Source organism: Myxococcota bacterium, assembly GCA_041389495.1.
Lineage (GTDB): Bacteria > Myxococcota_A > UBA9160 > UBA9160 > UBA4427 > JAWKRT01.
The window spans coordinates 169,527-284,869 of sequence record JAWKRT010000001.1 but is presented as its reverse complement, the minus strand read 5'-3'; the positions used below and the strand labels follow the sequence as shown (position 1 = coordinate 284,869).

General features: G+C 74.7%; 88 protein-coding genes (2 of these 88 cut by a window edge). 37 read left to right on the top strand and 51 right to left on the bottom strand.

Features of this window, described 5'->3' with window-relative positions; genetic code table 11:
• A protein-coding gene (locus R3E88_01230; GenBank protein MEZ4215076.1) for an AAA family ATPase crosses the window boundary here: on the bottom strand, positions 1-427 show its 5' end (the start). Its footprint begins 749 nt before the window's first position; 427 of the gene's 1,176 nt are visible here — the first part of the coding sequence; its start codon is at positions 425-427; the stop codon falls past the left edge of the window.
• A 109-nt stretch (positions 428-536) separates the two neighbouring features.
• Between R3E88_01230 and R3E88_01225 the strand changes: the two genes are divergently transcribed.
• Positions 537-1,373, top strand: a complete 837-nt coding sequence (locus tag R3E88_01225) for a hypothetical protein (GenBank protein MEZ4215075.1) — start codon at positions 537-539, stop codon at positions 1,371-1,373.
• Between the two features lie 45 nt (positions 1,374-1,418).
• Here the strand turns inward: R3E88_01225 and R3E88_01220 are convergent, their stop codons facing one another.
• The 5 genes from R3E88_01220 to R3E88_01200 all read right to left on the bottom strand — a co-directional run bounded on the left by R3E88_01220 (position 1,419) and on the right by R3E88_01200 (position 8,530).
• Positions 1,419-2,942 (bottom strand): hypothetical protein, encoded by a 1,524-nt coding sequence (locus tag R3E88_01220; protein MEZ4215074.1) that lies wholly within the window; start codon positions 2,940-2,942, stop codon positions 1,419-1,421.
• Positions 2,943-3,248: 306 nt separating this feature from the next.
• Positions 3,249-4,127 carry a helical backbone metal receptor gene (locus tag R3E88_01215; GenBank protein MEZ4215073.1) on the bottom strand — a complete coding sequence of 293 codons (879 nt, stop codon included), beginning with the start codon at positions 4,125-4,127 and terminating at the stop codon, positions 3,249-3,251.
• Positions 4,124-5,305 carry a TRC40/GET3/ArsA family transport-energizing ATPase gene (locus R3E88_01210; protein ID MEZ4215072.1) on the bottom strand — a complete coding sequence of 394 codons (1,182 nt, stop codon included), beginning with the start codon at positions 5,303-5,305 and terminating at the stop codon, positions 4,124-4,126. Before R3E88_01210 ends, R3E88_01215 begins: the two co-directional genes overlap by 4 nt.
• Complete coding sequence (locus tag R3E88_01205; GenBank protein MEZ4215071.1) at positions 5,305-6,546, bottom strand: ArsA family ATPase; 1,242 nt, start codon at positions 6,544-6,546, stop codon at positions 5,305-5,307. The genes R3E88_01210 and R3E88_01205 overlap by 1 nt, the downstream gene beginning before the upstream one ends.
• Positions 6,547-7,030: 484 nt before the next feature.
• A complete protein-coding gene (locus tag R3E88_01200; protein ID MEZ4215070.1) occupies positions 7,031-8,530 on the bottom strand; it encodes a long-chain fatty acid--CoA ligase in 1,500 nt (499 codons plus the stop codon).
• A 138-nt stretch (positions 8,531-8,668) separates the two neighbouring features.
• On the opposite strand from R3E88_01200, the gene R3E88_01195 reads away from it, so the two are divergent.
• A complete protein-coding gene (locus R3E88_01195) occupies positions 8,669-9,529 on the top strand; it encodes an SDR family NAD(P)-dependent oxidoreductase (GenBank protein MEZ4215069.1) in 861 nt (286 codons plus the stop codon).
• Here R3E88_01195 and R3E88_01190 read toward each other — a convergent pair.
• The 9 genes from R3E88_01190 to gatC all read right to left on the bottom strand — a co-directional run bounded on the left by R3E88_01190 (position 9,526) and on the right by gatC (position 21,556).
• Complete coding sequence (locus R3E88_01190) at positions 9,526-11,094, bottom strand: sigma 54-interacting transcriptional regulator (GenBank protein ID MEZ4215068.1); 1,569 nt, start codon at positions 11,092-11,094, stop codon at positions 9,526-9,528. The genes R3E88_01195 and R3E88_01190 overlap by 4 nt on opposite strands.
• 123 nt (positions 11,095-11,217) lie before the next feature.
• On the bottom strand, positions 11,218-11,748 hold the full coding sequence (locus tag R3E88_01185; GenBank protein MEZ4215067.1) for a hypothetical protein: 531 nt from the start codon (positions 11,746-11,748) through the stop codon (positions 11,218-11,220).
• A gap of 106 nt (positions 11,749-11,854) precedes the next feature.
• Positions 11,855-12,790: a branched-chain amino acid transaminase gene (locus tag R3E88_01180; protein ID MEZ4215066.1), complete on the bottom strand. Its 936-nt coding sequence runs from the start codon at positions 12,788-12,790 to the stop codon at positions 11,855-11,857.
• Between the two features lie 19 nt (positions 12,791-12,809).
• Positions 12,810-14,786 (bottom strand): response regulator, encoded by a 1,977-nt coding sequence (locus R3E88_01175; GenBank protein ID MEZ4215065.1) that lies wholly within the window; start codon positions 14,784-14,786, stop codon positions 12,810-12,812.
• A 91-nt stretch (positions 14,787-14,877) separates the two neighbouring features.
• The gene (gene mtnA, locus R3E88_01170) at positions 14,878-15,930 is read right to left on the bottom strand and encodes an S-methyl-5-thioribose-1-phosphate isomerase (GenBank protein ID MEZ4215064.1); all 1,053 of its coding nucleotides are present in this window, start codon (positions 15,928-15,930) and stop codon (positions 14,878-14,880) included.
• Positions 15,927-18,284 carry a DUF748 domain-containing protein gene (locus R3E88_01165; protein MEZ4215063.1) on the bottom strand — a complete coding sequence of 786 codons (2,358 nt, stop codon included), beginning with the start codon at positions 18,282-18,284 and terminating at the stop codon, positions 15,927-15,929. Before R3E88_01165 ends, mtnA begins: the two co-directional genes overlap by 4 nt.
• Positions 18,284-19,771, bottom strand: a complete 1,488-nt coding sequence (gatB, locus tag R3E88_01160; GenBank protein MEZ4215062.1) for an Asp-tRNA(Asn)/Glu-tRNA(Gln) amidotransferase subunit GatB — start codon at positions 19,769-19,771, stop codon at positions 18,284-18,286. The genes R3E88_01165 and gatB overlap by 1 nt, the downstream gene beginning before the upstream one ends.
• Positions 19,768-21,243, bottom strand: coding sequence for an Asp-tRNA(Asn)/Glu-tRNA(Gln) amidotransferase subunit GatA (gene gatA / locus R3E88_01155; GenBank protein ID MEZ4215061.1), 1,476 nt, complete (start codon positions 21,241-21,243; stop codon positions 19,768-19,770). The genes gatB and gatA overlap by 4 nt, the downstream gene beginning before the upstream one ends.
• Before the next feature lie 7 nt (positions 21,244-21,250).
• Complete coding sequence (gatC, locus tag R3E88_01150) at positions 21,251-21,556, bottom strand: Asp-tRNA(Asn)/Glu-tRNA(Gln) amidotransferase subunit GatC (protein MEZ4215060.1); 306 nt, start codon at positions 21,554-21,556, stop codon at positions 21,251-21,253.
• A gap of 67 nt (positions 21,557-21,623) precedes the next feature.
• On the opposite strand from gatC, the gene R3E88_01145 reads away from it, so the two are divergent.
• Together R3E88_01145 and R3E88_01140 are read left to right on the top strand one after the other, a co-directional pair.
• Positions 21,624-23,108 (top strand): DEAD/DEAH box helicase, encoded by a 1,485-nt coding sequence (locus R3E88_01145; GenBank protein MEZ4215059.1) that lies wholly within the window; start codon positions 21,624-21,626, stop codon positions 23,106-23,108.
• Positions 23,089-23,799: an AAA family ATPase gene (locus tag R3E88_01140; protein MEZ4215058.1), complete on the top strand. Its 711-nt coding sequence runs from the start codon at positions 23,089-23,091 to the stop codon at positions 23,797-23,799. The genes R3E88_01145 and R3E88_01140 overlap by 20 nt, the downstream gene beginning before the upstream one ends.
• Positions 23,800-23,824: 25 nt before the next feature.
• On the opposite strand, the gene R3E88_01135 is transcribed toward R3E88_01140, so the two are convergent.
• The gene (locus R3E88_01135; GenBank protein ID MEZ4215057.1) at positions 23,825-24,706 is read right to left on the bottom strand and encodes a hypothetical protein; all 882 of its coding nucleotides are present in this window, start codon (positions 24,704-24,706) and stop codon (positions 23,825-23,827) included.
• Positions 24,707-24,733: 27 nt separating this feature from the next.
• The gene (larE, locus tag R3E88_01130; GenBank protein MEZ4215056.1) at positions 24,734-25,597 is read right to left on the bottom strand and encodes an ATP-dependent sacrificial sulfur transferase LarE; all 864 of its coding nucleotides are present in this window, start codon (positions 25,595-25,597) and stop codon (positions 24,734-24,736) included.
• Between the two features lie 164 nt (positions 25,598-25,761).
• Here larE and R3E88_01125 point away from each other — a divergent pair, with 164 nt between their 5' ends.
• Complete coding sequence (locus tag R3E88_01125) at positions 25,762-26,862, top strand: D-alanine--D-alanine ligase family protein (protein MEZ4215055.1); 1,101 nt, start codon at positions 25,762-25,764, stop codon at positions 26,860-26,862.
• Between the two features lie 29 nt (positions 26,863-26,891).
• On the opposite strand, the gene R3E88_01120 is transcribed toward R3E88_01125, so the two are convergent.
• The 3 genes from R3E88_01120 to R3E88_01110 all read right to left on the bottom strand — a co-directional run bounded on the left by R3E88_01120 (position 26,892) and on the right by R3E88_01110 (position 31,078).
• Positions 26,892-28,292, bottom strand: coding sequence for a sulfatase (locus R3E88_01120; GenBank protein MEZ4215054.1), 1,401 nt, complete (start codon positions 28,290-28,292; stop codon positions 26,892-26,894).
• A gap of 89 nt (positions 28,293-28,381) precedes the next feature.
• Positions 28,382-30,091 (bottom strand): tetratricopeptide repeat protein, encoded by a 1,710-nt coding sequence (locus R3E88_01115; GenBank protein MEZ4215053.1) that lies wholly within the window; start codon positions 30,089-30,091, stop codon positions 28,382-28,384.
• A 114-nt stretch (positions 30,092-30,205) separates the two neighbouring features.
• Positions 30,206-31,078 carry a PEP-CTERM sorting domain-containing protein gene (locus R3E88_01110; GenBank protein MEZ4215052.1) on the bottom strand — a complete coding sequence of 291 codons (873 nt, stop codon included), beginning with the start codon at positions 31,076-31,078 and terminating at the stop codon, positions 30,206-30,208.
• Between the two features lie 566 nt (positions 31,079-31,644).
• Between R3E88_01110 and R3E88_01105 the strand changes: the two genes are divergently transcribed.
• Positions 31,645-34,044, top strand: coding sequence for a tetratricopeptide repeat protein (locus R3E88_01105; GenBank protein ID MEZ4215051.1), 2,400 nt, complete (start codon positions 31,645-31,647; stop codon positions 34,042-34,044).
• A 28-nt stretch (positions 34,045-34,072) separates the two neighbouring features.
• Complete coding sequence (locus tag R3E88_01100) at positions 34,073-36,532, top strand: hypothetical protein (protein MEZ4215050.1); 2,460 nt, start codon at positions 34,073-34,075, stop codon at positions 36,530-36,532.
• Here the strand turns inward: R3E88_01100 and R3E88_01095 are convergent, their stop codons facing one another.
• Both R3E88_01095 and R3E88_01090 read right to left on the bottom strand, forming a co-directional pair.
• Positions 36,533-38,278, bottom strand: a complete 1,746-nt coding sequence (locus R3E88_01095) for a hypothetical protein (protein ID MEZ4215049.1) — start codon at positions 38,276-38,278, stop codon at positions 36,533-36,535.
• A complete protein-coding gene (locus tag R3E88_01090) occupies positions 38,247-39,623 on the bottom strand; it encodes a sulfatase (protein ID MEZ4215048.1) in 1,377 nt (458 codons plus the stop codon). The genes R3E88_01095 and R3E88_01090 overlap by 32 nt, the downstream gene beginning before the upstream one ends.
• A gap of 474 nt (positions 39,624-40,097) precedes the next feature.
• On the opposite strand from R3E88_01090, the gene R3E88_01085 reads away from it, so the two are divergent.
• Positions 40,098-41,903, top strand: a complete 1,806-nt coding sequence (locus tag R3E88_01085; protein MEZ4215047.1) for a hypothetical protein — start codon at positions 40,098-40,100, stop codon at positions 41,901-41,903.
• Here the strand turns inward: R3E88_01085 and R3E88_01080 are convergent.
• Entirely contained in the window at positions 41,900-44,209 is a 2,310-nt protein-coding gene (locus R3E88_01080) for a hypothetical protein (GenBank protein MEZ4215046.1), read from the bottom strand. The two genes, R3E88_01085 and R3E88_01080, sit on opposite strands and share 4 nt — an antisense overlap.
• 77 nt (positions 44,210-44,286) lie before the next feature.
• Between R3E88_01080 and R3E88_01075 the strand changes: the two genes are divergently transcribed.
• Positions 44,287-45,717 carry a sulfatase gene (locus R3E88_01075; protein MEZ4215045.1) on the top strand — a complete coding sequence of 477 codons (1,431 nt, stop codon included), beginning with the start codon at positions 44,287-44,289 and terminating at the stop codon, positions 45,715-45,717.
• Positions 45,718-45,738: 21 nt separating this feature from the next.
• On the opposite strand, the gene R3E88_01070 is transcribed toward R3E88_01075, so the two are convergent.
• From R3E88_01070 to R3E88_01055, 4 genes are read right to left on the bottom strand one after another with little or no spacing between them, the layout of a single operon-like run.
• The gene (locus R3E88_01070; protein MEZ4215044.1) at positions 45,739-46,455 is read right to left on the bottom strand and encodes a class I SAM-dependent methyltransferase; all 717 of its coding nucleotides are present in this window, start codon (positions 46,453-46,455) and stop codon (positions 45,739-45,741) included.
• Complete coding sequence (locus tag R3E88_01065) at positions 46,452-48,566, bottom strand: NAD-dependent epimerase/dehydratase family protein (GenBank protein ID MEZ4215043.1); 2,115 nt, start codon at positions 48,564-48,566, stop codon at positions 46,452-46,454. The genes R3E88_01070 and R3E88_01065 overlap by 4 nt, the downstream gene beginning before the upstream one ends.
• Positions 48,563-49,483: a transketolase gene (locus R3E88_01060; GenBank protein MEZ4215042.1), complete on the bottom strand. Its 921-nt coding sequence runs from the start codon at positions 49,481-49,483 to the stop codon at positions 48,563-48,565. The genes R3E88_01065 and R3E88_01060 overlap by 4 nt, the downstream gene beginning before the upstream one ends.
• A complete protein-coding gene (locus R3E88_01055) occupies positions 49,480-50,304 on the bottom strand; it encodes a transketolase (GenBank protein MEZ4215041.1) in 825 nt (274 codons plus the stop codon). Before R3E88_01055 ends, R3E88_01060 begins: the two co-directional genes overlap by 4 nt.
• Positions 50,305-50,782: 478 nt before the next feature.
• Between R3E88_01055 and R3E88_01050 the strand changes: the two genes are divergently transcribed.
• The 4 genes from R3E88_01050 to R3E88_01035 are packed head-to-tail and all read left to right on the top strand — an operon-like array spanning position 50,783 to position 56,115.
• Positions 50,783-52,414, top strand: coding sequence for a hypothetical protein (locus R3E88_01050; protein MEZ4215040.1), 1,632 nt, complete (start codon positions 50,783-50,785; stop codon positions 52,412-52,414).
• Positions 52,415-52,424: 10 nt separating this feature from the next.
• Positions 52,425-53,522, top strand: coding sequence for an acyltransferase (locus R3E88_01045; protein ID MEZ4215039.1), 1,098 nt, complete (start codon positions 52,425-52,427; stop codon positions 53,520-53,522).
• The gene (locus tag R3E88_01040) at positions 53,519-55,687 is read left to right on the top strand and encodes a sulfatase-like hydrolase/transferase (GenBank protein MEZ4215038.1); all 2,169 of its coding nucleotides are present in this window, start codon (positions 53,519-53,521) and stop codon (positions 55,685-55,687) included. Before R3E88_01045 ends, R3E88_01040 begins: the two co-directional genes overlap by 4 nt.
• On the top strand, positions 55,684-56,115 hold the full coding sequence (locus R3E88_01035; protein MEZ4215037.1) for a VOC family protein: 432 nt from the start codon (positions 55,684-55,686) through the stop codon (positions 56,113-56,115). The genes R3E88_01040 and R3E88_01035 overlap by 4 nt, the downstream gene beginning before the upstream one ends.
• On the opposite strand, the gene R3E88_01030 is transcribed toward R3E88_01035, so the two are convergent.
• From R3E88_01030 to glmU, 3 genes are read right to left on the bottom strand one after another with little or no spacing between them, the layout of a single operon-like run.
• On the bottom strand, positions 56,112-58,418 hold the full coding sequence (locus R3E88_01030) for a UvrD-helicase domain-containing protein (GenBank protein MEZ4215036.1): 2,307 nt from the start codon (positions 58,416-58,418) through the stop codon (positions 56,112-56,114). The two genes, R3E88_01035 and R3E88_01030, sit on opposite strands and share 4 nt — an antisense overlap.
• A 42-nt stretch (positions 58,419-58,460) precedes the next feature.
• Positions 58,461-60,296, bottom strand: a complete 1,836-nt coding sequence (glmS, locus tag R3E88_01025) for a glutamine--fructose-6-phosphate transaminase (isomerizing) (protein MEZ4215035.1) — start codon at positions 60,294-60,296, stop codon at positions 58,461-58,463.
• Between the two features lie 45 nt (positions 60,297-60,341).
• Positions 60,342-61,973, bottom strand: coding sequence for a bifunctional UDP-N-acetylglucosamine diphosphorylase/glucosamine-1-phosphate N-acetyltransferase GlmU (gene glmU, locus R3E88_01020; GenBank protein ID MEZ4215034.1), 1,632 nt, complete (start codon positions 61,971-61,973; stop codon positions 60,342-60,344).
• A gap of 434 nt (positions 61,974-62,407) precedes the next feature.
• Between glmU and hflX the strand changes: the two genes are divergently transcribed.
• The 4 genes from hflX to R3E88_01000 all read left to right on the top strand — a co-directional run bounded on the left by hflX (position 62,408) and on the right by R3E88_01000 (position 66,996).
• Positions 62,408-63,940, top strand: coding sequence for a GTPase HflX (hflX, locus tag R3E88_01015; GenBank protein ID MEZ4215033.1), 1,533 nt, complete (start codon positions 62,408-62,410; stop codon positions 63,938-63,940).
• A 5-nt stretch (positions 63,941-63,945) separates the two neighbouring features.
• Positions 63,946-64,959: a beta-ketoacyl-ACP synthase III gene (locus R3E88_01010; GenBank protein MEZ4215032.1), complete on the top strand. Its 1,014-nt coding sequence runs from the start codon at positions 63,946-63,948 to the stop codon at positions 64,957-64,959.
• Positions 64,960-65,163: 204 nt separating this feature from the next.
• Positions 65,164-65,613: a hypothetical protein gene (locus R3E88_01005; GenBank protein ID MEZ4215031.1), complete on the top strand. Its 450-nt coding sequence runs from the start codon at positions 65,164-65,166 to the stop codon at positions 65,611-65,613.
• Between the two features lie 213 nt (positions 65,614-65,826).
• Positions 65,827-66,996: an acyl-CoA dehydrogenase family protein gene (locus R3E88_01000; protein ID MEZ4215030.1), complete on the top strand. Its 1,170-nt coding sequence runs from the start codon at positions 65,827-65,829 to the stop codon at positions 66,994-66,996.
• 36 nt (positions 66,997-67,032) lie between these two features.
• Here the strand turns inward: R3E88_01000 and R3E88_00995 are convergent, their stop codons facing one another.
• Positions 67,033-67,866, bottom strand: coding sequence for an N-acetylmuramic acid 6-phosphate etherase (locus R3E88_00995; GenBank protein MEZ4215029.1), 834 nt, complete (start codon positions 67,864-67,866; stop codon positions 67,033-67,035).
• Between the two features lie 99 nt (positions 67,867-67,965).
• Here R3E88_00995 and R3E88_00990 point away from each other — a divergent pair, with 99 nt between their 5' ends.
• The gene (locus R3E88_00990) at positions 67,966-70,482 is read left to right on the top strand and encodes a Smr/MutS family protein (protein ID MEZ4215028.1); all 2,517 of its coding nucleotides are present in this window, start codon (positions 67,966-67,968) and stop codon (positions 70,480-70,482) included.
• A complete protein-coding gene (locus R3E88_00985) occupies positions 70,479-71,474 on the top strand; it encodes a 2OG-Fe(II) oxygenase family protein (protein MEZ4215027.1) in 996 nt (331 codons plus the stop codon). Before R3E88_00990 ends, R3E88_00985 begins: the two co-directional genes overlap by 4 nt.
• On the opposite strand, the gene R3E88_00980 is transcribed toward R3E88_00985, so the two are convergent.
• From R3E88_00980 to R3E88_00955, 6 genes are all read right to left on the bottom strand, one after another.
• The gene (locus tag R3E88_00980) at positions 71,471-72,817 is read right to left on the bottom strand and encodes an FAD-dependent oxidoreductase (protein ID MEZ4215026.1); all 1,347 of its coding nucleotides are present in this window, start codon (positions 72,815-72,817) and stop codon (positions 71,471-71,473) included. The genes R3E88_00985 and R3E88_00980 overlap by 4 nt on opposite strands.
• A gap of 439 nt (positions 72,818-73,256) precedes the next feature.
• Positions 73,257-74,597 carry an MFS transporter gene (locus R3E88_00975; protein ID MEZ4215025.1) on the bottom strand — a complete coding sequence of 447 codons (1,341 nt, stop codon included), beginning with the start codon at positions 74,595-74,597 and terminating at the stop codon, positions 73,257-73,259.
• Positions 74,594-75,946, bottom strand: a complete 1,353-nt coding sequence (locus R3E88_00970) for a bifunctional folylpolyglutamate synthase/dihydrofolate synthase (GenBank protein MEZ4215024.1) — start codon at positions 75,944-75,946, stop codon at positions 74,594-74,596. Before R3E88_00970 ends, R3E88_00975 begins: the two co-directional genes overlap by 4 nt.
• Positions 75,947-76,121: 175 nt before the next feature.
• A complete protein-coding gene (locus R3E88_00965) occupies positions 76,122-76,448 on the bottom strand; it encodes a hypothetical protein (GenBank protein MEZ4215023.1) in 327 nt (108 codons plus the stop codon).
• Positions 76,445-77,269 carry an NRDE family protein gene (locus R3E88_00960; GenBank protein ID MEZ4215022.1) on the bottom strand — a complete coding sequence of 275 codons (825 nt, stop codon included), beginning with the start codon at positions 77,267-77,269 and terminating at the stop codon, positions 76,445-76,447. The genes R3E88_00965 and R3E88_00960 overlap by 4 nt, the downstream gene beginning before the upstream one ends.
• A gap of 172 nt (positions 77,270-77,441) precedes the next feature.
• Positions 77,442-78,674: a patatin-like phospholipase family protein gene (locus tag R3E88_00955; protein ID MEZ4215021.1), complete on the bottom strand. Its 1,233-nt coding sequence runs from the start codon at positions 78,672-78,674 to the stop codon at positions 77,442-77,444.
• Positions 78,675-79,078: 404 nt separating this feature from the next.
• Here R3E88_00955 and R3E88_00950 point away from each other — a divergent pair, with 404 nt between their 5' ends.
• Both R3E88_00950 and R3E88_00945 read left to right on the top strand, forming a co-directional pair.
• Positions 79,079-80,014, top strand: coding sequence for a hypothetical protein (locus R3E88_00950; GenBank protein ID MEZ4215020.1), 936 nt, complete (start codon positions 79,079-79,081; stop codon positions 80,012-80,014).
• A 1-nt stretch (position 80,015) separates the two neighbouring features.
• Positions 80,016-81,488: a cytochrome P450 gene (locus tag R3E88_00945; GenBank protein ID MEZ4215019.1), complete on the top strand. Its 1,473-nt coding sequence runs from the start codon at positions 80,016-80,018 to the stop codon at positions 81,486-81,488.
• On the opposite strand, the gene R3E88_00940 is transcribed toward R3E88_00945, so the two are convergent.
• Both R3E88_00940 and R3E88_00935 read right to left on the bottom strand, forming a co-directional pair.
• Positions 81,485-82,888 carry a VWA domain-containing protein gene (locus tag R3E88_00940; GenBank protein ID MEZ4215018.1) on the bottom strand — a complete coding sequence of 468 codons (1,404 nt, stop codon included), beginning with the start codon at positions 82,886-82,888 and terminating at the stop codon, positions 81,485-81,487. The two genes, R3E88_00945 and R3E88_00940, sit on opposite strands and share 4 nt — an antisense overlap.
• Before the next feature lies 1 nt (position 82,889).
• Positions 82,890-84,035, bottom strand: a complete 1,146-nt coding sequence (locus tag R3E88_00935) for a hypothetical protein (protein MEZ4215017.1) — start codon at positions 84,033-84,035, stop codon at positions 82,890-82,892.
• A gap of 402 nt (positions 84,036-84,437) precedes the next feature.
• On the opposite strand from R3E88_00935, the gene R3E88_00930 reads away from it, so the two are divergent.
• The 6 genes from R3E88_00930 (at position 84,438) to rfbC (ending at position 91,017) form a co-directional block, all read left to right on the top strand.
• Positions 84,438-85,994, top strand: a complete 1,557-nt coding sequence (locus tag R3E88_00930; protein ID MEZ4215016.1) for a YifB family Mg chelatase-like AAA ATPase — start codon at positions 84,438-84,440, stop codon at positions 85,992-85,994.
• Between the two features lie 264 nt (positions 85,995-86,258).
• Positions 86,259-86,471 (top strand): hypothetical protein, encoded by a 213-nt coding sequence (locus tag R3E88_00925; protein MEZ4215015.1) that lies wholly within the window; start codon positions 86,259-86,261, stop codon positions 86,469-86,471.
• Between the two features lie 103 nt (positions 86,472-86,574).
• Complete coding sequence (locus tag R3E88_00920; GenBank protein ID MEZ4215014.1) at positions 86,575-88,206, top strand: DNA topoisomerase VI subunit B; 1,632 nt, start codon at positions 86,575-86,577, stop codon at positions 88,204-88,206.
• A 41-nt stretch (positions 88,207-88,247) separates the two neighbouring features.
• Positions 88,248-89,516 carry a DNA topoisomerase IV subunit A gene (locus R3E88_00915; GenBank protein ID MEZ4215013.1) on the top strand — a complete coding sequence of 423 codons (1,269 nt, stop codon included), beginning with the start codon at positions 88,248-88,250 and terminating at the stop codon, positions 89,514-89,516.
• 77 nt (positions 89,517-89,593) lie between these two features.
• Complete coding sequence (rfbA, locus tag R3E88_00910; protein ID MEZ4215012.1) at positions 89,594-90,466, top strand: glucose-1-phosphate thymidylyltransferase RfbA; 873 nt, start codon at positions 89,594-89,596, stop codon at positions 90,464-90,466.
• Positions 90,463-91,017 (top strand): dTDP-4-dehydrorhamnose 3,5-epimerase, encoded by a 555-nt coding sequence (gene rfbC / locus R3E88_00905; GenBank protein MEZ4215011.1) that lies wholly within the window; start codon positions 90,463-90,465, stop codon positions 91,015-91,017. The genes rfbA and rfbC overlap by 4 nt, the downstream gene beginning before the upstream one ends.
• A gap of 26 nt (positions 91,018-91,043) precedes the next feature.
• Here rfbC and R3E88_00900 read toward each other — a convergent pair whose 3' ends face one another.
• The 7 genes from R3E88_00900 to R3E88_00870 all read right to left on the bottom strand — a co-directional run bounded on the left by R3E88_00900 (position 91,044) and on the right by R3E88_00870 (position 96,663).
• The gene (locus R3E88_00900) at positions 91,044-91,214 is read right to left on the bottom strand and encodes a hypothetical protein (protein ID MEZ4215010.1); all 171 of its coding nucleotides are present in this window, start codon (positions 91,212-91,214) and stop codon (positions 91,044-91,046) included.
• 137 nt (positions 91,215-91,351) lie between these two features.
• Complete coding sequence (locus R3E88_00895; GenBank protein ID MEZ4215009.1) at positions 91,352-91,993, bottom strand: hypothetical protein; 642 nt, start codon at positions 91,991-91,993, stop codon at positions 91,352-91,354.
• A gap of 367 nt (positions 91,994-92,360) precedes the next feature.
• The gene (locus R3E88_00890; protein ID MEZ4215008.1) at positions 92,361-92,795 is read right to left on the bottom strand and encodes a transcriptional repressor; all 435 of its coding nucleotides are present in this window, start codon (positions 92,793-92,795) and stop codon (positions 92,361-92,363) included.
• 98 nt (positions 92,796-92,893) lie between these two features.
• Positions 92,894-93,385 carry a hypothetical protein gene (locus R3E88_00885; protein MEZ4215007.1) on the bottom strand — a complete coding sequence of 164 codons (492 nt, stop codon included), beginning with the start codon at positions 93,383-93,385 and terminating at the stop codon, positions 92,894-92,896.
• 96 nt (positions 93,386-93,481) lie between these two features.
• Complete coding sequence (locus tag R3E88_00880; GenBank protein MEZ4215006.1) at positions 93,482-94,207, bottom strand: endonuclease/exonuclease/phosphatase family protein; 726 nt, start codon at positions 94,205-94,207, stop codon at positions 93,482-93,484.
• Positions 94,208-94,508: 301 nt separating this feature from the next.
• Positions 94,509-95,792: a VanZ family protein gene (locus R3E88_00875; GenBank protein ID MEZ4215005.1), complete on the bottom strand. Its 1,284-nt coding sequence runs from the start codon at positions 95,790-95,792 to the stop codon at positions 94,509-94,511.
• 76 nt (positions 95,793-95,868) lie between these two features.
• The gene (locus R3E88_00870) at positions 95,869-96,663 is read right to left on the bottom strand and encodes an alpha/beta hydrolase (GenBank protein ID MEZ4215004.1); all 795 of its coding nucleotides are present in this window, start codon (positions 96,661-96,663) and stop codon (positions 95,869-95,871) included.
• Between the two features lie 370 nt (positions 96,664-97,033).
• Here R3E88_00870 and R3E88_00865 point away from each other — a divergent pair, with 370 nt between their 5' ends.
• The 4 genes from R3E88_00865 to R3E88_00850 are packed head-to-tail and all read left to right on the top strand — an operon-like array spanning position 97,034 to position 100,695.
• The gene (locus R3E88_00865; GenBank protein MEZ4215003.1) at positions 97,034-97,759 is read left to right on the top strand and encodes a polyprenol monophosphomannose synthase; all 726 of its coding nucleotides are present in this window, start codon (positions 97,034-97,036) and stop codon (positions 97,757-97,759) included.
• A gap of 16 nt (positions 97,760-97,775) precedes the next feature.
• Positions 97,776-98,921: a glycosyltransferase family 4 protein gene (locus tag R3E88_00860; protein MEZ4215002.1), complete on the top strand. Its 1,146-nt coding sequence runs from the start codon at positions 97,776-97,778 to the stop codon at positions 98,919-98,921.
• A complete protein-coding gene (locus tag R3E88_00855; GenBank protein MEZ4215001.1) occupies positions 98,918-99,904 on the top strand; it encodes a lysylphosphatidylglycerol synthase domain-containing protein in 987 nt (328 codons plus the stop codon). Before R3E88_00860 ends, R3E88_00855 begins: the two co-directional genes overlap by 4 nt.
• Positions 99,901-100,695: a methyltransferase domain-containing protein gene (locus R3E88_00850; GenBank protein ID MEZ4215000.1), complete on the top strand. Its 795-nt coding sequence runs from the start codon at positions 99,901-99,903 to the stop codon at positions 100,693-100,695. The genes R3E88_00855 and R3E88_00850 overlap by 4 nt, the downstream gene beginning before the upstream one ends.
• A 36-nt stretch (positions 100,696-100,731) precedes the next feature.
• Here the strand turns inward: R3E88_00850 and R3E88_00845 are convergent, their stop codons facing one another.
• A complete protein-coding gene (locus R3E88_00845; protein MEZ4214999.1) occupies positions 100,732-101,604 on the bottom strand; it encodes a PDZ domain-containing protein in 873 nt (290 codons plus the stop codon).
• A gap of 147 nt (positions 101,605-101,751) precedes the next feature.
• Between R3E88_00845 and R3E88_00840 the strand changes: the two genes are divergently transcribed.
• The 4 genes from R3E88_00840 (at position 101,752) to R3E88_00825 (ending at position 107,073) form a co-directional block, all read left to right on the top strand.
• Positions 101,752-102,783 (top strand): acyltransferase family protein, encoded by a 1,032-nt coding sequence (locus tag R3E88_00840; protein ID MEZ4214998.1) that lies wholly within the window; start codon positions 101,752-101,754, stop codon positions 102,781-102,783.
• 132 nt (positions 102,784-102,915) lie between these two features.
• A complete protein-coding gene (locus R3E88_00835; protein MEZ4214997.1) occupies positions 102,916-105,567 on the top strand; it encodes an MMPL family transporter in 2,652 nt (883 codons plus the stop codon).
• A complete protein-coding gene (locus tag R3E88_00830; GenBank protein ID MEZ4214996.1) occupies positions 105,564-106,088 on the top strand; it encodes an 8-oxo-dGTP diphosphatase in 525 nt (174 codons plus the stop codon). Before R3E88_00835 ends, R3E88_00830 begins: the two co-directional genes overlap by 4 nt.
• A gap of 1 nt (position 106,089) precedes the next feature.
• Positions 106,090-107,073: an alcohol dehydrogenase catalytic domain-containing protein gene (locus R3E88_00825; protein MEZ4214995.1), complete on the top strand. Its 984-nt coding sequence runs from the start codon at positions 106,090-106,092 to the stop codon at positions 107,071-107,073.
• A gap of 28 nt (positions 107,074-107,101) precedes the next feature.
• On the opposite strand, the gene R3E88_00820 is transcribed toward R3E88_00825, so the two are convergent.
• The 4 genes from R3E88_00820 to mutM all read right to left on the bottom strand — a co-directional run bounded on the left by R3E88_00820 (position 107,102) and on the right by mutM (position 111,744).
• Positions 107,102-108,199, bottom strand: a complete 1,098-nt coding sequence (locus R3E88_00820) for a hypothetical protein (protein ID MEZ4214994.1) — start codon at positions 108,197-108,199, stop codon at positions 107,102-107,104.
• Between the two features lie 66 nt (positions 108,200-108,265).
• Positions 108,266-109,207, bottom strand: coding sequence for an ankyrin repeat domain-containing protein (locus R3E88_00815; protein ID MEZ4214993.1), 942 nt, complete (start codon positions 109,205-109,207; stop codon positions 108,266-108,268).
• Between the two features lie 34 nt (positions 109,208-109,241).
• The gene (locus R3E88_00810) at positions 109,242-110,756 is read right to left on the bottom strand and encodes an NFACT RNA binding domain-containing protein (GenBank protein ID MEZ4214992.1); all 1,515 of its coding nucleotides are present in this window, start codon (positions 110,754-110,756) and stop codon (positions 109,242-109,244) included.
• Positions 110,757-110,868: 112 nt separating this feature from the next.
• The gene (gene mutM, locus R3E88_00805) at positions 110,869-111,744 is read right to left on the bottom strand and encodes a bifunctional DNA-formamidopyrimidine glycosylase/DNA-(apurinic or apyrimidinic site) lyase (GenBank protein ID MEZ4214991.1); all 876 of its coding nucleotides are present in this window, start codon (positions 111,742-111,744) and stop codon (positions 110,869-110,871) included.
• Between the two features lie 95 nt (positions 111,745-111,839).
• Between mutM and R3E88_00800 the strand changes: the two genes are divergently transcribed.
• Together R3E88_00800 and ileS are read left to right on the top strand one after the other, a co-directional pair.
• A complete protein-coding gene (locus tag R3E88_00800; GenBank protein MEZ4214990.1) occupies positions 111,840-112,448 on the top strand; it encodes a RecX family transcriptional regulator in 609 nt (202 codons plus the stop codon).
• Positions 112,449-112,523: 75 nt separating this feature from the next.
• A protein-coding gene (gene ileS, locus R3E88_00795) for an isoleucine--tRNA ligase (protein MEZ4214989.1) crosses the window boundary here: on the top strand, positions 112,524-115,343 show its 5' portion. The gene runs 381 nt beyond the window's last position; the window shows 2,820 of its 3,201 coding nt (coding positions 1-2,820); its start codon is at positions 112,524-112,526; the stop codon falls past the right edge of the window.

The window sequence follows — 115,343 nt, the reverse complement described above, 5'->3', positions numbered from 1 at the left end:
GGATCTGCTCGAGCGTGCTCGACGACAGGTTCTGCGCCTCGTCGACGATCAGCAGCACGCGCCGCCCTTCGCGCTTGCGCTGCAGCAGGTGGCGGTTCAGCTGGTCGCCGAGCTCGCGGCGCGTGAGCCCGCCCGCCGGAAGGCCGAGCTCGAGCGAGATCGCCTGCAGCAGCTCGGTGCCGGAGCGGCTCGGGTTGAACAGGAACGCGACGTCCGTCTCGGCGCCGAGCCGCTCGAGCAGCGTGCGGCAGAGCGTCGTCTTGCCGGTTCCGACCTCGCCCGTGATCGCAATGAAGCCCTCGCCCTGCTCGATGCCGTACAGCAGGTGCGCGAGCGCCTCGCGGTGCGCTTCACCGAGGAACAGGAATCGTGGGTTCGGGCTGAGTGCGAACGGCTTCTCACGCAGCCCGTAGAACGCGGTATACATGGCGGTTCGGGTCCGGCGGGTCAGGGTAACCCATTGATTCAGCTACGGGATCGCGGGCGTCCGCGGCGCGCTGGCGGCCGCCGCCGCGCTCCGGCGAAGGCGGCGCGGCATGCCGAGGACGAACGAGCGGATCGCGGCGGTCGATGCGGGCGCGTCGCTCGCGAAGGTCGCGCTCGCGGGCGAGCCCACGGGCGTCCGGCTCGAGAGCGGATCGTCGATCGACCTCGAGGCCGTCGCGCGCCGGGTCGAGGCGCTCTCTCCCGAGCGCGTGGCGCTGACGGGGTGCGGCGCGAGCTGGCTCGCGGCGCGGCTCGCGCTCCCGACCGGGATCTTCGACGAGTTCGCCGCCTGGGGCGCGGGAGCCCGGCACCTGCTCGCGCGCGGCGTCGCCGACGCGCCGGAGCGGTTCCTGATGGTGTCGCTCGGCACCGGCACCTCGGTCGTGCTCGTCGAGCCCGCGTCGGTGCGGCGCGTCGGGGGAACGGCGCTCGGCGGCGGCACGCTGCTCGGGCTCGGTCGCGCGCTGCTCGGCGTCTCGACGTTCGGTGAGATCGCGGCGCTCGCGGCGCGCGGCGATCGCCACGAGGTCGACCTCGTGCTCTCGGACATCTACGCCCCCGGCGCGATCGCGCTCCCGGACTGGGCGACGGTCGCGAGCTTCGGCCGGCTCGCGCGCGACGGCGCGCACGCCGTGTCGCGCGAAGACCTGGCGGCGGGCGTCGTGCACCTGGTCAGCGAGAACGTGGGACTTCTCTGCGGCGGGCTCGCGCAGGCGCTCGGCGTGCGCGACGTCGCGGTCGGAGGCTCGACGGTGCCCGGCAACGCGGCGCTCGTCGAGACGTTGACGCGGTTGGTGGGCGCGTTCGGCTGCGCGACCCACGTGCTCGAGGATGCGGCGTACGCGGGCGCGCTCGGAGCGATCGAGCTCCTGCGCGCCCGCGCCTGAGATCGCGTCCGGCCGCGGCCCGACGCGCGTCGCCGCCCGCAGCCCCTACTCCGGCGTCGGCTCGCGCAGCGCGGGCTCGGTCGGCGTGTCCTCGACCGGCTGGCTCAGGTTGCGCACCGCGCGCTGCGTGCGCGCGATCGCGGCCCGCTGCACGCGCAGCTCCTCGGTCTGCGCGGCGACCTGGCGCTCGAGCCGCTCCTTCGCGTCGACCGCCTCCTCGAGCCGCGTCTCGAGGTCGCTCACGCGCGACTCGAGGTTGCGGATCAGGCGCATGATCGCGTCGGTGTCGACGCCGCCCATCGACGGGATCGCCGTCGCCGCGTTCGGGTCCGCTCCGAAGTCCAGCGTGCCGTCCATGCTCATGTTCGATCCTTCCCCGCCACTCGCCTTGTGCGGCGGCTTGGCTGCGTGTGCGGCGCCCGTCCGGGGCGCCGGTGCGTCGTCGTCGTCCTGCTCGGCGGCCGTGGGCGTGCCCGCGAACAGGTCGGTCTGGCTGTCGTCGTCGACCGCGCCGCCGAGCGTCGCCGGCTCGCCGGCCTCCTCGGTCGGGGCCGCGCTCTCGAGCCCGGCGAACGGGTTGTCGTCGCCGAACTCGTCGCCGATCTCGCCGTCGTCGTCGCCGTCGTCGAGCTCGCCCGCGCGGCGGCGGCGGAGCGCGATCACGGCGCCGCCGGCGACGAGCAGGGCGACGCCGGCGAGTGCGATCGCCCCGGTTCCGAGGAACGACGAGTCGTCCGGCCCGGGGACGGGCGCCGCCGAGCGCGTGGTCGCGGGCGGCAGCGACGTGCGCGGCGCCGACGCCGCCTGGGCGGGCGTCGGTGCGTCGGGCGTCGCCATGGCGATGCGCACGGGCTCGTCGCCAGCGGCCGGGGGCGGGGACGCGTCGGCCGCCGCGGGAATGGCCCCTGCGCGCGGAGCGACGGGCTCCTCCGCCGTCTCGAACTCGATGGGCTCGCCCGCGGCATCCTCGGGCACCGCTCGCGCGCCGCCGGCGGGCGACGGGCTCGCCGGCGACGAAGCGGCCGGAATGGCGCGTGCGGCCGTCGGCGCCGGGGCGGGCTCGGGAGCCACGCGCGGTGCCGGCGCGGGCTTCGCCACCGCCGCGGGCGCGGTGATCTTCTCGGTCTTCTCCGCCTTCGCGACGGGCGCGGGCTTCGGCGCCGCCGCGGTCTTGGTCGGCGACGGCTTCGGCGCGCTCTTCGCGACCGCCGGCGCCGGCGCGTCCTCGAGCACGTCGAGGACGATGCGCGACGGCGAGTTGAGCATCAGCTCCTTGAGGCCCAGGCCGCTGCGCGCGAGCCGGATGCGCGCGACCGTCGAGCGGCCCTCGGAGCGCACGTCGACGCGGTCGACGAGCGACTTCGGCAGCGCGAGCTTCTGGTCCTTGCCGGAGGCGTTGAGCGTCACGACGAGCTCGGCCGCGCCGCCGGAGTCGGTGCGGTCGAGCTTGTAGCCCGTCGGGCCGTCGAGCTCGAAGACGATGCGGGTGAACGTCGGGTGGCGACCGACGCGCACGTCGGTCACGCGCGTCGCCAGGGCCGGCGGAGCGAGCAGCGCAACGAGCGCCACCGCCCCGAGGAGAGAGCGCGCGGCGCGTCGACCGCGACGCCTGCGCTCCCCTCGGTCCGGGAGTCGGATCGGACTCGTCATTCGTTCGACCACCTCGAGAGACGGATCTCGGGAGCGCGACCACGCGGTCCCGGACCCTCCAGGGACACCGCCTCGCACCGGCGCGACGCACTGCTCCTGCGCAGCACCTGCGCGTGCGTTATCGGGCACGGGCCGCGGGGCTTTACCCGAGAACGCACTCGCCGTGCACCGATCCGAGCACCGGGGGGCGGAAAGTCGACCATCGTCGGCCCGGCGGCCGCAAAACTAGCGGGGGATCGCGATCCGCCGCCGGAGCTCCCTCACGGCCGTCGCGATGCGCGGACCGTACCACGACACCCAGGTACCGTCGATCGAGTGGATCCGCCCGGAACGGGCCGCCGGGACGTCGAGCGCCGCGATCTCCGCCGCGTCGTCGGGCCCGAACGGGTAGGGCTCGTCCGGCAGCAGCACCACGTCGGGCTTCGCGGCCACGACCTCCTCGAGCGCGACGATCGGGTAGCGACGGTCGCCCCCGCGCGCGCCGGCCGCCGCGCTCGCGCGCGCGAACGGGTTGTGGGCGCCGCACCGCTCGAGCAGGTCGTTCGCGTAGGTGCCGGCGCCGACCGCCATCCAGGGGTCGCGCCAGATCGGACAGAAGACGCGCGGGCGCTCCTCCGGCGGCACCCGCTCCATGCGCGACGGGCCGCCGATCGCCGCGTCCCCGCCTGCGCGCCCCTCGCTCCCGGACGGCGCGATCGTCGCGAGCGCGGCGTCGAGCTCGGCGACCACGGCCTCCGCGCGCGCGCGCTCCGGCGAGACGCGCGCGAGCGCGCGCACGACCTCCGCGCCCGTCTCCACCGTCGTCGGATACGTGAGCCAGACGCGCAGCCCGCGCGCCTCGAGCCCCTCGACGACGCGCCGCGTGTTCTCCTCGCGGTTCGCGATCACGAGGTCGGGCGCGAGCGCGGCGATCGCCTCGACGTCCGCGTCCTTCGTGCCGCCGACCCGGGCGATGCGCGCGACCGCGTCGCGCGGGTGGACGCAGTAGTCGGTGACGCCGACGACGCGGTCGCCGAGGCCGAGCGCGAAGCACGCCTCGGTGAGGCTCGGCACGAGCGACACGATGCGCGCCGGCGTCGACCGCGGTGCGCCGCGCGCGCTCACCGCGCGAGCTCGATCTCGAGCCGCCCGCGCGCGAGCCGCGCGCGCTCGACAGTGCAGCCGGCGAGGCCGGCCGGGAGCGCGATGCGTCGACGCGCGTCGCGCACGCGGACGAGCAGGTGCGGTGCGCCGCCGCCCACGAGGGCGTCCACCTCGACGTCGTCGCGAGCGACGGCGCCGACGGCGATCGACACGACGGCGCCAGCGCCGCGCTCGACGACCTCGAGCGGTCGCGACGCGGCGAGCCGCGCAGCCGGGTCGCGCTCGCCGAACACCGCCTCGCCGAGCCGCGCGAGCGCCGCCGTCCCGATCGGCTCGCGCTCGCACAGCGGCGCACTCAGGAGGGGAAGCGGGAACGAGTGCGCGATGCGCTCGAGCTGCTCGCGCTCGCGCGCAGCGCGCCCGGCGAGGAGCCGCGCCGCGGGCGAGTCGCCGAGCGCGGGCAGCCGGCGATTCGCGATCACGGCGTCGGTCGCCACGCCGTGGAGCGACAGGTAGGCGAACGCGCGCAGTGCCTCGTCGACGACGACGCGCTCGGGCTCGACGACGATGCGCGCCGTCGTCCGCGCGGGGTCGACGAGCATGCGGTGCACGTCGTCGACGCCGGCCTGCAGCGCCTCGACGGCTTCGAAGAGCGCCTCGCTCGGAACCAGCCGCCCGGCACCGACGCTCCGCGCGATCGGCCGAAGCCAGCGCGCGCCCGCGCGCTCGAGCTCGAAGAAGTGCCGCATGAAGGCGCGCAGCGCGTCGGGGAACCGCAGCCACTGCAGCGCGCCGCCCGTCGGTGCGCAGTCGACGACGCACAGGTCGTAGTCGCCCGACGCCTCGACTGCGCGCAGGGCGCGCAGCGAGACGAGCTCCTCGATCCCCGGAACCGCGAGCAGCTCCTCGACGACGACCTCGTCGGCATCGCCGCGCAACAGCTCGCGCAGCCAGGCGCGCACCTGCGGCCAGCCGCTGTCGATCGCGTCGAGCGCCGTCGACGCCTGCGCGACGACGCCTGCGGCGACGCGCACGGGCTCGCCGCCCACGCGCACGCCGAGCACCTCGCCGAGCCCGTGCGCAGCGTCGGTCGAGAGGAGGAACACGCGGTGCCCGCGGCGCGCGGCCGCGAGCGCGGTCGCGGCCGCGAGTGTCGTCTTGCCGACGCCGCCCTTCCCGGTGTGGAGCAGGATGCGCATCAGGGCACGACGGCGCGGAACGCATCCGCGCGCGCATCGACCTCGACGCGCGACGGCTCCTCGAGCTCGACGCGCAGCTCGCCGCGCGCGAGCGACGCGCGCGCCACGACGAGTGATGCGAGCGCGCGCGGGAGGGCGATCGCGCGGCGCGCGTCCCCCGCGCGGACGACGAGGTCGCCGCCGACCTTCGCCACCTCGAGCGTCTCGACGCGCGCACCCGGGAGCGGGAGGCACACGGCTCCGCGTCGCGGTCCGCGCGCGCCGCGGCGCCGCGGCGACTCGAAGCGCAGGGCCGGTGCGCTCGCGAGCCGCGCGCTCGGGCAGGCCGACGCGAAGAGCGCCTCGGCGTGCGCGGCGAGCGCGTCCGGGCCGACCAGCTCCTCGACCGCGAGCGGAGCCTCGAGCACCGCGAGCGGTGCGAACTGCAGGCCGAGCTCGCGGCGGTGCTCGGCCTGCGCGCGCAGCCTCTCGCGGAAGCAGCCTTCCCCGGCGAGCGCGTCCGGCGCGACCCGGTTCAGGACGATGGCATCGCAGGCGAGCCCGAAGAGCGACAGCTCGGTGCGCGCGCGGCGCGCCTCCTCGATCGGAATCCGCTCGGGCGTCGTCACGAGCCGCACGCTCGTCGCGTCGGACGTCAGCAGGCGGCGAAGGGCGCGGAGCCGCACGTAGAAGGCCTGCTCGAGGTCGCGCGCCACCGTCGCCGTCACGCGCGCTTCCTGCGCGCGGGCGCTCCCGAGCGCGCCGCGCGTCGCCGCGACCGCGCGCACGAGCCGCAGCGCGAGCCGGACGGCGCCGTGTGCGACGTCGGGAAGCGTCACGAGGCGGAGCGCAGCGCCGGCGGGCGCACAGTCGACGACCACGAGGTCGAAGTCCTCGCGGGACGCGAGCCTCTCGACGGCGATCAGCGTCGCGAGCTCCTCGGCGCCGGGGAGGATCGCGAGATCCTCGACGACCCGCTCGTCGGCGACGCGGCCTCGCAGCAGGGCGGCGATGCCGTCGCGCACGGAGCTCCAGTGCGCGTCGAGCTCGCGCCGCGCGTCGATCTCCGACGCGAGGAGCCGCGCCTCGACGGGCGAAGGAGCGGCGCCGAGCCGCGCGCCCAGCACGTCGCCGAGGCTGTGCGCGGGGTCGACGGACACGACGAGCGTGCGAAGCCCGCGGCGGGCCGCGCACACGGCCGTCGCGGCCGCGGTCGTCGTCTTGCCGACGCCGCCCTTGCCCGTGTAGAGCACGAGTCTCACACGGCGACGGTATCACGCGGCCCTCGCCGGCTCCCGACGACGCGTGCGTACCCGACGCACGCGCGCCGGTGCGGAGCGCGGCGCGGGGCGCTCCGTGAAGCGGTGCCCGCAGTGCGCGCACTCGCCCAGCACGAGCGGGCCGTCGCACACCACCTCGTCGAGCGAGACGCTCGCGCAGCCGCACACCCGACATGCCCGCGACCCGGCGCGCGCTTGCACGGCGCGCACCACGGCGCCTTCGTTCGCAGCGATCCACGTAGCCATGTGCCGACCTCCCGACCCGTCCGACTCGCCCGACCCGTCCGACCCGCCCGACTCTCCCGACCCGCCCGACTCGTCCGCGGCCGCGTCCACGGCGGCGGCCGCCGCGGCCGCCGCCGACCTGCGCGGGCGACGCGACGAAGGGAAGGAAAGCGCGGGGGCGTGACGGATTCGGTCACGCGTCGACGAGAGGAGCGCGCGGCGCGCGGCCGCGCGGGGCGCGTCAGTCGAGGTCGCGCAGCTCGCGCTTGAGCAGCTTGCCCGACGGCCCCTTCGGGATCTCGGCGATCACGCGCACGATGCGCGGGTACTTGTACGCGGCGAGCCGCTCCTTGCACCACGCGACGATCTCGTCCTCGCTCGCGCTCTGCCCGGGCGCGAAGGCCACGAACGCCTTCACCTCCTCGCCGTGCGTCGGGTGGGGAACGCCGATCACGGCGGCCTCCGCGACGGCGGGATGCGCGTAGAGCACCTCCTCCACCTCGCGCGGATACACGTTGAAGCCGCCGCGCAGGATCATGTCCTTCTTGCGGTCGACGATGAAATAACAACCGTCCTCGTCGCGATAGCCGATGTCGCCCGAGTGGAACCAGCCGTCGCGGATGCTCTCGGCCGTCGCCTCGGGCCGGCCGAGGTAGCCCTTCATCACGTTGTGTCCGCGGATGCAGATCTCGCCGCGCTCGCCGTCGGGGAGCTGCCGCCCCTCGTCGTCCATGATGCACATCTCGACGCCCCAGACGGGGTAGCCGATCGAGCCCGGCTTGCGCGGCTTGTCGACGACGTTGAACGACGCGACCGGCGATGTCTCCGACAGGCCGAACCCTTCCTGGACGGGGATGCCGAAGCGCTTCTCGAACTCGTGCAGCACCTCGACCGGCATGGGCGCGCCGCCCGTCAGGCAGAAGCGCAGCGACGAGACGTCGAAGCGCTCGCCGCCCTCGTGGTGGAGCAACCCGAAGTACATGGTGGGAACGCCCGCGAAGACGTTGATGCGATCGCGCTCGATGATCTCGAATGCGGCGCCGGGCTCGAAGCGGGGGAGCAGACTGAACGAGCCACCCATCGCGATCGACGCGTTCATGATGCACTGCTGCCCGAAGGAGTGGAACAGCGGGAGCGTCGCGAGCGCGTTCATCTCGCCGCGCTGCATCGGGAACAGGCGCGGCGCGACGAACGCGCAGTTGAGGAACAGGTTCGAGTGCGTGAGCTCCGCGCCCTTGGGCTTCCCGGTCGTCCCCGACGTGTAGAGGATGACCGCCGTCGCCGTGGACTCGGTGAGCGCGACGTCGTCGCACTCGGGGCCGTGCGCGAGCCCGACGAGCGTGTCGCCCTCGCCGCTCGAGACGAGGCACTCGACGCCCGCCTCGGCGGCGCCGGCCTGCCCGACCGCCGCGAAGAGCGGATGCGCGACGAGCAGCTTCGCGCTCGCGTCGCGCAGGAAGTACGCGACCTCGGGTGCGGCGGCGAGCACGTTGATCGGGACCACCGTCGCGCCGGCGTACAGGATCCCGTAGTAGGCGATCACGAACTCGGGAACGTTCGGGATCAGGACGGCGACGGTGTCGCCCGGCTCGACACCGCGCTCGCGAAGCCCGCGCGCGACGCCGCGCGCCGCGCGGGCGAGCTGCGCGTACGTCATCGTGAAGTCGCCGAGCCGCAGCACGACGCGCTCGGGGTGCTCGTGCTCGCTCGCCTGCAGGATCGTTCCGAGGTTCAGGTGCATGGGCGGCTCCGTCGGTGGCGCGGCGCGGCGGGCGCGCGGGGGCCGTCGAATCTACCCCCGCACCGCGGCGCGCGCGATAAGCTCGCGCGCCGCGCACGCCTTCGCGGGGCCGCGCGCGGCGAGACGGGAGGACAGGGCATGCGGAACCTCGAAGGACGGGTGGCGGTGGTGACGGGCGGCGCGAGCGGCATCGGCGAGGCGCTCGCCCGCGCCTGCGCGCGAGAGCGGATGAAGGTCGTCGTCGCCGACATCGAGGCCGCGGGCGCCGAGCGGGTCGCGAAGGCGATCGTCGCCGCGGGCGGCGCGGCGATCGGCGCCGCCGCCGACGTGAGCGACCGCGCCTCCGTCGAGGCGCTCGCCGACGCGGCATACCGCGAGTTCGGCGCCGTCCACCTGCTCTGCAGCAACGCCGGCGTGCTCGCGACCGGCCCGCTCGTCGACGCGACCGACCACGACTGGAAGTGGCTGCTCGGCGTGAACCTGTTCGGCGTCGTGAACGGCGCGCGCGTCTTCGTGCCGCGCATGCGCGCGCAGGGCGGCGAGGCGCACATCGTGAACACCGCGTCGATCGCGGGGCTCACCGGCGTTCCCGACCTCGGCGTCTACTGCGCGACCAAGCACGCCGTCGTCGGCGTCTCGGAGGTGCTGGCGCACGAGCTCGCAGAGGACGGGATCGGCGTCTCCGTGCTGTGCCCGGGCGGCGTCGAGACGCGCATCCACGAGGCGGCGCGCAACCGGCCGGCCGCCCTCGGTGGGCCGGTCGCGGTCGCCGCCGATGCGACGGGCGATGCGGGCCCCGACGACGCGGTCGATGCGAGCTCGTTCGAGGCGAGCCTGCAGGAGATCATCGGGCCCGACCAGGTCGCGCAGCTCGTGCTCGAAGCCGTGCGCAACCGCGAGCTCTACGTGGTGACGCACCCGGCCTGGAAGGTGCCCTTCCAGCTCCGCGCGGACGCGATCCTCGAAGCCTACGATCGCGCGGCCGACCGCCGAAGCTAGGCGTCGCCGTCCTCGAGCCGCGCGAGCCGCTCGCGGTCGAGCTTCGCCTTCACGGTGCGGCGGTCGAGCCCGAGGCGACGGCCCGTCTCCTCGTAGCTCCGCGTCCGCGCGTAGACGTGGGTGCAGTAGAGCCGGACGAGATCGTCGGCGCCGAGCGCGCCGTCCTCGATGGCGCGCGCGAGCTCGCCCGCGAGCCCGCCGGTCGCGCGACGACGGGTGCGCTCGGGCCGATAGGTGCCGCGCACGAGCACGCTGCGCACGCACTGCTCGAGCTCGCGCACGTTGCCGGGCCAGGCGTAGTCCGCGCCGAGGTCGCGCGCGACGCAGCGCTGCACCTCGTCGACGAGCGCGGGCGCCTCGTCGTCGCCCGCGACGCGGCGCGCGATGACGAGCAGCAGGTTGGGAAGGTCGTCCGGCGCGTCGGCGAGCTGCTCGCGCAGCGTCGGCGTGCGGACGGCATCGGCACAGAGCCGGTAGAAGAGATCCTCGCGGAAGCGCCCGTCGTCGATCTCCGCCGCGAGGTCGCGGTTCGTCGCCGCGAGGATCTTCCCGGCGAAGCGGCGATCGCGCGTCTCGCCGATGCGCTGGAAGGTGCGCTGCTCGAGCACGCGCAGGAGCTTCACCTGGAGCTCCGGCGCGAGCTCGCCGATCTCGTCGAGGAACACCGAGCCCCGCTCGCTGCACGCCTCGAGCCAGCCCGCGCGGTCCTCGAGCGCGCCCGTGAACGAGCCGCGCCGGTGACCGAAGAGCTCCGACTCGATCAGGCCCGGCGAGAGCGCGGCGAGGTTCACGGCGTGGAAGCACGTCGCGTAGTCCTCGGCGAACGTCCCGCGCTCGACGTCGAACGCGATGAAGCGCGACAGCGCGATCGCGCGCGCGACCAGCTCCTTGCCCGTCCCCGTCTCGCCCGTGATGAGCGTCGGCACGTCGCCCATGCGGTCGACGAGCGCGCGGCGGTAGCGGGCGGGGTCGCGCGTGAAGATCGACTCCCAGACCGCGGCGCGCAGGCGGGCCGCCGGCATCGAGCCGCCGTAGATGCGACGGAACACGTGATGGAAGGCGCGGCGGATCTGGAAGCCCCACGCGAAGAGCGTGCCCGCCGACGCCGCGACCGCGGCGGGCAGGCGCACCCCCTCGATGCGCAGGAGCCGCGCGTGGTCGCGCTCGAAGCGCGGCCAGCAGGCGACCCTGCCGCTCGCGCGTTCGCCGCGCTCGCCCGCGCGGACGAGCGCCATCAGCTCGTCTTCGTAGGCCATGTAGAGCGCGAACCGGCACAGCGCTTCGTAGACGACGAGGTCGCGCGCGGACGCGCGCGCGGCGCCGCCCGACGCGAGGCGCTCGCGCGCGCGATCGGCGAGCGAGCCCGCGACGTCGCGCAGCGCATTCGTGTTGGGATTGAGCCCGTCGAGGGCGACGTCGACGTGCCAGACGTCCGAGTAGCGCGCGAACGCGGACCCGAGGGCGCCGCGCTCGTGGTCGATGCGCTCGGGCCCGAACGGGTTCGTGTCGGCGAGCGCCGCGAGGCCCTCGGCGATGGCGCGCTCGTCGTCGCGGAAGAGGGACATGCCGCGCGGCTCCTTCGCTCGCCGCGCGCGCGACCCGGTGCGCCGCCGCCGCGACGCCGGCGGGCTCGCGCGCGAGCGCGGCGAACATAACGAACCGCGCGCGCGGCGCGCTCGGCAGCCGCGCTACCCGCGCACGCACTCCGCGCAGAGCGTGTCCCCCGTGAAGCCCGACGGCGCGATGCCGAGGAAGGCGCGCTCGCCGCGCAGGAGCGGCGCGTCGCACGCCGCGCACGTCGCGGACCGCTCGAGGAAGATCGGCTGCCAGCCGAGCACGTGCCCGAAGCGGGCGCGCACCGCGTCCGCCGCGTCGCCCTCCGCGTCGACCGCCCCGCGATCCTCGCGCGCGGCCGCGGCCTCCGCGCGCCCGCGCCGGCGCGCGTCGCGCCGCACGCGCTCGTGCGCGCCGCGCACCTCGTCGAGCGCGTCGTCGAGCAGGTCGCCGAGCTCCGTCGACGCGCGACGCGCGGCGTCTGCGACCTCGTCGACGATCCCGCGCACGAGCTCGGCGACCGGCGCGCGCAGGTCGTCCGCGAGCGCGCGCAGCTCGTCGGCGAGTGCGCGCGCGGCGCGGGCGGCGTCGTGATCGCGGTGGTGGCGGCGATGGCGGTGGCGGCGGCGGCCGGGGCAGGTGTCGAAGGCGCGGGAGTCTTCCATGCGGGGGCCTCGTTCGGGCGCGAGGACGCCGCGCAGTGTGGACGAAGCGCGCGCGCTGTCGAGTGCCGCGAGGTGCCGACAGTGCAGCACGTTCGCGGCGCCGCCTTCACACGTAGGTGAGCCAGGCCTCGTACTTCGGCGACTCGCCGCGCGCGGCGCGGAAGAACGCCTCCTGCAGCCGCTTCGCGACGGGGCCGCGGCGCCCGGCGCCGATCGTGCGGTGGTCGATCTCGCGGATCGGTGTCACCTCGGCGGCCGTGCCCGTCAGGAAGACCTCGTCGGCGACGTAGAGATCGTCGCGCGTCAGCGGCGCCTCCTCGACGTCGATGCCGAGGTCGCGCGCGAGCTCGAGCATCGAGGCGCGCGTGATGCCGTCGAGCACGGTCGGGAGCGGCGGCGTCTTCACCTTCCCCTTGCGCACGACGAACACGTTCTCGCCCGTCGCCTCCGACACCTGGCCCTGGGTGTCGAGCATGATGGCCTCGTCGTAGCCGTCGAGCAGCGCCTCGCGCTTCGCGAGGATCGAGTTGACGTAGTCGCCGCACGTCTTGCCCTTGGTCATCTTGGCGTTGACGTGGTGACGTGAGAACGTCGACACCTTCGCGCGGATGCCGCGCTCCATGCCTTCTTCCCCGAGATAGGCGCCCCAGCGCCACGCGATCACGGAGACGCGCACGGGGTTGTCGCCCGGATGCAGGCCCATGGCGCCGGCGCCGATGTACGCGAGCGGCCGGATGTAGCCCTCGTCGAGATGGTTGCGGCGCAACGCCTCGAGGCATGCCTCCTCGACGACGGCGGGCTCGAACGGGATGCGCATGAGGTTGATGTGCGCGGACGCGTAGAGGCGCTCGACGTGCTCGCGCAGCCGGAAGACGGCGGAGCGCCCGTCGGCCGTCCTGTAGCAGCGGATGCCTTCGAAGACGCCGAGCCCGTAGTGCAGCGTGTGCGTGAGGACGTGGATGCGCGCGTCGTCCCACGCCACCCACTCGCCGTCCATCCAGATCGCTTCACCCGTGACGGACCGGGCCGGCTTGTCGCCCATCGGGAGCCTCCGCGGAGGCTCAGCGCCGGAGGATGCGGCCGATGAGCCCCTTCTTGTTCTTGCGCATGTTGATGAGCCGGAGCTCGCGCAGCGCCTCCACCGAGTCGGGGCGGATCTGGACGGCGCGCGTGAACATCTTCTCCGCGGCGCCGCCCTGACCGATCGCCTTGTAGAGACGGCCGAGGAAGAGGTAGGGCTTCTCGTGATCGCGCGCCAGCTTGAGGCCGCGCTTCACGTGCTCGATCGCCTCCTCCACCATCGCCGTCTCGTCCTGGTGGATGAGGAACAGGCAGTAGCCGTAGTGGGCGTGGTACTCGCCCTCGGCCGGATTGCGTTCGAGCGCGTTGCCGAAGCAGAGGAGCGCCGCTTCGTACTTGCGCTCGCGCAGCAGCGCCTCGCCGCGCTGGAACTCGACCTCGGCCTCGAGCTTGCGCGCCTCTTCCTTCTCCTGCGCCGCGCGCCGCTCGCCGCGCTGCAGCTCGAGCAGGTACTCCTGGCGCTTGCGCGGGTCGCGCAGTCGCTCGTGCGCGGCCTCGATGCGCGCGAACACCTCGTCGGCGAGTGCGCGCACGGACTGGCTGCTGTGCTGGAAGCGGTCGGGGTGCGCGCGGCGCGCGACCTCCTCGAAGCCGGCCTCGATCTCCTCGACGCTCGCATCGGTGCCGACGCCGAGCACCTCGAAGTCGGTCTGCCGGCGCATGCGCTCGGCCGACGCCGCGAGCTCCGTGCGCAGGTCGCGCTCACCGCGCTCGTCGCGTTTGCGGCCGCCGCTCGCGCGGTCGGTCGCGCGCCGGCCGTCCGCGTCGCCGCCGGCCGCGCGCGTGTCGAGCAGCCCCGTCACGATCAGGCCGTAGAGCGCGCGGCGCACGCGCTCGTCGGAGCGAAGGAAGGAGCCGACGCGCTGCTTGCCGTCGAGGCCGTCGACGAGCTGGCGTTCGACGTCCGCGAGCTCGACGTCCTGGAGCCGGTAGAACGGGCTGTCGGCGCGCGCGACGAACTGGTCGGCGCGGCGGCGCAGGCGCCGGTCGATGCGCTCGATCGGCATCCGCGCGCGCACGCCCTCGAGCACCCACGACGCGGGCGCGCGGCCCTGCGGCAGCGCGAGGCCACCCGCGAGTCGCGCCCCCTGCTTGAACTCGTAGCGACCGCGCTTCCACTCGAAGACCTCGAGCAGCTTCTCCTCGGCCTGCTCGAGCAGCGCGCGCGCGACCTCCTCCTCGCTCATCACCTGCATCGCGACGAGGATCCGTCCCTGCAGCCCTTCCCCCGCCTTCATGCGCGCGACCGACTCCTCGAACGCGGCCTGGTCGATCGCACCGCGCTGCACGAGGAGGTTGCCGAAGCACTCGCCGATCAGGTTCGACTTCACGCCGACCGGGTAGCCCTCGCGCACCTGCACCACCTTGCGACGCCGCGCGTGGGTCAGGATGAGCGCGCCGGTCGCGCGAAGGCCGTGGAGGTGGTGGAGCAGCGACGCGAAGTCGAGGTCGCGGAGCTCGCCTTCGAGTGCGATCGCCTTCGCGCCCGCGGGCTTCGCGCTCGCGCGCGCGACGGAGGGCGCGGCCGCGCTCGCCGCCGACTTCGCGACCGCGGGCCGCTCGCGCTCGAAGACGCGCGGCGGCGCGTCCTTGATGTGCTTCTTGACGAGCGCGTGCAGCTTGTCGAGCGGGATCGGCTTCTTGACGAGCGCCGTCGCGCGCGCCGCGCGCGCGCGCTCCTTGTAGCCGGCCGTGATGCGCGTTCCGGTGAGGAGGAAGACGGGGATGTCGCAGGCGGGAGTGCGCAGCGCGCGGATGCTCTCGAGGACCTCGAAGCCGTCGCGCCGCGGGAGCTGGATGTCGATCAGGGCGAGATCGAAGTCGTCGGTCGACACCGCTTCGAGCGCCGCCAGGCCGTCGTGCCGTGCCTCGACCCGGTAGCCCTGCGCGCCGAGCGCCTCACCGATGATCGCGCACAGGTTCGGATCCGAATCGACGCAGAGCACCCTTCCCGACATGCAGCTCCTCCCGAAGATGGCGGTCGATTCGGCGGAGCTGCGCGAGCTCCGCGTGACTCGAGTCACCGCTCGGAAGAAGCGTGTCGGCGGCCTAGCGTCGAAGCCCGAGGAGCGATTCGCGGAGCTCCGGGCGCGCGATTCCGCGCTCGGTGACGATCGCCGTCACCCAGCGCGCGGGAGTGACGTCGAACGCCGGATGGCGCACCGGAATGCCGTCGGGGAGCACCTTGTTGCCGCCGAGCTGCGCGATCTCCTCGCGACCGCGCTCCTCGATCGGGATCGCCGCGCCGGTCGCGGTCTCGAAGTCGACCGTCGAGAGCGGCGCCGCGACGTAGAACGGAACGCCGTGCTCGCGCGCGAGGACGGCGAGCGGGTACGTCCCGACCTTGTTCGCGACGTCGCCGTTGGCGGCGATCCGGTCGGCGCCGACCAGGACGAGGTCGATCTCGCCGCGCTGCAGCAGGTGGCCCGCCATGCCGTCGGTGTGGACGGAGACGGGGATGCCGTCGCGCGCGAGCTCCCAGGCCGTGAGCCGCGCGCCCTGGAGGAAGGGCCGTGTCTCGCCCGCGAGCACGCGCGGCGCGCGGCCGGCCTCGGACGCCGCGCGCACGACCCCGAGCGCCGTCCCGTAGCCCGCCGTGGCGAGCGCGCCCGCATTGCAGTGCGTGAGGATGCGCGCGCCCTGCGGCACGAGCTCGAGGCCGGCCGCACCGATCGCGCGACACGCCGCGACGTCCTCGTCGAGGACGCGCTGCGCCTCGACGACGAGCGCGGTCGCGACGCTCGCCGCGTCCGCGCGCTCGGCGTGCATCGCGCGCTCGAGCGCGCTGCGCATGCGAGCGAGCGCGTGGAAGAGGTTGACCGCGGTGGGCCGCGTCGCGGCGAGACGCTCGAAGACGGGAGCGAGCTCGCTCGCGAGCGAGCGCGCCTCCTTCGCGCGGCTCGTCACCGCAGCGCGCGCCACGCCGAGCGCGGCCGCGCATCCGATCGCGGGCGCGCCGCGCACCGCGAGCGATTCGATCGCGCGCGCGACCTCCTCCGCGTCGCGCAGCACGAGCACGACCTCCCGCTCCGGGAGCGCGCGCTGGTCGAGCACCTCGACGCCCTCGTCCGTCCAGCGCAGCGTGAACCACTCCGCGCTCACGGCGCCTCCGCGGGTGCCGGCGACGCGTCCGGCTCCGGCGCGGGGGCCGGCGGCGCCGCCTGTGGCTCGGCGGACGGCGCCGTGTCTTCGCCGGCTGGCGGCCCTGCGGAGGGCGGCGGCTGCGGCGCGGGCGACGGCTGCGGCGCGGGCGACGGCTGCGGTGCGGACGACGGCTGCGGCTCGTTCGCGGGCGCTTCGGCCGGGCGCGAGCGCGAGCCGCGCCCGGCGCCCGAGAGCACACCGCGCAGCAGGTCGCCCGCCTCGCTCCCGAGCGCGTCGTCGATCTTGCGCCCGAGCTTCGAGTCCGCCTGCACGACGTAGCGGGCCGCGAAGGCCGCGACGTCCTCGGGCTTCACCGACACGGTCGGCGCGAGCGCCGTGCCTCCGACGCGAGCGAGCGGGATGACGCGCGCCTGGCCCTGCGCGGCGCCCGAGAGCGCGGCGTCGAGCCGGTCGCCGATCACGAGCTCGCCGCGCATGTCGAGCGCGAGGTCGGCGAGGCGCAGCCCTCCGCGGAGCCGCGTCGTGTACTCGTCGTGCACGACCTCGAAGTCCTGCGTGCGCGCCTCGCCGTTCGCGACGTGGAACGTGGCGCGCGCCACCTGGAACGTCTCCGAGTAGTAGTCCTCGATCGACTTGCCGCGCTTCGCCGGCAGCGCCGCCAGGGCCGCATAGCCGAGCGCGCCGAAGCGGTCGAAGACGGTGCGGAGGAGCGAGACGCCTCGGAGCCTCCCGCCCGCTTCGTCGCCGCCGATCCGGAAGCGCACGTCGCCGCGCAGCCGGTCGGTCGCGGGCGCCGCGGCGGCCGCGCCCGCGAGCGGGAGGTCGAGCGAGAGGTCGAGGTCGAGCGCGCCGAAGACGGCGTCGCGGAGCGCATCGACCATCGAGAACACCGCGTTGCTCTCGACGGGCTGCGGCGTCGCGAGGCGCACGGCGAGCACACGCGCGCCGAAGAGATCCTGGAGCCCGCCCTCGACGGCGAGCCGCGCGGCGCCCACGGTCGCGAACAGGTCGCGCGGCACGAGCGACGTGCCCTTCGCGTCGACGCGCCCGTCGAGCACGAGCGGCGCGTCCGGCTCCACCTGCGCGAGCGCGAGCTTCGAGAGCGCGAACGACCCCGTGAGCGCGAGCGGCGACGTCTGCAGCACGAGCCCCTCGAGCGCGAGCGAGCCGGTCGGCGAGAGCTCCGCGAGCGCGGGAACCACCTCTTCCCAGCCCGCGACGTCGAACGCGGGCGCGCTCATCTCGACGCGCGTGCGCGTTCCGGTGCGCAGCGCGCCCTTCGCCTGCGCATTGCGCACGCGCAGCTCGTAGTCGGCGCGCAGCGCGCCCGACTCGTCGGTCGAGAGCGTGCCGTCGAGCGTCGCGCGCGTGCCCGCGGCCTTGCGCACGACGCCACCGCCGTAGTCGAGCGCGGCGTCACCGAGGTCGACGGAGAACGGGCCGCTCCAGCGCTCGCCCTCGCGCGCGAGCGTCGCCTTCGCCGACACGGGCCCCTTCGCGGAGAGATCGCCCATTGCGAGATCGAGCGCGCGCGCGTCGAGCGTCGCGTCGATCGAGAGCGGCGCATCGGCGGACGCGCGCGCGACGCGCGCGCGCGCGTCGACGCGTCCGGCGAGACGGCCGATCCCGTCCACGTAGCTGGCGAGCGGCGCCGCCTCGAACCCGTCGAGCTCGATCGCGGCGTCGATCGGCCCGTCGGCGGACGCCTCGCCGCGGACGGCCACGTCGCCGCCGCTCGCGAGCGTCCCGCTCGCCTCGAACGCGATCGGCCCCGCGAGCGACGACGCGCGCACCTCGGCGTCGACGCCGTCGAGCGTCCAGACGACGGGCGGGCGAGCGACGCGATCGTCGAGCACGATGCGCGCGCCGCGCAGCGCGACGCGATCGAGCTCGATGGGCGGCGCGCCGCCCGCGTCCTCCGCGGGCGCACTCGCCGCCGCGGGCGCGGCGGGCACGGCAGCCGCGAGCAGATCGATGCCCTGCGGCGTGCGCGCGACGCGCAGCTCGGCGCCCTCGACGACGATCGCGTCGACCGCCGCGCGCCCGCGCAGCAGCGCGCGCCATGCGAGGACGAGCGAGGCGCGCTCGGCGCGCACCGCGGGCTCGGCCTTCGGCGTCGCGCCGCCGATCACCACGCGCGCGACCTCGACGCGCGGCGGGAAGACGCGCACGTCGACGTCGCCCCAGTCGACGTCGCGTCCGATGCGCTCGCGCGCGAGCGACTGGATGCGCTCGCGGAAGCCCGCGCTCTCGACCCAGCCGGGGAGCACGACCGCGAGCCCGGCGAGCGCGAGCGCGAGCAGCGCGACGACGACGGCGAGTGCGATCGCGAGCGGCCGCGCGGCGCGCATCACGAGCCGCGCAGCTTCTCGGCGAGGAGCGCGCGCACCTGCGCCGGGTCGGCCTTGCCTCGTGTCTTCTTCATCACCTGCCCCATCAGCGCGTTGAGCGGCTTGTCGTCGCCCGCGCGCACCTTCGCCGCCGCTGCGGGGTCGGCGGCGATCACCTCGTCCACGACGCCCTCGAGCGCGCCGGCGTCCGACACCGCCTCGAGGCCGCGCGTGCGGACGAGCTCGTCGGGGTCGGCGCCGAAGGCGAGCTCGGGGAAGATCTGCCGCGCGTTCTTCGCCGTGAGCTTCCCGCTCTCGACGAGCGCGACGAGACGCGCGAGCGCGGCCGGCGCGAGGCGCGCGTCCTCGACCTCGCGGCCGCGGTCGTTCAGCACCTGCAGGAGGTCGCGCAGCAGCCAGCCGGCGACCGCCTTCGGACTCGCGCCGGCTGCGACCGTCGCGTCGTACAGCGCGGCGAGCGCGCGGCTCGCGACGAGCTGCGCGGCTTCGGCCGGCGACAGCCCGTGCTCGTCTTCGAAGCGCGCGCGCTTGCGCTCCGGCAGCTCGGGCAGCGCGGCGCGCACGCGCTCGACGTGCGCCGGGTCGATCTCGAGCGCGACGAGGTCGGGGTCGGGGAAATAGCGATAGTCGTTCGCGTCCTCCTTGAGACGCAGCACGCGCGTGCGCCCGGTGGACGGGTCGTAGGCCATCGTCGCCTGGACGACGCGGCCGCCGTCCTCGAGCACCTCGGCCTGCCGCTCGATCTCCGCCGCGATCGCCTCCTCCACGAAGCGGAACGAGTTCAGGTTCTTGAGCTCGGTGCGCGTGCCGAGCGCGGCCTCGCCGCGCGGCCGGATCGAGACGTTGGCGTCGCAGCGGAACTGGCCCTTCTCCATGTCCGCCTCGCTCACGTCGAGGTAGCGGAGGATCTCGCGCAGCGCGCGCAGGTAGGCGCCCGCCTCGGCGGGCGTGCGGAGATCGGGCTCGGAGACGATCTCGAGCAGCGGAACGCCGGCGCGGTTGTAGTCGAGCTGCGTGTCGTCGCCGCCCGCGACGGCGTCGTCGTGCACCGACTTGCCGGCGTCCTCCTCGAGATGCGCGCGCGTGATGCCGACGCGCTTGCGGTAGCCGGGCGCGTCGCCCTCACCCGGCACGTCGACCTCGATCCAGCCGTCGGAGACCACCGGGTCCTCGTACTGCGAGATCTGGTAGCCCTTCGGGAGATCGGGATAGAAGTAGTTCTTGCGCGCGAACACCGAACGCGCGTGCACCGTGCTGTTCGTCGCGAGCCCGAGGCGGATCGCGAGCTCGACGACGCGCTCGTTGAGCACGGGGAGCACGCCGGGCAGCCCGAGGTCGATCGGGTGCACGTCGTGGTTGGGCGGGTCGCCGTAGCGCACGGGCGCCGGGCTGAAGAGCTTCGACCGCGTGCGCAGGTGGGTGTGCACCTCGAGGCCGATCACGGCCTCCCAGCGGTCGAGCGTGCGCGCGAGCCCGCCGTCGCTCACGACGCGGCTCCCGCGAGCGGCGCGGGCCGGCGCTCGTGGTGGTCGGTCCTGCGTTGATAGGCGTCGGCGACGCGCAGCAGCGAGGCCTCGCCGAGCGCCGGCCCGACGAGCTGGAGCCCGACGGGGAGCCCGTCGACCTCGCCGCACGGGATCGACACGCCCGGGATTCCCGCGAGCGACGTCGCCACCGTGTACACGTCGGAGAGGTACATCGCGAGCGGGTCGGCGCTCTTCGCGCCGAGCGGGAACGCGACCTCGGGCGCCGTGGGCGTCGCGATCACGTCGCAGCCGGCGAAGGCCTGCTCGAAGTCGCGCCGCAGGAGCGTCCGCACCTGCTGCGCCTTGCGATAGTAGGCGTCGTAGTAGCCCGCCGAGAGCACGTAGGTGCCGAGCAGGATGCGCCGCTTCACCTCCGCGCCGAAGCCTTCCGAGCGCGTGCGCCGGATCATGTCGCCGAGCCCGTCGTAGTGCGGCGCGCGCCGTCCGTACCGCACGCCGTCGTAGCGCGCGAGGTTGCTCGAGGCCTCGGCCGTCGCGATCAGGTAGTAGGCGGCGATTCCGTACCGCGTGTGCGGGAGCGAGACCTCGCGCGTCTTCGCGCCCGCGCGCTCGAGCAGCGCGACGGCCTCGCGCACGCGCTCGAGCACGCGCGCATCGGCGCCTTCCTGCTCGAAGTACTCGCGCGGCAGCCCGACGACCATCCCCGACACGTCGCCCGTGAGCTCGCGCTCGAGCGCGGGCGCCGGCTCGGGCAGCGACGTCGAGTCGCGCGCGTCGTGGCCGCAGATCGCCTCGAGCACGAGCGCGCAGTCGCGCGCCGTGTGCGTGAACGGGCCGATCTGGTCGAGCGACGACGCGAACGCGACGAGCCCCCAGCGCGACACGCGACCGTACGTGGGCTTCATGCCGACGACGCCGCAGAAGGACGCGGGCTGGCGGATCGAGCCCCCCGTGTCGCTCCCGAGTGCGAACGCCGTGATCCCCGCCGCGACCGCGCCCGCCGACCCGCCCGACGACCCGCCGCACGAGCGCGTCGCGTCCCACGGGCTGCGCGCCGCGCCGTAGATCGAGTGCTCCGTCGACGAGCCCATCGCGAACTCGTCCATGTTGGTGCGGCCGATCGCGACCGCGCCCGCGTCGGCGAGGCGCCCGGCGACGCCGCCCTGATAGGGGGCGACGAAGCCTTCGAGGATGCGCGAGCCGCACGTCACCGGCTCGCCCTCGACGACCATGTTGTCCTTCAAGAGGATGGGGATCCCGTCGAGCGGCCCGCGCGCTCCGCCGCCCGCGCGCCGGGCGTCCGAGGCGTCCGCCTCCGCCAGCGCGCGCTCCGCGCGCGTCCCGACCACGAGCGAGAGCCCGCGCAGCGCCTCGGCGCGCGCGAGCGCGCGCTCGACCAGCTCGCGCGACGAGACGCGCTTCGCGGCGAGGGCGTCGCGCTGCGCCGCCACGGTGTCGAGGTCGCCCGCCATCGCGCGCCTACCCCTCGTCGTCCGACTCGATCACCTTCGGCACGACGAAGGCGGTGCCGGCGCGCTGGGGTGCGTTGGCGACCGCGAGCTCGGGGTCGATCGGCGCGGCGGCGACGTCCGCGCGCAGCGGCGTGGGCACCGGAATCGGATGCGACGTGGGCTCGATGCCCGTCGTGTCGAGCGCCTGGAGGTCTTCCACGTAGTCGAGGATGCCGCCCAGGTCGCGCGCCATCGCGTCGCGCTCGCCCTCGCCGAGGTCGAGCCGGGCCAGGTGCGCGATGTGCTCGACCTCGCGGGGGGAGATGCGCGACATGGCCGCGAAGCCTATCAGAGGGGGTCGATTGCGGCCGCACCGGCTGCCGGATAGGCTGCGACGCCACATGACAGAGCTGACCGACCTCTTCGCGGATCTGCCGGAAGACATCCAGGCGGGAATCCGCGACCTGGGCTGGAGCGAACCCACGCCCGTCCAGGCGAAGACGCTTCCCCTGATGCGCGCCGAAGGCGACCTCATCGTGCAGGCGCGCACGGGCAGCGGCAAGACGGGTGCCTTCGGCATCCCGATCGTCGAGCGCGTCGACGTCGACCTCGCGGCGACGCAGGCGCTCATCATGCTGCCGACGCGCGAGCTCGCGAACCAGGTCGCCACCGAGGTGACGGCGATCGGCAAGCACCGCGGCGTGCGCGTGCTCCCCGTCTACGGCGGCGTCGGCTACGGCGCGCAGCTCGAGGGGCTCGAGCGCGGCGCGCACGTCGTCGTCGGCACGCCGGGCCGCGTGCTCGACCACCTGAACGCGGGCCGCATGAAGCTCGACCGCGTGCGCATGCTCGTGCTCGACGAGGCCGACGAGATGCTCTCGCTCGGCTTCTGGCCCGACATGCGCGAGGTGCGCAGCTTCCTCCCCGACGACCGCTGCTCCTATCTCTTCTCGGCGACGATGCCCGAGAAGGTGCGCTCGCTCGCGCGCTTCTTCCTGCACGACGAGCAGTTCGTCACGCTCTCCGAAGGGCAGATCGCGCCGCAGCAGATCGAGCACTACTTCTACGTGTGCGCGGCGAGCGAGAAGGAGAAGGTGCTCGCGCGCGTGCTCGAGTACGAGGACCCGGAGAGCGCGATCATCTTCTGCAACACGAAGGCCGACGTCCGCTACGTCACGAGCTTCCTGCAGCGCCGCGAGCTCGACGCGGACCAGATCTCGGGCGATCTCGCGCAGGCCGCGCGCGAGGCCGCGATGAAGCGCATCAAGCAGGGGAAGCTCAAGTACCTGGTCGCCACGGACGTCGCCGCGCGCGGCATCGACATCAGCGACCTCTCGCACGTCATCAGCTACGCGGCACCCGAGTCGCCCGACGTGTACGTGCACCGCACCGGCCGCACGGGCCGCGCCGGCAAGAGCGGCGTCGCGATCTCGCTCGTGAGCGGCTTCGACATCGGCAACTTCAAGTTCCTGCAGACGGTGACGGGCATCAAGATCACGGAGCGCAAGCCGCCGACCGAGCGCGCGATCGGCGAGCGCATCCGCGAGCGCCTGCAGGTCAAGATCGAGCAGGAGATGCGGCACATGTCGGCGACGCAGCGCGACCTGCACGTCGACCGCATGGTGCCCGTCGTCGAGAAGCTCGCCGCGACGCCCGACGGGCGGCGCGACCTCGCGGCCGTCGCCGCCGCCTACCTGCTCGACCACCGCCCGCAGACGAGCGTCGAGCCCGAGGGGCCGGTCGAGGAGGAGGCCGCGACGCCGGCCGATCCCGCGGCCGAGCGCGCGCCCGGCGATCGCGACGACGGTGGGCGCCCGGGCGGCGGCAAGCGCCGCCGCGGCGGGAGGCGAGGCCGCGGCGGACGCGGTGGCGGCGTCCACGGCTAGGGCCGCGCGGCCCACCGCCGGCCGGCTCGTCGTCGTCACCGGCCTCCCCGCATCGGGAAAGACGTCCGTCGCCCGCCGGCTCGCGAAGCGGCTCGGGCTCCCGGTCTTCGCGAAGGACGACGTCAAGGAGCAGCTCCACGACGCGCTCGTCGCCCCCGCGCTGGCGGATGCCGCACCGCGCGCCGACGCGGAGACGCGCGCCGACCGGCCGCGCGACGCACCGCTCGACACGGGCGACTCCGCCGGCGACCCGCGCGCTCTCTCCCGCGCGCTGTCGCGCGCGAGCAACGCGGTGCTCTTCGCCGTCGCGCGCGCGCAGCTGCGCGCGCGCCACTCGCTCGTGATCGAGTCGAACCTCGACCGCGAGCGCGACTCGGGCGCGCTCGCCGAGCTGTGCCGGACGACGGGCGCGGCCTGCGCGCAGGTCGTCTGCCACTGCCCGCCCGAGGTGCTCGTCGCGCGCTTCCGCGAGCGCATGGCGCGCGGCGCACGCCACGCGAGCCACGACGACGCGGCCTACCTGCGCGAGCTCGAGGCACTCGCCGCGCGCGGACCCGCCGCGCCGCTCGACCTCCCGGGCGCGTGCTTCGCGCACGACACCACGCGCTTCGACGAGGCCTCGCTCGACGCGCTCGCGCGGGCCGTCGCGGACGCGCTCGACGCCGCGCCGTCGCGCGCGCCCAGCGACTAGCGAGCGGAGCGGTCGACGCTCTCGACTAGCGAGCGGAGAGCTCGACGACCTCGCCGTCGAGCTCGACGCGGAGCGCGGCGTCGGCGCAGCGCGCCACCGCGAAGCCCGCGAGCGGCGCGCTCGCCTCGCCGTCCGTCAGGCGGGCGCGGAGCGCCGCGCGCTCGCCCTCGGTGCCGCCCGCCACCTCGAGCCCGTGCCCGCCCGGCGCGCGCGAGCGCGTCTCGCCGTCGACGTCGACGCGCGCGACGCCGCCCGACGCGTCCGCGAGGAGCAGGTGGAAGCAGCCCGCCGAGGGCCGCTCGAGACACCACGCGACGGCGCCGCGCAGATCGGCGAAGCGCTGGAGGCACTCCTGCACGAGCAGCCACGCCGGCGCCGCCCGAAGGCCGACGTGGCGCGGCGGCGCCGCCGGCGCCGCGACCGCGACGGCGAGGCCCTCCGCGTTCACGCCGACGACGCCGCCGGGCAGCCACGGCAGCACCACCTCGACCGACGCGAAGCCCACCTCGGGAACCGTGCGCCGCGCGACCCACGGCTGCGTCGCGTCGAGCGCGCGGCCCGCGCCGACGCCCGGGGCCGCGCACGCGGCGGCCGGCTGCGTGAGCGGGTGGCCCGGTGCGGCGTAGGCCGTCGCGACGACGTCCTCCATGAGCGCGTCGAGCGACGTGCGCGAGGCGCGCGCGATCCCGGTCGCGCACTCGACGGCGTGAGGGTAGTGCCGGAGCGTCTCGCGACCGACGCCGGCGCCGAGCACGGCGCCGCCGGCGAGACGGCGCAGCAGGGGCAGCCGGAAGCGCTGCGGGCGGAGACCCTGCGTCGCGCACCAGTCGCCGATCTCGCGCGCGAACGCGAGCCCCTGCTCGATGCCGAGGTCGCGCGGCGCGCCCTTGCACTCGATCCTGCGCATGGCGCTCCGGGTGGCACGCGGCGCGCGTCAGCGCGCGGGCGTCTCGCGGTGGATGAACAGGACCTCGTTCAGCGAGCCGCTGCGATAGCCCTCGAGGTCGAGCGAGACGTAGCGGAAGCCGAGCGGCTTGATGGCGGCCGCGATCGCGCGCGCCATCGCCGGGTCGAGCGCGCGCGGCAGCTCCGACGGCTCGATCTCGACGCGCGCGAGCTCGCCGTGATGGCGCAGCCGCACCTGCTCGAAGCCGAGCGCGCGCAGCCGCTGCTCGCCCTCCTCGACCTGCGCCAGCCGCTCCGCCGTGACCTCGGTGCCGTAGGGGAGCCGCGACGACAGGCACGCCGACGCGGGCAGGTCGGCCGTCGGGAGCCCGTCCTCGCGCGACAGCGCGCGGATCTCGGCCTTCGAGAGGGCGACGTCGAGGAAGGGCGACAGCACGCCGCGCTCGTCCGCCGCGCGGTGGCCCGGCCGGAAGTCGCCGCGGTCGTCGGTGTTGATGCCGTAGGCGACCGACGCGAAGCCCCGCGCGTCGCGGATCGCGCCGAGGCGCTCGAACAGCTCGCTCTTGCAGTGGTAGCAGCGGTCGGGTGCGTTGCGCCGATAGGCGTCGCTCTCCATCTCGCGCGTCTCGACGAACTCGTGCGGGATGCCGAACGCGCCCACGACCTGCTCGGCCATCTCGCGGTGCGCGCGCGGATACGACGGCGAGACCGCCGTCACCGCGAGCATGTCGTCGCCGAGCGCGCGGTGCGCGGCGAGCGCGAGGAAGCTCGAGTCGACGCCGCCCGAGAACGCGACGAGGGTGCGGCCGGCGTCGCGCAGCCGCTCGCCGAGCGCGACGCGCTTCGCGGCGAGGGCCGGATTCGTTCGCGTTTCCGAGGAGATGGAAGGCACGCGGCGAGGGTAACGGGGGCGCGGCGAGCGGGTCAACCGCGCCCGCTCGGGCCCGCGGCTATGCTGCGGCGGCTCGGCGTTCTCGCATCCATTCCATTTCGCTTCAGGCCGGTCCGCGTCGGTCCGACCGCGGGTCGTTCGATTCGTCGCTCGGGGGGGCACACATGGCGAAGCTGCGCGTCGGTCTGTTGTTCGGGGGGCCTTCGGTCGAGCACGAGGTGTCGATCGCGTCGGCCACCTCGATCCTCGGCGCGCTCGATCCGTCGCGCTACGACGTCCGGCTGATCGCCGTCGACAAGCAGGGCCGCTGGCACCTCGGCGAGGGCGACCACCCGCCCGCGCTGATCGCGTCGCGCGGGGACGAGGTGGCGCCGCCCGCGCTCCCCGGGCAGCGCGCGCTCGTGAAGCTCGGCGCGTCGGCGGGCGCCCCCTCCGCCGCCGAGATCGACGTGCTGTTCCCGATCATCCACGGCCGCCACGGCGAGGACGGCACGCTGCAGGGCATGCTCGAGCTCGCCGGCATCCCGTACGCCGGGTCGCGCGTGCTCGGCTCGGCCGTCCAGATGGACAAGGACGTCGCGAAGCGGCTGCTCGTCGCGGCGGGCCTTCCGGTCGTGCCGTGGGTGACGCTGCGCGATGGCGAGCTCGCACCCGCGCGGCGCACCGAGGCCTCGCAGCGCGCGGCGCGCGAGCTCGGCTATCCCGTGTTCGTGAAGCCCGCGAACTCCGGGTCCTCGGTCGGCACGTCGCGCGCCGCGAACGACGAGGAGCTCGCCGCCGCCGTCGCCGAGGCGGCGCGGTACGACACGAAGGTGCTCGTCGAGAAGGGCGTCGACGCGCGCGAGATCGAGGTCGCCGTGATCGGCAACGAGGAGCCGAAGGCGTCGGTTCCCGGCGAGATCGTGCAGGAGCACGCGTTCTACGACTACGAAGCGAAGTACGCCGACGACACGACCGAGCTCGTGATCCCGGCGAAGGTCGACGACGCACTCGCCGAGCGCATGCGCGCGATGGCGATCGCGGCCTACAAGACGCTCGAGGGCGAGGGCTTCGCGCGGGTCGACTTCCTGCTCGACCGCGGCACGGGCGCGCTCTACATCAACGAGCTGAACAGCCTGCCCGGCTTCACGGACGCGTCGATGTTCCCGCTGCTGTGGGAGGCGTCGGGGCTCGCGTATCCCGCGCTGCTCGATCGCCTGATCGAGCTCGCGCTCGAGCGCCACGCGACGCGCGCGAAGCTCGAGACGACGTACCGCCGCGGCTGAGCGCGCGGCGGCCGCGCCCCGCGCGCGCGTCAGTCGATCTTGTAGCCGAGCGCGCGGAGCTGGTTGAGCTCGAGCTCGCTCAGCTCCTCCGTCGCCTTGTCCCAGGCCGGCTTCGCCTGTCGATAGGCGTCGATGTCCGCGCGCAGACGCTCCGCGAGCTCCGGCTTCTCCGCCGCGATGTTCTCCTGCTCGTCGGGGTCGATCGAGTGGTCGTAGAGCTGGTCCTGGTTCGGGAACTTGAGCTTGTGATGCAGCCGGTACGGCGTCTCGACGACGGCGAAGTACGGGTTCTCCTCGTGCCGCACCTTTCCCCAGTGCCGATCGATGTGCGAGAAGACGGGGCGCGGCGCGAACGCGCTCGGCACCGGCTCGCCCTTCGCTTCCGCGAGGATGAGCGGCAGCGTCGACAGGCCCTGCGCGTCGGGCAGCGCGCCCTCGATGCCGAGCAGGTCGAAGATCGTCGGCCACACGTCGACGTTCGCGACCTGCGTCCCGACGACGACGCCGGGCTCGAGGTCGAACGGCGGAATCACGATCCACGGCGTGTGCTGCACCTCGTCGTACAGCCCCTTCGCGTGCCCCTCGAAGCCGTGCTCGAAGAACGCCTCGCCGTGGTCGGCGACGAGCACGACCAGCGTCTTCTCCGCGAGTCCGAGGTTGCGCAGCGCCGTCATCACGTAGCCGACGTTGATGTCGACCCAGTGGATGGCGTTGTCGTAGAGGTCGAGGAAGGTGGTTCCGAACAGATCCGAGGTGGAGTCGTACGCGTACTGGTGCGCGTCCATGTAGTGGAGGTACAGGAAGAAACGGCGGTCGTGATACTGCTGCAGGAACTCGACGGCGCTCTGCGTGACGTCCTGGTCGCTCCCCTGCAGCGGCTTCGACGACGGCGACCGGTTCTTGAAGCGATCGAGGCTGAAGTTCGGCAGCGGCTTCACGTAGCGGTCGAAGCCCTGACCGAAGCCGAAGTTGGCCGCGACCCAGCTGTTGCGGAAGATGCCGGCCGTGTAGAAGCCGTGCTCCGCGAGGATCTCGGCGGGAAGGCGCGCCTCGTCGGGGACCCCGTCCGGATACCGCAGGATGCCCGTGCGCTGCGGATACATCGCCGTCCACAGCGACGCCATCGACGCCTTCGTCCAGCTCGACTGCGCCTCGTTGCGCGCGAACCGGATGCCGCGCGCCGCGAGCGCATCGATGTTGGGCGAGGTCGCGCGCTCGTAGCCGTAGCAGCCGAGGTGGTCGGCGCGCAGCGTGTCGACCAGGATGAACAGGACGTTCAGATCGTCGCGCTCGCGGAGACGCGCGAGCTCGTCCACGCTGCCGACGCGCTTCGGCGGCACCTCGTAGCGGAACTGCGAGGCGACGAGCGCGACGACGAGCACCGCGGCCGCGCCGAAGTAGAGCCAGGGCGAATCGAGCAGCTTGCGCATGAAGGGCGCGTCCTCCGGGCGGGCCGCCCGCAGCGGCGCGCGCTCGACTCGTGCGGGCGACGGGACCGCACCCGTCGTGGGGGCGTACTCTACGGGAGCGCCGGCCCCCCGACACCCTGCTCCACTTCCGCACCGGAGCGCAGCGCGAGCTTCGCGCGGGCGAGCGCGCGGCGCGCCGCATCGTCGCGCGGCGCGCGCTCGACGGCGTCCTCGAGCTCGGGGATCGCCTCGTCGGCGCGCCCGAGCTCGACGAGCGCGAGGCCGCGGCGCACGCGCGCGTCGACCGCGTCGGGGTCGAGCGCGATCGCGGCTCCGTAGGCGGCGACCGCGTCCTCGTAGCGCCCGAGCTGCTCGTCGACGAGGCCGAGCATCTGCTGCGCGCGCGGCGTCGGCTCGACCTCGATGCTGCGCACGAGGTGCGTGCGCGCGCGTTCGAAGTCGCCGGCGGCCGCGAGCGCGCGCCCGACCTCGGTGCGCTTCGCGGCGCCGTCGCGGCCGATCCACGCGAAGCGATCGAGCGCCGCCTCGGCCCGCGCGACGTCGCCGCGCGCGAGCGCGCGGTAGAAGCCGAACTCGCTCTCGACGAACGCGAACGCGGCGATCGCGATGCTCGCGGCGCCCGCGAGCGCGACGGCCGGGCGCGCCCACGAGGCCGCGCGCTCGCCCACCGCGCCCGGCGCGGCCGCGCCCTCGGCGGCCGGCGCGGACCGCAGCAGCACGCGCGCGATCGCGCCGTCGCGCAGCTTCCAGATCGCGCCGTCCAGGATGAAGTGGTGGAGGTTCACGCACGAGGCGACGAGCAGCGCGAGGCCGGAGTCGTAGCTGACGCCGCCGAGGAGCGCGGGGGCGAAGACGAGCCCCGGGAGCGTCCAGACCGCGAAGCCCGCGAGCGCCGACTTCCCGAGGAAGGCGGCGCGGCCGCGGCCGCCGCGGGCCGTCGCGTAGTAGGTCGTGATCCACAGGTACTGGACCGAGTGCGCGGCGGCGACCCACACGAAGCCGTAGGCCGAGAACGGGTTGCCGGGCCCGGGCGACGTCTCGACGACGCCGCCGAGCCGCAGGAGCACGGGCACGGAGAACCACATCGCCTGCGTGAGCACGACGAGCGCGCCCGGCACGAGCGCGGCGAGCGAGCCGGCGCGCACGAGCGCGACCGCCGTCGCGACGAGGAGGCCGAGGTAGGCGACCGCGACCGCCGCGAGCAGCGGGTCGACGACGGCGGTCGGGATGCCGAGCGGCAGCATCCGGTAGAGCGCGCCCGCGTAGTCGATGGGCGCGTAGCTCGCGGCCGGGCGCGCGCCGTGGATGGCCAGGAACGTGAGCAGATAGGAGGCGACGAACGACGCGTAGATCAGCCGCTTCGTCACCGGCGCGACGGCGATGCCGCGCCGCGCGAGCATCATCAGCGCGACGCCGTAGTTCTGGCCCGTGTAGTGCCACGGGCTCCACGTCAGGTAGACGGTGAGCAGGAGCGAGCCGACGAGCGGCGAGTGGGAGCCGACGGCGAGCGCGAGCACCAGGGCCAGCGTCGCGTGCACGGCGAAGAGCCGGTACTTCGCGCGGTCGTCGGCCGACTCGTAGACGCGCACGAGCGTCGCGCCGTAGTGGGGCACCGCGAAGAGCAGGATGAGGAGCCCGCCCGGCACGAAGCGCACGAGGTCGCCGCCGACCGCCACCTGCACTGCGACGGCCAGCAGGTAGCCGATGCCGCAGCCGAGCAGGGCATCCGGAACGGCGCCGAAGAGCCAGCCGTCCGCGCGCCCGCGCGAGCCCGAACGTGTGAGTGTGGCAGCGGTCATCGGAGAGCGGCTTCGGCCAGCGGTGGAGGTGATGCGAGCGCCAAAAAGAAGGGCGGCCACCCGAAGGTGGCCGCCCGAGGATGCCGCAGATGCAGCGCCAGGTCCGAAGACCCTCTAGCGCTTCATCCGCTTGCGGCCGACGACCAGGAGGCCCGCCACGGCCGAACCGAGCAGGAGCATGGTGCCCGGCTCGGGGACGTAGCGCAGCACCTGCACCGCGAGACCCGGGATCGGCGGGTTGTTGGTGAGGTCGGACACGTTGATGTGAACCGGCGAGATCAGGGCGACCTGGTTGACACCCGCCGTCCCCGTGGCCGGGGTCGTGGGCGAGAACGAGGTCGTACCGGCGACCGTCACCACCGTCACACCATTCTCACCGCTCGGCGTCGGCACCGAGTCCTCGTGCGTCGTCACCTGGAGGGTGAAGCCGATGCCCGTCTGACCCGCGCGCGGACCGCTCGTGATCGAGATGATGTTCGTGGCGATGTTCGTGATCTGGACCGAGCCCGTGCCCCACTGCGCACCCTCGACGATGATCGTCGCCGGGATGGCGCCGATGAACGACGTGGCGGTGCCGCCGGCGCCGACGGCGCTGAGCGGAACGGGGGCGTTGAGGAAGCCCAGGATCTCGACGACCGACTGACCCTTGAGCGGGGCCGTGCCGCCGAAGCAGCCCGCCGCGCAGAAGGTGTTCCCCTGGAACGAGCCGCGCGTGCCACCCTGCGTGAAGGTGCCCGTGCCGTTCTGGACCGTCAGGAACAGGTCGGTGATGTTCGGCGTGCCGGTGAAGAAGTTCGCACCGGGGCTGAACTGGAACGACTGGAAGAGATTGGGCTGACCCATTCCCATACCAGCCTCTGCGATGACCTCGGAACCCGCGCCGCCCGTGAGCACCGCGCGGCCGGTGGCCTGCGCGTTGCCCTGGAGGGGCTTACCGGCGAGACCGCCGATGCGGATGTCGAGGAAGCTGCCGGCCGGGTCGAACACGTTCGCAGACGCGCTCCCCGCGACCAGCAGGGCCGTAGCAACTAATGCAACTAATCTCATGGTCTCAGCTTCCCTCTGGTTGACGATGCCGCCCCGCCTGCCACCGGTGTCGAGCCGATCGGCTCGATCCGCGCCGGCACGCGGGACGATCGACGGCGGTAGGTGCAAGCCCGGTGCCAGGGGGGCACCCCCCGCACGAGGCCCCCAAGTCACTGATATCGAACGATTTTCCATATCTCCCCCCACCCTGCGTGGCCGCTCCGACCGCAGCTCGGGAGAAAACTTTTCCACTCGACGGAATCCGGATTCCCCCGAGCGTCGATCGGGCCGCCGCCCCGCCGAGGATCCCGGCGAGATTTCTTCACTTTCCGCGCGCGCCGGGACACCCACGCCCACCGGAGCGAGAGCTCCGCGAACGTTTGGTGGGGCACGGGGTTCGCATTACGATCCCGGCCCCCTCGAATGGGATCGAGAGAGGTTCGGTCGCCGCGACGCGCGCGACGAGGGCAGCGAGCCCCCGCGCACCCCCCGCCCGCGACCTCGTCCATCCGGAGGCTCCCGAAGCTATGTCCCGAGGCCGCACCCCCCGTCGCGTCGGCATCTCCCACCTCCTCGCCGGCCTCGCGCTCGCGACGAGCCTCGCCTGCGGAGGCGATCTCGAGTCGCGGCTCGCCGAGATCCGCACTCTCCAGGAGGCGGGGAAGTTCGAGGAGTCGATCGAGCCGCTGCGCGGCCTCGTGACGACGAACGCCTCGAACCCCGAGGTCAACTTCCGGCTCGGTCTCGCGCTCGTGCAGACGGGCCGGCGCAGCCTCGCCATCTGGCCGCTCAACAAGGCCGCCGAGGCCGAGCAGTACGCGCTGCCCGCCGGCATCCTGCTCGCGACGACGCTGCTCGGCACCGAGGACTACGCCGAAGCCGTGCGCGCGGCCGACCGCGTGCTCGCGATCGACCCCGACAACAAGCCCGCGCTCTACAGCCGCGCGCAGGGCAACCTCTCGTCGGCGAAGCCGGAGGACGCGCTCGTCGACGCCGACCACCTGCTCGAGCTCGACGCGAAGGACCTCCGCGCCATCTCGCTCAAGACGGGAGCGCTGATCGACCTCGAGCGCTTCGACGACGCCGAGCAGCTGCAGATCGCGCTGCGCGACATGGCGCAGGAGCAGAGCGACCCGTCGCTCGCCGCCGGCTCGTGCGCGGCACTCGTGTTCTTCTACGCGAAGACGGAGCGCGACGACGAAGCGCTCGCCGTGCAGCGCGACTGCCTCGAGCGCTTCCCGAGCAACCCCGAGGTGCGCTCGCACGCTTCGGAGTTCTTCGTCGCGACCGGTCGCATCGACGACGCCGCGGCGCTGTGGCGCGCGGCCGTCGAGGAGACGCCCGAGGACCCGTCGCTGCGCGTGCGGCTCTCGGACCTGCTCCTGATGAAGGGCGACGTCGCGGGCGCGACCGCGGTGATGACCGAGATGGTCGAGCTCTTCGACACGGCCGACGCGTGGCGCGCCATGAGCAACTTCCGCCGCGGCACGGGCGAGCACGCGCTCGCGCGGCAGGCGCTCGAGCAGGCGATGGAGCGCATGCCGAACGCGTCGGAGGCGATGCGCTTCGAGCTCGCCGACCTGCTCGTGGCCGAGGGCGACCTCGACCGCGCGCGCGAGATCGCGAGCGAGCTCTCCGAGCCCGCCTACGCCCAGCTCTTGAACGGCAGCATCGCGCTCTCGGAGGGCAAGCCGAAGGAGGCGCTCGCGCTGTTCGAGCAGGGCATGCGGCGCTGGCCCAACAACGCGGGCGCGCGCTACCTCGCCGGCCTCGCCGCCGAGCAGCTCGGCGACGAGACGCGCGCGCGCGCCGAGTTCCGCGAGGCCGTGCGCAACGACGAGAAGCGCAGCGACGCCGCGCTGCGACTCGCGCAGATCCACTACGCGAACGCCGAGTACCCGGCCGCGCTCGACTTCGCGAACCGCCAGATCCAGTCGCGGCCCTTCGGCGGCCCCGAGGCCCACGTGATCTCCGCGCGCTCGGCGATCGCCGAGGGCAAGCTCGACGCGGCGCAGAAGACGCTCGAGGACCTGCAGCGCCGACCGGGCCAGGCGGTCGTCGCGCGCATCGAGCTCGCGAACCTCGCCGCGCACCGGGACGGCCCGGCGGCCGCCATCGCGCAGCTCGAGGCGGCGCGCCGCGACTCGCGCGAGGCCGCCGCGAGCCCGGAGCTCCTGCGCGCCCTCGTCGGGGACCTGATCGACGCGGGCCGCTCGGGCGACGCGCTCGCACTCGTCCGGCGCGAGATCGCCGCCGGCGAGACGGCCGCGCTCCGCGACCTCGAGGGCCGCGTGCTGCTCCGCGAGCGACGCGTCGCCGACGCGAAGGCCGCCTTCGAGGCCGCCGCCGCGCTCGACCCGGAGCTCGCGAGCGCGCACGAGGGGCTCGGCAGCGTCGCGCTCGCGTCGGGAAGCTATGCGGAGGCGCGCGCCGCGTTCGATCGCGCGGCCGAGCTCGACCCGCACGACGGCGAGCTGCTCTACCGCGGCGCGCAGGCGACGCTCGCGCTCGGCGACCGCGAGGACGCGATCGCACGGCTGCGCAAGGCGGTCGAGGTGTCGCCCGCGAACGCGGGCGCGTGCAACGACCTCGCGTTCCTGCTCGCGGAGAGCGGCGGCGACCTCGACCTCGCGCTCGAGCTCGCCGGGCGAGCGGCGCGCGTCGCGCCGGGGCCCGTCACGAGCGACACGCTCGGCTGGGTGCACCTCAAGCGCGGCGAGGCGAACACCGCGGTCACGGTCTTCCAGCGCGCCATCGAGCAGCACGGCGAGTCGCCGTCGCGCCTCTACCACCTCGGGCTCGCGCTCGCGCAGCAGGGGTCGACGACCGACGCCATCGCGACGCTGCGCCGCGCGGTCGCGAAGGACGGCTTCGCCGACGCGGCCGCCGCGACCGCCGAGATCTCGCGCCTCGAGAAGCTGCTGTAGCGCGCGCGTCGTGATGCGGATGCGAGCGATGCGCACCGCCGCGGCGGCCGCCTGCCTGGCGGGCGCGCTCGCGGCCTCCGCCGGCTGCGGGAGCGGCAGCGACCGCGCCGCCGCGCACGTCGCGCAGGCGGAGGAGCACCTCGCCGCGGGCCGCCTCGACGAGGCGCTGATCGACCTGAACAGCGCGCTCAAGCTCGCGCCCGACGACGCGAACGTGTGCGAGCGCATCGGCGCACTCCTCGTCCTGAAGGGCGACCTCGCCGACGCGCGCTTCTACTTCGGCGAGGCGTGGCGCATCGATCCCACGCGCTACGAGGCCGCGATCGGGCTCGCTTCGCTGCAGCTCGACGAGGATCGCGACGAAGCGCGCGCCCTCGTCGCCGACGTCGTCGACCGCGCGCCCGGGAGCGCGTGGGGGCCGATCGGTCAGTCCGAGCTCGCGCTCGCCGACGTCGAGCCGTTCGCCGCGATCGAGCACGCCGAGCGCGCCGTCGAGCTCGAGCCGTCGCTGCCGCAGGCGCACTGGCAGCTCGCGCGCGCGAAGACGGCGCTGATCCGCGACTTCGTGATCAACGGCGAGACGCCGCCCGACTCCGTCTTCGAGGACGCGCTCGCGCAGCTCGCTCGCTATGCGGAGCTCGACCCCGACCGGGCGTGGCGCGCGCTCGCGGAGCGCGCGCGGATCGCGAGCGCGTGGCCGGGCCACGCGGACGACGGCGAGGCCGCGCTGCGCGAAGCGAGCGAGAGGCTGCGCGCGCTCGATCTCCCGCGCGAGGAGTTCGAGATCCTCGAACGCGCGCAGGAGCTCGGCGAGCGCGATCACCGGCCCGCGCTCTCGGAGTGGGCGCTCGAGCGCAAGATCGAGCTCGTCCCCGACCGCTACGAGAGCTGGGAGGAGCTGGCCGCCCTGTACGCGGCCACCGACCGCCGCCCGGCGCTCGTCTACGAGCGGCTGATCGCGCGCTTCCCCGACGAGACGGAGCCCTACGTGCGGATGGCGCAGTTCGTGCGGCGCAAGCGCGGCATGCGCAAGTCGATCCCGTACCTCGAGAGCAAGCTCGAGAGCGGCCTCGACGACGCCACGCTGCTCGCCGAGATCGCGCGCCATCAGAGCATGCTGGGCCGGCACAAGGCGTCGCTCGAGACGATCGCGAAGCTGCAGGCGCGCTTCCCGGACTCGCCCGAGACGGCCGTCATGACGGCGTGGGGCTGGCTGCGCTCGCGACGGCCCGAGCTCGCACTCCAGGTGCTCGCCGAGCTGCCCGGCGCCGACGAGAACCTGCAGGCGCAGCGCGTGCTCGCCGACGCCCACGCGATGGCGGGCGACGCGAGCGGCGCGCGCGCGGCGCTCGAGCGCATCGTCGCGCTCTCGAAGGAGCCCGACCTCCTCACGCTGCGCAAGCTCGCGCGCGCGCTCCACGACGACCACGCCTACGCGAAGGCGCGACAGCTCTTCGAGCGCGTGCAGCGCCGCGCCGCGCTCGCGCCGCTCGAGCGCGCGCTCTATGCGCGCTGCCTCTACGAGACGGCGGCCCCGGCCGTCGGGCGGCGCATCCTCGAGAACGTGGTCGACCTCCCGGACCCGCCGCAGACCGCGGTGCTCGAGCTGTTCGCGCGCGAGGGCCGCGCGCCCGCGCAACGCGAGCGGCTGCGCGGCGGCTTCGCGCGCGCGCTCGCCGACGCCCCGAACTCGCCCGAGCTGCTCGAGGCCCTCGTCGCGTTCGAGAGCGCCGCCGGGACGCCCGAGCGCGCGCTGGCGCCGGTCGCGCGCTCGGTCGCATTCGCGCGCGAGCACGGCAACCCGCTCGGCCCCGTGCTGCTCCTGCAGGCGCGCATCGAGGCCGCGAAGGGCGACATCGAGGGAGCGCGCGCGACCGTCGTCGAGGTGCTCGACGTCGAGCCGAAGCTCGCGGGCGCGCTCGAGCTCGCCGTGCAGCTCCACCCGACGAAGGAGGACGCGTCGCGCGCGATCACGGAGATGACGAAGGACACGCCGTCGCTCGAGCTCCCGGCCTCGCGGCAGGGGCTGATGGGCCGCCTCTACTACCGCGTCGGGAACGAAGCGATGGCGCGCTACTCGTACGAGCAGGCGCTCTCGGGCGGCGTCGACCTGCCCATCCTCAAGAACGACCTCGCGTTCCTGCTCGCGAAGGCGCACAGCGACCTCGACCGCGCGCTGCTGCTCGCGCGACAGGCGTCCGAGGCGCTCCCCGAAGAGGCGGGTGTCGTCGACACGCTGGGCTTCGTGCTGCTGCGCAAGGACGACGCGGAGAAGGCCGCCGACCAGTTCCGGCGCGCGCTCGCGATCGCGGAGCGGCGCGGCCAGCCGCGCGCCGAGATCCACTACCACCTCGGCCTCGCGCTCTCGAAGCTCGAGCGCATGACGGAGGCCGAGCAGGCCTTCGCCGCGGCGCTCGACCTCGGCGAGGACTTCCCCGACGCCGCGGCCGCGCGCAAGGAGCTGGCGGCGCTGCGCGGCCAGATCTAGCTAGCGCGGGGCGCGGTCGTCGGGAGCGGCGTCGCTGCCGCTTCCGCGATCTCCTTCGTCGTCGCCATCACTACCGCCGCGGCGCGCGCGCGCCGCTTCGATCCGCGCCTCGCGCTCGAGCGCCGCGACCTCCGCGCGGATCGCGTCCACGTAGGGGCCGGGCCGCTCGAGCGCCGCCCGAAGCGACGCGAGTGCCGCGTCGCGCTCGCCGAGGATCCACTGCGCCTGGCCGATGACGCGCAGGTCGGACTGCGCGCGCGCGCCGCGCGCGCGCGCGCGTTCGATCTGCCCGCGCGCGAGCTCGGCGACGAGCGCGTCGAAGCGCGCGTCGCCGCGCAGCGCGCGATAGGCGGGGTCGGCGAGCAGCGCGTCGAGGCGGTCGTAGCCGCGCGCCATCGCGGCGCGCACGCCGTCGACGGCGGCCCCGGCGTCGCCCGCGAGCGCCGCGCGGCGCGCGCCGCGCAGCAGCGCGACCTCGCCGCGCGGATAGCGCGCCTCGCTCGCCGCGACGAGGAGCTCCGGCTCGGCCCACAGCCGCGCGCGCGCGAACGCGAGCGATGCGAACGCGACGACGACCGCGGCCGCGACCCACGCGGACGCGCGCCGCGCGGCGAGACCGCTGCGCGTCGCGAGCACGCCCGCCGCGAGCAGGACGCCGGGGAGCAGGAAGTACGCATAGCGATCGGCGATCGCGTGCGGCAGCGCGATCGCGCCGCAGACGGGCGCGAACGACACGGCGGCGAACGTCCAGCCGAGCAGCTCGTTCGAGCGAGCGCGCGCGCTCGCGGCGACGCGCCAGCCCGCGAGGGCGACGACGGCGAGCCCGCCGAGCCAGCGCGGATCGAGCGCGCTCGTCGCCGGATCGGGGTCGTGGAAGACCGCGAGCCCGGTGCCCGTCGCGACCATCCGCGCATAGCTCGCGACGGACGCGAACGCGCTGCGGACCCGCACGAGTGCGTCGCTCGGGCCGTGTGCGGCGCTACCCGCCGTCGCGAAGTAGGCGGCGAGCTCGGCCGCGGCGAACGCCGCGAACACCACACTCCAGGCGACGAGCCAGCGGGCGGCCGGGTCGCGCGCGAGTGCGGCGAGCCCGCGCGCGCCGTCCTCGGGAGCGGCCCGTGCGCCCCGCGCGCGCTCGAGCACGAGCGCGAGCGCGGCGACCGGCAGCGCGACGGCGGCGGTCGGCTTCGCGAGCAGCGCGAGCGCGAAGCACGCGAGCGCGAGCACGGGGCGCGCGCGGTGCGCGAGCAGCGCGGCCAGCGCCAGCGCGAGCGCCGACGTCGTCTTGACCTGCGAGATCCACGCCACGGCCTCCACGTTCGCCGGGTGCACGAGGAAGACGGCGCCGAGCGCGACGGCCGCGCGGCTCGCGACCCCCGAGCGCCGCAGCCACTGCACGAGCAGCAGCGAGGCGACGACGTGCATCGCGACGTTGAGCGCGTGGTGGCCGACGACGTCGGCGCCGAACGCCTGCCAGGCGAGCGCGTGCAGCGAGAGGTGCACGGGCGCGTAGTTCTCGACGATCCCGACGACGGGGCCGACGGGCGACCAGATCGCGCGCGCGTTCGCGAGGCTCGGCGTCTGCACGTACGCGTTCGCCTGCACGTAGTGGAGATCGTCGGAGAAGAACGGCGCGTGCAGCGCGGGCGCGTAGACGGCGAACGCGAGCGCCGCGAAGGCGAGCGCGACCGCGGCGCCGGCGCCGGCGCGCCGATCAGCGCGCGTCGTCGGCGTGCGCTTCGCCATCCCGACGCCCTGCCTCGCGATCGCGCTCGCCTTCGCCGCGGCCGTCGCCTTCGCCGCCTTCGTCCCCTTCGTCGAGATAGCCGAGCCCCTCGAGCGCGCGGCGCGTCGCGTCGTCGACGGCGCGCGAGCGAGCGACGTCCGCCGGCGCGAGCGCGGGCGCCGGTGCGAGCGTCGCGAGCAGCGCGTCGAGGCGCGCGAGCAGCGCGTCGCGCAGGCCGACCTCCGCGTCGGCGCGGTTCGCGTCCTCGCCCTCGGGAGACGCGAGGTCGTAGAGCGCGTGCCGCCCGCGCCCGTTCCACATGAGCTTGTCGCGGCCGACGACGAGCGCACGCCAGTCGCCCTTCGCGAACAGGAACGGGAGCGGGTAGAGCTCCGCCAGCGCCGCGTCGTCCGCGCGCGCGAGCGGGCCGCCCCCGCCCGCGAGCGGCGCGAGACCGAGCTCGCGCACGAGCATCGGCGCCACGTCGTTGATCTGCGCGATCGCATCGGAGGTCGAGCCCGCGCCGCGCGCGCCCGGCCGCTTCACGAGCAGCGGGATGCGGATCTCCTCCTCCCACAGGTAGCGGCCGTGCCCGAGCTTCCCGTGCTCGCCGAGCACGTCGCCGTGATCGGCCGTGACGACGATCCACGCGCCGTCGTAGAGGCCGCGCTCGCGGAGCGCGTCGAGGAGCCGGCCGAGGTGCTCGTCGGCGAAGGCGATCTCCGCGTCGTAGAGCGCGTTCGCCTGCGCGAGCGTCATCGGCTCGCCCGGGCCCGGCAGCGCGCCGCCGCCCGCGACGTCGGCCGCGAACCGGTCGCGCGCACTCGCCGGCGGGTCGTACGGGCTGTGCGCATCGTAGTAGTTGAGGAAGAGCAGGAAGGGCTCGTCCGCGTGCTCGCCGAGCCATGCGAGCGCGGCGTCCGTCAACGCGTCCGCGCGCCTTCCGTTCTCGTGGTCGATGCCGTCGTCGTCCCAGTGCGCGAAGCCGCGATCGAGCCCGAAGACGCGCTTCATCCACGGCCCGGCGACGAAGCCGCCCGTCGCGTAGCCCGCTTCGGCGAAGCGCTCGGCGAGCGTCGGGAGGCGCGGGTCGAGGCCGCGCGCGCGATAGCGCTTCGCGCCCGCGTGGTCGATCGCGTCCCCGAGCACGAGCGGGCCGTCCGCGTCGTAGCGCGCGCCGTGCGTGTACGTGTAGGCGCCGGTGAAGAGCGAGGCGTGCGCGGGGAGCGTCCAGCTCGACGTCGAGTAGGCGCGCGCGTGCCGCACCGCATCGCGCGCGAGCTCGTCGAGCCGCGGGCTCGTCGCGCGCTCGTAGCCGTAGCACCCGAGACGGTCCGCGCGCGTCGTGTCGAGGGTGACGAGCACGACGGGCGGCCGCGCGGGGTCGACGCGCGCCGCGGGCGCGCGATCGCCGCAGCCCGCGAGCAGGGCGAGCGACGCCGCGACCCCGGCGATGGCGGAGGCCGGCGCGACCGCGCGGCGGCGCGCAGCGGAGCGAACGCGTGCGAGCGAGGTGCGGTGCGGGCGGCGCGAAGCGGCAAACCGCGGCGACGGCGACGACGCGCACCGCGTCGCGGGCCTCGAGGTCGTCGCGCGCATCGTCGTCCGGCGCATGCTCGACAGGCTTCCCCCGGAGTTCGTGCGCGGCCGCGCGAGCGCGCGACGATAGCGCACAGCGGCATGCGGCCGGCGTCGTGTAGCCTGCGCCGTCGCCGCGCGCTCCGCGCAGCGGGCGCAGTCGGCGCGCGGCGCGCGCGCGGTCGCATGCGGCGTGCGGGGAGCGCGGTGTCGACGAACGCGGAGCGCGCGGATCCGCGCGGCCGACGAGCCAGGAGCGCGATGCAGAACGGGGCCGCGAGCGGCGCGTCGGGGGCGGCCGGCACGGCGCGGGAGCCGGAGGGCGCGCGCGGCGAGGGCGCGCGCGCCGTGCTCGTCGCGTGGCTCGCGCTCTCGGCGCTGCTCGTCGCGCTCTTCGCGCGCGGCGCGGGCGCGCCCGGCATGTACTACGACGAGGCCTGGCTCGCGCGCCAGGCGCAGCTGTTCGTCGATCCCGCGCGCGACGCCGCGATGCCGCCCGGCACGCAGTCCGTCGATCTGCTCGGCCGGCGCTTCCCGCTGTTCGCGCTCCCCTACCTCGGGGCGCTCAAGAGCCAGCTCGAGATCGCGCCGCTCGCACTCTTCGGATCGCGCGTCGGGACGGTGCGCGGCGCGACGCTCGCCACCGCGCTCGCCGCGCTGCTCGCGACGATGCTCGCGACGCGGCGCGCGTTCGGACGCGACGCGGCCATCGCCGCCGGCGCGCTCGTCGCCCTCGACCCGAGCGTCTTCTTCCACGCGCAGTGGGAATGGGGGCCGTTCACGACCGGGTGGCTGTGCCGCGCCGCGGGCGCGGCGCTGCTGCTGCGCTCGGCCCAGGACGGCGGGCGCGCAGCCGCCGTCGGCGGCGGCCTCGCGCTCGGCCTCTCGGTCTACAACCGCGCCGACTCGGTGCTCGTCCTGCTCGCCGTCGCCGCCGGCATCGCCGCCTTCCGCGGGCGCGACGCGGCGCGCCTCGTGCGCGAGCGCCGCGCGGATGCGACGGCCGCGCTCGGCGCCGCGGCGCTCGGCGCGCTGCCGATGATCGCGAACGCGCCGCGCGTCCTCGGCACGTTCGGCGAGCTGCGCGAGCGCGGCGACCTCGCCGAGCGCATCCGCACCTTCGCGACGACGCTCGACGGCTCGTACGTGCACCGACTGATGGAGCAGGGCGGCCGCTTCGACGCGCTCGCGGCGGCGGACGCGCCGTCGACACTGCTCGGCGTCGCGGTCGCGCTCGCGACGGCCGCCGCGCTCGTCGCCGCGCTCGTCGCCGCGCTGCGCGCGCGCGGGATCGACGGAGCCCGTCGCGCCACCGACGAAGATCGGCTCGGTGCGGACGGCGAACGACGCGCGACGGCCGACCGCGGCGCGCTCGCGCTCGCGTGCCTCGCCCTCGCCGCCGCGATGCTCGCGCTGCGCGGCGCGACGCGCGCGCACCACATGCTGAACCTCGCGCCGCTCGTGCACGTGCTGGTCGCGAGCGCGCTCGTCGCGGCCGCGCGCCGCGGCCGCGGGCACGCCGCGCTCGCCGCGCTCGCCCTCGCCGCCGTGCTCGCGAGCGACACGCGCTCGATCGCCGCGACGCGCGAGCTCGTCGCGCGCACGGGCGGTCGCGGCTGGTGGAGCGACGCGCTCGCCGAGCTCGGCCGCGAGCTCGACGCCGAGCCCGGCGCGAGCGCGACGAGTCTCGACTGGGGCTTCCACCTTCCGCTCGCGTTCGCGGCCCGCCCGCGCGCGCAGGGCGGCCCCGCGCTCGACGAGCCCATCTGGGAGATCGAGCCGCGCGTGCGCGCGACGGGCGTCTGGGCGACCGAGGGCGACGGCGCGCGCCGCTACGTCGTGCACGACGCCGCGTGGGACCGCTTCGGATTCGGCCCCCACCTGCTCGCCGCCGCGCGCGCGCTCGGCGACCGCGCCGCGATCCGCGCGTACCGCGACCGCGAGGGCGAGGTCGCGTTCTACACGGTCCGCTTCGCGGGCCCGCACCGTCTCTCGCTCGAGCGCGGACGCGGCTTCCGCGTCGAGGCGCTGTCGGGGTCGCTCGCGGAGGCGCGGGAGGCTCGTTAGTTCGCCCCGCTCGCGGCGGCCCGCGCGGCGGGCGCGAGCGGGATGCGCTCGCCGCCCAGCACGGCGCGCTCGGGCACGTCGACCCCTCCGGCGTCCACGCCGTCCACGCGCACGCGCACCGGGCCCTCCGCGCGCGCGGCCGCTCCGGGCGACGGAGCGTCCGCCGGCGGCGACCCGGTCGCGTAGGGGACGCGCAGCCGAGCGACGCCGTCGGCGCCGGCCGCGGTCGCCGAGCGCCACGCGAAGCGGCGCCCCGTCGGCGTCGCGACGTCGACCGCGACCTCGACGCGCGACGACGGCGGCGCGGCCACCTCGAGCACCGCGCCCTCGACGACCTCGAAGAGCTTGTACGGAACGGCGTCGGGTGCGGCGCGTCCTCCGAACATGTCCTGGAGGCCGACGCCCCCCTTCGGCCCCTCCGCGACCAGCCGGAAGTGTGCGAGCGCGGGCGCGTCGCCGCGCGGCGCGCCGTCGTCGGTGTGGAGCCGCTCCGACATCCCGCCGCGCCGCAGCCCGCGGCTCGCGACGACATAACGAGCGCGGAGCTCGCGCGCGAGCGCGACGGCGCGCGCCTCGTCGGACGTCGCGAGCAGCTCGAAGGCGCGGTTCCAGTTCGCCGGCCCGATGTACTCCCAGAACGGGTCGGTCGGCGTCGCGCGCCGCGCGACCCACTGCAGGGCGTGGCCGAGGTTCGCGTGCGCGACGATGCCGTACTCCGGCGCGCCGTCGGCGCGCGCGAAGCCGCTCGTCTCCGGCGTCGCCGCGCGCACCGCGGATGCGAACTGCGTCACGGCCCACGCCGCGTTGCGCGGCGGCGAAGCGGGCTCGGACCGCGCGTGCGCGAGCGCGCGGCGCGCCCACGGCAGGTAGAGCGCGCCGATCGCCGGCGCGTAGAGCGCGAGGCCTGCGAGCGCGACGGCGGCGCCCGCGGCGAGGCGCGCGCGCGGCGCCCGCTGTCCCGCGCGTTCGAGCGCGCTCGCGAGCGCGCGCGCGAGGTGCGCGCCGCCGAGCGCGAAGCCGACCGATGCGGCGGCCGCGAGATCGTTGCCGTAGCGGCGCTGCGCGATCGCGAGCGCGGCGAAGACGGCGGACCAGCCCGCGAGCATCCACGTCGCGGCGCGGCGCTCGGGCGGTGCGCCGCGGCGCGCGTGCAGGACGAACGCGAACGGGAGGAGCGGGAGGAGGAGGGCATAGCCGGCCCAGACGAGGAGCGGACCGCTCGCCGCGGACGCGCCCGCGCGGCCGATCGCGCCGCCGCCGCCGCCGAAGAGCGGGAACTGCTCGGCCGTCCGCGAGCCGGCCGCGTCGGTCATCGTCAGGAAGCGGAACGCGGGCTCGAGGCCCGCGCGCACGGCGGGAGCGAGCGCGAGCAGCGCCGCGAAGACGAGCGCCCCGAGCGCGAGCGCACCCGCGCGCGCGACGGGCGACGCGTCGGGCGCGCGGCGCGCGTGGAGCCAGCCGGCCGCGGCCGTCGCGAGCACGGCGGCGATCGCGAGCAGGTGCAGCCGCGAGAGCGCGATCGACGAGTACGGGCCGCCGAGCGGCTCGGGGAGCGCGGCGACGATCGGCGCCACGAGCACGAGCGTCGCGAGCGCGCTCGCGGCGTGCGCCGCGAAGAGCGCGCGCCGCCGCCCGAGCACGCCGGCGAGCAGCACCGACGCCTCCGCGAACGCGAGATAGAGCAGGCTCCCGTGCCACGTGAGGAGCAGCGCGGCGCGCGCCACGCCGAGCGCCAGCGCCGAGCGTACGGCGAGCGCGCGATCGCGCTCGAGCCCGGGACGCGCGAGGCGCACGCACGCGAGCAGCACGCAGGCGCCGACGGCGGCGACCGCGACGTGGTGGTCGGGGTTCGCGAAGCGCCCGTAGAGCACGCTGATCGGGAGCAGCGCGTAGAACGCGACGGCCGCGGTCGCGACCGCGCGCGACGCGACCTCGCGCGCGAGCAGCCAGACGGGGATCGCTCCGAGCGCGCCGACCGCCGGGGGCCACCACGCGAGCACGAGCGCGAAGCCCGCGTCGTCGCGCGCCACGATGCGCGCGATCGTGCCCGCGAGCACGTCGGGCAGCGGCGACCACGGCACCGGCGCGCCGTCCGGGTAGTTCACGTAGGGGTCGAACGCGAGCACCGACGGCCAGCCGACGAACGTCCAGTACGCGCGCCGCACGTGGTACATCGCGTCGGCGGGTGCGAACGCGACGACGCCGCGGTGGAGGAAGTCGGCGAAGGGGAGGGCGCGCACCAGGAAGGCGAGCAGCGTCGCACCGGCGAGCGCGAGCGCGCTCGCGGCGCGCGACGTCGAGGCCAAGGGCGGCTCCTCCGGTCCGCGAGTCGCGGTCGACGCGGCAGCGTAGCGTCGCGGCTATGCTCGCGCGTCACGCACACATGACGCCGAGCCCGCTCCGCCATCGCCCTCCGTCCTCGTCCCGCGCGCGCCGCACCGCGAGGGCCTTCGCGCTCGTCGCGTCGCTCGCGCTCGCGGCGGCCCTGCCGGGCTGCGGGCGCGGCGCGCGCGCGCCGCTGCTGCTGCTCGTCACGGTCGACACGCTGCGCGCCGACCACCTCGGCGCCTACGGAAGCGATCTCGGCGCCACGCCCCGCATCGACGCGCTCGCGTCGCAGAGCGTCGCCTTCGACGCCGCGTTCGCGCCGGCCTCGTACACCCTGCCGTCGATGGCCTCGCTGCACACGGGGCTGTATCCCGAGGAGGTCGGCATCTTCGCCAACCGCAGCGCCTTCCGCGGGAGCTCGGTCACGGTGGCCGAGATGCTGCGCATCGCGGGCTGGCGCACGGGCGCGGCGGTGAGCAACTACGTGCTGCGCGGCGGCACGGGGATGGAGATCGGCTTCGACGTCTACGACGACGCGTTCACGACGAGCGAGCGCAACCGCGACCAGCCCGAGCGCACGGCCGAAGCCACGACCGCGGCCGCGCTCGCCGTGCTCGACGCGCTGCGCGCGTCGCCGCACGCGGGCCTCTTCCTGTGGGTGCACTACCAGGACGTGCACGGGCCGTACGAGCCGCCGGCCGGGCTCCGCGAGCGCTACCTCGCGCGCGCGCGCGCGACGCGGAACGGGAGCCGCACGCTGCCGACCGGCGGCATCAACGCGATGGGCGCGATTCCGAGCTACCAGGTCGTCGACGGGCGCGACGACGCCGCGTTCTACCTCGCGGGCTACGCGGGCGAGGTCGCCTTCGTCGACGCGCAGATCGGGGCGCTGCTCGACGGCGTCGACGCGCGCGGGCTGCTCGACGACGCGCGCGTCGTCTTCACGGCCGACCACGGCGAGAGCCTCGGCGAGGACGACTACTGGTTCGCGCACGGCGAGCTCCTGAGCGACGCGCTCGTGCGCGTGCCGCTGCTCGTGCGCGCGCCGGGCCTCGCGCCGGGGCGGCGCGCGGACGTTGCGTCGATGGTCGACCTGCTGCCGACGCTCGCGGGCCTCGCGGGCCTTCCGCTCCCCGCGCGCAGCGCGGGGCGCGACCTGCTCGCAGCCGGCGCGGACCGCGCCCCCGCGCGCGCCTACCTCGCGACGCTGATGGGCGCGTCGACGCAGCGCTGGGGCTGGGTCGAGGACGGACACGTGCTCGTGCGCACCGACCTCGGCGGCGGGCGCGTGCGCGACGAGCTGCGCTCGCTCGACCGCGGCGCGGGCGGAGCGGCCGCGAGCGCGGGCGGCGACGACGCGCTCCGGCGCCGCATGGGCGACGAGCTCGCGCGCTTCCGCGAGGAGCTCGACGTCGCGGACGCCGCGTGGCAGGAGCTCGGGCCGCAGGATCGCGCCATGCTCGAGCGGCTCGGCTACGCGCACTGACGCCGGCCTGGACTCCCTCGCCTAGCGTTCGGATCGGACGACGTACTGGCCGCACGCGACGGCGCGCAGGCCGGGCGCGCGCTCGACGAGCGGCTCGGCCGCCTTGCACGCGCGCGCGAGCGCGTCCGGGCAGAACATCGGGACGAGCCCGATCCACTCGCGGCGCACCACGCGCTGCCCGGCGCGCGCGAGCCAGCGGTCGATGCGCCGCGGCGCGTAGCTCTTCTCCTCGTGCGCGACGTGGTACGGCGACAGACGCTCGATCGCCTTCAGCACCGGGTTGTTGCCGTTCGGCTCGGCCACGACGACGGCGCGCGCCGCCGCCGCGATGCGCGCGACCGCGGCCTCCGCGTCGTAGAGGTGGTGGAGCATGAGCCGCACGACCGCGACGTCGAACGGCTCGGGCGGCGGCTCGAGCGCGTAGACGTCGCACTGCTCGAAGCGGACGTTGGCGAAGCCCTCGCAGCGGCGCGCCGCGGACTCGAGCGCGGCCGCGGCCGCGTCGATCGCGACCACTTCGGCGGCCCCCGCCTCGAGCAGCTCGCGCGTGTACACGCCGTCGCCGCAGCCGACGTCGAGGACGCGCCGGCCGCGCGCACCGGCGAAGTCGAGCACGGCGCGGCTCGTGCGCGCGCACGACAGCCGGCACGAGAGCTGGTCGGACGTCGAGTAGACGTAGCCGTCGCGCTCGCGCACGTCGGCCTCGAAGGCCTCGACGCTCTTCTCGCGCACGCTCACGGCGCGCGGCCCCCCGGGCCGTCGTCCGCACCGCGCGGCACCTCGCCGGCGTCGCGCACCTCGCCGTCGCGCACGATCGCGCGGCGCAGGAAGTGCGGCCGCCGCTTCACCTCCTCGAAGATCTTCGCGATGTACTCGCCGACGAGGCTGATCGCGAGCAGGTTGAGCGAGCCGAGGAAGAGCGTCACGAGCAGCACGGTCGTGATGCCCTTCGGCGCGGCGGAGGGGAAGAGCAGCTTCGCCGTGAACTGCGCGACGCCGAGCAGGCCGAACAGCGCGACACCGAGCACGCCCGCCGTCGACAGCGCGTCGAGCGGCGCGCGGCTGAACGACAGGATGCCCTTCTTCGCCCAGCCGATGTTGCGGAGCAGGTTGTTGGTCGAGCGGCCGAACATCCGCTCGGGCCGGACGTAGTCGACGCCCGTCTGGCGGAAGCCGACGAAGGCGCGCACGCCGCGCAGGAAGAGGTCGCGCTCGGGGAACTGCAGCATCGCGCGCACGACGCGCTTGTCCATCAGCGCGAAGTCGCCCGCGTCGTGCGGGATCTCGAGGTAGGAGAAGCGGTCGAAGAGCCGGTAGAAGGCCTTGTAGGCCACGCGCATCGCGAAGGGCGCCTCGCGCGCGACGCGCCGCCCGTACACGACGTCGAACCCCTCGCGCCACTTCGCGACGAAGGCCTCGATCAGCTCGGGCGGGTCCTGCAGATCGCCGTCGAGCAGCACGCAGGCGTTCTTCGTCGCGATCTCCATGCCGCTGCGGAACGCGGCCTGCGAGCCGAAGTTGCGCGAGTGGCTGATGCCCGTGACGCGACGGTCGCGCGCGCTGATCGCGCGGATCACCTCCTCGGAGTCGTCGGGGCTGCCGTCGTTGACGAAGACGATCTCGTAGTCGATGCCGAGCTTCTCGAAGGTCGCGGTGAGCCGCTCGTGCAGGATGGGGATCGCCTGCGCGTCCTTGTAGCAGGCGACGATGGCGCTCACGCTGTGGCCCGTCTCGAGGCCGAACGCCTTCGAGGACGCGCGATAGGCGTCGAGGTCGGAGAGCCCCTCGACCCACGCGCGCGTGCGCCGCAGCCCCTCCGCGAACGGCGTGCGCGCGCGCCAGCCGAGCGCGGCGGCGGCGCGCGTCGGGTCGGCCACCCAGTCGACGGGGCCGCCTTCGCCGCCCGTGCGCGGGTCCCACGCGCGCGGCGGCATGTCGAAGACCGGAGCGGCCGCGATGCCGAACTCGGCGCGCGCGATCTCGGCGACCTCGCCGATGCGCGTGCACGTCCCCGTCCCGACGTTGAACGACTCGCCGTAGATCGCGGGCTCGAGACGCAGCGCCGCGTCGACGAAGGCCTCGCACGCGTCGTCGACGTAGACGAGGTCGCGCGAGATCGCGGGGTCGACGAACGGCGGCAGCTCGCCCGCGAGGCCGCGGAGCACGAGCTGCGGCACGAGGCGCGACGCGTCCTCGTACGGCCCGTACACCGAGTACAGACGCAGGTTGGCGCACGGGAGCGCGCGCTCGCGCCCCATGAACCCGAGCGTCGCGGCGGCCGCGACCTTCGACGCCGCGTAGTGGCTGTTCGGGAGCGGCGCCTGCGACTCGGGCGGAGCCGCGGAGGCGCCGCCGTACTCCGACGACGAGCCCGCGTGCACGAGCGCGCGGATGCCGCGCGCGGCGAGCTCCTCCGCCAGCGCGACGGTGAACACCGCGTTCGTGCGGTGGATGAGATGCGGATCGCGCTCGTACGAGTAGGCGCCGTAGGCGACGCAGTCGAAGACGGTGAGCGGGCGGACGCGGTCGAGCAGCGCGCGCAGGTTCGACGGCACGAGCAGGTCGGTCGCGACGACGTTCTCGTCGGGCAGTCCCTCGAGCCGCCAGGCCGGGAAGCGCAGCGCCGTGCCGTACGCGTCGCGCCGCACCGCGAGCAGCATGCGCAGCAGGTTCGCGCCGACGAAGCCGCTCGCACCGAGCACGAGGATCGGGCCGTGCAGGCCGAGGATCCTGCGCTCGAGCGCCGCGTCGGGAGCGGACGACGGCGCGCCGCCCGCCGTCGCGCCGGCGGTCCGCACGCCCGCGTTCGCGTCCGCGCCCGGGTCGCCCCTCGTCGTCCCCGTCGTCATCGCGCCGCCATCTCCTCCGCGCGCGCGACGAGCGTCGCCGCGTCGAGGCCGCACTCGCGCCGGTGCCACTGCTGCGAGCCGTAGCGCCCCGACGGATACCCGCGCGCGCACGCGTGCGCGAAGCGCGGAACGCGCGCGCCGCGCTCGAGGAGCCGCCGCGCGAGCGCCTCGCCGAGCCCGCCGCTCGCGACGTGCTCCTCGGCCACGAGCAGCCCGCCCTTGTGCTCGACGTCGCGCACGAGCGCGTCGGGGAGCGCGTCCGCGTCGGGCAGCGGGAGCCGGGAGACGACCCAGAGCGCCGGGCGCGCCGACGCATCGCGCTCCGCGATCTCGGCCCACACGCCGCCCGCGAGCGGCCCCGCGCACACGACGACGCCGCGCTCGCCGTCGACGAGCCGGCGCAGCGGCGCGAGCGGCGGAACGGCCGCGCCGCGCGGCGCCTCGCAGCGGCCGAGCCGCAGGTAGCCCGGGCGATCCGAGCGCGCGAGCGCCTCGATCGCGGGTGCGACGTCGGCGTCGAACGCCGGGATCCACGCCTCCATGGCCGGCAGCGCGAGCAGGACGCCGTAGTCCTCGAGCGCGTGGTGCGTGGCGCCCATCGCGCCGTAGCCGTAGCCACCGCCGTTCCCGACGAGCTTCACGGGGAAGCCGTGCAGACAGACGTCGTTGCGGATCTGCTCGTAGGGCCTCGCATAACAGAAGGGAGCGATGCTGTAGACCCAGGCCTGGAGGCCCTGGCTCGCGAGGCCCGCCGCGACCGACACCATGTTCTGCTCGGCGACGCCCGCGTTCACGAAGCGCTCGCCCAACGCGTCGCGCAGCGGCTCGAGCGCGCGGAAGCCGAGGTCGCCCGTCAGGAACACGAACGGAGCGCGCTGCGCGAGCGCGACCCACGCGCGGCAGGCGGCGTCCCTCACGCGCCCTCCACTTCGCGGCGCGCGCGCTCGTAGAGCGCGTCGTCGAGCGGCAGGTAGTGCCACTCGAGACGGTCCTCCATGAACGAGACGCCCTTGCCCTTCACCGTGTGCAGCACGATCGCGCGCGGGCCGGGCGCTTCGCGCGCGATCCGCGCTTCGATCGCCTCCGGGTCGTGGCCGTCGCACTCGTCGACGGCGAAGCCGAACGCGCGCAGGCGCGCGGGCAGGTCGTCGATGCCGCCCACCTCCTCGGTCGTGCCGAACCCCTGCAGCCCGTTCGCGTCGACGAGCACGACGAGCGCGTCGAGCGCGTGGCGGTGCGCGAAGACGAGCGCCTCCCAGTTCGATCCCTCCTGCCACTCGCCGTCCGAGCACAGGCAGAAGACGCGCCCGGGCGCGCGCTCGAGCTTGCGCGCGAGCGCGATGCCCGCGGCGACGGGCAGACCGTGTCCGAGGCTCCCCGTCGCGACCGGAACGCCCGCGAGCGCGTTCGGCGCGGGGTGGCCGGAGAGGATCGAGCCGTCGCCGTGGAAGGCGTCGAGGTCCTCGTCGCCGAGCTCGCCGATCGACCAGAGCGCGACGTAGAGCGCGCCCGCCGCGTGGCCCTTCGCGAGCACGAACACGTCGTCGTCGCGCATCGCGCGGTGGTGGAGGACGAGCAGCGCGTCGAGCGCCGAGAGGTTGCCGCCGATGTGGCCGACGCCGGCGCGGTGGTGCATGCGCAGGAGGCGCAGACGCGCTTCGCGGCGGAGCTCGCCGAACGGCGCGTCGGGGCGGCGGCGGCGGGAGCGCGCGGTCGTCGGATCGATCTCGGCACCCATCGGGACGGCGGAGTCTATCCGTGGCGCGCCGGGGCAGGAAGCGCGCGGCGGCGCGATGCGGAGGAACGGCGGCCGCGCCGCCCGCGCGCGCACACGCACCGCGCGCAGCCGCGCGGCAGCGCGCGCGCAGCGCGCGGCGGGTGTCGCGCTCTCGGAGCGCTCGCGGAGCGCTCGCGCGCGCTCGGCCGCGGGCCGCGTCAGCGCCGCAGCCAGAGCGCGTAGCCGTGCGCGCGCGCGACCTCGACCCACGGCGCGCGCTCGCCCACCGGCGCGCGCGCCGCCGCGAGCACGCGCTCCTCCTCGTCGGCGCGCGCGCGCGGCCGCCGCGGCAGTCGCGCGCGATCACCGCATCGACGCCGTCGCGCACGAGCGCGGCGGCGGCGCGCGCGCCGGCCGCGTCGGGCTCGCACGTGCTCGCCCAGCGCCAGGCCGCGAGCCGCAGCCGCCCTTCCTCGGCGCGGCCCGCGTTCGCGAACACGTGGCGCGTATCCATGAAGCGAGCGGCCTCGAGCCGCAGCGACGGCACGAGCAGCGCGGCCGACGTCGCGATGCCCTGGCCGGCGAGCAGCCGCCTTCCGGCGAGCTCGCCGCGCAGCGGCGCGAGGAAGCGAAGGTCGTCGGGCGGGAGGCGCACATCGAGCGGCGCCTTCCAGCCGAAGCGGTGCGTCAGCGCGATGCCCTCGCGCGGCGGCGTCGCGCGCGCGACGCACGTCGCGACCACTGCGAGCGCGGCGGCGGCGAGCGACGTGCGCGCGCGCGGCCGCTCGACGAGCGCGGCGGCGGCGAGCGCGGCGCCGAGCGGAACCGGGAAGAGCATCATCACGCGCCAGTACGCGCCGGGCTGCGCGGCGCGCAGCCACAGCGGGCCCGTGAGCGGGTTCGCGAACAGCGCGACGAGGGCGAGGGCGTAGGCGACGACGAAGCGGCGCGGTGCGCCGCGCAGCACGAGCGCCGGCACCGCGACCGCGAGCACGGCGTTGCGCAGCGCGCCCGGAACGTGGCCGAACGTGAGCGCGAGGTTGGCCCACCAGGCATCGGGGAAGGGCTCGGTCCACGCGCGCACGTCGTCGGGCGGCGCGAGCACGCGCGCGAGCACGAGCGCGGCGACGCCGACGCAGTAGAGCGAGCCCGCGTTCAGCGCCGCGGCGCGCGCGAGCGCGCGCGGCGCGAACGCGGTGCGTGCGAGCATCGCGACCGAAGCGGCGGCGAAGACGCCGGGCAGCAGGAATACACCCGTTCCGCTCAGGCCGATCGCGCACGCGCCGCACAGGGCCGGGTGCAGGAGCGCGCGCGCGGAGGGCGCGCGCGCATAGCGAAGCGCGAACAGCAGGGCCGCGGGCAGCAGCACGAGCCACTGCACCATCTTGCCGACCCACAGCATGCGCCAGGCGATCCCGAACGAGCGCAGGCCCGGATCGTCGACGGCGAGGAAGGCGAACGCGGCGATCGCGCCCGCGGCGGCCGCGCGCACACCGAAGCCGAGCTCGCGCACGAGCAGCACGAGCACGCTCGCGAGCACGAGGTGCGACGCGACGATCGCGCCGTTGTGGTAGACGCCGAGCGCGTCGAGCCCGAGCACGTCGGCGACCGCGGCGATGCCGTGCTCCCACGTCGTCATCGCGTGGAGCGGCGAGATCGCCGCGAGCCCTTCCGCCGCGAACGCGGTGTCGTGGAACGCGAAGGGCGCCTCCGGATGGCCCTGCTGCCAGAGTGCGCGGTGGAAGAAGTCGAAGTCGTCGCCGCTCGGCGTGAGGAGGCAGAGCGAGAGCGCGCCGAACGCGGCGCCGATCGCGAGTGCGGCGAGCGCGGTGGCGCGCTCGCCCGGGTCGCGCCCGCGCGCGGCCGCCCGCGCGAAGCGCCCGCGCTGCGCGACGAGGAGCGCCGCGAGGAGCCCGGCGAAGAGCGGGCGCGCGACCCAGGACGCGGCGCCCGTCACCATGCACGCGTGCACGGCGACGGTCCAGGCGGCGAGCGTCTCGACGGCGAGCTCGATCGCGATCCAGAGCCAGTGCATCGGCGCTCCCCGCCACGAGGTGCCGCGGCCGCGCGCGGTCGCCGGCCCGGGGCGCGCCGAGCATACCGGCCCCGCCGCGCTCCGAACCGCCGCTAGACTCGCCCGCGTGTCGCCCGGCGCCTGGCTCGACGCGCACTTCCTGCGCAGGACATCGTCGTCGAACGAGCAGGTCGACGCGCTCGACGGGCTCCGCGGCATCGCCGTCGCGCTCGTCGTCGCGAGCCACCTGAGCAACCTCGGCCTGCACCCGCTCCCCGGCGCAGACTTCCAGGGCACGGGGAAGTACGGCGTCTATCTGTTCTTCGTGTTGAGCGCGTTCCTGCTGACGCGCCCGCTCGTCGCGCCCGGCGCCGCGTTCGGGGGCGCCGCGGCGTGGCGTCGTTATGCGGCGCGGCGCGCGCTCCGCATCTTCCCGCTCTACTGGGTCGTGCTCGCGGTGAACTGGGGGTTCACGGAGGTCTGGCCGACGCAGGCCTTCCCGTCGCTCACGAGCGAGCAGTGGGTGCGTCACATGCTGCTGCGCGAGGGCAAGGGCGTCTACTGGACGATCCCCGTCGAGCTCGCCTTCTACCTCGCGATCCCCGTCTACGCGCTGCTCGTGCGCGCGCTCGGCGGGCGGCTCGTGCCCGTCACGCTCGCGACGGCGGCGATCGTCGCGGCGTCGAGCGCGCTGTTCCCGCCCGGCGACACGCCCAACAACTCGGTGTGGATCGGCTGGTACCTGCCCGTGTTCGCGGCCGGCTCGTACGCCGCGTTCCTCGACCACCGGATTCCGCGCGCGCGCACGCTCGCCGGCGACGCGGTCGCCGCGGCCGGGCTCGCGGCCGTCGTCGCCGCGTTCCCGTCCGTCGCGCGCGCGGCGACGGGCGCGGACGTCGACAAGACGTTCCTCCACACCGCCTACCTGCCGTTCGGGATCGCGTGGAGCGCGGTCGTGCTCGGAGCCCTGCGCGCGCGCGGACCGCTCGCGCGCGCGCTCGAGAGCCGCGCGCTGCGCCTCGCCGGCGTCGTCAGCTTCAGCGTCTACCTCTGGCACGTGCCCGTGCTGCGCGCGCTCGCGATGCTCCGCATCCCGCAGCCGCAGGCGACCGCGTGGCTCGTCGTCGGCGCGAGCCTCGCGCTCGCGCTCGGCTCGTACGCGGCGATCGAGCGCCCCTTCCTGCGCGGGCCGCTCGCGCGCCGCCTCGGCCGGGGCCGGTCGTGAGCGACGCGCGCGCGCGGCGGGGCCCGTGGCCCGGCTTCGGGATCGCGGCCGTCCAGCTGTTCGGCGCGTGCGGCTTCGCGGTCGCGCAGCCGCTCTTCGACGTGCTCGCGCGCCACGCTCCGTTCCTCGTCGCGCACGGAGCGCGACCGGGCGAGGTCGTCGCGCTCGCCGCGCTCGCGCTCTTGGCGCCGACGCTCGGCGCACTCGCGCCGGTCGCCGTCGCGCGCGCGCTCGGCGAGCGCGCCGCCGCGGCCGCACTCGCGCTCGCCATCGGCGCGCTCGCGGCCGCGACCGCCCTGCCGCCGCTCCACCGCGCACCGGCGCTCGCGTTCCTCGGCGCGACGGGGGCGGCGGGCGTCGCCGCGGCGCTCGGCGCCGGAGCCGCCGCGCTCTACCGGCGGAGCGCGCTCGCGCGCCGCTTCGCGACGCTCCTCGGCGCGGCGCCGCTCGTCTTCGCCACGCTCTTCCTGCTCGCGGGGCCGGTTGCCCGGCTCGTCGTCGACACCGCGGGCGACGCGCGCGCGGCCGCGAGCCACGTGCGATCGGACGCGCCGATCGTCGTCGTCGTGCTCGACGAGTTCGGCCTCTCCGCCCTGCTCGACCGCGAGGGCCACATCGACGCCGTCCGCTACCCGGCGTTCGCCGCCCTCGCGCGCACGAGCACCTGGTATCGCGGCGCGCGCGCCGTGCACACGTCGACGCTGCACGCCGTGCCGTCGATCGCCACGGGACGATTCCCCGACCCGGCGCTCCTCCCGCGCGCGGCCGACCATCCCGAGAACCTCTTCGCGCTGTTCGCCGCGAGCCACGCGATGCACGTCGTCGAGTCGCAGACGATGCTCTTCGAGCCCGAGGCGGGTGCCCGAGCGTCGCGCGAGCCCGGCGCCTTCCGCGCGCTCGCGGCCGACGCGGCGCTCGTCTACCTGCACGTGCTGCTGCCGCCCGCCTGGGCCGCGCGCCTGCCGTCGATCGGCGAGACGTGGGGACGCTTCCGCGAGACGACCGATCGCGACCGTCAGCTCGCCGTGTTCGGCCGCAAGGCCGTGTTCGAGGGGTTCGTCGATCGCAAGGCGCGCGTCGATGCCTTCGTCGAGGGTCTCGGCGCCTGCGGCCGCGCGTGTCTCCACTTCCTGCACGTGCTGCTCCCGCACCGGCCGTGGGAGTACCTGCCGAGCGAGCGGCGCATCGTGCCGTGGGATTCGCCGGGCCTCGGCAAGCAGGAGCGCTTCGGCGACGACGCGTGGCTCGTCGACCAGGCCGAGCAGCAGTACCTGCTCCAGGTGGGCGCGGTCGACGCGATGCTCGCGCGCGTGCGCGCGCGGCTCGAAGCGCTCGGGACGTGGGACGACGCGGCGGTGGTCGTGCTCGCCGACCACGGCGTGTCGTTCCGGCCGGGTGCTTCCATGCGCTGGCTCGACGACGGCGCGGCGATCGAGGACGTCGTCCGCATCCCGATGTTCGTGAAGGCGCCGGGACAGCGCGCGGGCGCCGTGGTCGACGAGCCGGTGCTCACCGTCGACGTCCTGCCGACGCTCGCGCGCGCGGTCGGCGTCGCGGTTCCGTGGCGCGTCGACGGATGCGCGATCGCGAGCGACGCGGAGGCGCGCGCGTGCGAGCGGGCCGATGCGACGGGAGCGCGTCGACGCGTGGTGGACCGCGACGACCGCGCCCACGAGGTTCCCGACGATCTCGCGACGCGAGGCGAGGGTCTGCAGCACAGGCTCGCGCTGTTCGGCGCGGGCGACGACGACGCCTACGCGTTCGGCCCGCACCGCGAGCTGGTCGGCGTGCGCGTCGCGGAACGGGCGGGCGACGCGCCCGCCCGCTTCGCCGCGCGCTTCGACCGCGCGGCCGTCGAGGCACTCGCGCGCGACCCGGACGGCGTCTCGCTCGCGCGCATCACCGTCTTCCTGCGCCACGCGGACGGAAGCCCGGCCGCCGCCGACGAGCGCGTTCCGCTCGCGTTCGCGGTGGACGGCGTCGTCCGCGCCGTCGGCTGGGCGCGCGCGCACGCGGCCGGCTCGCTCGTCGCGCGCGCGATCGTGCCCGAGGCCGCGCTCGCGCCCGGGAGCCACCGCCTTTCCGTCCACGTCGTGGCGAGCGAGGATGGTCGCTCGCAGCCCGTGCTCGAGGCCGCGGGCGAGACGGAGGTCGTCGTTCCATGAGCGCCATCGAGATCACCGGAATCGATCACGTCGTCGTGCGCGTCCGCGACCTCGACGCGTCGCTGCGCTTCTACCGCGACGCGCTCGGCTGCCCGGTCGAGCGCCGCATCGACGCGCTCGGGCTCGTGCAGCTGCGCGCGGGCGCGAGCCTGATCGACCTCGTGCCCGTCGACTCGCCGCTCGGCGCCGCGGGCGGCGGCGCCCCCGACGACGCCGCGCGCAACGTCGACCACTTCGCCGTCGCGATCGCGTCGTTCGACGAGGCCGCGCTGCGCGCGCACCTCGCGGCGCACGGCATCGCGCCGGGCGACGTCGGCGAGCGCTACGGCGCGGGAGGGTCGGGGCCGTCGATGTACGTCCGCGACCCGGACGGCAACACGGTCGAGCTCAAGGGGCCGGCGACGAGCGCGCCGGCGGACGCTCGCTAGGCGAGCTCGAGGTTCGCGTAGCGGACCATCACGGTCTTCACGCCGACGCGGTCGAACTTGATGCGCAGCTTCTGCTCGAGGCCGTTGCCGACGACGGCGACGATCGTGCCGAGACCGAAGGTGGGGTGGCGCACGCGCGTTCCCTTGCGGATCGACGCCTCCTCGGCGCCCTCCTGCGAGAAGGAGTAGTCGAACGAGGGCTCGTCCCAGTCGCCTGTTGTGCCCGATGCGCCGGATGCGCCCGCGCCGTCGCGGCGACCGCGTCCGTCCCAGCCGCGCGCATCGCGCGTGCGCGGCGTCGGACGCGACGCGATCCGCTCGACCAGCTCCTCGGGGAGCTCCTCGAGGAAGCGCGACGGCCGCTGGTAGCTCCGCCCGCCGTAGCGGCGCCGCTCGCCCGCGTGGCAGATCCACAGCTGCTCCATCGCGCGCGTCATCGCGACGTAGAAGAGGCGGCGCTCCTCCTCGATGCCCTCGGCGCTCTGCGAGGACGACGCGTGCGGGAAGATGCCCTCCTCCATGCCCACGATCAGCACGCACGGGTACTCGAGGCCCTTCGCCGAGTGCACCGTCATGAGCGACACGCGCTCCTCGCGCTGCTCGTAGCCGTCGAGGTCGGAGATGAGGGCCACCTGGTCGAGGAAGAGCTCGAGCTCGCCGCGCTCGTCGTCGGGCGAGAGCACGTTCGCCGCGTGGAAGTCCTCGGCGCTCGCGAGCAGCTCCTTCAGGTTGTCGAGCCGGCCCTCCGCCTCGGGGCTCCCGTCCTTCTCGAGCGCGGCGAGGTAGCCGCTGCGCTCCATCACGCGCGCGAGCGCGTCGTCGATGCGCGCGCCCTCGATCTCGCGCGCGAGCCCCGCGACGAGGTCGAGGAAGGCGACGACGCGCGCGGCGCTCGTGCCCGCCGCGCCCGTCTCGACGAGGCGACCGAGCGCGTCGAGCAGCCCGATGCCCTCGCGCGCCGCCACCTCCTCCGCGCGCTCGACGGTCGTCTTGCCGATGCCGCGCACCGGGCGGTTCACGATGCGCCGGAGCGCCTGGTCGTCGCGCGGGTTCACGAGCAGGCGCAGGTAGGCGAGCACGTCCTTGATCTCGGCGCGGTCGTAGAAGCGCACGCCGCCGACCACCGCGTACGGGACGTCGTACTTGAGCAGCTCCTCCTCGATCGCGCGCGACTGCGCGTTCGTGCGGTAGAGGACGGCGAAGTCGCCGTGCTTGCGCGCGCCGCGCCGCGTGGCGTCGAGCACCTGGCGCACGACGAACTGCGACTCCTCGCGGTCGTCGACCGCCTCGAAGACGCGGATCGCCTCGCCGCCCTCGCGCTCGGTGAACATGCGCTTCTGCCGGCGGCCCGTGTTGTGCTGGACCACGGCCGACGCGCCCGTGAGGATGGGCTGCGTCGAGCGGTAGTTCTGCTCGAGCTTGACGACGCGCGCGTCCTCGTAGTCGCGCTCGAAGTCGAGGATGTTGCGGATGTCGGCGCCGCGCCACGCGTAGATGGACTGGTCGGGGTCGCCGACGACGCACAGGTTGCGGTGCGCGTCCGCGAGCAGCCGCACGAGCTGGTACTGCACGCGGTTCGTGTCCTGGTACTCGTCGACGAGCACGTACTGCCAGCGCCGCTGGTAGTGAGCCAGCACCTCCGGGTTGCGCTCGAAGAGCTCGACGGTGAGCAGCAGCAGGTCGTTGAAGTCGAGCGCGTTCGCCTCGGCGAGCAGGCGCTGGTAGGTGACGTAGAGCTCGGCCGAGAGCTCGTCGTCGATGTCGTTCGCGAGCTCGACGGCGCGCGCGGGCAGCACGCCCTGGTTCTTCCACTGGTCGATGCGCCAGCGCAGACGCCGCGGCTCGTGCGTCTTCGGGTCGAGCCGGTGGCGTCGCAGCACCTCCTTGACCACGCCGAGCGAATCGCTCTCGTCGTAGATCACGAAGCCGCGCGACCGGCCGAGATGGCCGATGTCGCGCCGCAGGATGCGCACGCACACGGAGTGGAAGGTGCCGAGCCACAGGCCGTCGCCGACCGGCCCGAGCATCTTCTCGACGCGCTCGCGCATCTCGCCGGCGGCCTTGTTCGTGAACGTGACGGCGAGGATCGAGTCGGGCGGGATGCCGCAGCCGCCGATCAGGTGCGCGATGCGACTCGTGAGGACGCGCGTCTTGCCGCTGCCGGCACCCGCGAGCACGAGCAGCGGGCCCTCGGTGCACTCGACCGCTTCGCGCTGCGCGGGGTTCAGCCCCTCGACGATCGCGGCGAGCGAGGCGGCGTCCGCGGCCCGGCTCGAGCCGCCCTCCGAGAAGTCGAACGTCACGCGCGCTCCCCCCGGCCCGTCGCGCGGGCGCGGCGGCGGAGGCTACTCGACGGTCACGCTCTTCGCGAGGTTGCGCGGCTGGTCGACGTCCGTGCCCTTGCGCGTCGCCACGTGGTACGCGAGCAGCTGCAGCGGCACGACGGCGAGGATCGACGTGAGGAAGTCGCCGAGGTGCGGGATGTGCACGACGTCGTTCGCCTTGTCGACGATCTCGCGATCGCCTTCGGTCGCGATCGCGATCACCTTGCCGTCGCGCGCGCGCACCTGCTCGAGGTTGCTCACGAGCTTCTCGTGCAGCTCGCCCCGCGTCGCGATCACGACGACGGGCATGTTCTCGTCGATCAGCGCGATCGGCCCGTGCTTCATCTCGCCGGCGGCGTAGCCCTCGGCGTGGATGTAGCTGATCTCCTTGAGCTTGAGCGCGCCCTCGAGCGCGATCGGATACATGATGCCGCGCCCGAGGAAGAGGAAGTCGTGCGCCTTGAAGTGGCGGTGCGCGATCTCCTGGATGTGCTCGTCGAGCTGCAGCACCTGCTCGACCATGCGAGGCAGGCGCGTCAGGTCGCGGATGTGCGCGCGGAGCTCGTCCTCGGAGAGGCGCCCGCGCGCCGCGCCGAGCGCGAGCGCGACGAGGTAGAGCGCGACGACCTGCGTCGTGAAGCACTTCGTCGACGCCACGCCGATCTCGGGGCCCGCGTGCGTGTAGAGCACGTCGTCACTCTCGCGCGCGATGCTCGACTCGCGGCAGTTGCACACGGACAGGATGCGCGCGCCCTGCGAGCGGCCCTCGCGCAGCGCGGCGAGCGTGTCCGCCGTCTCGCCGGACTGGGACACGGGAATCACGATGCGATCCTGGCCGAGGACGGGCTTGCGATAGCGGAACTCGCTCGCGAGGTCGACGTCGCACGGGATGCCCGCGATCTGCTCGATCATGTAGCGCCCGACCATGCACGCGTAGTACGCGGTCCCGCACGCGACGAGCGAGATGCCGCGGATCTTCTCCGCCTCGGCGCGCGTGAAGCGGATGCCGTCGAGGTCGACGAGCGCGGCCTGCTCGTCGAGGCGCGTCCCGATCGTGTCGGTGATCGCGCGCGGCTGCTCGAAGATCTCCTTCTGCATGAAGCGGTCGTAGCCGCCCTTCTGCGCGGCGACGGGGTTCCACTCGATCGCCTTGACGTCGCGATCGACCGGGCGGCCGTCGGCGTCGACGATCTGCACGCCGTCGGCGGAGAGCACGGCGAAGTCGCCGTCGTCGAGGAACGTGACCTGGCGCGTGTGATCGAGGAGCGCGGGAACGTCGCTCGCGAGATACGTGTGCCCGTCCGCCATGCCGAGGATGATCGGGCTGCCGCCCTGCTTGGCGGCGATCATGTGCGCGGGGTCGCGATCGGAGATCGCCGCGAACGCGTAGGAGCCGGTGAGGCGGCGACTCGCCGCGCGACAGGCGCCGAGCAGGTCGACGCCGCTCGCGAGCTCGGCGTCGATGCAGTGCGCGATGAGCTCCGTGTCGGTGTCCGACGCGATCTCGCGGCCGGCGGCTTCGAGCTCGGCGCGCAGCTCGCGGTAGTTCTCGATGATGCCGTTGTGCACGAGCACGACCGAGCCCGCGCGGTGGGGATGCGCGTTGCGCTCGGAGGGCTTGCCGTGCGTGGCCCAGCGCGTGTGGCCGATGCCGACGAGCCCTTCGACCGGGTCGGCCTCGAGCACGCGCCGCAGGTTCTCGAGCTTGCCGACCGCGCGGCGCACCTCGAGTGCGCCGCCGGAGAGGATGGCGACGCCCGCCGAGTCGTAGCCGCGGTACTCGAGCTTCGCGAGCCCGTCGACCAGCACGTCCATCGCGCGCCGCTCGCGCCCGACGATTCCGACGATCCCGCACATGCGCCTGCCTCCCCGCGCCCGCCCGGCGGGCCGCTCGCTCCGCGCCTAGCGACGCGCCTTCGCGCCGCGCGCCCCGACCTTCTTCCCGGCCGTCTTCCCGGCGCGCGGCCGTTCCTTCGCCGCCGCCTTCGTCGCGCGCTTCGGCGTCGCGCGCCCCTTCGCGCTCTTCTTCTTCGCGCTCGACTTCTTCGCGCTCGACTTCCGCGAGCGGGTCGTCCTGCCGGCGGCCTTCGTCCCGGCGGACTCCTTCTTCGTCGCCGCGGCCCGCTTCGCCCCGGCCGCGGACCTCGCCCGACCCGCTCCGGCCTTCGAGCCCGTCGCCGCCGGCGCGGTTCCCGCACCGTCGGTCCGCGCGCCGCGCGCGCGGCGCGCCATCCAGCCCTCGATGTTGCGCTGCTTCGTGCGCGCGACGGCGAGCGCGCCGTCCGGCACGTCGAGCGTCACCGTCGAGCCCGCGGCCACGGCGGCGCCGTCGCCGAGCGTCACCGGCGCGATCAGGTTCGCGTTGCAGCCGATGCGCGTCCCCGCGCCGACGACGGTGCGGTGCTTGGCGTCCCAGTCGTAGTTCACGGTGATGGCGCCGCAGCCGAAGCTCGAGCCCGCACCCACCTCGGCGTCGCCCACGTAGGAGAGATGGTCGGCCTTCACGCCGGGCCCGAGCACGCTGTTCTTCACCTCGACGAAGTTGCCGATGCGCACGCCCTTCATGAGATGGGTGCCGGGGCGCAGGTGCGCGCACGGCCCGATCACCACGTCGTCGTCGAGGACGCTCGACTCGATCGTGCAGTGCGGCTTCACGTGCACGCCCTCGCCGATGCGCGTGTCGCCCTGGATGACGCAGCCGGGCTCGATCACCGTGTCGCGCCCGACGACGACGTCGACGTCGACGTAGGTCTGCTCGGGGTCGACGATGGTGACGCCCGCGTCGAGCAGCTCGTCGATCTTCCGGCTGCGCAGGGCGTAGGCGGCCTCGGCGAGCTCGCCGCGCGTGTTCACGCCGAGGCACTCGCTCGCGTCCTCGAGCCGGATGGCCTCGACGCGCCGGCCCTTCGCGACCGCGTAGGCGACGACGCCCGTCAGGTAGAGCTCGCCCTGCGTGTTGTCGGTGTCGAGCGCGGCGAGGCCGTCGCGCAGCAGATCGACGTCCATCAGGTACACGCCCGTGTTGCCTTCCTGGATGGCGCGCTCCTCGGGCGTCGCGTCGACGAGCTCGACGATGCGCTGGACGCGGCCTCGGTCGTCGCGCACGACAACGCCCGGCAGCGGCTCGGGCGACGTCAGCATCACGAGGTCGGCGTTCGCGCTCGCGCGCAGCTCGCGCATCGCGCGCAGCGACTCCTCGCGCAGGAGCGGCGTGTCGGCGTAGAGCACGAGCACGTCGCCGCGATGCCCCTCGAGCGCGGGCAGCGCCTGCATGACGGCGTGCCCCGTGCCCTTCTGCTCGGCCTGCAGCACGAACTCGGCGCGGCCCTCGAAGGTGCGGCGGACCTCGTCGGCATCGCGCCCGACCACGACGATCAACCGGTCGCCGCCCACGCGCGACGCGGTCTCGAGCACGTGGCCGAGCATCGGCCGCCCGCACAGCTCGTGCAGCACCTTGGCCCGGCGCGACTTCATGCGCGTGCCCTTTCCGGCAGCGAGGACGACGACGGCGAGCGGGTGCGGCGACGGCGACATGGGGCTCCTGTTCGGTTCGACGCGCGCGCGTCTTGGGCTCGCGGAACGCCGCGAAGGACCACGGGCGGGGATTTCGCGGATCGGCGACGGCCGCGGGCCGGCGCGCGCACCGCGCCTCGCGCGACGCGGGAAGGTACACGGGCGACCGCGCGTGCGGACGTCCGGCCCCCGGGGAGAACCCGCGCCGCAGCCGCCGACGCGACGCGTTTCGTCGGTATGCTCCCGCTGCGGTCGCCGCGCCGGAGCGCCGGAGCGCGTGGGTCCGACGGAGCCCTGTCATCCACATCCACGGCAACACGCACGGACTCAAGGCGAGCCAGACGCGGCGACTCGAGCGCCTCTCCCGCCGCCGCCTCCCGCCGGACCGCCTGATCACCAACGAGCTGGCCCGCGAGCTGACCGAGACGAGCCGCGACATCCGCCGCCAGGTCGGCGTGCTCGTCGACCGCCGCGGCGAGGTGACGCACGTGATGGTCGGCTCGACGAGCGGCATCGAGCTGCCCGACTGGGGGCGCCTGCGCGCGGGGCGCGGGCGCCTGCGCGGCCTGCGCTGCATCCACACGCACCTGGGCGACGAGGGGCTCACGCGCGACGACCTGACGGACCTCGCGCTGCTCCGGCTCGACGCGATGGTCACCGTCGCGGCGCGCGAGGACGGGCTGCCCGGGCTCGCGCACACCGCGACGCTGCGCGCGACGCGGACGCCCGAGGAGGAGCCGACCGAGCGGCTCGCGCCCGCGCACCCCGCCGACCTCGACCTCGACTTCCAGCGCTTCGTCCGCGAGCTCGAGGCGGAGCTCGCGCGCCTCGACACCGGCCGCACCGTCGGCGACGGCGACCGCGCGATCCTCGTCGCCGTGACGGCGGGCCGCCACCGCGACGAGTTCGAGGTGCACCTCGCGGAGCTCGCCGAGCTCGCGCGCTCGGCCGGCGTGCAGGTCGTCGACGTCGTCACGCAGCACCGTCCGCAGGTCGACCCGAAGACCGTGATCGGCGGCGGCAAGCTCGACGACCTCGCCGTGCGCACCTTCCAGCAGGACGTCGACCTCGTGATCTTCGATCAGAAGCTCACGCCGACGCAGGCGCGCAACCTCGCCGAGCGCATGGAGCTGCGCGTCGTCGATCGCACGCAGCTCATCCTCGACATCTTCGCGCAGCACGCGACCTCGCGGGACGGCAAGCTCCAGGTCGAGCTCGCGCAGCTGCAGTACCGGCTGCCGCGGCTCGCGCAGCAGGCCGACGTGTCGCTGTCGCGACTCGGCGGCGGCATCGGCGGGCGCGGCCCCGGCGAGACGAAGCTCGAGGTCGATCGCCGCCGCGTGCGCGACCGCATCACCAAGCTCCAGCGCGAGCTCGGCCGGCTCGCCGGCCAGCGCAGCCAGCGCCGGCAGCGGCGCGATCGCCGCGCCGTGCCCGTGCTGTCGATCGTCGGCTACACGAACGCGGGCAAGAGCACGCTGATCCGCGCGCTCACGAAGACCGACGTACTCGTCGAGGATCGGATGTTCGCGACGCTCGACCCCGTCTCGCGCCGGCTGCGCTTCCCGAAGGAGCGCGAGGTGATCGTCACCGACACCGTGGGCTTCATCCGCGACCTGCCGCCCGAGCTCGTCGACGCCTTCCGCGCGACGCTCGAGGAGCTCGAGGACGCGAGCCTGCTGCTGCACGTCGTCGACGCCTCGGCCGAGGATTTCGAGCGGCGCATCGAGGCCGTGCACCGCGTGCTCCGCGAGATCGGGCTCGGCGACCTGCCCGAGCTGCTCGTCTTCAACAAGATCGACGCGTTGGAGCCCGGCGCCGGCGAAGCGCTCGCGCGGCGCCACGGCGCCGTGGCAGTCTCGGCCGTCGACCGCACCGGCCTCGGCGAGCTGCTCGCGCGCGCGGGCGCGATGTTGTGGAAGGACGACCTCAGCGAATTCGAGAAGCGGCGGCTCGAGGGCCTCGCCGCGCAGAGCGCAGGAGCCTGAAACCCATGGCACGATCGATCGCGCGTTCGCGCATCAGCGGGACCGGCATGTGCGTCCCCGACCGCGTCGTCACGAACGACGACCTCGCCGCGCTGATGGAGACGAGCGACGAGTGGATCCAGCAGCGCACGGGCATCCGCGAGCGGCGCTGGATCGACGAGGGGCAGACGCCCGCCGACCTCGCGACCACTGCCGCGCAGCGTGCGCTCGAGGACGCCGGTCTCGAGGCGCGCGACCTCGACTGCATCCTGCTCGCGACGCTCTCGCCCGAGCACCACTTCCCCGGCACGTCGTTCTTCGTGCAGCACCGGCTCGGCTGCGAGGACACGCCGTGCGTCGACCTCCACGCGCAGTGCACGGGCTTCCTGTACGCGCTGTCGTTCGCCGACTCGCTCGTCGCGAGCGGCAAGTACCGGCGCGTGATGGTGCTGGGCGCCGAGGTGCACTCGACCGGGCTCGACGTCTCGACGAGCGGGCGCGACGTCACGGTGATCTTCGGCGACGGCGCGGGCTCCGTGATCGTCGAGGCGAACGACGACGCGAACGACCCCGGCGAGATCCTCGCGATGCGACTCGGCGCGCAGGGCGAGCACGCGATGCGCCTGTGCGTCGACGCGCCCGCGTCCGGCCGCGTGCCGCGCATCGATCACGCGATGATCGAGGCCGGCCTGCACTACCCGCACATGGAAGGCCGGTTCGTCTTCAAGCACGCCGTGCGGCGGATGCCCGAAGTGCTGCAGCAGGCGCTCTCGGAGGCGCGCGTGAAGCTCGACGAGGTCGACCTGTTCCTCTTCCACCAGGCCAACCTGCGGATCAACGAGTTCGTCGCGAACGCACTCGAGATCCCCGAGGCGAAGATGTTCAACAACATCATGCGCTACGGGAACTGCTCGGCCGCCTCCATCCCCATGCTGCTCGCGGAGGCGACGCGCGAGGGCCGGCTGTCGCGCGGCCAGCTCGTCTCGCTCACGGGCTTCGGCTCGGGCTTCTCCTGGGGCTCGGCCGTGGTGCGCTGGTAGGCGTCCCGACGCAGTGCGGCGACCCGGCGCGACGCCGCGCGTCGATCGATCGGCAGATCCCGCTTCAAGTAGCTGGAAAAACGAGGATCCTCCTCGATAACGCCCCGCGTTGACATCGTGACGCGAAGCGTTATGTTCCGGGCCGTCGCCGCCGATGGAAACCGGGCCGGCGGGCCCGCGACCGGCGGCGAGAGGAGAACCGAGATGGCCGAGCAGACCAGCGTGATCGAGGACGGGATCGAGCGCCTCCAGGAGGCGGTCGAGTCGGTGACCGACGAGATCGAATCGATCCGGAAGCGCGCCGAGCGCCGGCGCACCAAGTTCGAGAAGGACGCGCGGAAGCGCTTCGAGCACTTCCAGAAGCAGGTCCGCAAGAACGCGTACGTGAAGCGCGCCGAGAAGTGGCAGAAGGAGCTCGAGTCGAGCCTCCGCGACAACGCCTACTTGAAGCGCGCACAGGAGCTCCGCGAGGACGCGACGAAGCGCTTCGAGACCGCGAGCGACTCGATCCTCGGCGCCATGAACATCGCTTCGAGCTCCGAGGTCGCGAAGCTCGACCGCAAGCTCTCGCAGATCAGCCGCAAGCTGAAGGCCATCGAGAAGGAGATCGCGTCCCAACCCGCGTCTCCGACGACGAGCGCCGCGGCCCACTAGCCGCGGCTCCCGCGCTTCGCGCCGGGAGCCCGGCAGGGCCGGTCCAGCCGCTGGCCCACTCCTGCCGTCGGCGCGAAGCGAACGGGACGAATCCGAGCAGAGGGTCTTCGGCGAGAGGGCCCGGCGGCAGCGCCGCCGGGCCCTCTCTGCGTTCCACCGTCGAGCGGTCCGCGTTCCTATACTGCTGCGCCACCGACCCGCCCCGGAGGCCCGATGGCCGACTACGCCTCGCCCGACTTCCTGCTGCTCGACGACTTCCACTACTCCGACGAGGAGCGCGGCGTGCGCGATGCCGTGCGGGCCTGGGTGAGCGCGGAGTTCCTGCCGCGCATCCAGGAGCACGTGCGTCGGGACGGGAGCTTCCCGATGGAGCTCGTCCCGCAGATGGCCGAGCTCGGCATGTTCGGCGCCAACCTCGAAGGCTACGGGTGCGCGGGCATGAACAACGTCGCGTACGGGCTCCTGATGCAGGAGCTCGAGCGCGGCGACTCGGGCCTGCGCTCGTTCGCGTCGGTGCAGGGTTCGCTCTGCATGTTCCCGATCCGCGCGTACGGCAGCGAGGAGCAGCGCGCGACGTGGCTGCCCGAGATGGCCGCGGGGCGGGCGATCGGCTGCTTCGGACTCACGGAGCCCGACTTCGGCAGCTTCGTCACCGGCATGCGCACGCGCGCGGAGCGACGCGGCGACGCCTGGGTGCTGAACGGCACGAAGCGGTGGATCACGAACGGGACGCTGGCGCGCATCGCCATCGTGTGGGCGCGCACCGAGGACGGCGTGCGCGGCTTCCTCGTCGAGACCGATCGCAAGGGCTTCGACGCGCGCGACATCAAGGGCAAGATGTCGCTGCGCGGCTCGGTCACGAGCGAGCTCTTCCTCGACGGCGTCGAGGTGCCGGAGTCGAACCGGCTGCCCGACGCGCACGGCATCGGGGCGGCGCTCTCGTGCCTCAACCAGGCGCGCTACGGCATCGCATGGGGCGCGCTCGGCGCCGCGATGGCCTGCTACGACGAGGTGCTCGTCTACACGAAGCAGCGCGTCGTGCAGAACGGCGTGCTCGCGGCGAAGCAGCTCACGCAGGCCAAGCTCGTCGACATGCTCACGGAGATCACGAAGGGGCAGCTGCTCGCGCTGCACGTCGGTCGCATCAAGGACGAAGGTCGCCTCCACCACACGATGGTCTCGATGGCCAAGCGCAACAACGTGGACGTCGCTCTGCGCGTGGCGCGCGCGGCGCGCGACCTGCTCGGCGCGAACGGCATCGTCGACGACTACCAGGCGATGCGGCACATGATGAATCTCGAGACCGTGCGCACCTACGAGGGAACGCACGACGTGCACACGCTCATCCTCGGCGAGCACATCACGGGCGAGCGGGCCATCTAGCGCGCCGCGGCGCCGCGCGCGGCGAGGCGCGCTCGCCTAGCGTCGCGCGCGCGCCGCGCGGAGCGCGGCCTCGAGCTCGCCGCCGTGCCGGTCGAGGAGCGCGCGCGCCTCCGCCTCGTCGATCTCCGCGAGCGTCGCGACGATGCGCACCGAGCGGCTCGACAGCTTCTGCGAGACCGGCGCCATGTGCGTCATCAGGTTCCCCTCGACGCGCCCGAGCTGCACCATCACCGCGGTCGAGAGCATCGCGAGCACCATCTTCTGCGAGAGCCCGGCCTTCATGCGCGTCGAGCCCGCGACGACCTCGGCGCCCGTGTTCGGTGCGATCGCGATCTCCGCCATCTCGGCGAGCGGCGAGCCGGGAACGTTCGTGATCGCGATGGTGCGTGCGCCGAGCTCGGTCGCGCACTCGATCGCGCCGAGCGCGAACGGCGTGTGGCCGCTCGCGGAGATCGCGACGACCGCGTCGCCGAGGCCGAGGCCGCGCTCCTGGAGCGCGAGCCGCGCGGCGTCGAAGTCGTCCTCGGCGCCTTCGATCGCGCGGCGCAGCGCGCGGTCGCCCCCGGCGATCACGCCCTGCACCACCTGGTGCGGCATTCCGAACGTGGGCGGGATCTCGGCCGCGTCGAGCACGCCGAGCCGCCCGCTCGTCCCGGCGCCGACGTTGAACCACCGTCCTCCGCCGCCGATCGCGCACACGAGCACGTCCACCGCCTCGGCGATGCGCGGGAGCACGGCGCCGACGGCGCGGTGCGCGACGCCGTCCTCGCGGTGAATCAGCGCGAGCGCGTCCTCTACACTGAGCCGGTCGAGGTGTCGCGCGGAAGCGAGCAGCTGCTCGGTCGGCGCCTCGCGGAGCGCCGCCTCCACCCCGCACGCCGTCGACGACGGCGCGTCCGCGTCCGCGTCGGAATCGCGGGCGCCTCGGGGCGGGGGGTGCGACATGCGGCGCCGATCGGTCGAACGTTTTTGGGACTCGAGGCCCACGTGGGCTTCCACGAGCGGCAGATGAGCTTCACGGCTGCGCAGAAGACGCTCGAACGCCTCGAATGGCCGTCGCTCGTCGCCGCGCTCGCGGGCGAGTGCCGCACGCCGGGAGCGCGCGCGTGGCTCTGCGAGGGCGACGCGACCGCACGCGTCTTCGCGCGCACCGACGCGCAGGCGCGCGAGTGGCTCGCGCGCACGACGGAGGCGCGCGCACTCGTCGACGCGACCGAGGAACCCGGGCTCGGCGGCGTCGCGAGCGAGCTCGAGGCCCACCTCGCTCGCGCGGAGAAGGGCGCGCCGCTCGCGGGCACGCAGCTCCGCGACGTCGCGACGGCCCTCGCCGTCCTGCACGGCGCGCGCGCACACCTCGCGCCGCGCGCCGCCGTCGCGCCCGCGCTCGCCGACCTCGGCGACGCCATCGGCAGCCACGAGCGCCTCGCGCGCGAGCTCGAACGCTGCATCGACGCGAGTGGCGACGTGCGCGACGAGGCCTCGCCCGCGCTGCGCGAAGCGCGCGCGCGCATCGCGCGCCAGAAGCACGACCTCGAGTCGCGGATCGATCGGCTTCTGCGCTCGTCGAGCGTGCGCGAGGCGCTGTCGGACGACTTCGTGACCGTCCGCAACGACCGCTACGTGCTCCCCGTCCGCGCCGACATGCGCGGGCGCGTGCGCGGCATCGTCCACGACGCGTCGAACACGGGAACCACCCTCTTCATCGAGCCCGAGCCGGTGGTCGAGGCGAACAACCGGCTCAAACAAGCCGAGCTCGACGCCGCGCACGAGGTCGACCGCATCCTGCGCGCACTCTCGCACGAGGTCGCACTCGAGCTCCCCGCCGTGCGCGCGTCGCTCGAGGTGCTCGTCGAGATCGACCTCGCGTTCGCGCGCGCGCGCCTGTCGCGCGCCCAGGACGCGACGGCGCCCGCGCTCGCCGACGACGGCGTCTTCGACCTGGCCCAGCTGCGCCATCCGCTGATCGCGCGCGAGGCGTGCGTCGCGAACGACGTACGTCTCGGCGACGCGTACCGCGTGCTCGTCGTCTCGGGCCCGAACGCCGGCGGCAAGACCGTCGCGATGAAGGCGCTCGCGCTCGCCGCGCTCTGCGCGCGCGCCGGCCTGCACATCGCCGCCGCACCCGGAGCGCGCGTCGCGCTCGTCGACGCCGTGTACGCCGACATCGGCGACGAGCAGGACATCCGCGCGAACCTCTCGACGTTCTCCGCGCACCTCGCCAACCTCGCGGCGATCGCGAAGACGGCGACGCCGCGCTCGCTCGTCGTGCTCGACGAGATCGGCGTCGGGACCGACCCGGCCGAGGGCGCGGCGATCGCGCAGGCGGTGCTCGAACGGCTCGCCGATCGCGGCGCCCGCGTCGTCGCGACGACGCACTACAACCTGCTGAAGGAGATGGCGAGCGCGGACGAGCGCTTCTGCAACGCGAGCGTCGCGTTCGATCCGCAGACGCTGGCACCGACGTACCGGCTCGTGATCGGCTCGCCCGGGACGTCGGCCGCGACGACCGTGGCGGCGCGGATGGGCATGCCGCGCGACGTGCTCGAGCGCGCGAAGGAGCTGCTCGCGCGCGAGGACGTCGAGCTCGAGCAGCTGCTCACCGAGCTCGCGACGAGCCGCGCCGCGCTCGAGCGCGAGCAGCGCGAGGCCGCGCGGCTGCGCGCCGAGAGCGAGCAGGCGCGAGATGCCTACCGCGAACGGCTCGAGCGGCTGCAGGAGCGGCGCGACGCGCTCGTCCGCGCGATGCGCGACGACCTCGACCGCGCCTTCCGCGACGCGCACGCGCAGGTGGCCGCCGTGATCCGCGACCTGCAGCGCGGCGGCTCCGCGCGCGATGCGGCGCACGCCCGCGAGCGACTCCAGGGGCTCGAGCGCGCGCACGCTCGCGCCGTCGAGGAGCGCGGGCGCGCCGCGCCGGACGGCGAAGCCGCGGCGAGCCACCGCGACGCGACGACCGGGAGCGGCACCGACGCCGGCGGCGAACGACGCGCCGGCGCTCCGATCGCGATCGACTGGGCGCGCGCGCGGCCGGGCGATGCGGTCGTCGTTCGCGGCGCGACCCTCGCGACGCTCGAGTCGCTCCCCGACGCGTCGGGCCGCGTGACCGTGCGGGCCGGGAGCGCACGCCTCGTGCTGCGCGCCGACGAGCTCCGCGCGGCGCCGGCTGCGCCGCGCGCGCGCGGGGCGGATCGCATCCGCATCGAGCGCGCCGCGCCGTCGGGCGCCGACGCGAGCGCGGCGCGCGGCGGACGCGCGGAGTGCGACGTGCGCGGCCTCCGCGTGCACGAGGCGCTCGAGCGCGTCGACGAGCTCGTCGACCGCGCCCGCAGCGAGTCGCGCGACGGCGTGCGGGTGGTGCACGGGATCGGCACGGGCGCGCTGCGCGCGGCCGTGCGCGAGCACCTCGCGGCGTGCCCGTGGGCGAGCGACGTCCGCTCGCCCGACGAGCCGGGCGGCGACGGCGTCACCGAGGCGGAGCTCGCGTGAGCGCGCCGGAGCACGACGCGATCCCGTGCATCGACGTGGCTCCGCTCGTCGCGGGCCCGCCCGCTTCGGCGCGCGACGCCTCGCCCGCGCTCCGCGCGCGCGAGGCGCTGCGCGACGCATGCGAGCGGACCGGCTTCGCGACCGTGCGCGGCCACGGTGTCCCGGCGCCGGTCGTCGCGCGCATGCGCGCGGCCGCCGAGCGGTTCTTCGCGCTGCCCCCCGAGCGCAAGCACCTCGCCGCGCCGCGGCGCTGGAACGACCAGAGCCGCAACGTCTACCGAGGCTGGTTCCCGAGCGCGGTCGCCGGAAAGGAAGGGCTCGACCTCGGCGACCCGCGCCTCGCCGCGTCCGACCGCGACCTGCTCGCGCGCCCGTGGTACGAGCTTCCCGCGCTGCCCGACGAGCTCGACGGCGACTGGCACCGCGCAGTCGCCGACTACTTCGGCGCCGTGTCGGCACTCGGGGTCGCGCTCGTGCGCGCGCTCGCCGCGGCGCTCGGCGGCGATGCGGCGCTCGCCGCGTCGGCGTTCGCGCGCCCGCGCAGCCTCTCGACGCTGCGGCTGAACCTCTATCCCGCCGGGCTCGCACCGGTCGAGACGTCGGCCGACGACGGCGCACCGCTCGCGTGCGAGACGCACGTCGACAGCGGCGTACTCACGCTGCTCCACCAGGACGAGGTCGGCGGGCTCGAGGTGCGCGACGGCGCGGGCCGCTGGCGATCCGTCCCGTTCGCCGCCGACACCTTCGTCGTGAACACGGGCCGCGCGCTCGAGCGCATGAGCGGGGGCCGGCTGCGCGCGACCGCGCACCGCGTGCGCGCGACGGGCCGGCGGCGCCTCTCGATCCCGCTCTTCCTCGAGCCGGCGCACGACGTCGCGGTGGCCCCTGCGGCCCTCGGGCTCGCGCCGCGCGACGGCGATGGCCGGGACGCGGAGACCTACGAGGACTTCCTGCGCGCGCAGATGGCCGCCTTCGCGGAGTACGAACGCTAGGCGCCGAGGTCGGCCGCCGCCTCGTCGGCGGCGCGGAAGCCGCTCCCCACGATCGCGTCGGCCGCGTTGCCCGCGAGATGGTCGCCGGCGAAGTACACGCGACGCCCGCGCGCGCGGTGGTCGCGCTGCACGCGGCGGAAGCGATCGAGCGCGCGATAGGCGCCGACCTCGAACACCGGCACGGCGGCCGTGCGGCGGAAGAGGACGGTGAAGTCGATCGTGCCGACGACGGTCGGGTAGATGCGCTCGAGCGCGGAGACGAGCTCCTTCTCGACGACCTCGTCGTTCGCGCCCTCGCTCGAGACGCAGAACGCGGCGTTGGCCGTCACCGTCGCGAGCCCGCCACCGAGCGGCGCGCGCCCGTCGGCGATGCCCGGCTCGACGAGCAGCGCATCGACGATCTCGCCCTCGACGGCCGGCACGCGCACGTAGTGCGGCGCACCGGAGGCCGGACGGTGGAGCGCCGCGACGAGCACGGCCTCGGAGCGCAGGCGGACGGCGCGCAGGAACTCGCGCTCGGGCGTCGAGAGCAGCGGCTCGCAGAGAGCGGCCGCCTCGCCGGGGCCGGTCGCGACGACGACGACGTCCGCCTCGCGGCGCGCCGCGCCGGCGACCTCGACCTCGAGACACCCGCCCGCGCGCGCGATGCGCGCCGCCCGCGTGCGCGTATGGACGCCGAGCCGCTCGGCCGCGGCGAGCGGCAGCTCCGAGAGGCCGCGGCGCGCCACGCCGACGTGGCCGCCCGACTCCGCCAGCCACTCGAGCAGGAACACGACGCGCGAGAGCTCGTCGGCGTCGCCGCCGCCCGGCGCGGCGGCGAGCGGCTCGCAGAAGCGCTCGTACACGCCGCGCCCGAAGTAGAGCCGTGCGAAGTCGCCGACGCTGCGGTCGTCGAGTCGCGCGGCGCGTTCGGGCGCGTCGCGATCGAGCAGCGGTGCGTAGCGGCGCATGAGGCGCGGGAGCCGGAGCGTCCGCAGCCCGGCCACGAGCGGCACACCGCGCCGCCGTGCGACTTCGAGCGGAGAGCGCGCCGACGTCGCGACGACGCGACCCGCCGCGAGCTGCGCGGTCGTGACCGGCCGCAGCGGAAGCAGCTCGTCGGCGAGCCCGACCGCGTGGATCCAGCCCGGAAGGTGCCGGTCGCTCGTGCGCGCGACGTGCAGTGCGCTCTCGACGTGGAACCCGTCGACGCGCTCGCAGCCGAGCCTCCCGCCGCACTGCCCGCGCCGCTCGAGCACCTCGACGTCGAAGCCGCGCTCGCGCAGCCGCCACGCGGCGGCGAGACCGGCGAGGCCGGCGCCGACGACGACCGCGCGGAGGCCGGACGCGTGCGAGCGGGGCATGCGCGACAACCTCCGGAGGGGCGCGTCGCGCGGGCCGCGCGAGCGGGCGCCGACGGTAGCCCGCGCGGTGCCACGCGTCAGCGCGGCCGCTCGTCGACCGGCGCGCCGACGCGCGAGCCTTCGCTCTGCGCGCTCCGGGGGTCCGCGCGCTGCGCTCACGAAGGCGCGTGCGAGACACAAATTGTGTCACCGGCCGGCTCGCGGCTGCGCGCGTGCTGCGCGCCCCGTGCGCCCGCCTCCGACGCAGCCGTGTGACCAAGACCACGGGAGAACGCGTGCTTGCCCGCGTTGCTGCACGATCGCCCCAGCGCTGGCACGTCGCTTGCTCTCTCCTCGTCGCACATAACGAAGAACCCCTCGCCCGGGCCGGCTACCCCTCCCTCCGCACTCTGTGCGGAGAGCCGGCCCGGGCGTCTTCGTTCGGGGCTCCCGCCTCTCCTCATCCGTCCGCCGGCCCTCCGTCCGCATCCGACGACGCACGCACCTGCGCACGCGCGCTCGCGCGCCGGTGTCGCGGGTCGTCGACGAAGAGCAGCACGATCGCGATCGCGCCGAGCTGCGCGGCGACCGACACCGCGAACACCGCGCCGTACGAGACCGCGTGCGCGAGCGCGCCGCCGACGAGCGGCCCGGCCGCACCGACGAGCTCGCTCGCGGCGTTGGCGACGGCGATGCGCATGGGGAGGTCGTCGCGCTCGCCGAACTCGAGCACGAGGTTCTGCGCCGAGAGCTGGAAGCCGCCGAACCCGGCGCCGACGGCGCCGAAGACGACGGCGAAGTGCGGGAGCGTGCTCGACGCGAACAGCCCGAGCGTCGCCGCCGCCCAGGTCGCGAGCGACGCCAGGAACACGACGCGGAAGCCCGCGCGATCGGCGAGCCTTCCCCAGCCGAGGTTCGCGCCCGTCTGCGCGAGCAGGAAGCACGTGCTGAGCACGCCGAGCGTCTCGCCCGAGAGCCCGATGGCCTGCTTCGCGAAGAGCGCGTAGAAGGGCATCGACATGCGGCCGGCGGTCGCGAGCGCGCGCGCGACGAAGTAGCGCGTGAAGTGCGTGTCGCTGCGCAGCAGCGCGGGCAGCGCGCGCAGGCGCGCGCCGATCGGCTCGCGCGGGCGCACCGACGGCGTCGCCGGCTCGCGGAGGCGCGAGAAGACGAGGAGCCCGAGCGACGTGAGCGCGAAGGCGAGCGCGAACGTGCTCGCGTAGCCGTCGCCGAACGCGTCCACCTCGACGAGCCAGCCGCCGACGGCGGCGACCGCCGCGGCGAGCAGACCGCCCGCGAAGAGCCGCAGCCCGACGAGCGTCCCGCGCCGCTCGACGGGAATGAGCTTCGCCATCAGGACCCCGAAGGCGACGCCCTGCATCCCGAGGAAGGCGCCGAACGCGAGCAGCAGGGCGCAGATCGCCGGGAGCTTCCACGGCGCGGGAACGAAGAACCCCGCGAGCGCGAGCCCGAGCACGGGGAGGCGCATGGCGACGCCGACGGCGATCGCCACGGGCAGGGCGCGCCGCCGCGATTCGACGATCGCGGCGCCGAAGAGCGGCGTCGCGAACATCCCGAGATACTGCAGCGAGCGCGCGAGCCCGACGACGAGGTCCGACCCGGAGAGCAGGTGCACGTAGGCGGGCACGAAGGTCGGCGCGTTGACGAGCCGCATCCCCGTCTGGCCGAGCACGCCGTGCAGCAGGTACTTCGCGTAGTTGCTGCGCAGGTGCGCGCGCACCTCGCGCTCGAACGCGGCCTCGGGGTCGGCGCCCTCGAGCGCGCCACCGTCGCGGGTCATCGGGACGCCCCGTGCTCGCGCAGCGCGCGGCGCGCGACGCCCGCGAGGTAGACGGAGCCCGCCACGACGACCGCGCGGCCGCCGCGCGCAGCCTCGGCGTGCGCGCACCGCACCGCGTTCGCCGGGTCCTCGTCGCACGCGATCGCGACGTCGCCGCGCACGCTGCGCACGACGTCGGCCACGGCCTCGGGCGCGAGCGAGCGGTCGCGGTCGGCGCGCGTGCACCACACGCGGCCCGCGAAGCGCGCGAGTGCGTCGACGATCGCGGCGAGCGCCTTGCCCTCGGACACCGAGAGCACGAGCTCCGCGTCGCGCAGGCCGATCGCGTCGAGGGCGCCGGCCAGCGCGCGCGCGCTCGCACCCGTGTGCGCGGAGTCGAGGACGACGAGCGGCGGGCCGTCGCGCACCTCGATGCGCCCGGGCAGCGCGACCTGCGCGAACGCGGCGCGCGCGGCGCGGGCGACCTCGTCGGGCGCGTGCGCGCGAAGCGCGCGGACGCAGGCGACCGCGAGCCCGGCAGCGCGCGCGAGCTCCGCGGCGAGGACCGGCACCTCGAGCTCGAGGTCGAGCCCGTCGTCGCGATAGGCGAGGTGCACGGCGCGGCCGCGCGGCGCGGTCGCGAGCTCGAACGCGTCGCCTTCCTCGACGAGCGCAGCGCCGACCTCGGCCGCGCGCGCGCGCACGGCCCGTGCGGCGGGGGGCGCGAGCCGGGCCACGACCGCGGGCACGCCGGGCTTGAGGATGCCCGCCTTCTCTCGCGCGATCGCGTCGAGCGTCGAGCCGAGCACCTGCGTGTGCTCGAGCTCGATCGACGTGATGCAGCACGCCGCCGGCGCCACCGCGTTCGTCGAGTCGAGGCGGCCGCCCAGGCCGACCTCGAGCCAGACCCGGTCGACGCGCGCCTGCGCGAAGAGCAGCAGCGCGGCGGCGGTCGTCGCGTCGAAGAAGCTCGGCGTCTCGCGCGTGCGATCGGCGCGCAGCCGCTCGACGGAAGGGCGAAGGCGTTCGACGGCCGCGGCGAGCCGCTCGCCCTCGACCTCGGCGCCGTCGATGCGGAAGCGCTCGGTCCAGCGCTCGAGGTGCGGCGACGTGAAGAGCGCCGTCCGCTCGCCGAGCGCGCGGGAGAGCGCGTCGCCGAACGTGCAGGTCGAGCCCTTCCCCTTCGAGCCCGCCACGTGGACGATCGAGAGCGCGCGCTCGGGATTGCCGACGTCGTCGAGCAGCGCGTGGATCGGAGCGAGGGAGAGCCGACGGCGGCGCGCGTCGGGCAGGCGCTCGCGGTCGATCAGCGAGTCGAGATAGCGCGCCGCGTCGTCGAGCGTCCGGATCGGCGATCGCGCGCGCTCCACCGTGCCTCCTGCGCACTGCGCGGGGCGCCGCCGGCCGCGGCGGCCGACCGGTCGCGAGCCCGGAAACGCGAAAGGCGGCCTCGCCGCGACGGCCGGGAAGGGCCGGGGGCGAGACCGCCTTGCAGCGTACGCGGCTCGGGTGACTGCCGCGACGGGTGGCCAGCGCGCCGCGCGGCTAGCGCACCATGTACCGGTTCGACTCCCGGTACTCCTGCACGGCCTTGCTCGTCGACTCGACGGCAGGGAAGTAGTACTTCACCGCGTGGCCGCACTTGCGGCAGATCTTGTACTGGAACTTGAAGCCCTCGATCTCCTTCGGGTTGCCGACGGCGTCGCGGTTCTCTTCGGTACAGCACTGGGACGGCGACGGAGGCGACACGATCCTCTTGGGATACTCGTTCTTCGGCTTCTGCGTCTCCGAGTAGACGATGATGTTCTTCGTCACCCGGTGCTGCTTGTCCTTCGAGTTCTGCTTGCGGATGTTGCTGCCGATTCGTCTCACTGTGCCTTCCTTCCGTGATCCCGCCCCCGCGCGTAGCGCGCCCGTTGGGTCAGCTCGCGCAGGAGGGGAGTGAAATCGAGGTAGCTCGTCGTGCAGGGGGCGCCGTCGGCGAACAGCAGACGGTCGTCGCCGCCGAACGGTTCCTCCGACGCCCGCGCGCCGTCGCGCGCGAGGCGCAGGAGCAGCGAGCTGCGCGTCCCGTAGCCGTCGGTGTGGACGCACGTGTCGCCGAGCGCGCCGTGCGGCGAGCCGCAGCCCTGCTCGCGGCACGCGTCGGCGAGCGCCTCGAGCGCGGCGTCGGCGCCGAGCCCGGCGGCGGCCTCGGCCCGTGCGAGCACGCGCGCCACCTTCGGGTTCGTGCGGTCGTCCGGATCGGCGTTGCCGACGACGTGGGCCCCCGGTGCGAGCTCGCGGAGCTCACCGGCGCGATCGCCGCCGTACACGAGCGCGAACGCGCGGTGCCCATCGGCGACGAACACGTTGAACGGGTTGTGGACGGCGGCCGGGATCGCCGCCAGCTGCTCGGCCGCCCGCTCCGCCGTCGGCGCCGCGAGCGCCTCCATGACGACGTGCCCGCGCGATCGGCGAGTCGGATCGGGCGCAGTGCACGGCCGGTTCGTCAAGGCGGCGAAGACTCCCTGCGCGTTCACGCCGAGCCAGGTTCCCCCGGCGCGGAGGTCGAGCGGCGCGACGATCGGGCCCGAAGGCGTGGCTCGCAGCGCGGGCCCCGACGCGGGGCGCTCGTAGAACTCGTCGCGGTTCGCAGCGATCAGCAGGCCGGCACGGTCGACGCAGCGATGGAGTGCGATCAGCGTGCACATGGGGCCCGCGTGGGCGCAGAGGCGAGGACCCCGGAGGGAGCCCCCACGTGCGCGAGCAGCGAATCTCGCGGCCCGGGTAGCTTACCAGGAAGGGCACGATTTTCAATGGGGAATCGGCCACATATGACGCTTCGCGGCGCCCCGCACCGCGCGCGCCACGCGCCGTGGGGCCTCAGGCCGCGACGGGATCGACGTCCGCCGCCCAGCCGCGCAGCTTGCGGACGCGCCGAGCGCGCCTCGCCGCCGCGTCGCGGCTCATCTCGAGCCCGTAGCCCCCGAGCACGTCGGCGAGCTCTTCGAAGTTGCGGTCGATCGTGGCCCACACGGATTCGAAGCCGTGCTGCAGCGCCTCGCCTCGCCTCCAGAACGCGAGCGGGTTGAGCGCGAAGAAGCGCGCGTCGCGCTCGGTGGGCTCGAGCAGCACGATGTCGCCCTGGAAGCGGTGGTCGTTCAGGTAGCGCTGGATGCCGAGCTCGAGCCGCGAGTGGAGCAGCGTGCGGAACGTCTGGTTCAGCACGAGCCGCAAGCCGCGATCCGAGAGGAAGCTCCCCTCGCGCTCGACGTCGTTCACGAACGGGCGGAACGGGTTGTAACAGATGACGAGATCGGCGCCGCGCTCGATCGCGACGTCGATGTTGGCGGTGTGGCGCACGCCGCCGTCGACGTAGTCGACCGCGCCGATGCGCGCCGGCTTGTAGAAGCCGGGGAGCGCCGTCGATGCCTGCACGGCCTGCGAGACGGTCGCCTGCTCGCTCGCGCCCGGCCCGAAGACGACGCGCTGCGCCGTGTCGAGGTTGCACGCGCACACGAACAGGTCGCGGCCCGTCCGCTCCGCGAATCCACGGAAGTCGTTCGGAATGCGAATGCGTTCGAGGTTCGTCCGGAGCCAGCGCTCGAGACCCGCGCTGTCGAACAGCCCCGACGGGATGTGGTCGGCGATCGACGGCAGCTCGCGCGACGGCGCCACGTGTCGCACGAGGTCGGTCACGAGCCGTTCGAACGACGCGTAGCCGGGACGGCGCAGCATCCCGCTCCACGCGCCTGCGAGCGCGCCGGGAAGCTCGGGCAGGCTGCGCGCCACTTCGGCGCCGAGCCGCGGCCCGTGCGTCGCCATCGCCCACGCGAAGCTCGCCGGCCGCGACACGAGCTCTCGCAGGTTCGGGTGGTAGAAGTCGAGCGGCCGCAGCTGGCGGAAGCGGCGACTCGTGCCGTCGAGCACGTGCACCATCTCGTTCGGCGTGATGCCCGCGGCGAGCGGCACCGCCAGCACGGACCCCGCCGAGAGCCCGACGTAGAGATCGAGGTCGTTCACACGCCGCCCGACGAGGAAGTCGTCGAGCGCCTTGAGACCGCCCACCTTGAACGCGCCGCCCGACACGGCCCCGCCCGCGAGCACGAGGGCCACGCGCGCGTCGCGCGGCGGCGGCCCCCGCCGCTTCCGAATCAGCGTCAGCCCCAAACGACCTGCCTCGCGCTGCGCCTCGCGAAGCGCGCGCGCCTCGGGAGACAGAACCGAACGGGGGCCGGCTCGCGTCGAACGAGCGCGGGGCCCGGCGCGGCCATCGCGCCGGCGGGCGACTCCCCGGTGCTGCAATACTTACGGCAAGCCGGGGTCGAAATGAAGCACCTCGAGCGGCCCGCGGCACGGGCGAGCACCGCGGCCCGGGCCGGGGCGCGCGCCCCGGCGCAGTCCGCCCCGTTCGGAAGCGAGGAATGCCGCTGCTCCCCCATCCGCTACGCAAGCCCCGACCCTCGCGCTCGGGATCCGCTCTGCCGCGCCGCGCGGCCGCAGCCGGCGCGCTCGCGCTCGTGGCCGCCCTGCTCGCCGCCGCGCCGGCGGCGGCGGACCCGTCGGCAGCCGACCTCCAGGCGGAGCTCGAGAAGCAGCGCGAGCTCCTCGACCGGCTGATGGCCGAGCCCGGCGCGGACGATCCTCGGCCGCCGGGGAGCGACGTGCGCACCGCAGCCGGCGCCGCGGCCGACCCGCGGCGCGCGCCGTCGGCGCCCGAGATCCGCGAGCTCCCGGTCGCGATCTTCGACGAGGAGAAGGTCGCCATTCCCGCCGGCGAGTGGGGCAATCGCGATCGCATGCTCGTCCTGCAGCGCTTCCTCGACGCGGACGGCGACGGACGGCCCGAGCTCCTGCGCTTCGTCGATCCCGAGTCCGGCTTCCTGCTGCGGCAGGAGGAGGACCGCGACTACGACGGCAAGCTCGACGCGTGGAGCGACTTCGAGTGGGGCCAGCTCGTGCGGCGGCGGGTCGACGACGACGGCGACGGACGCGCGGACGGCTTCGAGGAGTACGCGCGCGGCCGCATGACGCGCCGCGAGGTCGACCGCGACGGCGACGGCGTGCGCGACGCCTTCTACACCTTCCGCGACGGCGACCTCGTGCTCGAGGAGCACGACGCGAACGACGACGGGAAGGTCGATCGCACGGTCCACTACGAGGCGCGCGTGCGGACGACCGCCGACGAGGACGCCGACTACGACGGCCGCGTCGACACCTGGTACCGCTTCGCGGTGCGCGATGGCACCGAGCTCGTGACGCGGATCGAGCGCGACAAGCAGGGCCGCGGGCGGCCGGACGTCTTCGAGACGTTCGACGAGCAGGACGGCAAGGCCGTGCTCACGCGCCGCGAGGAGGACGTGGACGGCGACGGACGGGCCGACATCGTGTCGAGCTATCGCGCCGGCAAGCTCGTGCGCCGCGAGCTCGCGAAGCCCGGCCTCCGGCCGCTGTAGCGTGGCGGCGAGCGCGACCGCCGGCGGCGCCGAGGACGCGGCGGCGCTCGCACCGTGGACGCACCGCGGCCCGCTCGCCCTCGCGCGCTTCGCGTTCGACCTCCAGCGCGACCCCGTGCGCGCGTTCGCGGCGCTCGCCGCGCGCGGCGAGCCGACCTTCGTGTTCGAGCGCCCGCGCGGGCGGGCGCGCGCGCCCGCGCGACCCGTCGTCGTGAGCACCGACCCCGCGCTGCTGCGCCTCGTCCTGCACGACCCGCGCTTCCGCAACTCCTCGCTCACGCTCTCGGGGCCGCGCGGCTCCGCCCACCGCCGGCTGCGTCACAGCATCTTCCGCATGCACGGCGAGGAGCACCGCCGGCATCGCCGACTCGTCATGCCCGCGATGCAGCCGCGCGCGGTCGAGCCGCTCTGCGACGCGATGGTCGACGGCGCGCTGCGCGTGTTCGGTCGCTATGCGGTGGGGCAGCGGCGCGACGTCGCCCGCGACGCGAAGGAGCTCGCGCGCGGCGCGGCCGCGGCGTCGCTGTTCGGGATCGCCGATCTCGACGAGGCCGAGGCGCTCGGGCGCCAGGTCGAGGACTGGCTCGCGGACAGCTACCGCGTCGTCCCGCGACTCCTCCCGTACGACCTGCCGGGCTCGCGCTACCGCGCGATGCTGCGGAAGGCGGAGCGGCTCGAGCGCACCGCCCTCGCCCTGCTCGCGCGCAAGCGCGAGAGCGGCTTCGCGGGCAGCGACCTGCTCACGCACCTCGCGCGCGAGCTCGACGGGTCCGCGGCGAGCGCGGGCGGCGACGCGGGCGGGGCGCTCCGCGCGAGCGACGTCCTCGGGCACGTCCACATCTTCTTCCTCGCCGCGCACGAGACGACGTCGCACGCGCTCGCGTGGACGCTCTTCCTGCTCGCGCAGCATCCGCGCGCGCTCGAGCGGGCGACCGACGAGGTGCGCGGGGTGCTCGGCTCGGCCCGCCCCACGCCCGACGCGCTCGCGCGCCTGCGCTTCCTCGACGCGGCGATCGACGAGAGCCTCCGCCTGTTCCCGATCGTGCCGTTCGGCGCGCGCATCGCGGCGGAAGACGTCGAGCTCGGCGGCCGCGCGCTCCCGCGCAAGTCGCGCATCCTCGTCCCCTACTGCGCGCTCCACCACGATGCCGGGAGCTTTCCCGAGCCGCGGCGCTTCGCGCCGGAACGCTGGCTCGAGGGCGCGACGCCCCCGCCCTACGCCTATCTTCCCTTCGGCGCGGGGCTCCACATGTGCGTCGGCACGAGCTTCGCGAAGCAGAGCATGCTCGTGGCGCTCGCGTGTCTGCTGCAGCGCTTCTCGCTCCGCGTCGTCGACGGCGCGCGCATCGATCGGCGCACGACCGTCACGATGGCGCCGAGCCCGGGCGTTCCGATCGAGATCCTGCCGGCGGGCACGCCCTCGCGGCGCGCGCGCGTGCGCGGCAGCGCGCTCGACCTCGTCGATCTTCGTTAGTCGCGCCCGGAATCGGGCGGCGGCGGCGCGGCGCGCTCCGACGGCGCACTCGCGTCCCCTTCCGCGTCCTCGCCGATCACGACCTCGCGGCGGCGCGCGCGGAAGCGCTCGATGCGTTCGCGCTCGAGCAGGCGCAGCAGCTCCTTGTTGCGCTGCCGGATGCGCGCGAGCTCGCGCTCGAGCTCGCGCGCGCCGAGCGTCGCCTCGGCGAACTCGATCTCGAGGACGGCGCTGGCCTCGCGACCGTCGCTCGCGAGCGCCGTCACCTCGAGCTCGTTGGCGCCGGGGCGCGCGGGCACGAGCCCGGAGAAGCTGCCGTCGGGCGCGAGCGACACGTCGACGGAGACCTCGCGCAGCGTGCGGTTCGCGATCAGGACGTCGTCGACGTTCGCGAACGAGATGCCCTTCAGGAAGTGGACGATGTCGCCGGGGTTCCTCACCGCGGTGTACGTGCCCGACGTGATGCGCGCCATCTCCGTCGCCGCGACCGGCCGGGCGAGCGCCTGCCGCCCGAGCGCATAGGTGTTGACGACGACGCTCGCCTTGTCCGCGAGGCGCGCCGCGTCGATCGCCGCCTCGACGTCCTGGCGATCGGACACCGCGCCGCTCCCGTACGGAAAGCTCGGCTGGCCATCGGTGAGGAAGAGCAGGACGCGCCGCGCGCCTTCGCGCGGCGCGCTCTGCGCGCCCGGCAGGCCCGCGAGCTCGGTCACCGCGAGGCGGATGGCCGCCGCGAAGTTCGTCGCGTTGCGCGGGCCTTCGCGCAGCAGGTCGCCGAGCGCTGCGCGCACCTCGCCGAAGTCGTGCGTCAGCGGAACGACGACCCACGCGTCGCGCTGGTCGGGCGCGACGCGGAGGCCCGTCTCCGGATCGGTCTCGCCGGAGAACGCGACGAGGCCGACGCGCGTGCGCGCCGCGTCGAGCTCGCCGAGCAGGACGCCCGCGGCCGAGACCTCGGCGGCGAGGATCGTGTCGTCGGGATCCGTGCAGACCGTGCCTTCGGGATAGCGGCCGGGCTCCACCAGCTCGCGCTCGGGATCGAAGCCGACCTCGCCGTCGCCGTCGACGTCGATGCCGCTCGGCTCGCGCGTCGAGTACGAGACGTCGATCGCCACGAGCACGTCGAAGGCACTCCAGGCCTCGTCGCCCGCGCGCGCGCGGCCGCGCACGGCGACCATGTGGACGTCGTTCTCGACGCGCTCGCCCGGAAGCGGCGCATCGACGACGACCTCGACGACGTCGGCCGACGGCGCCGCGGCGCGCGCGGGAGGCGCGACGCCCGCGAACGAGAGCGCGAGCACGAGCACGAGCACGAGCACGAACGGCGCGACGAGCGCGAACGCGGACGGTGCGCGCAGGCGCGCCGGCCGCGCATGCGGGAGAGCGCGACGAGCGCGCACGTCAGGAGCCGCCGTCGCGCGCTGCAGTGCCCGCCGCCGGCGCGCTCTCGCCTCCGGTCGCGTCGCGCGCGGCGGGCGTCGGCAGCGAAGCGGCGCGGCGTTCGACCGGATCGCTCGCCGTCGTCGCCGCCGCGGAGGACGCATAACGTTCGATCCGGGCGAGGCGCTCCTCGAGCGCGCGCGCCGTCGCGACGAGGGGCGGCCCGACCGCGTCGAGCCCCGCCAGCGAGCACCCACGACCGGCGGACTCGGCGTCGTCGACGAGCGCGACGAGGCCGTGCACGCCGAGCGCCGCGAGCTCCGCGTGACCGGCGCGCGGCGTCGAGAACGATTCGCTCTCGAACGCGGACGCGCGGCCGAGCGCACGCGCCGTGCGCAGCAGCAGCTCGCGATGGGCGCCGTGCGAGGCGAGATCGCGCGCGATGTGCGGGGGGTCGCCGCAGACGCCGTCGATCCAGAAGCCCGCGCGCACGCCGACGAGCTCGCCCGCGCGGTGCATGGCGCGTCCGAGTGCGCCCACCGATGCGAGCTGCGCGGCGAGGGCCTCGTCGCGCGCGGCCGGCGCGCTCGTGGCTCCGGTCGCGTCGCGCGCGGCGGGCGTCGGACCGACGAGCGCGACGAGCGTGCCGTACGGCTTCCGCGCGGCCGCGAGCGCGCGCGCGGCCTCGAGCGCGAGCGCCGCCGCGCTGGGCGTGCCGCGGCGATCGACGACGGGAGCGGCGAGGAGCAGCGCGTCGTCGCGCTCGCCCGCCCGCCATGCGACCAGGGACGCAGAGGCCGCGTCCGGCTCCGGCGCGCCGGCGGCCGCGACCGCGCGCACCGTGAAGCCGGCGAGCTCGAGCTGCTCGCGCAGGTAGCGCGAGGCGTCGCGCGGGTGCTCGGCGAGGGCGGACGCGTGCTCGCGGGCGCGCACCGGGTCGAAGTCGCCGGCGTCGCGCGGACGCGCGGGGACACGGGCCTCGGCCGCCGCCTCGGGGGCCGCGGTCGCGGCGCCATCGGCGTCGAGGCCCGGCGGCGGCGCGCACCCGGGCGCGGCGAGCAGGGCCGCCGCAGCGAGCGCGACGCGCGAGGCGCGAACGGCGGCGATGGCGAGTCGCGCGGTGCGCGGCGCCCCGCGCGCGCGACCGGCGCCCGACAGACCGCGCATCGCGCGCCGCTCCCCGCTGCGCGCACCGCCGCACGCGCCCCGTCCGATTGCGCCCCGTCCGATTGCGCACCCCGACGTCATCGCACGCTGCCCCCCGGGTGCGGCTCCGCGCGATCGCCGGCGCGTCATTCGCGAGCTGCGACGCGGCGATCCATCGCCTTCCTGCCGTCGTCGCGGCCGGCCCGCTCGGGGCGCGAGCGCGCAAGACATTGCGCGGAGTGGAGAAGACTTCTGACACATTCGCCGCGAGCCGACCACTCCCAGCTGTACGGAGTCCCTTCCTCGAGGGGCTTTTCAAGAGTAGAAGGCAGGGCTCCTCCCCTGGGAGCCCTGCCTTCGATCTCCCGCTCGTTCGAGCGCGTCCGCCCCGCCACCCCCCGTCCGGTCCCGCGAAGGCCCCGCTTGTCGCGAGTCGCGAGCGCAGCGCTCGTCGGCGTCGACGGCGCGTTCGTCGAGGTCGAGGTCCGGATCAGCTCCCAGCTTCCGCGGGTCGACGTCGTCGGCCTGCCCGAGGCAGCGGTGCGCGAGAGCGCGGCGCGCGTGCGCGCCGCGATCGCCGCGGCGGGCCTGCGCTTCCCCGACCGGCGCGTCACGGTGAACCTCGCGCCCGCGGAGGTGCGCAAGACGGGCGCGGGCCTCGACCTCGCCATAGCGATCGGCATCCTCGGCGCCCAGTCCGCCTTCGAGCCCGAGGCGCTCGAGCGGCGCGCCTTCGTCGGCGAGCTCGCGCTCGACGGACGGCTCCGCCCGGTGCCGGGCGCTCTCGCGCTCGCCCTCGCGGCCCGCGACGCCGGCTGCACGGAGGTCGTCGTGCCCGCCGCGTGCGCGGCGGAGGCGTCGCTCGCCGACGGGGTCGACGTCCGCGCGGCGTCGGCACTCGGCGCCGTCGTCGCCCACCTGCTCGGCGCCGCGACGCTCCCGCGCGCGTGCGCCCCTTCGGACGACGGGGCGGAAGGGGCGCCGAGCCCGTGCCTGTCGACGGTCCGGGGGCAGGCCGCGGCGAAGCGCGCCCTCGCGGTCGCGGCCGCGGGCGGCCACGGGCTGCTCCTTTGCGGCCCGCCCGGCGCGGGCAAGACGCTCCTCGCGCGCTGCCTCCCCGGCCTGCTGCCGCCGCTCTCGCCGAGCGAGCGCGTCGACGTGACGCGCATCCACGGCGCGGCCGGGCTGCTTCGCCCGGGCGCCGTCGCGGCGCGCACGCGGCCCTTTCGCGCACCGCACCACACGGCGAGCCCGGCTGGGATGCTCGGCGGCGGCAACCCGCCGCGCGCGGGCGAGGTCTCGCTCGCACACTGCGGCGTGCTGTTCCTCGACGAGCTCCCGGAGTTCGACCGGCGCGTGCTCGAGGCGCTGCGCGAGGTGATGGAGGAGCGCCGCATCCGGCTCGCCCGCGCGCGCTACCGCTGCGAGCTCCCGGCGGATTTCCAGCTCGTCGCCGCGTGCAATCCGTGCCCGTGCGGCTGGCACGGCAGCGGACAGCGCGACTGCCGCTGCGACGACGGCGCGATCGCGCGCTACGCGCGAAGGCTCTCGGGGCCGCTGCTCGACCGCATCGATCTCCACGTGCGCGTCCGCCCCGTCGCCTGGCGCGACCTCGCGGCGTCGTGCAGCGACGAAGCGGAGACGTCCGGGGAGGCGCGCGAGCGCGTCGCGCGTGCGCGCGACGTCCAGGAGCGCCGCGCCGGGCGGCCCAACGCGGCGCTCGACGATGCGTCGCTCGAGCGGCTCGCTCAGACGACGGACGAGGCACGCGCGCTGCTCGGCCGCGCCGTCGAGCGGCTCGGGCTGTCCGCACGCGCCGCGCGGCGTGCGCTGCGCGTGGCGCGCACGTGCGGCGACCTCGACGGGCGGGAGGTGGTCGACGCGGCCGCGATGGCCGAGGCGCTCTCGTACCGCGACCCCAGTGCGATCGAGGCCGCCTTCGAGCGCGCGACGCCGATGCCGCGCGAACGGCCGCCGTGAGGTGGGCTGCGAGGAGCGGCGACTCCACCGCCATCGGAGCCCGAGCGCGAAAGGGACCGGATCCCGTCACCCGAGCGCGCGGATTCCGTCGCTCGCGCGCGCCCCCCATGCCGCCGACCGCGGCGGATGGGCGCGAGGTGCGCGTCAGGCGGGCCGCTCGGGTCTCTCGCACGTGCTCGGCACCGATGGCATGCGAAGTGCTTCTCAAGCGCGCGCGGCGGCCCACCGCATTCGCTGGGTGCGTGTCGAGGAGGAGGTGACCGGATGAGGCCCGAGCCCGCGCGCGCTCGCCGCGCCCTCGCGACGCCGCGGCGCGCGGCCGCGACGATCGACGTCACCCTGCTCGAGCTCGTGACCGCGGTCGCGGAGGTCACCGACGACGAGCGCGAGATCGTCGCCACCGTGATGTCGATGCTGCGCTCGGGCCGCGCGCGCCTCGTCGGAAACTTCCGCGACGAGCCCCTCGACTCCTTCTGAACGCACGACGCGTCGGCGTCGCCGCCTTGAAAGTCCCTCTCCATCCGCGACCCTCCGGTGCCGCACACGGACGCGCGCGAGCGCGACCAGGGGGGCCGTGCGCGTGACCGCACGCAGGAAGAAGAAGAGCGCGTCGCGCGCCGCGAAGCCGCGCGCCGCCAAGCCGGCGCAGCGCCCGACGCGCACGGCGCAGGAGATGGCCGCGAAGCAGCGCGACATCTCCGTCTCCGAGTTCTTCGCGAAGAACCGCCACCTGCTCGGCTTCGACAATCCGGCGAAGGCCCTGCTCACCACGGTCAAGGAGGGCGTCGACAACGCGCTCGACGCGTGCGAGGAGGCGGGCCTGCTGCCGTCGATCGAGGTGTCGATCGACCCGGTCGACGAGTCGCGCTTCGTGGTGGCGATCGAGGACGACGGCCCGGGCATCGTGCGCGCGCAGGTGCCGAAGATCTTCGGGCGGCTCCTGTACGGCTCGAAGTTCCACCGGCTGCGCCAGAGCCGCGGTCAGCAGGGCATCGGCATCAGCGCGGCCGGCATGTACGGCCTGCTCACGACCGGCAAGCCCGTGCGCATCACGACGCGCACCGGCAAGGGCCGCGACGCGCACTTCTTCGAGCTCGTGATCGACACGCAGCGCAACGAGCCGCGCGTCCGCAAGGACGAGGTGGTGCGCTGGAAGAAGGATCACGGGACGCGCGTCGAGATCGAGCTCGAGGGCGCGTACCGCGGCGGCCAGCACTCGGTCGACGCGTACGTCCGGCAGATCTCGCTCGCGAACCCGCACGCGGAGATCGTCTACCGCCCGCCCGACGCGAAGGACGGCGAGCCCGTCGTGTACCCGCGCGTGACGAAGGAGCTGCCCGCGAACACGGCGGAGATCCAGCCGCACCCGTACGGCGTCGAGCTCGGCGTGCTGATGCAGATGTTCCGCGACACGAAGGCGCGCAACGTCAAGACGTGCCTGCAGGGCGACTTCTCGCGCGTGTCGGCGCGGACCGCGGCGGAGATCTGCGAGCGCGCGGGCATCGCGCCGACGCGGCGGCCGGCGGAGATCTCGCGCGACGAGGCCGAGCGCATCCATCGCGCGATCCAGAAGACGAAGATCATGAACCCGCCGACCGACTGCATCGCACCGATCGGCGAGGAGCTGCTGCTGCGCGCGCTGCGCGCCGAGGTCGACGCCGACTTCTTCGCGACGGTGACGCGCCGCCCGACGGTCTACCGCGGCAACCCGTTCCTCGTCGAGGTCGGCCTCGCGTACGGAGGCGCGCTCGGCGCGGACGAGCCGGTCACGCTCTACCGCTACGCGAATCGCGTTCCGCTGCAGTACCAGCAGGGTGCGTGCGCGATCACGAAGGCGGTGACGAGCACCGACTGGAAGGCCTACCAGCTGCAGCAGCCGCGCGGCTCGCTCCCGGTCGGGCCGATGCTCCTGCTCGTGCACATCGCGAGCGTGTGGGTGCCGTTCACTTCCGAGAGCAAGGAGGCGATCGCCTCCTATCCCGAGATCGTCAAGGAGATCCGCCTCGGCCTGCAGGAGTGCGGGCGGAGGATGGCGACGCACGTGCGCAAGCGGCGGCGCGAGGCGGACGAGCGCAAGAAGCGCGCGTACATCGAGAAGTACATCCCGCAGGTGGCGATCGGGCTGCAGGAGATCCTCGGCTTCGACGACCGCGAGCGCACGCGCGTCGCCGACCGGCTCGCCGACGTGCTCGAGCGCAGCCGCACGGCCTGAACCCGAGGCGCGCGGCGACGCGCGCGCGACAGCGAGGCGCGATGGCAGCGAGGAAGGCGACCCGGACGAAGGCGACGCGGACGAAGGCGACGCGGACGAAGGCGACGAAGAAGCCCGGCGCGAAGGAGCCGCGTGCAAAGAAGGTGGGTTCGAAGAAGCCGGCAGCGCGGAAGGCGACCGCGAAGAAGGCCGGCGCGAAGGCCACGCCGCGCGCGCGCGACGCGCAGACCGTCTCGCTGATCGCCGACACCGCGCGCGGCGTCCACGCGGACATCCTGAAGAAGCGGAAGCCCGACCTCGCGTTCCCGGTGCGCGCGCTCTCGAACGTCACCTACTCCGAGCGCAAGGGCTTCTTCGAGATCGGGAAGCAGCGGAAGGTGCGCACGCTCACGGTGAACACCGTCAAGAGCTTCGCGCAGACGCTGCGGATGATGGCGCTCTCGAAGGAGCTCGTGGAGACGAACGACTTCGCGACCAAGCGCGACGCCTACTACCAGAGCAAGAACTGGGAGGAGGCCAAGTTCGACGAGCAGACCGAGTCCGACACGGTGATGGACGACATCGAGGCGATGTTCTCGATGCGCGGCGTCTCGCGCGAGGAGCTGCGCTTCGTGCCCGACGAGCACGGCGGCGCGGTGGCCGGGCAGCTCGTCGTGCTCGACGCCGACCGCGAGACGGGCGTCGTCGAGCGCATCGACTGCACGCGCTTCGGCTCGGGGGCGTACTCGATCCCGAGCTCGGTCGAGCACCTGTCGTTCGAGACGAACGCGAAGTTCATCCTCGCGATCGAGACGGGAGGCGTGTTCCAGCGGCTGCAGAGCCACAAGTTCTGGCAGACGGCGGACTGCATCCTCGTCTCGATGGCGGGCGTGCCGACGCGCGCCACGCGCCGCTTCATCCGCAAGCTCTCGGACGAGTGCGACCTGCCCGTCTACGCGTTCGTCGACTGCGACCCGTACGGGATCTCGAACATCTACCGCACGCTCAAGGTCGGGTCCGGGAACGCCGCGCACCTGTCGCAGTTCTTCTGCGTCCCGCACGCCCGCTACCTCGGCGTGACGCCGCAGGACATCGTCGACTACGAGCTGCCGACCCATCCGCTGCAGGACGTCGACGTCAAGCGCGCGAAGGACGCACTGGACAACGACCCCTTCTTCAAGGCCCACGCCGAGTGGCGCGCCGCCATCGAGCAGCTGCTGGCGATGGGTGTGCGCGCCGAGCAGCAGGCGCTCGCCAAGTGGGGCCTCAACTACGTGATCGACGAGTACCTGCCCGCGAAGTTGCGCGCCCCCGATGCATTCCTGCCGTAGGACGCGCGCGCGCCGCTCGCTCGCCGTCGAGGCGGACTGCTAGGCTGCCGCCCCCCTGTCCGGAGGCACCGTTCATCGTGAAGGGAATCGTCCTGGCCGGCGGGTCGGGCACGCGGCTGTATCCGATCACGCGCGGCGTGAGCAAGCAGCTTCTGCCGATCTACGACAAGCCGATGATCTACTACCCGCTCTCGACGCTGATGCTCGCGGGCATGCGGGACGTCCTCGTCATCACCACGCCGCACGACCGGCCGTACTTCGAGCGCATGCTCGGCGACGGCGGCGACCTCGGCCTGCGCCTGCAGTACGCCGTGCAGCCCGAGCCGAACGGAATCGCGCAGGCGTTCGTGATCGGCGAGGAGTTCATCGCCGGCGAGCGCTGCGCGCTCGCGCTCGGCGACAACGTCTTCTACGGCCACGGCTTCCCGGAGTCGCTCGCGCGCGCCGCGGCGCGCGAGCGGGGCGCGACCGTGTTCGGCTACTGGGTGCGCGACCCGGAGCGCTACGGCGTCGTCGACTTCGACGAAGCCGGGCGCGCCGTCGGCATCGAGGAGAAGCCCGCTCGTCCGAAGTCGAACTACGCCGTGACGGGGCTCTACTTCTACGACGCCGACGTCGTCGAGGTCGCGAAGGGGCTCGCGCCGTCCGCGCGGGGCGAGCTCGAGATCACGGACGTCAACGTCGAGTACCTGCGCCGCGGCGAGCTCCACGTCGAGCTGCTGGGCCGCGGCATCGCGTGGCTCGACACCGGCACGCACGAGTCGCTGCTCCAGGCCGCGAACTTCATCCAGACGATCCAGGAGCGGCAGGGTCTCAAGATCGCGTGCCTCGAGGAGATCGCGTACCGCAAGGGCTACCTGTCGCGCGAGGACGTCGAGCGCATCGCGCACGAGATGCGCAAGAACGCGTACGGCGAGTACCTGCTGCAGATGCTGCGGGGGCGCTCGTGAAGTTCACGCCGCTCGCGATCCCCGAGGTCGTGCTGGTGGAGCCCGACGTCCACCGCGACGATCGCGGCTTCTTCCTCGAGACGTATCAGGCGCGGAAGTACGCACAGGGCGGAATCGACGCCGTGTTCGTGCAGGACAACCACTCGCGCTCGGTGCGCGGCACGCTGCGCGGGCTGCACGCCCAGGTCGAGCACGCGCAGGGCAAGCTCGTCCGCGCGGTGGCGGGGAGCGTGTTCGACGTGGCGGTCGACATCCGGCTCGGGTCGCCGACGTTCGGCCGCTGGGTGGGCGTCGAGCTCACGGCCGAGAGCTTCCGCCAGCTGTGGATCCCGCCGGGCTTCGCGCACGGCTTCTGCGTGACGAGCGACGTCGCCGAGTTCGAGTACAAGTGCACGGACTTCTACGTCCCGCAGGCCGAGATCGTGGTCGCGTGGAACGACCCGGAGATCGGGATCGACTGGCCCGTCGAGGCGCCGCTGCTCTCGGCGCGCGACGCGGCGGCACCCGCGCTCGCCGCGCAGCGCGATCGGCTCCCGCGACGCGCGGTCTGAGCACGCGCGACGCGGCGCGCCGGGGCCTACCAGTCCGGCTCGAGGTCCGGATCCCCGTCGCCGTCCTCGGCGTTCTTCTTCCCGAGCCGCGACGTCACGCCGCAGACCGGACAGAGGATGTCGTCGCCGACGAGCTCGTCGCCGATGAGCGGGATGTCGGTGTCGCAGACGGGGCAGGGGAGCTCGGATCGCCGCATGCGGCGGTCATCGACGCCGAAGCGGGCCGAGTTGAGGCCCGCGCCGACCTCGCCCGCGGCGCAGCCCCCTCCAGACGACGACGCCCCGCCTCGGATCCTCCGAGGCGGGGCGTCCGTTCGAGACGCTGGATGCGATGCTACGCGCGGCGTCGCGCGATCAGCCCCAGCACGCCGAGCGCGGCCGCGCCGAACGCGGCCGACATCGGCTCCGGGAGCACCGCACCGTCGCCGTAGGTCGCGGGGAGGTCGACGCCCATTCCAGAGTACGTGCCGTCGAGTCCGACCGAGAATTCGCCGAGCCGGATGTCGCGGTCGAGCCCGTCGCCCGTCGCGCCGGTGCTGGCGACGCGGAACTGGATGGTTCCGAGCGTGATGACGCAGCCCGTGGCACAGCCCGTGAGGTTCGTGAACTGTCCCTGCCAGTCGAGCTGGTTCACGACGCCGCCCATCTCGTCGACGTTGACGCCGGAGGTGATCGGACCGATCGAGTTGGCGTTCATGGGCGCACCGATCACGTTCGTCATCTCCGTCGCGTTCACGAAGTCGAGCTCGACCGTGTCGAACTGGAGCGTGAAGACGATGAGCCACATGCCCGGGTCCTCACCCGTGAGCCGGAACGCACCCGTGATCGTCGACGACGCCGCGGGCGACGCGACCGTCGGCGTCCCCGAGCTCAGCCAGACGAAATCGATGGCGGACGCCGCGTGCGCGCTCCCCGCCGCGAACGTCAGACCCGCGACCGCGGCCACCAACGCAAGACCCCGCTTCACGCTGCTCATGCTCAACTCCTTGATGCCTTCCCGGAACTCCGGATCGACGAGAGCCACCGGCGAGAACGACTGAGAGAGACCCCTGCGACCGAGCGCCGCGTCGAGCTCGGCAGATCGCGCGCGCCGGTGGCGGACACTCCGTCCGCTCGCGCTCCGGCGCGTCCGAATGCGTGCGCTTCCCCCGCGGCAGCGATGCCAGCGGCACATCTTATAGGGTCGCGGTTCGCGTGAACACCCTGGACTTCGCGCGCGAGCGCGGCGATCGGCCGAGGGGTCGACCGCCCACCCCGGGCTGACGCCCGTCAGCGCGGTCGTCCGCACGGCGGCGGCGACGAGGCGCGGGCTTCGACTCGCTGCGTCAACGCGACCGGTGGCGTCAGCGCGCGCTGCCGCACGACGCACAGTAGCCGTAGAGCTCGTGGCGGTGGCGGACCAGCCGGAACCGGTACCGCTCGGCGATCTCCGCCTGCGCGGCCTCGATCTCCTCGCACTCGAACTCGACGATGCGCCCGCAGCCGAGGCAGACGAGGTGGTCGTGGTGCTCCTGCTCGACCTCGTAGCGCGTGAGCCCGTCGCCGAACTGGCGCTCCTGCGCGACGCCGGCGTCCGCCAGCAGCTTCATCGTCCGGTACACGGTCGTGTACCCGATGTTCGGGTGCTCCTCGCGGACGCGCTGATAGAGCTCCTCGCTCGTGACGTGGCCCTTCGACGCCAGGAAGGCATCGAGGATCACGTCGCGCTGCCGGGTGTGCTTGAGGTTGTGCTCCTCGAGATAGCGCGCCAGCAGCTCGCGTTCGGCCGAGTCGGACATCGCGTCGCAGGGTACGCGACGCGCCCGGGGCGGCCAAACGCGAGACCGCCCGCGAACGCGCCGCGGCGGGCCGCGGGAGCGACGGAGCGCGCGGCCGCTCAGCCGGCGAGGGCCTCGAGCAGCTCCTCGGCGACGTCGGCGATCGCGGCGTCGAAGTCCTGGGCGAGCGTCTCGACCTGGCGGCGCAGCCCCTTCGAGGGCGCGTCCTCGCCCGCGCGGGCGCGCGCGAGCAGGAGCTCGAGCGCCGCGACGACGAGCTCGCGATCGCCCGTGTCGAGGAAGAGGCCGAGGAGGTCGGGCGCGTCCGGGACGCCGACCTCGTCGCGATAGGCGCGGCACGCCGTCGCGAGGTCGGGGCCGCCGTGCGCCTCGCGCATCGCAGCGGCGAGCTCTTCGCCGCGCGCACCCCCCTGGCCCGAGGAGAAGAGCGCATCGAGCTGCTTCGTGTACTGGGCAGTCGCGCGCCGCGCCTGCGCTTCGGCCCAGCGGCCGCGCGGCCGCGCCTCGTCGCGCGGGCGCGCGCCGGAGCGCATCTGGTCGATCTCGCGCCAGCTCCGCTTCGGTCGGTCCTCGTCGTCCGATCGCGCCATCGCCCCTCCGGCCCGCAGGCCTCCGAGAGTACGGCGCCGGCGCGTCCCGGCGCCAGCGCGTTCGGGGCGCGGCGTTCCGGGCGAGCGGGAGGCTCGTTAGTCGGGGTCGCCCGTCGCGGGCTTGACGGCGATGCGCGCCACGACGGGGAGGTGATCGGACGCGCGGCGCGCCGCCGCCGTCGCGTGGGTCGCGACGTCGACCACGTCCGCGCCGCGGGCGTAGATGCGGTCGAGCGCGAGCACGGGGCGCAGTGCGGGGAACGAGGCCGGCCACGCGCGGTTGTGGTGCTGCTCGAGCGTCGAGTCGAGCTCGCGGCTCGCCTTGCAGCGGCGCCAGGCGTTCATGTCGCCGAGGAGCACGGCCGCGCCCGTCGCGAGCTGCGGATGCTCGAGCAGCGACTGGACCTGGCGGTGGCGCGTGCGATCGACGAGCGAGAGGTGCGTCGCGATCACGGACAGGCCGCCGCCCTCGGCGTCTCCGCCCACCTGCGCGCACAGCGCGCCGCGCCGCTCGATCCGCGAGTACGAGATGTCGAGCACCGACAGGCCGGAGATCGGGAGGCGCGACAGGATGGCGTTGCCGAGCTGGCCGAGCTTGTGCTGGCGCGTCACCGCGAACGCGAGGTGGAGGCCGAGCGCGTCCGAGAGCATCTCGAGCGGGTCCTCGCCCGTGAACGGACGCAGCACCTCCTGGAGCGCGACGACGTCGGCGTCGAGCTCCGAGATGACGAAGGCCGCGCGCGCCGCATCGGGCCGGCTGCGCCCGTTGAGCCCGCTCCACCGGTGCACGTTGTACGTCGCGACCCGCATCTCTCGGTGCATGACGGGCGTCGCCATCGGCAGGGCCGGCGTGCGAAGTAAGGCCAAATAGGGGAGGGCCGGCGACGGAGCGGTGCGCCGCCGGGCGGCGTCCCCGCCCGCGCGGAGCGCGGCGCTGCCGTTGCGCACCGCCGTGCGAGTGCGCTCGCGCGCGCGAGCGATCGCGGCGCGCCCCGCCTGGCGCCCGCTCGCGATCCGCTCGCGCAGGGTGCCACGCGCGGTGTCCTCGGAGGGTCGAGCCTTTCCGCCTTCGTCGCGCACGGCAGGGCAGGGTAGCTCGCGTACGCACGCGCGCCGACGACGGCTAGCCGCTCTCGCGCTGCGACAGGAGCGCCGTGAGCAGCGCGACGAGCGCGAGCGCGAAGACGGCGAGCAGCTCCCCCTCGCCGACGGAGGTGACGAGATCGCGGCTCACCGTGCTCTCGTAGTCCAGCCCGGGAAGCTCGTCGCGCGCGACACGCGCGGCGACGTCGGGCGGGAGCGCATAGCCCGACGCGGCGAACGTGCGCGCGAAGAAGCGGCGAACGAGGCGATCCTCGCGCGCCGCGACCGTCGCGAGCTTGCGCCGCTCCTCCACCTGCTCGGGCGACCCGCCCGTCTGCGCCCGCCAGAACTCGAGATAGCGATCGCGACGGAACAGGTGGACCCGCAGCTCGTGCACGAACGGATCGCGCTGGGGCGGAACGTCGACGAGGAAGTCGCCATAGGCGTCGCGGTAGGCGTCGAGGAGAGCGGCCCCGGCGGCGGCACGCGTCGCGTCCTCGCGCGCGAGCTCCTCCGGCGCGAGGCGCGAGCGGAAGACGCCGATGTCCGGCGCGTCGTATCTGTGCCCGTACTCCATCATCGTGCTCTCGTTCGTCGCGAGGAACGCGAGGCCCGGAAGTCGAGGCGCCCAGACGGCGACGCGAGCGGGCGTGTTGAGCGCGAACGCGAGGAGCGCCGCCCAGAGCGCGAGGGCGATGCGCAGGGCGACGCGCCGGCCCGCGCGCGACGTCGTTCGCGCGACGCCCGCGGGCCGGATCCCCATCGCGAGCCCGACCTGCACGAGCGACGCGGCGAAGGCGTTGATCGCGATGTCGCGCAGCCCGAAGTAGCGGCCCGGAACGACCCACTGCACGGCTTCGTCGGCGCAGCCGACGAGCGCGCCGGCCAGCGCGGCGACGAAGTAGCTCGAGGCGTCGGGAAGGCGGAAGGCGACGGCGCGCTGGAGCAGCAGCGACAGCACTCCGTACTGGACGAAGTGCATCGCCTCCTCGGGGTTGCTCCACAGCGAGGCGGTGGCGACCGCGAACGCGGCGGCGACGGCGACGAGCCAGACCGCGCGCACCGCGGCGCGCGGAGAGTGCGCGTCACGGGGAGACGCGGTCGCGCCGCGGCTGCGCCCGACGGCGGCGAGCGCGGCCGCGGTGGCGGCGAGGACGGCGCCGATCGCGAGCCACCCGAAGGCCCGCTGCCCGAGCGCATCGCGCACGGCGTGCTCGATCGACCGCGCGAGCGGGATCGCGGCGAAGATCGAGGCCGCCCACGCGCCGGCCAGCGCCCACGCGAGCGCCGCTCCGCCGCGCCCCGACCGGGCGGCTCCGTGCATCCCCGTCGCCATCGACGCGCCGTGCCTCCGCTCCGCGCGCTCGTCCGCGCCGCGGGGAGGCTAGCTCGACCCTCGCCTAACGACGCGACCGGAGACGATCGAGGAAGTCCTCGAGGTGGCGGTTGGTGGCCTCGGGCGCCTCGAGCGGATGGAAGTGCGAGACCCCGCGCATGTAGACGAGCTCGAGGTCCGGGTGCATGTCCGGCAGCTCCTCGAGCGAGGCGACCGTGTTCTCGGCCGCCATGAAGAGAATGGGAACCGGGCACGCCTTGATCGCACCCCGGTCGTCGTACTCGACCATCGACTGCCACGCCTGCAGCGCGACGTCGGGGTCGGCGTTCGCCATCACGTCCACGACGCGATCGCGCAGGGCGCGGTCGCTGTCCGGCCGCAGCAGCCACTGGTCCACGAAGTCGACGAGCGTCTCGCGGAAGCGCGGCGACGCGAGCAGCAGGGAGAGGCCCTGCGCGAGACCGTCGAGATGACTCGGAATGGCGACGATCGAGTCGAGCATCGCGATCGCGCCGACGAGCTCGGGCCGGCGCACGGCCACGTCGAGCGCGATGACGCCGCCGAGGCTGTGTCCGACGAGCACGGGCCGCTCGAGCCCGCACTGCTCGATGACGCTCGCGACGTCGTCGGCGAGGTCGCGGATCGCGCAGTCGGTTCCGACACCGTCGCTGCGTCCGTGGCCTCGCAGATCGAGCGCGACGACGCGACGGCGACGCGCGAAGTGATCGAATTGCGGAGCGAGGAAGCTGCGATCGCAGCACCAGCCGTGGACGAAGACGACGGCGGGGCCGTCGCCCTCGCTCTCGTCGCCGCGCAGCACGACTCCGCCGCGATCCCATTCCCTCTCGACGCGCTGCATGCTCGGACCCCTCGGACCCCTCGAACCCTTCGAACGATGCGGAGTGCGTCGGCGCTCCCGACGCGGTCGATCCCACCCGGCGGTGCGCTGCCTATCGGAAGCGGCCTCGCGCCCCTGAACGGCGGCGTGCGACGGCGCGCGCCCTCGGCGCGCCGCGAGCCGCGCGCACGTCGCGCGCAGCTCGCGCGCAGCGACACCTCCCACGCCGACGGGCCACGCACGAATGCGAGAGGCGTCGCGCGCGCCGCGTGCGCGAGTGCTTGAGGGGCGGTCGCGATCCGCCCTAGTCTCTTCTTCCTTCCGCGCCGCGGCGGCCGCGGCGGCGGTCGAAGCGGACAGCAGGCAGAACCGTGCCCAGAAGCTCGAAGCCATGACGGCCCCGTCGCGCGTCACCGTCGTCGTCCCGACCTACAACGAGGCCGAGAACCTCGAGCCGCTCGTGACGGCCGTGCTCGCGCAGGACGCGCGCATCCGCGTGCTCGTCGTCGACGACGCATCGCCCGACGGCACCGGCAAGCTCGCCGACGACCTCGCGCTGCGCACCGGCCGCGTCGACGTGCTCCACCGGCGCGCGAAGGAGGGGCTCGGCGCCGCCTACCGCGCGGGGCTCCGCCGCGCGCTCGACCTCGGCGCCGAGGTCGTCGTCCAGATGGACTGCGACTTCTCGCACCCGCCCGACATGCTTCCCGTCTTCCTCGAGCGCATCCAGCACGCCGACGCGGTGATCGGCTCGCGCTACCTGAACGGCATCACGGTCGTGAACTGGCCGATCGAGCGCATCCTCATCAGCTATTTCGGGAACCTCTACGCGAAGAAGGTGGCGGGGCTGTCCATCAGCGACACGACGGGCGGCTTCCGCTGCGTGCGCGCCGAGCTGCTCGAACGCCTCGGCTTCGAGCGCATCCGCTCGAACGGCTACGGCTTCCAGATCGAGATGAACTACCGCTTCGAGCGCTCGGGCGCGCGCTGCGAGGAGGTCGAGTTCTTCTTCGTGGACCGCAAGCGGGGCGATTCGAAGATGTCGCTCCGCATCGCCTTCGAGGCGATGTGGATCGTCTGGTGGCTGCGCATCGCCGACTGGCTCGGCCGGCTGTGATCGCGAGCCGCCGCGCGTGACGAAGGCCCGCCGCATCCTGCTCCTGAACGAGCGCGACCTGCGCCACCCCGCCGCCGGCGGCGCGGAGCTCCACGTGTTCGAGATCTTCTCGCGCCTCGCCGCGCGCGGCGCCGCGGTGCGGCTCGTGTCCGAACGCTTCCCGGGGAGTGCGGAGACCGAGGACGTCCGGGGCGTGCGCGTCGAGCGCGTCGGCCGCGTTCCGCTCTACTACGCGCACGCCGCGCTCGCCGCGCGCAGCGCCGCGCGCCGCGGCGAGATCGACGTCGTCGTCGAGTGCCTGAACAAGCTCCCCTTCCTGAGCCCGCTCTACGTGCGCGCGCCCGTGCTCGCGCTCTCGCACCACCTGTTCGGGACCACCGCGTTCCAGGAGGTCGCGTTCCCGGTCGCGGCCGCCGTGTGGGCGGCCGAGCGCGCGATCCCGCGCGTCTTCCGCGGCCGCCCGTTCCTCGCGATCAGCGAGAGCTCGAAGCGCGACCTCGTCGAGCGCGGCGTCGACGCGGAGCGCGTGCGCGTGAGCCTCTGCGGCATCCACGCGCCCGAGGTCCCCTTCGACGCGGAGACGCCGCGCCCGCCGCGGCTCGTGTACTTCGGGCGGCTCGCGCACTACAAGCGCGTCGAGGTGATGCTCGAGGCGGCGGCGCGCCTGCGGCCGCGCTTCCCCGACCTCGAGGTCGTCGTCGTCGGTCGCGGCCCGGCGCAGCCGCGCCTCGAGAGCGTCGCGCGCGAGCTCGGCGTCGCCGACTGCACGCGCTTCGCGGGGTTCGTGTCCGACCGCGAGCGCGACGCGCTCGTCGCCGCCGCGCGCGTGTGCGTGTGCCCCTCCGAGAAGGAAGGCTGGGGGCTCACGGTGATCGAGGCGAACGCGGTGGCGACGCCCGTCGTCGCGGCCGATGCGCCGGGCCTGCGCGACTCCGTGCGCCACGACGAGACGGGCTTCCTCGTCGCGCCCGGCGACGTCGAGGGCTTCGCCGCGCGCATCGGCGCGCTGCTCGGGGACGATGCGCTCTGGCGGCGGATGGCGGCGGCCGCGCTCGCGTGGTCGCGCCGCTTCGACTGGGATGCGAGCGCGCGCGACATGGAAGAGGCCATCGAGGCCGCGATCGCCGGGCACGCGGACGCCGCGCGCCGGAGCGCGGCGTGATCCGCGGCGCGCGCATCGCGAGCGCGCTCCGCTGGCTCGTCCCGCTGCTCGTGACGAGCGCGCTGCTGTACGGCCTGCTGAGCGAGCACCGCGACGCCTTCGCGCGCATCGACGCCGCATCGCTCCTGCGACTCGCGCCGATCATGCTCGTGTACGCCTTCGCGAGCCTCGGCGTGGACGGGCTCGCGCTCGCGCGCCTGTCGCACCACGCCGGACGCGAGAGCGACGTCCTCACGTGCGCGCGCATCAAGGCGGCGAGCTACGCGCTCGCGATCGTCAACTACGCGCTCGGGGCGGCCGCCCTCGTCGTGCTGTTCCGCCGCCGCGTCGGCCACTCGCTCCAGGGTGCGCTCGGCATCGTCGCGACGTCGTCGCTGACGGATCTCGCGATGCTCGTCGCCGTGATGGCGACGATCGCCGCCGCGACGGGCGGCGACGGGCCGACGCTCCACCGCGGCGTCGCCGCGGCCGTGGCCGTCGCGACGATCGGCGGGCTCGCCGTGCTGCGCGCGCCGTTCCCGCTCGGCCCGCTCGAGCGCATCCGCGGGCTCGACGTCTTCCGGCCGATCCGCACCGCGCCGCTGCGCGTCCTGCTCGAGCTCGCCGCGCTGCGCATCGCCTTCGTGCTGCTCTTCGTCGCGATGGGCATCGGATCGCTCTGGTCGTTCTCGATCGACGTGCCGCTCGGCCCGGCCGCCTTCGGCATGGCGGTGATCGCGCTCGTCGGCGCGCTGCCGATCGCCGTCGCCGGCCTCGGCACGGTGCAGTTCGCGGCCGTCGAGCTCTACGACACGTGGGCCGACCCGGCGACGCTCGTCGCCTGCAGCCTCGCCATGCAGGCGGCGATGATCGTCGTCCGCGGCGGCACGGCGCTAGTGTTCGCGCGCGAGTTCACGGCCGAGGCGGTCGCGGCCTCGCGCGCGGGCGCGGACGGCGACGACGCACGCGGCGAGGGCGAGGACGTCGCGAGGGCGAGGCGATGAGCGAGGCCCCGGAAGTCGCGTTCACCGGCGAGCGCCTGCACGCGGGAAGCCGGCTCTTCGGCGTCGACCTCGCCCGGCACCGCGCCGCCTACGCGTTCGCGATCGCGCGCGCCGAGGGCGCGCGCGTGCTCGACCTCGGCTGCGGGTCGGGCTACGGCGCCGCGTCGCTCGCCGAAGCGGCGGGCCTCGTCGTGGCGATCGACCGCGTCCGGCCGGACGCCGCCTCGCGCCGCGGCCGCGCCGCCTTCGTGCGCGCCGACATCGCCGCGCTCCCGATCGCGCCGGCGTCGTTCGACCTGATCGTGAGCTTCCAGGTGATCGAGCACCTCGAGGATCCGGCGCCCTACCTGACCGCGATCGCGCGCATGCTGAAGCCCACCGGCTGCGTGCTCGTCACGACGCCCAACCTGCTCGAGTCCGACCGCGTGAACCCGTTCCACGTGCGCGAGTACGCGTCCGACGAGCTCGCGTCGCTGCTCGCTCCGCACTTCCGGCGCGTCGAGATGCGCGGCGTCGGCATGACGCCGCGCGTGCGCGCCTACAACGACGCGCGCCTCGCGCGCATCCGGCGCATCATGCGGCTCGACGTGCTCGGGCTGCACCGGCGCCTTCCGCGCCCGGTGATCGAGTTCGCGTTCGGCCAGCTGGCGAAGGTCGTGCGACGCGGCGTCCAGAGCGAGCCGTCCGGCCCCGGCCCGATTCCCGACGTCTCCGAGGCCGACTTCCCCGTCGGCCCCCCGCGCGCCGACGACATCGACCTGCTCGCGGTGTGCGGCGACCCGATCGCCTGACCATCCCGCCCGCGGCCCCCGACGCGCGCACGCGCGCTACCGGGGCTGCACGGAGATCGGCTGCGCGAGGACGCCGAACGGCCCGCGCGGAACGACGACGGTGCGCGTCGAGGTGCCGCTCTGGATCGTCACCGGCACGCGCTCGCCGCGCACGCCGGACGCCGTCGCCGCGTTCAGCTCGCCCGGCCGGTGGATGGGCTGGCCGGCGTACGAGAGCACGTAGTCGCCCGCGCGCACGCCCGCGTCGTCCGCCGCCGAGCCGCCGATCACCTGCCGCACGACGACGCGATTCGGTTGGTTGGTGGCGTAGAGGAGCCGGTCGTAGTCCTCCTCGCCGAGGTCCGCGCGCAGGCGCGCCTCGATCTGCGCCTGCTGCGCCCGGAAGCGCGGACGGAAGACCCAGCCCTCGCGCGTCGCCTCGTCGCGCAGCTCGAGCTGCTCGAGCTGCGCGCGGTCCCAGCGGTCGCGAAGGTCGGCGATCTCGTCCTCGACGAGCCCCATCTGGCGCAGCAGCTCCTCCTCGAAGCGCGGTGCGCGGGGCGGGCCACCGGCTGCGCGCGCCGCGGCGTCGGCCGCCGCGTCGGCTGCGGCGTCGGCGTCGGCGTCGATCACCTCGTCGCCCTGCGCGCCGGCGAGCGCGCCCGGAGCGCTCGCCGGTGCCGCGAGCTGCTCGACGACGCTGCGCATGAGCTCGAGCTCGGCCGCGAGCGTCTCGGCGCGCAGCACCTCGCGATCGAGCTCGCGCCCGAGCCGCTCGACCTCGGCCGCGAGCGGCGCCGGCGCGGCCTGGGCCCCGGGCGCGCTCGCGACGGGCCGGACCCGCGTCGCGACGCCGAACGACACCGCGGCCGCGACGGCCGCCGCCACCGCCGCCGTCACCACTCGTTCGCGCGCGCCCTCGCTCGCCATGTCGATCACCACCTCCGAGCGCGCGCACCGCGCCGAGCACACCGGCCGACCGCGCGCTTGCCCGCGCGCGGCGCCACCCCCATCCTCGGCCGCGAGCGCCAGCGCGCGACGTTCCGCGCGCGCGCGCCCGCACCGGAGCCCACGCCGTTGCCCGCCCCGCACACGCCCTCGCCCGCCCGGCCGGAGCGACTCGACGAGATCGACGCGGTGAAGGCGCTCGGCATCCTGGTCGTGGTCCTCATCCACACGGTCCGCTCGCCGTGGGAGCCGGGAGCGTCGCACTTCGAGCTGTGGCTCGGCCACGCGACGCGCTTCGCCGTTCCGGGCTTCCTCGCCGCGTCCGGCTACCTGTACGCGGCGGGTGCGACGAACGCGGCCGGCGGCGCGCGCGCGAGCGTACCCTTCGAGGCCACGCGGCGGCGGCTCGTTCGGATCGCGCTGCCCTACCTCGTGTTCTCGCTCGCCGCGCAGGCCGTGCGCCACGCGCGCGGCATGGGGCCCGCGACGGGGAGCGTCGCGTCCGACCTCCTGCTCGCGCACAGCTTCGGCCCCTACTACTACGTGCTCGTCGCGGCGGCGATGGTCGTCGCGACGCCCGCGCTCGCGCGGCTCTCGACGCGCGGACACGTCGCCGCGTTCGCCGCCGCGTTCGCCGTGCAGGGCTGGCTCGAGATCTACTCCCGGCTCGACTTCACGTGGCACCTGCGCAACCCGCTCCTGTGGCTCGCCTACTTCGAGCTCGGATGGCTCGCGCGCATCGCACGCGACGCGGGAGCGCTGCCGTCGGGAGCGCGCGCCGCCGCCGCCGCGCTCGCGTTCGCCGCCGCGGCCGCCGGCGCGCTCGCGTCGCTGTGGTCGATGCCGCCGCAGCCGCTCGCGCGCGCGATCGAGTGGCTCGCCGTCTACGGCGTGCTCGCGGCCGCGTTCCTTGCGGCGCGCGCGCGCGCCGGCGCCGCGCGCCGCGGCGTGCGCGCGCTCAGCGACGCGACGTACTCGATCTACCTCTCCCACCTGCTGTTCCTCCCGTGGCTGCGCGACGCCTTCGCGGCGCCGCCGGGCGTCGTCGCGCCGAGCGCGATCGCACTGCCGTGGCTCGGCGCGCTGCTCGCTTCGCTCGCGCTCGTCGCGCTCGGCCGCGCCGCACTCGGCTCGCGCTCGCGCGTCTGGCTCGGCGCCTAGGCGCGCGAACGACGCGCCGCCGGACGCACGGCCCGACGCGCACGCCCGGCGAGTCCGACGGAGTCCGCGCTGCGGAGGAACGCGGACGTCGCGCGTCTGCTATCCACGCGGGCGCGGCGGGGTGGGAGGCGCGTGAAGGACCGACTCGACAGCGCGGTGGGCCGTCTGCTCGACCGCTGGCTCGGCTGGGTGCACGCGCGCGCCACGCGCGTCGTCGTCGGAACGCTGGTCGCGACGCTCGCGCTCGGCGTCTACGCCGCGCTCGAGCTCGGCGTGAACTCGGACAACCTGTCGATGGTGTCCGAGAAGCTCCCGTCGCGCATCTATCACGCCGAGTTCTCCGAGCACTTCCCGAACATCGAGAACGCGCTGCTGATCGTCGTCGACGGCGAGACGCCCGAGCTCGCGCGCGAGGGCGCCGACGGCATCGAGGCCGCGCTGCGCGAGCGGAGCGACCGGTTCGAGGACGTGTACCAGCCCGGCGGCGGCGCGTTCTTCGAGCGCAACGGCCTGCTCTACCGCAGCGTCGAAGAGCTCGACGAGTTCGCGGACCGCATCGCCACCGTGCAGCCCATCATCGCGGAGCTCGAGCGCGATGCGAGCATCGCGAGCCTGACGCGGCTCGTGTCGGCCGGGCTCGAGAGCGTGCGCGACGGCGGCGAGACGACGGACCAGTGGGCCGACGTGCTCGACCGCGTCGGCCACGCGACCGTCGCCGTCTACGCCGAGTTCCCGGTCGCCATTTCGTGGGAGGACGTGCTGCTGCGCGGCTCGGCGCTCGACGTCACGACGCGCCACGTCGTCGTCGCGCATCCGATCCTCGACTTCGGCAGCGTGTTCGCAGCCGGCCGCGCGCTCGACGCGATCCACGAGGCGGCCGCCGAGCGCGGCCTCGTGCCCGAGCGCGGCATCACCATCCGCGTCACCGGAAACCCCGCCCTCAACTACGAGGAGATGGCGGGCATCCTGTGGGACGTGTTCGGGTCGAGCCTGTTCTGCTTCGCGCTCGTCGCGGTGATCCTGTGGTTCGCGATGCGCTCGTGGCACCTCGTCACCGCCGCGATCGCCACGCTGCTCGTCGGGCTCGTGTTCACCGCGGCGTTCGCCGCCGCGGCGGTCGGCTACCTCAACATCGCGTCGCTCGCGGTGGCGATCCTGTTCATCGGGCTCGGCGTCGACTTCGCGATCCACCTGGGAACGCGGTACGCGGACCTGCTCGGCACCGACCGCGACGAGCTCGCCGCGATGCGCGCGGCCGCCGCCGACGTCGGTGGCTCGCTCGTACTCTGCACGCTGACCACCGCGATCGCCTTCTACGTGTTCGTCCCGACCGACTACCGCGGCGTCGCGCAGCTCGGCCTGATCGCGGGCACGAGCATGATCATGATCCTCGGTCTCACGCTCACGTTCTTCCCGGCGCTCCTCTTCTCGTGGCTGCACTTCGAGCCGCGCAATCTCGAGGAGGCGAAGGTGAGCTTCGGCGTCCGCTGGTGGTCGTGGTTCGACGCACACCCGGGCGCGGTGCGCGCGGGCGCGGCCGCGCTCGCCGTGCTTGCGGCGCTCGCCGTTCCGCGCGCGTACTTCGACGCGAACGTGGTGTCGATGCGCGACCCCGACACCGAATCCGTGCAGGCGTTCAACGACCTGCTCGCCGCGGCCGGTGCCGCCTCGCCGTGGTACGTCGACGCGCTCGCCCCCGACCTCGCGGCCGCCGACGCGCTCGCGGCGAAGCTCGACGAGCTCGACGTCGTCGCCTTCTCGCTCACGCTCGACTCGTACGTGCCCGACGACCAGGACGAGAAGCTGGGCGTGCTCGAGGACGTCGCGTTCCTGCTCGAGCCGCCGCCGCCGCCCGACGCGCCGCCGCCCGCGGCGAGCGTCGCGGAGCAGGTCGACGCGCTGCGCGCGCTGCGCGACTTCCTCGCGGCCGACTGGGTCGAGCGCGACGCGAGCCCGCTCGGCGCGAGCATGCGGAGGCTGCGCGAGCATCTCGACGCCTTCCTCGCGCGGCTCGACGCGGACGTCGACCCGCAGACCGCGCTCGACCGGCTCGAGGAGATCCTGCTGTCGGGCTTCCCCGACCAGATCGCGCGCCTTCGCCGCGCGCTCTCGCCCGACGAGGTGACGCGCGCGTCGCTGCCCGCGGACCTGCGGCGCCGCATGCTCGCGGACGACGGCACGGCGCGCGTCCAGATCTTCCCGAAGTACAACCTCGAGCGGGAGGAGGACATGCGGCGCTTCGTCGGCGAAGTGCAGACGATCGCGCCGCGCGCGAGCGGGATCGCCGTCAACCTGATCGCGCTCGAGGACGCGACGAAGAGCTCGTTCCGCACCGCGCTCTCGTCGGCGCTCGTGCTGATGGGGCTCCTGCTCTGGCTCCTGTGGCGACGCGTCGGCGACATGCTGCTCGTGTTCGCGCCGCTCGCGCTGTCGGCCGCGATCACCGTCGCATTGATGGGACTGCTCGGGATCGCGTTCAACTTCATCAATGTGATCGTCGTTCCCCTGCTGTTCGGCATCGGCGTCGACTCGGGCATCCACCTCGTGCACCGCGCCAACGCCGGCGACACGGACGAGCACGACCTGCTCGGCTCGACGACGGCGCGCGCCGTCTTCTACAGCGCGCTCACCACCGTCGTGAGCTTCGGCTCGCTCGGGCTCTCGTCGCACCCGGGCATGGCGAGCCTCGGCATCCTGCTCACGATCGGCATGATCCTGACGATCGGCGCCAATCTCATCGTGCTCCCCGCGCTGCTCGCGCTGCGGCGCCCGCCGTCGTCGTGAGCGACCGGCGCGGCGCGCCGGTCGCGGACTTCCGCGCGATCGACTGGACGCGCTGGCAGCCCGACGAGCACGCGACGCTGTGCTTCGTGCTGCGCGGCCGCGACGTCCTGCTCATCCGCAAGAAGCGCGGGCTCGGCGCGGGCAAGATCAACGGGCCCGGTGGGCGCCTCGAGCCGGGCGAGACGCCGCTCGCCTGCGCCGTGCGCGAGACGCGCGAGGAGCTCGGCATCACGCCGCGCGGCGTCGAGGCGCGCGGCGAGCTGCGCTTCCAGTTCACGGACGGCTACCGCCTCCACGGCCACGTGTTCGCGGCGCGCGCGTTCGACGGCACGCCGGTCGAGACGGCGGAGGCGGCGCCGCTCTGGACGCCCGTCGACGCGATGCCGTACGAGGAGATGTGGGAGGACGACCGGCTCTGGTTCCCGCACCTGCTCGCGGGACGCTGGTTCGACGGCCGCTTCCTGTTCGACAGCGCGACCGACGCGATGCTCCACGCCGAGCTCGACGTCGCGGAGGGTTGACGTGCTCGCACTGCGCTTCGACGGACGGCGCGCGCGCGTGTCGGACGTGCCCGAGCCCGACGCAGCGCCGGGCTTCGCGATCGTCGACGTGCGGCTCGCGGGCGTGTGCGACACCGACCTCCAGATCGCGAAGGGCTACATGGGCTTCCGCGGCGTGCTCGGCCACGAGCTCGTCGGCGTCGTCGCCGAGGGGCCCGACGCGTGGCGCGGGCGCCGCGTCGCGTGCGAGATCAACTTCGCGTGCGGGGCGCCCGGCTGCGACGCGTGCGCGCGCGGGCTCGGCCGCCACTGCCCGACGCGCCGCGTGATGGGCATCCTCGACGCCGACGGCGCCTTCGCGCGCCGCGTCGCCGTCCCCGTCGCGAACCTCCACGCCGTGCCCGACGCGGTCGACGACGCGCGCGCCGTCTTCACGGAGCCGCTCGCCGCGGCGTTCGAGATCCTCGAGCAGGTCGAGGTCGCGCCGGGCGCCCGCGCCGTCGTGCTCGGCGACGGAAAGCTCGGCGTGCTGGTCGCGCAGGTGCTCGCGAACGCGGGTGCGCGCGTTCTCGCGGTCGGCCACCACCGCGCGAAGCTCGACGCGCTCGCGCGGCGCGGGATCGAGACGGCGCTCGCGAGCGACTTCGCCGCCGGCGTCGACGCGGCGCCCGCATCGCGCGCCGACCTCGTCGTCGACGCGACCGGCTCGCCGTCCGCGCTCGAGCTCGCCGTCCGCGCCACGCGCCCGCGCGGAACGCTCGTCCTCAAGACGACGACCGCGGAGCGGCCGTCGCTCGACTTCGCGCGCGTCGTCGTCGACGAGATCCGGATCGTGGGGTCGCGCTGCGGCCCGTTCGCGCCGGCGCTCGAGGCGCTCGCGAGCGGGGCGGTCGACGTCGCGTCGCTGCTCGACGATCGCTTCCCGCTCGAGCACGCGGACGCCGCGCTCGAGCGCGCCGCGGAGCGCGGCGCGCGCAAGGTGCTGATCGAGTGCGGGGGAGCGTGAGCGGGAACTCGGGGCGGGCGCGCCGCGGCTAGCCGCGCCCCATCACGAGCACCTTCACCTCGCCGCCCGCGAACAGCACCTCGGCCTTGTTCGGGCCGAGCTGCCGCTGCACGACGCCCTCGCCGAGCTTCGGGTGCGAGACGCGATCGCCGGCGTAGTAGAGCTCGCGAGCGGAGTACGGAAGCGGCGGGCGCGACAGGTCCGGCTCGACCACCTCGCGCTCGGCCGCCGACGTCGCGCGCGCCTTCGACTTCGGCCGCAGCTCGTCGCCCACCGGCTCGAGGCCGTCGCGCAGCGCGGGGTCGGAATCGAGGATGAGCTTGCCCTGGCGCAGGCGCCACGGCGGGTCGCCGTACAGCTTGATGCTGCCGAACGTGACGGGAATGCCGAGCGCCGACTCGACCTCGCCGCCGAGCTTGCGCAGCGCGGCCATCCACGGGCCCGCGCTCTGCAGCGAGCGCTTGCGGTAGATCTCCCAGTAGCGGTTGTTCGCGAGCACGAGCAGCGACGGCGGCGCGGGCGCGACCGTGCGCTCGAACTTCTCCGCGATCTGCGCGGCGAGCGACTCGCGCCACGCCTCGGCGACCGCGCACTGCGCGAGCCCCTCGAGCAGCGCGCGCAGCGGCGTGTCGCCCTTCGTCGACTTCGGCGGCATCACGCGGCAGCGGGCGACGACCAGGCGATCGTCGTTCGCCACGCCGAGCAGGTCGAGCGCGCTGACGACGCGCATGCGCGCCTTGATCTTGCGGGGCGAGAGCGCCGTGACCGGGACGGCGTAGTCGAGCAGCGTCACCTCGGTCGGGGGCGTCCCCTCGTCGTCGACGTCGTCGGCGTCGCGCGGCGGCACGCCGTCGAGCAGCTTGAGCGTGACCTGGTCGAGCTCGCACTGGTTGTAGACCGCGATCGCGAGCTCCTTCTCGTCGATCGCGATGTCGCCCTCGAAGCCGCCGTCGTGGCCGACGAAGTGGGCGACGTCGGCGCGCACCTCGGCGGCGGCCGCCTGCTTCTCCTCGCGATACATCTCGGCGAGCCGAGCGCCGGTGAGCGCCTCGGCCGCCTCGCGAAACGAGCCGGCCGCCTTCACGCTCGCGTCGTTGGCGAGCTCGATGAGCGGATGCGCCGTCACAGATGGACCCCCTCGGTGAAGCGCGAAGCATACCCCGTCCGCCGCGGCGCGGGGGGTCGCGCAGGGCTACGAACGCTCCGCGAGGAGGCGGACGAGTCGTTCCGAACCGACCGCCCGCGCGACGTCGATCGCGCGCGCGCCGCTCGCGTCGGCCCGCGCCGGATCCGCGCCGTGCGCGAGGAGCGCGCGCGCGATCTCGACGCCGCCGGCATCGCCGCGCCGCGCGGCTTCGTGCAGCGCCGTGCCACCGCCGCTCGCCGGGAGCGACGCCGCGTTCGCATCCGCGCCCGCGTCGAGAAGCAGGCCGACGACGTCGGCCGCGCCCTCGCGCGCCGCGAGCACGAGCGCGGTCGCGCCGGTCGACGCCCGCGCGTCGAGCTCCGCGCCGGCGTCGATCAGGGCGGCGGCGAGCCGCGCGTCGCGATGGGCGGCGGCGTAGAGGAGAGGGGTCTGGAGCGTCGCCGCGTCGCGGATCTCGGGGTCGGCGCCGTGCTCGAGCAGGGCGATGGCGACGGCGCGGTGGCGCGAGGAGAGCGCGGCCGCGAGGGGCGTCTCGCCGCTCCGGGCGCGCGCGACCGGACTCGCACCCCGCGACAGCAGGAGCCGGGCGATGTCGGCGTCGCCGCGGAGCGCGGCGCGGAACAGCGGCGTCTGTCCGTTCTCGGCGCGCGCGTCGACGCGCGCGCCCATCGCGAGCAGCGCGTCGGCCGCGCGCTCGCGGCCGAGGAAGGCCGCGTAGTGGAGCGGAGTCCAGCCCTCCGCGGACGCGGCGTTCGGGTCGGCCCCGCGCGCGACCAGCGCGCGCATCTCGTCGACCCGCCCGCGCTGCGCGGCGACGAGCAGCTCGCGGTCGAGCTGCGGTGCGTCGGCGAAGCCGAGCATGCGGAACACCACGACCGCGAGCGCCGCACCGCTCGCCGCCCAGACGAGCTGCGCGCGCCAGCCCGTCCGCGCGCCCGCGTCCGCCGGGGCTCGTCCTTCGGGCACCGAATCGGGTCGATCGTCCACGTGCCGCTCGCCTCCCCGCCGCCCGCGCTCGATGCTAGTCGGGAACCACGGACGCGAGCAAGCGCGCGAGCCTCGCCTCCTCGCGCCGCAGGCGGATGCTGCGCCCGCCCGTCACGTACACGAGCCCGCGCTTCGCGCCCTTCGGCTTCTTCACGTTCTTGATGGGCGCGACGTGCACGTCGGCACTGCCCGCGTTGCGGAACTTCGAGAAGTGGACGGCGAGCTCGCAGGCGTCGAGCAGCGACTCGGACGGCGGATCGGAGCGCCCTTCGGTGCGCAGCACGACGTGGCTGCCCGGAGCGCCGTCGAGGTGGAAGAAGAGGTCGTTGCCGCGCGCGAGCCGCGTGCTGAGGTGGTCGTTGCCCTCGTCGCTCCGCCCGACCCAGATCTCGAGCCCGTCGGCGCTCCGGTAGCGGCGCGGCTGCAGGCGGCGCGGCACCTCGTCGAACGGCCCCTTCGGCGCGCGCTTCGCGGGAAGCGCGGCGGCGGGCGGCACCTCCGCGAGGTGCTTGCGCACGAGCTTCGCGACGTCGGCGCGCTCCGCGAGCCGCGCCACCCCGTCGGCGTCGTTCGCCGCGACCCGCGCGGCGAGCTCGTCCTCGAGCGCCGTCAGCGCGGCGAGCCCCGCGCGCGCTTCTTCCGACTGCGCTCCCGCCTTCGCGAGACGACGGATCAGCTTCTGGTAGCGCTTGAACGTCGCCTCGAGGTTCTGCTTCGGCGACAGCGCGGGGTCGAGAGGGATGCGGACCGGCTCGCCCGTCGCGTAGTCCGCCACCTCGATCTCGCGCATGCCGGGCTCGACGCGCGCGAGCGCCCCCTTGAGCAGCTCGCCGTGGCGCTGCAGATCGCCGGCGTGCTCGGCCTCGGCGAGCTCGGCGTCGATGCGCTCGACGCGTTTCTCCGCCGCCTTGCGCTCCTTGCGCAGGGCCTTCGCGACGCGCGCGCCGAGCGCGTCGGACGTGCGCTCGTCCTCACTGCCGGCGTAGGCGGCCTCGATGGCGCGCAGCAGCGCGTCGTCGTCCTCCGCCGCGAAGCGATCGTCGCCCTCGCGCGGCGCCGGCTCGGGCGGCGCCTCCCACGGCTCGCCGATGCGGAGCGAGCGACGGGTCTGCTCGAGCGGCCGCTGCGCGGCGAGGAGCCGCCCGTCGGAGGCGATGACATAACAATTGCTGCGGCGACCGAGCAGCGAGAGCAGCACGTCGAAGCTCGCATCCGCGCCGTCGAAGACGAGCACGAGCTGGCGATCCTCGCCGGCGATGCGTGCGGAGCGGAGGCGCGCGCCCTCGATGCGCGGCCGCAGGAACTGCAGGAAGGCCGGCGGGCGCTCGGCGGAGGCCGGCGCGCGCTCGAGCTCGCCCACGCGCGCGAACGCCGGGTCGCACGAGAGCACGAGGCAGCGCCTGCCGCTGCGGTCGTCGCCGTCCGCGCGGCCGTGGAACGTGAGTGCGACGCGGAAGGCGTCGGGCTGCGCGATGCGCTCGACGCGGAACCCCGCGAAGCGACGCTCGACGGCGCGCGCGGCGCGGCGGAGCTCGGCGAGACTCAGCACGAACGCGCCTCCGCGGGTGTCCGGCGCGGCGCGCCGCACGCGCACCCCGCACTCACCGGCCCGCTCATGGCTGCGTCCCGTCGTCGGATCGCGACGTCGTCGCATCGCGGTGTCATCGCTGACACGAGGGGCAGTAGTGCGTGCCGCGCTGCGCGACGACCACCCGCTTCACCGTCGCGCCGCACTCGTAGCACGCGGCTCCCGCGCGCGCATAGACGCGCCGCTCGTCCTGATAGGCGCCGTCACGGCCGTCGGCGGCGACGTAGTCGGAGATGCTCGAGCCGCCCGTCTCGATCGAGCGCAGCAGCACGCGGCGCACGCTCGCGGCGATGGCGTCGCACTCGCGGCGCGTCGTGCGCGACGCGCGACGGCCCGGGCGCACGCGCGCGTGGAAGAGCGCTTCGTCGGCGTAGATGTTGCCGATGCCGGCCGCGACGGACTGGTCGAGCAGCAGCGCCTTGATCGCGACGCGCCGTCCCCGCGTCGCCGCGAAGAGCGCCTCTCCCGTGAGCTCGAGCGCGTCGGGCCCGAGCCGCGCGAGCCGCGCGTGCCCCTCGCCGGGCGCGAGCCACGCGAGCTTCCCGAACTTGCGCACGTCGCGCAGGTAGACGGGCGGGCCGCCGTCCGCGAAGTGGAGGCGCAGGTGCGTGTGCGCATCCGGCTCGAAGACCACCTGCTGCTCGGGCGCGAGCGAGGCGCGCGCCGAGGCCGACAGGAGCCGCACGCTCGACGCGCCCGCGCCGAAGAGCTGGCCGGTCATGCCGAGGTGGATGAGGACGCGGCTCGCGTCGTCGAGGTTGGCGATCAGGTACTTGCCGCGTCGGTCGAGCGAGCGGGCCGTGCGGCCCTCGAGCGCGCGGCGCAGCCGCGCGGGCGGCGTCACGAAGAGATACGAGCTCGCCGTCGTGTCGACGCGCGCAATGCGGCGACCGACGAGCATGGGCTCGATCGCGCGGCGGGTCGTCTCGACCTCGGGAAGCTCGGGCATGCGACGCGGATCCCCGGGCCGCGCATCCACGCGAGCGCGTGCGTGCGCGCGGGCCCGCGCCTACTCTGGCACACCCCGGTCCCGGAGAGCGACGGATGGCGATCACCCGAGCGAGCGAGCGCGGGCCGCGCGCGCGGCGGCGCGCGCCGGTCGAGATCTCGCGCGAGGCGCTCGAGCGCGCCGCGCTCGCGCACCTCGAGCGCTACGACTCGAGCGCGGCGAACCTGCGCGTCGTGCTCCGCCGCAGGCTCGCGCGCTGGCAGGATGGAGAGCCGCGCGACGCCGCGCGCGCGCGCGAGGCGGAGGGCTGGGTCGACGAGATCGTCGCGGACCTCGTCGCCCGGCGCGTCGTCGACGACCGTCGCTATGCGGAGGCCCTGGCGCGCCGGCTCGCGCGGCGGGCGAGCTCGCACGGCGCCACGCTCGCGCGCCTGCGCGCGAAGGGCGTCGCCGGCGACGTCGCGCGCGAGGTCGCCGGCGAGCGCGCCGACCCCGAGGCCGAGCTCGCCGCCGCGACGGCCTACGCGCGGCGGCGCGGCCTCGGCCCCTTCCGCGCGACCGCCGAGCTGCGCGAGGCGCGGCGCGAGCGCGATCTCGGCGCGCTCGCCCGCCGCGGCTTCGAGCTCGACGTCGCGCGGCGCGTCGTCGACGCCCGCGACGCGAGCGAGCTTCCCGAGCCGCGCACGCGCGCCGCGTTCGACTGACGGGCGCGCGGCGGGCGCGGTACCCTGCCGCGCCCCAAGGAGGAAGGGCCGCGCCGCGCGGCCGCGCGAGCCGCCATGCCCACCGCCGACGCCCCGAGCCCCACGCCCTACCCCGAGGTCGAGGCGCAGCCGCACTTCCCGGACGTCGAGAAGCGCGTGCTCGCGTACTGGCGCGAGCACGACGTGTTCCGCCGCTCGGTCGAGCAGCGGCCGACGAGCGCCCAGGGCGGGGAGGAGTTCGTCTTCTACGACGGTCCGCCCTTCGCGAACGGCCTCCCGCACTACGGCCACCTGATCACGAGCTACATCAAGGACATCGTGCCGCGCTACCAGACGATGCGCGGCAAGCGCGTCGAGCGCCGCTTCGGCTGGGACTGCCACGGGCTGCCGGCCGAGATGGAGGCCGAGAAGGAGCTCGGCGTCTCGGGCCGCGCGCAGATCATCGACTTCGGCATCGACCGCTTCAACGACCACTGCCGCACGTCGGTCATGAAGTACACGCGCGAGTGGGAACGCTATGTGAACCGCGCCGCGCGCTGGGTCGACTTCGAGAACGACTACAAGACGCTCGACCTCTCCTACATGGAGAGCACGATCTGGGCGCTGAAGCAGCTGTGGGAGCGCGGGCTCCTCTACGAGAGCTACCGCGTGATGCCCTACTCGTGGGCGGCGCAGACGCCGCTCAGCAACCACGAGACGCGCCTCGACGACTCGTACCGCGAGCGGCAGGACCCGGCGCTCACCGTCCGCTTCGAGCTCGTGCCCGCGAGCGGCGACGCGCTGCCGACCGACCTCCTCGCGTGGACGACGACGCCGTGGACGCTGCCGAGCAACCTCGCGCTCGCCGTCGGGCCGGAGATCGACTACGCGGTGCTCGAGCTCGACGGGCGGCGCGTCGTCCTCGGCGAGGCCGCGGTCGAGAAGTACGCGAGCGAGCTCGGGAGCGCGCGCCGCGTGGGCAGCGTGCGCGGCGCGGAGCTCGCCGGCCGCCGCTATCGCCCGCTCTTCCCGTTCTTCGAGCACGCGCCGCTCGACGGCATCGCGAACGCCTTCCAGGTGCTCGCGGCCGACTTCGTCGACACGGCCGAGGGAACGGGCGTCGTGCACCTCGCACCCGGCTTCGGCGAGGACGACATGGAGGTGTGCGCGGCCGCGGGCATCCCGGTCGTGTGCCCGGTCGACGACGCCGGCTGCTTCACCAGCGAGGTCGCGCCGTGGGCCGGCGTGCAGGTCTTCGAGGCGAACCGGCCGATCGCGCGCGAGCTGCGCGAGCGCGGCCGCGTGCTGCGCCACGAGACGTACGTCCACAACTACCCGCACTGCTGGCGCACCGACACGCCGCTCATCTACCGCGCGGTCGACTCGTGGTACGTGAAGGTGACCGGGCTCCGCGAGCGGATGGTCGAGCACAACCGCGGGATCCGCTGGGTTCCCGAGCACGTGCGCGACGGGCTCTTCGGCAAGTGGCTCGAGGGCGCGCGCGACTGGTCGATCTCGCGCAACCGGTTCTGGGGCACGCCGATCACCGTCTGGAAGAGCGACGACCCGGCCTACCCGCGCATCGACGTCTACGGGAGCCTCGACGAGCTCGAGCGCGACTTCGGCGTGCGGCTCACCGACCTCCACCGCCCGACGGTCGACGCGCTCGTGCGCAAGAACCCCGACGACCCGACGGGCAGGTCGACGATGCGGCGCGTGCCCGACGTGCTCGACTGCTGGTTCGAGTCGGGCTCGATGCCGTACGCGCAGGTGCACTACCCGTTCGAGAACAAGGAGTGGTTCGAGAGCCACTTCCCGGCCGACTTCATCACCGAGTACACCGCGCAGACGCGGGGCTGGTTCTACGTGATGACCGTGCTCGCGACGGCGCTCTTCGATCGCCCGCCGTTCCGCAACTGCATCTGTCACGGCGTCATCCAGGCCGAGGACGGCAAGAAGCTCAGCAAGCGGCTGCGCAACTACCCCGACATCGACGACGTGTTCGAGCGCATCGGCAGCGACGCGCTGCGCTGGTACCTCGTGTCGTCGCCCATCATGAAGGGCGGCGACCTCAAGATCGACCAGGAGGGCAAGGCGATCGCGGAGAGCGTGCGCCTCGTCATCAACCCGATCTGGAACGCCTACAGCTTCTTCTGCCTCTACGCGAACATCGACGGCGTGCGCGCGCGGCTCGTGACGCGCGAGCGCGCGGCCTCGCTCCCGCTGCTCGACCGCTACGTGCTGGCGAAGACGCGCGCGCTCGTCGCCGGCATCGGGCGCGACCTCGACGCGTACGACATCGCGGCCGCCTGCGCGCGCGTCACGGGCTTCATCGACGCGCTCAACAACTGGTACATCCGAAGGAGTCGCGCGCGCTTCTGGGCGGGCGCGGGCGAAGGCTCGGAAGGCGACAAGCGCGACGCCTACGACACGCTCTACACGGCGCTCGTCACGCTCTGCCGCGCCGCCGCGCCGCTGCTTCCGCTCGTGCTCGAGGAGGTGCACCGCGGGCTCACGGGCGAGGAGAGCGTGCACCTCTGCGACTGGCCCGACGTCGACGCACTGCCCGAGGACGACGCGCTCGTGCGCGCGATGGACGACGCGCGCGACGCCTGCTCGGCCGCGCTCGCGCTGCGCGCGGCGCGCAACGTCCGCGTGCGCCAGCCGCTCGCGAAGCTCACCGTCGCCGGCCCGCGCGCCGCGGCGCTCGCGCCCTTCGCCGCGCTGATCGCCGACGAGGTGAACGTGAAGCGCGTCGAGACGACGGAGGACGTCGAGGCGTTCGCGACCTTCCGGCTCAAGGTGAACGCGCGCGCGGTCGGGCCGCGGCTCGGCGGCGAGACGAAGCGCGTCATCGCCGCGTCGAAGCAGGGCGACTGGCGGACGACGCCGGGCGGCGGCGTCGAGGTCGGCGGC

Bases quoted from the DNA above. Each gene is read 5' to 3' on its own strand.
- R3E88_01225 (MEZ4215075.1), top strand. From the start codon at position 537: ATGCCGAGGACGAACGAGCGGATCGCGGCGGTCGATGCGGGCGCGTCG.
- R3E88_01210 (MEZ4215072.1), bottom strand. From the start codon at position 5,305: ATGCGCATCCTGCTCCACACCGGGAAGGGCGGCGTCGGCAAGACGACA.
- R3E88_01200 (MEZ4215070.1), bottom strand. From the start codon at position 8,530: ATGCACCTGAACCTCGGAACGATCCTGCAGGCGAGCGAGCACGAGCAC.
- R3E88_01195 (MEZ4215069.1), top strand. From the start codon at position 8,669: ATGCGGAACCTCGAAGGACGGGTGGCGGTGGTGACGGGCGGCGCGAGC.
- R3E88_01190 (MEZ4215068.1), bottom strand. From the start codon at position 11,094: ATGTCCCTCTTCCGCGACGACGAGCGCGCCATCGCCGAGGGCCTCGCG.
- R3E88_01185 (MEZ4215067.1), bottom strand. From the start codon at position 11,748: ATGGAAGACTCCCGCGCCTTCGACACCTGCCCCGGCCGCCGCCGCCAC.
- R3E88_01180 (MEZ4215066.1), bottom strand. From the start codon at position 12,790: ATGGGCGACAAGCCGGCCCGGTCCGTCACGGGTGAAGCGATCTGGATG.
- R3E88_01175 (MEZ4215065.1), bottom strand. From the start codon at position 14,786: ATGTCGGGAAGGGTGCTCTGCGTCGATTCGGATCCGAACCTGTGCGCG.
- R3E88_01165 (MEZ4215063.1), bottom strand. From the start codon at position 18,284: ATGCGCGCCGCGCGGCCGCTCGCGATCGCACTCGCCGTCGTCGTCGCG.
- gatA (MEZ4215061.1), bottom strand. From the start codon at position 21,243: ATGGCGGGCGACCTCGACACCGTGGCGGCGCAGCGCGACGCCCTCGCC.
- gatC (MEZ4215060.1), bottom strand. From the start codon at position 21,556: ATGTCGCGCATCTCCCCCCGCGAGGTCGAGCACATCGCGCACCTGGCC.
- R3E88_01145 (MEZ4215059.1), top strand. From the start codon at position 21,624: ATGACAGAGCTGACCGACCTCTTCGCGGATCTGCCGGAAGACATCCAG.
- R3E88_01135 (MEZ4215057.1), bottom strand. From the start codon at position 24,706: ATGCGCAGGATCGAGTGCAAGGGCGCGCCGCGCGACCTCGGCATCGAG.
- R3E88_01125 (MEZ4215055.1), top strand. From the start codon at position 25,762: ATGGCGAAGCTGCGCGTCGGTCTGTTGTTCGGGGGGCCTTCGGTCGAG.
- R3E88_01120 (MEZ4215054.1), bottom strand. From the start codon at position 28,292: ATGCGCAAGCTGCTCGATTCGCCCTGGCTCTACTTCGGCGCGGCCGCG.
- R3E88_01115 (MEZ4215053.1), bottom strand. From the start codon at position 30,091: ATGACCGCTGCCACACTCACACGTTCGGGCTCGCGCGGGCGCGCGGAC.
- R3E88_01105 (MEZ4215051.1), top strand. From the start codon at position 31,645: ATGTCCCGAGGCCGCACCCCCCGTCGCGTCGGCATCTCCCACCTCCTC.
- R3E88_01100 (MEZ4215050.1), top strand. From the start codon at position 34,073: ATGCGCACCGCCGCGGCGGCCGCCTGCCTGGCGGGCGCGCTCGCGGCC.
- R3E88_01095 (MEZ4215049.1), bottom strand. From the start codon at position 38,278: ATGGCGAAGCGCACGCCGACGACGCGCGCTGATCGGCGCGCCGGCGCC.
- R3E88_01085 (MEZ4215047.1), top strand. From the start codon at position 40,098: ATGCAGAACGGGGCCGCGAGCGGCGCGTCGGGGGCGGCCGGCACGGCG.
- R3E88_01075 (MEZ4215045.1), top strand. From the start codon at position 44,287: ATGACGCCGAGCCCGCTCCGCCATCGCCCTCCGTCCTCGTCCCGCGCG.
- R3E88_01065 (MEZ4215043.1), bottom strand. From the start codon at position 48,566: ATGACGACGGGGACGACGAGGGGCGACCCGGGCGCGGACGCGAACGCG.
- R3E88_01055 (MEZ4215041.1), bottom strand. From the start codon at position 50,304: ATGGGTGCCGAGATCGATCCGACGACCGCGCGCTCCCGCCGCCGCCGC.
- R3E88_01035 (MEZ4215037.1), top strand. From the start codon at position 55,684: ATGAGCGCCATCGAGATCACCGGAATCGATCACGTCGTCGTGCGCGTC.
- glmS (MEZ4215035.1), bottom strand. From the start codon at position 60,296: ATGTGCGGGATCGTCGGAATCGTCGGGCGCGAGCGGCGCGCGATGGAC.
- glmU (MEZ4215034.1), bottom strand. From the start codon at position 61,973: ATGTCGCCGTCGCCGCACCCGCTCGCCGTCGTCGTCCTCGCTGCCGGA.
- R3E88_01010 (MEZ4215032.1), top strand. From the start codon at position 63,946: ATGGCACGATCGATCGCGCGTTCGCGCATCAGCGGGACCGGCATGTGC.
- R3E88_01005 (MEZ4215031.1), top strand. From the start codon at position 65,164: ATGGCCGAGCAGACCAGCGTGATCGAGGACGGGATCGAGCGCCTCCAG.
- R3E88_01000 (MEZ4215030.1), top strand. From the start codon at position 65,827: ATGGCCGACTACGCCTCGCCCGACTTCCTGCTGCTCGACGACTTCCAC.
- R3E88_00980 (MEZ4215026.1), bottom strand. From the start codon at position 72,817: ATGCCCCGCTCGCACGCGTCCGGCCTCCGCGCGGTCGTCGTCGGCGCC.
- R3E88_00975 (MEZ4215025.1), bottom strand. From the start codon at position 74,597: ATGACCCGCGACGGTGGCGCGCTCGAGGGCGCCGACCCCGAGGCCGCG.
- R3E88_00960 (MEZ4215022.1), bottom strand. From the start codon at position 77,269: ATGTGCACGCTGATCGCACTCCATCGCTGCGTCGACCGTGCCGGCCTG.
- R3E88_00935 (MEZ4215017.1), bottom strand. From the start codon at position 84,035: ATGCGCGGTCTGTCGGGCGCCGGTCGCGCGCGCGGGGCGCCGCGCACC.
- R3E88_00925 (MEZ4215015.1), top strand. From the start codon at position 86,259: ATGAGGCCCGAGCCCGCGCGCGCTCGCCGCGCCCTCGCGACGCCGCGG.
- R3E88_00915 (MEZ4215013.1), top strand. From the start codon at position 88,248: ATGGCAGCGAGGAAGGCGACCCGGACGAAGGCGACGCGGACGAAGGCG.
- R3E88_00900 (MEZ4215010.1), bottom strand. From the start codon at position 91,214: ATGCGGCGATCCGAGCTCCCCTGCCCCGTCTGCGACACCGACATCCCG.
- R3E88_00895 (MEZ4215009.1), bottom strand. From the start codon at position 91,993: ATGAGCAGCGTGAAGCGGGGTCTTGCGTTGGTGGCCGCGGTCGCGGGT.
- R3E88_00890 (MEZ4215008.1), bottom strand. From the start codon at position 92,795: ATGTCCGACTCGGCCGAACGCGAGCTGCTGGCGCGCTATCTCGAGGAG.
- R3E88_00885 (MEZ4215007.1), bottom strand. From the start codon at position 93,385: ATGGCGCGATCGGACGACGAGGACCGACCGAAGCGGAGCTGGCGCGAG.
- R3E88_00880 (MEZ4215006.1), bottom strand. From the start codon at position 94,207: ATGCACCGAGAGATGCGGGTCGCGACGTACAACGTGCACCGGTGGAGC.
- R3E88_00875 (MEZ4215005.1), bottom strand. From the start codon at position 95,792: ATGCACGGAGCCGCCCGGTCGGGGCGCGGCGGAGCGGCGCTCGCGTGG.
- R3E88_00870 (MEZ4215004.1), bottom strand. From the start codon at position 96,663: ATGCAGCGCGTCGAGAGGGAATGGGATCGCGGCGGAGTCGTGCTGCGC.
- R3E88_00865 (MEZ4215003.1), top strand. From the start codon at position 97,034: ATGACGGCCCCGTCGCGCGTCACCGTCGTCGTCCCGACCTACAACGAG.
- R3E88_00850 (MEZ4215000.1), top strand. From the start codon at position 99,901: ATGAGCGAGGCCCCGGAAGTCGCGTTCACCGGCGAGCGCCTGCACGCG.
- R3E88_00845 (MEZ4214999.1), bottom strand. From the start codon at position 101,604: ATGGCGAGCGAGGGCGCGCGCGAACGAGTGGTGACGGCGGCGGTGGCG.
- mutM (MEZ4214991.1), bottom strand. From the start codon at position 111,744: ATGCCCGAGCTTCCCGAGGTCGAGACGACCCGCCGCGCGATCGAGCCC.
- R3E88_00800 (MEZ4214990.1), top strand. From the start codon at position 111,840: ATGGCGATCACCCGAGCGAGCGAGCGCGGGCCGCGCGCGCGGCGGCGC.